Below are 115,343 nucleotides of genomic sequence, written 5' to 3' on the forward strand. Positions count from 1 at the left end.
TAGCGACGAATACGATGTTGCGATTTTGGATTGCCCGCCAGTACTAGGTGTATTAATGGTTAACGCACTCGCTGCATGTAACCGCGTATTAATTCCAGTGCAAACGGAGTTTTTAGCACTAAAAGGCTTAGACCGTATGATGCGTACTATGGAACTAATGCAAAGTTCACAAAATAAATCGTATAACTATACGATTGTGCCCACTATGTACGATAAGCGCACCAAAGCGTCACTTGAAGCATATAAAAAATTACGTGCTACTTATGGCGAAAAAGTATGGCCGGGCGTCGTGCCAGTAGATACTAAATTACGAGATGCAAGTTTAGCCATGCAGGCACCACACAAATATTGTCCTAAATCACGGGGGGTATTTGCTTATACTGCTTTGCTAGAACACATTGAAGAGGCAGTGAATGACTAAGCAACTTTTTGCAAATGAAAAGGTAATGAAGCAGTATTTAGATGCCTTATTGCAAGAAGATATTGCGCGCGACTCAGTCGCCAATCCAGTTGAAAATTTATTAAGTGACGTTGAAGTTAAAGCTGCCGAGCATCAACAGGCTACAACTGAAAAGGTAATAGCAAAACCAGTTGTAAAAGAGCCTGTAATTGTACCGGAAGTAAAGGTAGAGGTGGTTGAAGCGGTTGAAGTTGCTTTACCGCCAGCACGCACTCAAGATGCCACATATGATGATGACGAATTCCAGGCGCTTTACTTTGAAGTAGCAGGCTTAACGCTTGCTGTGCCACTCAAGGTGTTAGGTGGAATTTACCAATTAGGTGAAGTAAATCAAATATTTGGTAAACCTGACTGGTTTAAAGGTGTCATGCTTCATCGTGAACAAAAGCTCAACGTAGTTGATTCAGCGCGTTGGGTAATGCCAGAAAAATATAACAAAAAGTTAGAAGAAGCGCTAAACTATCAGTATCTTATAATGTTAGGTGAATCTAACTGGGGACTGTTAGCTGAGCGTTTAATTGATAATGTCAGTTTATCGCATCAAGATATTAAATGGCGTGATAAAGGTGGTCGTAGACCATGGCTTGCGGGATTAATTAAAGAGAAAATGTGTGCTTTAATTAATGTCTCAGCAATGACTGAATTATTAGATCAAGGTTTAGATAGCCAAGACGATGAGGCATAGCGCTAAGTCGTTTAGTTAGTAGCAGTTAATACATATCCACATTGGATAGGAGCTTAAAAATGAGTGAAGAAAGAGTTCTTTCGTCAAATGCAGCCGACGTAAATGATGAAGTATTGCAATGGGTTACGTTTCACTTAGGTGAAGAAACGTACGGTATTAATGTAATGCAAGTGCAAGAAGTGTTGCGTTACAGTGAAATTGCTCCTGTACCAGGCGCTCCGGGTTATGTGCTAGGTATTATTAACCTACGTGGTAACGTAGTTACAGTAATTGATACACGTACTCGCTTTGGTTTACAAAGTGCAGAGGTTACCGATAACTCGCGTATTGTGATTATTGAAGCTGAAAAGCAAGTGATCGGTATTTTGGTTGATAGCGTTGCAGAAGTAGTTTACTTACGCACATCTGAAATCGATAGCGCACCAAATATCGGCACTGAAGAAAGTGCTAAGTTTATCCAAGGTGTTTCTAATCGCGATGGCGAATTACTTATTTTAGTAGATCTAAATAAACTTCTAAGTGATGAAGAGTGGGACGAGCTAAGTAATTTCTAATGATTTGGCAAATTATCTCTATTCTTGCGCTTTGTGTTGCGGTTTGTGCCTGTGTTGTTGCGTTTCGCGCGCTTTCGCGTTTAAAACAGGTGCAAATTGTTAACTCACAAAGTGAATCGCAGTTAACCAAACAGCAAACAATTAATAAAAACGAAATAGAAGAGATCCGTTCGGGCCTACTTAAAATTGGTAAGCACGTGATGGAACTTCAATCTGAAACGCAAGAGCTAAAACAAAAACAACAAGATATTCAGTTGGCTGATCCTGAATCTAAAATTTACTCACGCGCAGTGAAAATGATTGAGCTTGGGGCTGATATTGAAGAAGTGATGCGAGAGTGCGAATTGCCTCGCGCAGAAGCCGAGTTATTATTTACGCTTCATCAAAAAGAAGGTGAGTAATTACTACTTTCTAACCTAGGGCGGCTGCTCTAGGTTACCTTTCCATTGCACCTTAAACTGCGTTAAATGATCGATTAGCGCTAGGCTGCGATATAGAGCTAAATTCACAACGGTTCAATTAGCTTTAGCGTTTACCTTTTTATATTGATTTACTTATGCATACAAAAGTGCAAATAATACCAATTCTATGAAGTGTGAGATCAGGGATAGCGCTGGATAAATGAAATGATAGCAAGGCGGAATTTTTCTTATGTAGTTGTTCTACATTTATACATTCCAACGCAGTTAGCATGGTATTTAGTCCGCTCGGAAAATCAGCTACTTAAGTGAGTTCATATAAGCTTACACTTTTACATCTAATTTATTGTGTAGTGCTAACCAGCCTGGTGGGAACTTTCCTTGCAATACATATGAAAATGCAATGAGTTCAGCAATAACATAATAAAGCTCTTCTGGGATTTCTTGCCCCACCTCGAGGTTTGCTAAGCTGTTTGCTAGCGCTTCGTCTTGATGAAGTAAAATATCATTGTCTTTCGCATATTGAATTATGTGTTCGGCTAATTCACCAAACCCTTTACTGCTTACTTCTGGCGCGCCTTGGCCATCATATATTAAGCCGATTGCTGATTTTTGCGTCATATCACACCTTAATGTTAACTATGCCGGAGCGTGTTGACAGTGATTGTTGTTCTGATACATGAAATTCGCTTTGTGTTACTTCAATACCGTGTTGCGTTAGTTTTTGTTGTAATAAAGGCGCTTGGGTTTTTGCTTTCTCAATCAATCGCGTGTGTGATGAGTTAAAACTGAGAGATAACTGCTTTTTAATAAGCTCTGCACCAATATTTAAAATTGAACTTTCTACTTCAAACGCTAAATTAATACGCCACACAGATACTAATTCGCCGTTTTTCGTTTTTCGTTTTTCTTCTTCAATTGAAATAGGTGTTGTGGTCAGTTTTTCGTTTTGTTGCATGGGTATCGAAAACTGCATATTGACTTGTGGTTGTTCGGTACTGCCTGTTTGTTGTAATGCGCTGCTGGCGTTTCCTTGTATCCCTTTTTGCAGCGCACTAAGGCTGTCTGTCATATTTTTTTGTAGTAATGCTGGTAGCGCTAACTGGCCTTTTAAGGATTTACTGTCTTTTTTATTTGTTAGCCCTTTCGATAGTCCAAGTAAAATGGGCAGTAAATTCTCAAGTTTGCCTTGCAGTTCATGATTGAGCGCTGCCTGTTGAAAAACGCCGTTGCTTGCAAGAGAAATTTTGGCATGTTCCATCGCGCCGAAAGGCGTTTGTAATGTATCAGTTTGGGTATTTTGCAGTGGTGCTACTACCGATTTCAATTGCAGTACAGTTTGTGGCACCGCTGTGCCTTCGCTGATTATTCGTGTAAACGCTTGATTAACTAATCGGGCTAATGGTTCAGGCAGTTTTGGCTCTGACGCAAGTTTACTAATTTGCTGGGTCAAAATACTGAGTGGATTTTGTTTTGCTGTAGCCTCTAGTTTGGCACTAAGCTCGCTATGGTTCGATTTTATATTAGTTGCACTTTGATTAGGCACAACAACTGGAACTTGCAGACTCGCGCTTGGTTTAAGCGAGGGTGTGGTGACAAGTGGGCGAGCGTAAATCGGTGCTTTTTGAACTTGCGCTTCGCTTTGAATAGGCGATGTAGGAAGTTTTTCAGTGCCGCCTTTTATCTCAAATTTAGGTAATGTAACATCTGTTTTTGTATTGGGGCTTGGTGTAGTCACTTGCAAGTTGATACTGCCTTTTGAGGCATGTTTAATCGTGACTTCTCGTCCTGATAATAGCGAACGAATACTTGCCATAATGGGTTCAAGTAGCGGTTTAGCGACACGTGCTTTTAACGACGTAAGTTGATTAATAACGGGTAGCTGATGGCTTTGTGGTTTAGGTGCAGCAATAAAGTCTTGCGCCTTTAGCTGTTTAGTATCTGATTGGGCTAATTTAATCGTCATTTCAAGCTTTGACACAGCGAGTACCGCCTTATCACCTAAATTTTTTAGACTTGGCTTGAGTACTTGATTTGACACGAGGTGACTCTCTAACGGCAATTGAACGGCATTTTGGTTAATTTTAATCGCCAGGGCTTTAGCGGTATCAAGTTGTAGTGGTGCATTTTGCAGTTTGATCAAATCAATTACTTTTTTCATCGACAAAGGTTGGGTTAGCACCGGTTGGCTGTGTTTGTCGAGTTTTACGCTAAAGCTAAACTTGTCTTGTTTGGTCGCTATTTCAATTATTGCGGGTTGATTGTGCTTCACTAAGCTGACTAAGTTTTTTGGTAAATCACTGGTGATTGTTACCTTTTGCGATTCCACTGCAAGCAGATTGGGTTGATTGACAATGTGTGCCGGTAATTTGAGCGTAGGTTGCGTGCTGCTATCGTTTGTGGCGATTTTAAGAAGCTGAAAAACGATGTTATTTGGTAACTTAATTTCATGCTTTGGCAGGGAGACTAACAAATCAGTTAGCGAGGTGCTTAACGTTACTTGTGCCTTATCTGACTGTAACTGTATTGTTTGATTAGGAATAATCAGTTCAATAAGTTTTGGCGTTAATTGGGGTAAATTAAACGACAGCTTATTTTGGCTAATATCAACATTGCTGACATTTAGCGTTTCGTTTAGCAGTGCCGAGAGCAATTTTTGACTTGTTTTTGTGGGTAAATTCAACTGCTGCATTAACTGTTGCAATTGTTTTACTTGGTCTTGCTGTGTGGGGCTTAATTGCGATAACGCACTTTGCTCTGTATCAACAGTGGCGCTACTAACAACATTTAGCAAAGATTGAATATCGGTCATCTGTTTTAAATCAAGCTATTGCCAATTTCTCTTGTCGAGGAGATTACGTTTTACAATACCATTATGTTAGACTAATGCCCAATTTTAGGTCGAGAGATGATTAAACTTGTTAAAAGTAGATTCAATTTGCTGCATTCGGCAAGATAGATGTTTGTTTGAAGATCTCTCTTTTGAATTACATCAAGGGCAAATTGTCCAGTTAGAAGGGCAAAATGGCGCGGGTAAAACCTCGCTACTACGTATTCTGGCGGGATTTGTGCGTGCTGAGTCAGGCAAGGTATTGTGGCAAGGTCAAGACATTGCCAAAGATAATCTGCAATTTGCAAGTGATACACTTTATATTGGTCATAAAACTGGGGTAAATGGGCAATTAACCGCAGTTGAAAATCTTGCCTTCTGGCTTGAAACCCACGGTTTAGAAACACAGCAAGATTTGCACGATGTATTAGCGCAACTTGGCTTAGTTGGCCTTGAAGATGTGCCAGTACGTTTACTCTCGGCTGGGCAACAACGTCGTGTTGCACTTGCGCGCCTTTGGCTTAATAAAGCAACGCTCTGGATGCTCGACGAGCCGTTTACCGCAGTTGATAAAAAAGGCGTTGTGCTGTTACAGCAGCAGTTTAAAAAACATTTAGCACAAGGTGGCGCGATTATTTTAACTAGCCACCAAGACCTAACAGAACACTTCCCCGAGCTGTCGCGCTTAGTATTGGAGTACCGTTTTTAAATGAAAACTCACGATTCTTACTGGCGCTTATTTTCAAGTATTTATAAAAAAGATCTGACGTTGGCATTTCGTCAGCGCTCAGAAATTATCAATCCTGTTTTATTTTTTATTATTGTGATCACCTTATTTCCGTTAGGGGTTGGTCCTGAGCCTAATCTTCTAGCGCGCATGGCACCAGGAATCATTTGGGTAGCGGCATTGCTCTCTACCATGTTAGGTTTAGATAAAATGTTCCGCGATGATTACGTGGATGGTACGTTGGAGCAAATGATGTTGAGTCCATTTCCAACATCATTGACTGTGTTAGCTAAGGTTACTGCACATTGGACGGTTACTGGGTTACCTTTGGTGCTAATGACACCCATGTTCGCCTTATTACTTAATTTAGAAAGCGAAGCGTTAACGGCGACCTTGTTAACGCTACTTATTGGTACGCCGTTATTAAGCCTAATCGGGGCGATAGGTGCGGCGTTAACTGTGGGATTACAAAAAGGCGGCGTACTGCTTAGCTTGTTGGTATTGCCTTTGTATATTCCGGTACTAATTTTTGCGACATCTGCAATCGATGCAGGCTCTATGTCGCTTGACTACTCGGGTCAACTAGCCATATTAGGGGCGCTGCTTGCTGGTGCAAGTGTATTAGCGCCATTTGCCGTTTCATCATCTTTAAAAGTGAGTGTAAGTTAGTTATGTGGAAGTGGTTACATCCATATGCGAAAGCAGAAAAAGCGTATCAAGTATGCAATACCTTGATGCCGTACTTTGCCGTCGTTGCCGTGATTGGTTTGATTGTGGGTTGGACTTGGGGTCTTGCGTATGCGCCAGCTGACTATCAACAAAAAGACAGTTATCGAATTATCTTTATTCATGTTCCTTCCGCCATATTGTCAATGGGGGCTTACACCTCAATGGCAATTACCGCATTTATTGCGATGGTGTGGCAGATCCGAAATGCTGAATTGGCCGTAATTGCTATTGCACCAGTGGGCGCAGCAGTCGCAGCTATTGCATTAATCACAGGTGCTGCATGGGGTAAACCTATGTGGGGCACTTGGTGGGTATGGGATGCGCGCTTAACCACTATGCTGATTTTATTGTTTTTGTATGTTGGTGTGATTGCGCTTTATCACGCGTTTGAAGATAAAGGTGCGGCAGGCCGTGCATCATGTATCTTAGCCATGGTTGGTGTGGTTAATGTGCCTATTATTCATTACTCAGTAGAGTGGTGGAACACCTTGCACCAAGGCTCAACGATTACCAAGTTTGATGGTTCAGCAATTGATAGCAGCATGCTATATCCATTGCTTATTAATATTTTGGCATTTGCATGCTTAATGGCTGTTATCGTGCTAATGCGTTTAAAGAATGAAATTTTAGAAAGAGAAAAGCACCGCCCCTGGGTGCGTAATTTAGTGAGTGGAGGTAAGAATGCAGTTTAACTCGCTTTCAGAATTTTTCGCGATGGGTGGCTATGGCTTTTATGTCTGGCTCTCATATGGGGCATGTGCAGTGATTTTATTAGGTATTTTTATATCGAGTAAACGCACTCACGGCAAAATTTTAGACGATGTAGAATCGCAAATTGCGCGCGAAGCACGTATTAAAAAGGCGAAGGAGCAGGGGCTGTGAATCCAAGACGTAAAAAACGAATGTTTACCATTATTGCGGTGCTTTTGGGTATTGGCTCGGCAATAGGCCTAACGCTTTATGCGTTGCAAGAAAACATCAATTTATTTTATACCCCGTCAGAGCTAATTGAGGGTAAAGGGCCAAATAAAGAAAAGCCATTTATCGGTCAAAAGCTACGCATTGGCGGTATGGTTGTGCCGGGTTCAGTAGTACGTAACGAAGAATCGTTAGATGTTGAATTTAAACTGATTGATACCGGTCCATTAGTAACGATCCGTTATCACGGTATTCTTCCAGACTTATTCCGTGAGGGGCAGGGGATTGTGGCGCAGGGCGTGCTAATAGAGTCTAATGTAATTGAAGCGTTTGAAGTACTGGCTAAGCACGATGAAGAATATATGCCGGCTGATGTTGCAGAAGCAGTTAAGGGCATTAAACACGAAAAACCAAAATATAACCTAAATAACGGCGGTTACTAATTATGATTGCTGAATTAGGCTATTTATCGTTAACGCTGGCGTTAGCGTTTTCGATATTACTCACTGTGTATCCTATGTATGGTGCTGTAAAAGGCAATTTACGCCTAATGCAAAGCGCACCATCGTTTGCCTTAGCGCAGTTTATATTTACCGCGATTTCCTTCGCTATTTTAATTTACGTTACCTTAATTGATGATTTCACAGTGGCGTATGTGGCGAGTCACAGCAGTACTAAGTTGCCTTGGTATTACAAAGTTACCTCTACCTGGGGTGGTCACGAAGGTGCCGTATTACTTTGGGTATTAATGCAAACTGGTTGGACGGCGATTGTTGCATTTGCGTCTAAATCACTGCCGTGGCAATTGCGTGCGCGCGTACTGTCGATTTTAGGCTTCTTAGGCCTTGGCTTCATTCTTTATACGCTGCTAATGTCGAGCCCATTCGAGCGTTTACTGCCTTACTATCCAATTGAAGGGCACGATTTAAATCCATTGTTACAAGATCCGGGCATGATTATTCACCCGCCATTACTGTATATGGGTTACGTAGGTTTATCGGTGTCGTTCGCATTTGCGATTGCGGCGCTTTTAATGGGTAAGTTAGATAATACCTGGGCAAAGTGGTCACGTCCTTGGACGATGGCCGCGTGGTTGTTCTTAACACTTGGTATTACAATTGGTTCTTGGTGGGCCTATGCCGAGCTTGGCTGGGGCGGCTGGTGGTTCTGGGATCCAGTTGAAAATGCATCACTAATGCCATGGCTTGTAGCAACTGCACTTATCCACTCACTTGCGGTAACTGAAAAACGCGGTGTGTTTAAGTCTTGGACGGTATTACTTGCGATTGCTGCGTTCTCGTTAACGCTGCTTGGCACCTTTATTGTACGCTCGGGTATTATTGTATCGGTACACGCCTTTACCACTGATCCGGGTCGTGGCTCGTTTATTCTGTCGTTCCTTGCCATTGTTGTAGGCGGTAGTTTGCTACTTTATGCATTAAGAGCAGGCACGGTCGAATCGACGTCGCGTTATAAGTTTTTCTCTCGTGAAGTAGCGCTGTGGCTCAACAACTTATTATTGTGTGTTTCAATGTTAATAGTACTGCTTGGTACTTTATTGCCTATGGTGCACAAAGAGCTTGGAATGGGCACAATTTCAATTGGTGTACCTTTCTTCAATCAAATGTTCTTCTACTTGTTAATGCCGTTCTCACTACTATTAGGCTTAGGGCCTATGCTGCGCTGGAAACAAAATAAGTTTTCTCATGTAATAAAAAAGCTGGTTGGCGCACTCGTTGTTACAGCTGTTGTTACTTTTGCATGGCTTTATTCAAGTTATGAAAATGTGTCGACTACCACCTTGGTTGGCGTTTTCTTTGCCCTTTGGGTTTGTTTAACAGTGGCGATTGATTTGTTTGAAAAGTTAAGCAAGGAAGATATGTCATTGACAAAGTTGGGTAACAGTTTTTGGGCGATGCATACTGCCCACTTAGGCTTTGCTTTTGTAGTACTCGGTGTCACGCTGACGTCTGCTTACTCGGTAGAGAAACAAGTAAAGGTTAACCCTGGTGAGCAAGTTCAACTCAATGATTACAGCTATCGCTTTGACGGTGTAAAAGCCATTGTTGGCCCTAATTATAAAGGTCATGCTGGCGTTGTAACTGTCTTTAAAGATAACCAAAAAGTAACAGAGCTTTACGCCGAAAAACGTCAGTACGATGTAGGCATGCAAGTGATGACCGAAGCAGCCATCGATGCCAAGTTAAGTCGTGATTTATACCTTGCGTTAGGTGAGCAGCTAAGTAACGGCGCGTGGGCACTGCGTATTTATGAAAAGCCGTTTGTGCGCTGGATGTGGCTTGGCGGTATTTTAATGTCGCTTGCTGGCGTATTTATGATGCTAGATAAACGCTATCGTCGTAAAACGGCGGCATCTAAGGCAACCATTAAAGGGGCGATTGCATGAAAAACAAAACGTTAATGTTAGTGCCGTTTATTGTTTTTGCTGTGCTGTGTGTTTTTTTACTGAAAGGTTTATTTGGTAATCCAAAGGAAATTGAAACTGGGCGTATAGGGCAAACTATGCCAACGTTTAATCTGCCGGATCTAATGGATGAAAATAAGCGCTGGAGCGATAAAAATTTACTTGGTGAAGTGTACTTATTAAATGTGTGGGGTACTTGGTGCCCAACATGTTTAATTGAGTTACCTTATCTGACTAAATTGCGCGGACAAGGCGTAAAAATTATCGGTTTGTATTACGAACAAAACTATGACCCAGACTTCGGTGATGTGTTTGATTTGCCTGCATTGCAAAGTGAAGTAAAGGGTATGTTGGCGCGCACAGGTGACCCGTATCAATTTAACATTCTCGATCTTAATCGCACACTGGCGTTAGATTTAGGTGTTTCGGGTGCGCCAGAGCACTTCCTAGTAGATAAAAACGGTAAGATAATTTTACATCACACCGGTGATATTAATGAACGAGTATGGCGTGCCAAGTTTGCACCTAAGTTATTAGAGCTCCAGTAATGAAGAATTTTTTAATGGTTTTATTAACGGTATTTGCTGCGCAGCTATTTGCCGCCGAGAACCAATATCAATTTAATAGCGCAGAAGAAGAGCAATTATTTCGCCAATTAACGGCTGAATTACGTTGCCCTAAATGTCAAAACCAAAATATTGCAGACTCTGATGCAGTGGTTGCCAAAGACTTACGTGATAAAGTGCTTCAGCTAGTACAAGAGGGCAATACTAAAGATCAAGTGGTTGACTATATGATCGATCGCTATGGTTATTTTGTTCACTACAAGCCGCCAGTGACACCGTTAACACTGCTTCTTTGGGTGTTACCACTTGGCTTTGTGTTGCTTGGTTTTGTGCTAATTCTTTTTAAGCAAAAGAAACAAGCGCAAAGTCGTTCAACGTGGACAGATGCAGATGAACAAAAACTGTCAAAACTGATTGCCAAGTATAAGGAAGTAGCATGATCACCTCATTTTATATCTATGCTGCGGCGTTAATTGTATTTGGTTTATTGTTTGTTGTTTTTCCATTTATCCGCAAAGAAAAAGCGGTAAAAACGAGTCCTAATGCGAACGCACTTCGTATTTCAGATTATGAGTCGCGCCTTGATGAACTAAAGCAAGAAGTTGATACCAGTAAGCTGAGTGACGATGCCTATAACACTGCGGTAATAGAGCAAAAGCAAGCTTTGTTACAAGAGCTTGCGCCTGAGCAACAATTAAATCAGCGTGGTAACCGCTCGGTTATTGCGCTCACGGCAAGTATGTTTACGCTAACATTCTGCGCGGTGTTTTATTTAATGACAGGCAGCTTTAATTTACTTACTCAGTGGCAGCAAGCGAAAGATAACTTGCCAGAGCTCGGCAAGCGCGCGGTATTGCAGCAGGGCGAACCATTGTCTAATAATGAGATGCAGCAGCTGGCGTTAGGTCTTCGCACTAAATTAGCCGAGCAAGGCGACGACGAGATGGCTTGGTTGTTACTCGGACGTATTATGCTTATGCTAAATGATTTTGAAGCAGCAAACATGTCGTTCGATAAAGCGCTTGCGATGAACCCCAAAAGCGTAAATGCGTTGGTTAGTAAGGCACAAGTGCTGATGCTTGAAGGTTCAGAAAGTTCGATGAATCAAGCAGCGAAGGCGGTGTCTCAAGTATTAAAGTTAGAGCCAAGCAATACTGACGCACTCTCAATGCTAGCATTAATTGCTTATGAGCGTGGTGATTGGCAACAGTCACTGGCCGCATTTGAGCTTATTCTGGGACGCATGTCGACAACTAACCCGAGTTATGCAATGTTGTCAGCGCGCGTTGAAGAGTTAAAAGCAAAGGTTGCTGAGCAATCTAACACTTCTAAACAAAATTCACTTGGACAAGGGCGTTCAGTCGCGGTAAATATTACGTTATCAGATGAACTGAAAGACAAATTACCGCGTAATGGAGTGTTATTTGTCTTTGCAAAAGCCGAAAGCGGTCCACTAATGCCGTTAGCTGTTGTGAAAAAATCACAATGGCAATTACCGCTGCAAGTAACGTTATCAGAAAGTGACGCGATGGTTGCGGGCATGAGTTTTGCTGAGTTTAACCGCGTTAAAGTGATAGCGCGTGTGAGTAATGACGATAAAGTTGATACGCAAGCTGGCGAACTTGAAGGACAGACCAAAGGTTTTGATATCGAGCAAGTCAATCAAGTTGAATTAACGATTGATACATTACTGTAAGTTTTAATAGGGATACTGAGTGCTTAATCAAAAAATCCAGTCTGTGTTTAGCCTGTTAGCGGCAGTTATTGTACTGCTGCTCGCAGGTTGCGCACAGGTGCCACCAGAAAAAGACGATCCACGAGATCCGTTGCAATCGATGAACCGTCCGATTTATGACTTTAATATGGATGTGTTGGATGCGTACGTATTGCGCCCAGCTGCGGTAGGTTACAGCAAGGTAACGCCTCAGCCCGTGCGTAATGGTTTAGTTAATGCAACGAATAATCTCGATGCGCCAATTGATGCAACAAACTCGTTGCTGCAGGGCAAGGTTTCAAATTCGGGCGTTAGCGTTGCACGCTTTTTAGTGAACTCGACTGTCGGTATTTTTGGTATTTTTGATGTTGCCTCAGAGATTGGTTTGGTTGAAGAGCCGGAAGACTTTGGTCAAACACTGGGAGTATGGGGCGCCGATAACGGGCCTTATTTAATGTTCCCTGCTTACGGCCCAAGTACGGCGAGAAATATCTCTGGTGATGTGATGGACGCATTTGTATTGCCAAGTATTTCCCTTGGTACGCCAGCCACAATTGGTAAGTGGGTGATCAAAGTGTTAGAGGCGCGTGCATCGCTTATTCCTCAGGAGGCTTTGCTGAACGAATCACTCGATCCATATTTGTTTATGAAAGATATTTATCTTCAGCGTCAGCTTTACGAACTGCATGATGGTAATCCACCGTTACCAAAAGTCGAAAAGACCGAAGAAGAAACTGCGAATGACGATTTCTTCGAGAATTTGTAAAGTGCTAAAGAATTTCGCTTAAGACATAAAAAAACCGACTTAATTGTCGGTTTTTTATGTGCAAAATAGATCGTCTCTGAGTTTAGTTACTCATTGCTTCCATTTGTAAATTAGCCCACTGCAATGCATCGTGGTATGCAGTGGGAATATCATCTGCATTTAAGTTCAGTTTGGTTTGAATCTCATTGGCTTCTTGCCATTTTGCTTGTTCATACGCTTCAACCAAGCCAAGGTAGTCTGCTAAACGGCCTTCACGCTTTATAATGGCAAGTTTAATCTCTTCAGAAAGCGGTAGCTTTTCTAAAATGGCGTCCATCGACTGATCTAAAATACCGTCAATAAGCGATAACATGCCAGTTAAAAACGCTTTAGATGATTCTTGGAACTGACCTGATTGTTCAGATAGTTGCTCAGCAAACTTAGCACGTGTTAAGCAAAGGCGCATTAGTTCCGGTGGCTTATCTGAAGCAACTTGCGCGGTAAATAGTACTGATAAGAAACGTTTTAACTCTTCTACACCGAGTACAACCAATGCTTGTTTAATAGTGCTAATTTCTGCGCGACGCTTAAATGCCGCTGAATTTGAATAACGTAATAACTTGTACGATAAGTTAACATCACGCTCAAATACTTCGGTTACTTTCTTTAAGTCCATATCTGGGCTTGATGTTTGGTAAAGCAGTTCAGCTAATGTCATTTCGTTTGGCGCTAGCGCACGGCTTTGTACCACTTCAGGTTTAGCAAAGAAGAACCCTTGGAAGTAATCAAATCCAAGTTCCATTGCTTTTTCAAATTGCTCAGGTGTTTCTACTTTTTCTGCGAGAAATTTGATGCTTGGGAAGTCTTTGGTTTGAGCAATGATTTCTTGTATTTGCTCAAGTGAGGTGTCGAGCCAGTCAATTTTGATAATATCGACGAAAGGGTAGAAGTGACGCCATACGGGGGCATGTTTGTAGTCGTCTAACGCAATCGTATAGCCCATTTCTTTGAGTTCTTTTACGGCGGCTAATAGGCGTTTGCCCGGTTGTACGGTTTCAAGTATTTCAACAACCACTTCTTTTGTCTCAAGGGTTTTTGCATACCCTTTAAGTAGCGTCTCAAGAGTGAAATTGATAAACGCAGGCTTATCGCCTGTCATATCCTCTAAACCAAGGCTTAATTGGCTACCCTCAATTAAACGTGATGTTGCTTCGTCTTCGTTTATATTAGGAAATACATTTTCTAAACTGTCTCTGAAAAGTAGTTCGTAGCCAATTAGCTTCTTTTCTCGGTTTAGAATAGGCTGTCTCGCTGCATAAAAATACATAAAAGCAGAGGTCCTGTATGTTGTCTTTAGAATTTTTTATGACTTGAATATAGGATAATTGAGTGTGCATTTCACCTGTTTTTGGTTATTTTTTCCTAGGTGAACAAATTTGACGCACTATCAGTTGCATTAATCGCAAGAAATAAACAAATCAAAGTAATGTTTTGATATAGTGAAATATTATGACAGCTCGCATTTGATGTGAAAATGCGAATAAAGTACTAAGTTTAGTACCTAGGAGAGATAACTTGGAATTTGGCACAATTTTTTCGTTAGCCTTATATTTTATCGTGATGTTAGGCATTGGTTTTTATGCTTATAAAAAGTCAACGAGTGACGTATCAGGCTATATGTTAGGTGGTAGAAATTTAAGCCCAAGTGTTACGGCATTATCGGCGGGCGCATCCGATATGAGTGGCTGGATGCTAATGGGTCTGCCAGGTGCAATGTACTTGTCGGGACTCAGTAGTGCATGGATTGGCATTGGTTTGATTATTGGTGCGTATCTTAACTATCTGATTGTTGCACCGCGTTTGCGTAGTTATACCGAATTGGCAAATGACTCAATTACGCTTCCTGATTTTTTCGAAAACCGATTTAACGATGATAAGCGCGTGCTACGCGTTATTTCATCAATTGTAATTATTGTATTTTTTACACTTTACACCTCATCTGGTGTGGTTGCAGGCGGCAAGCTGTTTGAATCAAGTTTTGGCTTAAGCTACGAGTTAGGTTTGTATGTAACTGCTGGCGTTGTTGTTGTGTACACATTGTTTGGTGGGTTTTTGGCGGTTAGCCTGACTGACTTTGTACAAGGTTGCATTATGTTTTTAGCCTTGGTATTGGTGCCGTTTGTGGTACTAAGTGAAGTTGGCGGATTATCTAATGCGGTGGCAACGGTAGAACAAATTAACCCAAGCTTACTCAGTTTTGCGTCGGGTGTTTCTGTACTGGGTGTTATTTCTGCGATGGCATGGGGTTTAGGTTATTTTGGACAACCACATATTATTGTGCGCTTTATGGCTATTCGCTCAGTTAAAGATTTACCAACGGCGCGTCGTATTGGCATGAGTTGGATGATTGTGTCGCTTATCGGTGCATTAGCGACAGGGTTTGTTGGTGTTGTGTATGTCAATCAAACGGGTACTGAATTAAAAGATGCTGAAACCATCTTTATTTTATTATCGCAAGTATTGTTTCACCCATTAATTGCAGGCTTTTTATTAGCAGCAATTCTAGCTGCGATTATGAGTACGATTTCATCACAGCTGTTGGTAACGTCTAGCTCGCTTACTGAAGATATTTACAAAGCGTTCTTTAATCAGCAAGCGTCACAAAAAACCTTAGTAACGGTTGGCCGTATTTCAGTGCTTGCTGTAGCGCTGCTTGCTATATTCCTTGCTTACGATCGTAATAGTTCAATTTTAAGTTTAGTAAGTAATGCATGGGCTGGTTTCGGTGCGGCATTTGGTCCGGTTGTTATCTTAAGCTTGTATTGGGCGCGTATGACTAAGCAGGGGGCGCTTGCGGGTATTATTTCGGGTGCGGTGACAGTTTTACTGTGGATTTATTTACCAATTAGTGTAAATGGTGATAGCTTAAGTAGCTTAATGTACGAAATCGTACCCGGCTTTATTATTGCTACGTTGGCGATTGTGATTGTCAGTCGTCTCACTGATGAACCAAGTAACGAACAAGTAGCGTTATTTAATAAGGTAAAAAGCCACAGTTAATCGCTAAAATAAACTCAAATGTGAATAGGGAATGTAGCACATGAAAGACACAATCTGGCACAGTTTGCTTTTGAGTTTATTCCTGTTTTTCGGCGTCGCGTTAGCGCAGCCGAAAAACGAAGTAACCGTTAAAGATTTGCTTGAACAAGAAGACGTTGAGCAAACTCATTCACAAGACAAGTCACTTAACACCTTTATCGGCTGGGATATGCTCGGTCGCGAAACACCACGCAGCAGCATGCAAGGGTTTTTAACCGCCGCACGTCAATCAGATTATGAACAGGCTGCAAATTACCTCGATTTTCGCAATCTACCATTTAAGGTAGAAGAGACACATAAAGCTGAAATCGCCCGCCAATTACATGTTAGTTTAGACCGTGCGCTTTGGGTTGATATTGATGGCTTATCGAACGACCCATTAGGCACCTTGCCTGAAAATGTACCTGACTACCGCGATTTAGTTGGCTCCATAGATACGCCTGAAGGCAAAGTTGCCGTGTTGCTGCAACGAGTTCCGTTTAACGATAATCGCATTTGGAAAATTTCTAATGCGACGGTGGCAAAAACCCCGCTGCTCGATAAGTACTACGGCTACAGCGAGTTAGGTGAATGGCTATCGATGAATTTGCCAAGTTATCGCTTTATGGGGGTGATGTTATGGCAATGGCTTTATTTTTCGGTAACCTTGCTGCTTTATGTGGTGCTTGCCTCAGTGGGCTTTTGGCTGTTAATCCGTATTACCCGTTTTGCCAATCTCAAAGTCGCTAATTATTTGCAGTTTCTCTATGGTCCATTAAGCTTTTTGACTGCAACGATTCTAGCGCGCAATTACGCAGATACCTCGAATGTAACTTTTGCGGTAAAAGCCGTTGCTGAAGCGTCGACATTGTCTATTTTTGCGTGGTTGTGGTTTTTATGGCGAATTGCCGATTTGTTCAAGCAAAAGTATTCAGAAAAACTAATTGCCGAGGGAAAAGATCATGCAACTTACTTACTAAGGCCAGCAGGCAATGTCACTAAGTCATTATTGGTGATTGCAGCTGCCTTAATTTGGTTAGAGAATTTAGGATTCAGTGCCACTACCATTATGGCTGGTTTAGGAATTGGCGGTTTGGCTGTTGCACTTGCGGCGCAAAAGTCGGTCGAGAACTTAATTGGGGCGATCACTCTCTATTCATCAACGCCCGTTAAAGTAGGGAACTTATGCCGTATTGGCCAGTTTATTGGCACAGTTGAAGAGATTGGCTTACGCGCCACTCGCGTGCGCACTATTGAACGTACAGTGGTGTACATTGCCAACGCTAAGTTTATTGATATGGAAATTGAAAACTTTTCGGAACGTGAAAAGATGGCGTTTCGTCCTAAGTTATTGCTTGCGATGCCAGAGTCAAACAGCCAGTTGGAGCAGTTTAATGTGGCGCTAAAGGCCTTGTTAGATAATCACGAGTTGATAGATGAAAATCCGTGTCGTGTTTATTTTAAAGGGTTTAGCCCGTTTGCTGTTGAATTGTACGTACTGTCGTATATTGCTACCACAAACTTCGAAACCTACTTGCAAGTTAGTGATGAAATTCACTTTCAAATTATGGCATTGTTGCATCAACATCAACTTACTTTGGCATCACCGGAGTTACTCTCAGCATAAAAATGTAAATTTAATGTAACTGCTGTGCGGCCATTTGTCCTTTCTTTAAATGTACTTTTTTAGAGTATTTTGCAAAAAATGCTGCTAAAAGATGCAAAAAAGTGCATTTAAACTATATTTCATATTCGATCTGTTGAAACTTTTCAAGGATATATGTCCTTTTTAAACGGTGGCGATTTGTATTATTTTTGCCGCAAATGGATACGGGTGTAAACAACATGTTAACCGAAAGGCTGGCTGTTGCGGCGATGTTCAACCCGCAGTATTAAGTACTCGTATTGATGGGTCCGCGTTAAACACGTGTAAAGTTGAACTTCGCCATTCACTTTAAAAGGATACAAGCATGATTATGACTGTCTCAAGGCAACTGAGTTCAGCTAATCAAACGTTTTATTTTGAGTGCACAAGGTTTTAAACCACCATGAAATATCTACAAAAGTCAAAGCTAGCTAAATTAATTCAAGGCTCGTTATTCTCATCATTAGTTTTATCAGGTGCTGCGGTTGCACAGGGTGAAGAAGCAGGCGCTGAATCTGCACAATTAGAAGTGATTCAAGTAACTGCTCGTAAACGTGTTGAGAACGCGCAAGAAGTGCCTGTTGCGGTTTCTGCGCTACAAGGCGATAACCTAGACGCATACAGTTCTGCTGGTATGGATATCCGTTTTATGAACGCGAAAATCCCAAGCTTATCAGTTGAATCTTCTTTTGGTCGTACTTTCCCACGTTTTTACGTGCGCGGTTTAGGTAACACCGATTTCGATCTGAATGCATCACAGCCAGTATCGTTAGTGGTAGACGACGTTGTACAAGAAAGCCCAATTTTAAAAGGCTTTCCGGTATTTGATGTTGAGCGTGTAGAAGTACTTCGTGGCCCTCAAGGTACATTATTCGGCCGTAACACGCCTGCAGGTCTTGTAAAGTTTGACTCAGTTAAGCCGTCGCAAGAATTTGAAGGTTACGGTGCATTATCTTACAGCACATTTAATTCAGTAGATTTTGAAGGTGCTGTAGGCGGTGGTTTAACCGATAACCTTTCAGCTCGTGTTTCAGTACTTAAGCAAACGCGCGATGATTATATTGATAACCGTGCGCCAAATAACTTCATCAATGATGTAACCGGTGGTTACGATGAGCAAGCGGCACGTATTCAATTTTTATATGAAGCAGGTGATTTTACTGCGTTACTAAATTACCACACGCGTGATTTAGATGGTAAGCCAATTGTTTTCCATGCAAATGCAATTGAAAAAGGCACAAACAAGCCTGTTGCAGGTTTTGATCCTGAAGTGATTTACCAAGACTCAGTACAATTTGCTACACAGCAAGTTGAGTCTCAAGGTTCAAGCCTCAAATTAGAGTATGATTTTGAAGATCACACACTAACGTCAATCACTGGTTGGGAAAGCGCTGAGATTTACTCACGTGCAGACGTTGATGGTGGTTATGGTTGTGGTAACGATTTTGTATTTGGTTGTCCAACACCTGAAATGGGCCCTGGCTTCATTTTCCTTGCATCAGAAAGTGCTGATGCAATCCCATCACATGACCAAATCTCACAAGAAATTCGTTTAGCAAGTAACTTTGCGGGTGATTTTAATTACCAAGTGGGTGCTTACTACTACAATGAAGAACAAACAATTGAAACCTTTGGTTTTGATGGTTTAGGTGGCGACTTTAACTGGGGTTATGTATTCCAAGAGCAAGATACAACGGCTTGGGCTGTTTTTGCTTCGGCAGATTATCACGTTTCAGATAAGTTAAAAGTGAGTGGTGGTCTTCGTTATTCAGATGACAAGCGTGATTTTAGAGCGGTACGTCTGGTAACTCCGGGTGATTTCAACAATATCGACTTAGAAAAATCTGCTAACCCAGAAGATTCACACGTATCATGGGACTTAAGTGCAGCTTATAAGCTTACTGATGATGTAAACCTATTCGCACGTGCAGCAAACAGCTTCCGTGCACCAAGTGTTCAAGGTCGAATCTTATTTGGTGACGAAGTAACTGTAGCTGACTCTGAAACTATCAACTCAATTGAGTTTGGTGTTAAGTCAGATGTATTAGATGGCCGTGGCCGTGTAAATGCGACAACATATTACTTCCAGATGGATGACCAGCAAGTAACTGCAGTAGGTGGTTCTGCAAACTTTAACCGTTTACTTAACGCTGATAAAACAGTTGGTTACGGTCTAGAGTTAGATTCAGAGTGGATTTTAACTGATGAGCTATTCGCTACATTCAACATCAGCTACAACAAAACTGAATTACAAGACAACTCACTGTTCTTGCAAGGCTGCTTTAACTGTACAATTACAGACCCATTTGTTGAAGGTAAAGGCTATAGCTTAGACGGCAACAGCTTACCACATTCACCAGAGTGGATTTCTAACTTCACACTACGCTACAGCAAAGAAATTGGCGACGGTGAGTTCTTCGCATACACTGATTGGTCTTACCGCAGTGAAATTGACTTCTTCTTATATGAGTCAGTTGAATTTGAAGGCGAAGCATTACTAGAAGGCGGTATTCGCTCAGGTTACCTGTGGGAAGCTGGCGACAACGAATACGAAGTATCTGCATTTGTTAGAAATATTACTGATGAGCAAGTATTCATTGGTGGTGTAGATTTCTCAAACAATGCCGCTATGGTAAACCAACCTCGTATTATGGGTGTTGAGTTTAAGGTGTCATTTTTCTAAGCACCTATTTATTTAGATTTCATAGCAGAAAGCCCATCAGTTGATGGGCTTTTTTTCGTTTTGAGATTGATAAAAAACACCATGAGAGGTTTTGTTAGGTATTGGACCGTGGAAAATATTTTTTTCTGATGCATTATCCTCTTCGGTTATGTACACCACCCAATAGTGACCATGACTTGTGCTTGGTAAATAAATGTGTGCAGCTCCGATAAGTGTTTGTTTTCGATAAAATGCATTGCGTGCTAAAAGGTGATCTGCATGAGAAGTCGATTCTTTAAAACTTTTCCAAACTACTTCAGGCGATTTTTGTCCGCCTGCTAATGCTTCTACTTGATTGGCATTACCAATACCATAATAAATGGGCAGTTCAACACCTTGATCACGTAACCTACCATTAGCTCGCCCATGAAAAACGAATTCGGTTTCGGCCATTTCAGCTACTTTCTCAATAGCTGCGGTAACTAGTCTCTTGTCACATCTCAATTTGGTACGCTGCTGTTCGTGGTCACTTATAATGAGATCGACTAAGTGCTGAGAGTATTTATCGCTGGCGCATTGAGTATTGTATTCATTCGCATAAATCGAAGTTGTAATTAGAGCTGCATTAAAAATTAATGCTTTAAAAATCGGGCGCATTTAGTATTTTCCAGTCTGAAGTGAGAGGGTGGTTAATGCCCACCGCCAAATAAGCGCTACTGATTTTATTTTGCTTATGAAGTTGCTTAAGCCCTTTATTTAATGCGTCTGCAATATGTTGATAATTAGGAAATTGAGTTGATATTGCGAAATGACGGCTATCCCACAGTACCGCTTTTACATTTGGAACAGGCGTTAACTGTTCAAAGCTTAAATCATTGTCATTTATGCGAAAATGCAGCAAGGTAAAATCGGCAATTTCACTTTTAACAAGGCGCTTCATGTTTGGAAATGATTCGATATGTGCCAGCTTAATTGGGTTTAACTGATTAATTGCCTGCCAGTCAGCACTCCAAAAGCGATTTGAAATTGCGGTTAAGCGCGACACATCATCTTTGTTTTGCGCCTTTAATGCGCGCTCGTTATTTACTGACGTATATAAGCCAACGTCGTATTCACCATTGCGAATAACCGCTTGGCTCGAGAGTAATGTATTGGGATGACTTGTAATATCAGAAAGCCATAGCGTGTCGGCACTTAGTGCGTATTTTCCGCTTTTGAGTAGTTCGATATTGCGGCCATATACTGAATTATCAAAATATACTAAACGACACTGGCACTTGCCTAAGTGCAGTGCTTGATTGAGTAGAATCACATCAACTAAATCACGACCCTGCGGTAAATTTGAAAAATCTGAGATAGCCAGAATATCCGTCTGTTTACTTAAGCGTTGTAAGTGTAATTTGACATCCTCAGCAATTAAAACGGGTACATCAATAAGTTCTTTAGATTCAGCATTAGATTGAACGCTAAACCCGAATATCAGCAATAAAACTACTTTTTGCAACCACATAATTTCTACACTAAATTGCTTGTTTATTTGATATACAAACAGTTTGCGCATATTTATGCAAGTTTTATGCAGTTGGATTTTGCATACTTTATGTTTATTTCGGACACCCAAACTAGGTTAATCTAGCTTTACTACTGAGAGATGGTATTTATTTCATATAACGTTAAATTGAAGTCAGTATAAATAACCGTTAGCAGCACATTAGTTATCCATATCTGAGGTGAAATATGCTACAGTCAGCGCGCGTTAACTAGAGGAAAATATTATGTCTGCATTTTGGAATTATCGCGTTATTGAGTGCCCAAGTGATGAAGGTACACTGTTTCAAGTACATGTTGTTGAATACAATATTAATGGTAAAGCAGTTAATTGGTCTGAAACGGCTGAAGGCTCTTTTGGTACGAGTTTAACGGGCTTAGCAGAAGATATTGAGCGTCAAAAACAGGCTTTAGAAAAGCCAGTGCTCACCGTAAAACGCTTAGCGCGTGGTTATGAATTGGTTGAAGTGGAAAGTGGTGACGTAGCAAATTCGCCAGTACCAGAGTCACTACAAGAGCAAGGTTAAGGTAATGCCATTAAGTGCAATTTATTTTGACTTAGATGGTACCTTGGTTGATTCCGAGCATTTGCATGCCGTTAGTTGGAACAAAGTACTTGCGATGTTTGATTTACACTTTAGTGAGGCTGAGTTTTGCCAGCAGTTTGCTGGTAAACCAACGCTTGAAGCCGCTAAAGTGCTGGTTGAAGAGCACCAGCTGAGTTTATCCGCATCGGCATTAGCAAAGAAGAAACACACTGTATTCGCTGAGATATCTAAATTGCATTTACCCGCATTGTTACCGGGTGCGAAAGCGTTGCTAGCCTGGTGTCGCGAGCAGGGGGTAAAGGTTGCGTTAGTGACCGGGAGTGCGAAAGAAGAAGCGCATTCTATTTTGACAGGACACGATCTTGCAAAGTACTTTGATGTGATTTTCACACGTGATGATGTTGAACAGCCAAAACCGCATCCAGAGCCTTATTTAAGGGCAATCGCACATTTTTCATTAACAGCAAGTTCAGGACTTGCGGTTGAAGATACCGTTACTGGCTCTAGCAGTGCCAAATCAGCCGAACTATACACTGTTGTGGTGCCTAATAAATACAGCCTAAGTGCTGACTTTTCACACGCTGATGATCGCTGTTCATCGCTTTTTGATGTTCAAGCACTTATCGCCAGCAAACTTTAAAATTTAAAGTACACTTTAAAGAGCCGTTGAATTTTCAAGGAGGAAAAAATGGCTCTTAAAATTTCTCTATTCTTAACCTTATCACTTATTACATCTGCTGCTGATTGTGTCGAAGTGCAGCTTGCTAAATCCTATCAACAACAGCCCATTAATGATTACCTAGTGAGCGAGAAGCTTGATGGCGTGCGTGCCATATGGAAAAACAACCAGCTTGTGACCCGAAATGGTAACGTTATTCATGCGCCAACTTGGTTTACTGAACATTGGCCGCGTGAGTGGCTTGATGGTGAATTGTGGAGTCGCCATGGTGATTTTGAGTTTATTGCTAGCACAGTACTCGATACCAAGGCAAATCATCAAGCATGGCGTAAAATAAGGTTTTATGTATTTGATATGCCGAATCACAGCCAAGCATTTCACCAGCGCTACTTGAATTACAAAACATTGATAGAAGCAACGCCTTCTGACTACTTGACGGCAATTGAACAGCGTCAATTTACTACTCATCAGGAGTTGGATGCCTACTATCAAGCCCGAATAAAACAGGGGGCCGAGGGCATTATGCTGCATGCAAAAGCCGCTCAGTTCAGCGATGGCCGTAGTGATAATTTACTCAAGCTTAAGCCGTATCAAGATGCCGAGGCTAAGGTGGTGGGTTACAGTCCGGGTAAAGGAAAATACCATGGGTTAGTTGGCGCATTGATTGTTGAGCTGCCAAACGGTCAACAAATCAAGCTGGGCAGTGGTTTGTCAGATGTTATGAGAAACACACCGCCCGAGATAGGGTCAATGGTGACATATCGTTACAATGGCTTGACGAAATACGGCAAGCCTCGTTTTGCACGGTTTTTACGTGTTAGGCACTCTGAATGATTTAATCGAGTCGATCGGCCAAATAATTATGGTAGTCAGGGATTGTACGATGTATTTGTTGTGACATAAGCTCGCTGGCAATCAGCATATCAGCAGTCGCTTCATTACAGGCAACGGGAATATTCCACACCGCAGCAAGTCGCAATAGTGCTTTTACATCAGGGTCGTGAGGCTGTGAAGCAAGTGGATCCCAAAAGAAAATCAGTAGGTTGACTTCATGCTCGGCGATTTTAGCGCCAAGTTGCTGGTCGCCGCCCATAGGGCCGCTTAAAAGCTTTTCAACCGCCAGCCCAGTGGTTTTTTCTATTAAGTGGCCAGTAGTACCTGTGCCGTATAAATTGTGTTGGCTGAGTACATCTTGGTGTTTTTGGCACCATAGAGTTAGCGCTGATTTTTTACCATCGTGGGCAACAAGCGCAATGCTTTTTTTGGCGGGGATTGCAGTGGTAATTTGTTCCATGTTTTCACACTTTAAAATACTTCGAACACCAAGCGTAACCCCAATACAACAAAAATACTACCGGCAATGCGGTCAATCCATTGCTGCGCGCTCGGGTGATGTTTAAAGTAACCTGCAATCTTGTTTCCGCTTTTTACGTACAACACATCGATAGGGAAAGCCAAAATTGGGTAAAGCAAGCCAAAAATCAACAACTGTAACCATACTGGTGTGCTTAGCGAACTGTCGGCGAATTGCGGAATAAAGGCTAAAAAGAAGAGCGCGACTTTGGGGTTAAAAATCTCGGTCAGCATGGCTTGTACAAAGATGTTTTTTTCTTTTTTATTTGTAAGTTCGCAGTGAATAATTTCTGGTTTTCGTAAGCTATCAATAATGCTGGTGACACCTAAGTACACAAGGTAAAGCGCACCTATTATAAGAACCGTTTGATACGCTAATTGAGATGTTTTTAAAATCACACTAAGGCCAGCTACCGCTAATATTGTGTGTATTACGCCCGCGGTGGCAAAGCCAAATGCTGTTTGCATGCCAGCAGCTTTGCCTTTAGCAAATGTTTGCGCCATTAGAAACGCGTTTGATGGCCCCGGTGACACCGCAAGTAAGAAGCTTAAGGTGATAAATGACAGCAGCGATTCAAAGTTAATCATTAATTGATATCTCTAGTTGTAAGACGGTTTTACCGCGCTTTGATAGCGTTTTAGCGTTAATAAAAAAGGCAACACACTAAGTAAGTGCAGCGCAATAATAAATGGAATCGCAAGCGGTAGGTATTGGGTTAAGCTAACGATTAATCCCGCGCCACTCATTTGCATCATGCCAAGTAAGGCCGATGCTTTGCCTGCTTGCTTTTTAAAAGGCCCTAGTGCGTTACCTGCAGCAGCGCCCATAGCGAACGAATAGCCCATGGAGCCGACAAAAATTGCACACATAAAGCTGCTAACATTTGCAAACGTAAATTGAAATAGTAAAACCAAACATGCAGCGCAGACCATCAGCAACAAACCACATAATAAGGCGAGTGATGTAGAGCGCTTGATTAATTGCGGTGCCGTGAAACTGGCTATAATACTCACTGTGGCATTAATGCTAAACCAGAGCGTAAATTCTTGCTCGGTTAGCCCGTGTTGGTTAATTAAGTAGTTAGGGGCCTGTGCAACAAATGCCAAAATAGCGCCCATAGCTAGCATGCAAATTGTGGCATTAAACAAAAATGTTGGGTGTGAAATTATTTGCCAATAAGACAGTTTTTCCTCAGTTTGTTGCTGAGTTGTAATAGCAGGGCGTTTAGGAATTGCAATCAACAACACGATAAATCCGATTGCGGCAAATCCGGCTAAAAAGTAAAAGTTACTCTGCCAGCCAAATTGCAAGGTTAGCCAAGCGCCTAAAATAGGAGCTAATGCAGGAATAAAGCAGACAATACCATTTAAGTAAGAAATTACTTGGGCACTTTTGTTGGCATTGTAGTTATCTCTCACTAACGCAAATGTGCTAACAAATGTTGCCGCTGCTCCAACACCTTGAATGATACGGGCGATAATTAGCAAGGTGACGCTATCGGAAAACGCCGCAAGTACTGAGCCAACAAAGTAAGCAAAAACGCCAAATATAGCTATTTTTTGGCGGCCAAAACGGTCACTTAAGGGACCAAATAAGAGCTGTCCAAAGCCCACGCATAGCATGTAAACAGTAATGCTTGATTGAATATTGGTAATTGACGTATCGAGTTTGTCAGCCATCTGAGGCATGGCTGGTAGGTAAAGGTCGATTGCCATTGGGCAAAAGATTACAAGCAGAACGAGGGCGAGTTTTAGCATAATCTCACTACAATTATCAGGGGCGGTGAATTGTATACGTTATGCTTAGAAGATCCAAGCCTTAAGCGTTGGCTTAAGGCTTGTGGTTAGCGCTTGGTTACTAACTGGTTTGTTATTCAGTAATAATATGCGCTGATTGGATAATGAGTTGTTGTTTTGGCTTACCAAAGCGTGTCGCGTTTTCGTTAAACAGATCTAACACTGCTTCATCGCTAACTAGCTTGCCAAACACGGTATGTTTGCCATCTAGGTGCGGAGTTGCGCGAAAGGTAATAAAAAACTGGCTACCGTCGGTATTTGGACCGGCATTGGCCATGCTCAATAAGCCTTTTTGATCATGCGATACTAAAGGTTCAAATTCACCGCCGTAACGATATCCTGGGAAACCTTGCCCATTGCCAAGTGGATCACCACCTTGCGCCATAAAATCGCTAATAACACGATGAAACGTCAGTGAATCGTAAAAGCCAAGCTTGGTTAAATAAATCGTACTTGAGGCATGCATAGGCGCTGTTTTATGAAACAGTTCAAACTTCATTTCGCCTAAGCTTGTTTTAAGTACCCAGTAATAGGTTGTGTCTTGTGCAAATTCAAGTTTTGGCGGCAGCGTTAATTTGGTGCGCCATTTCTCATCTTGTTTATCGACTTTTTGTTCACTAATAAATTGTTCAACTTGCTTTACAGCAGGATCTTGAAACCAACATGCAGATAAAATAGCGGCTGATGTAAGCGCGAGTAGGGTATTACGTAATAAAGTCATTTAGGCTGTCTTCTTTTCTTTTTTTGGTGCTTTTTCTTCAGTATTTGTTACTACAGGCGTTGCTGCTTGTGTCATAGAGCCTTGAATTGAAGCGCCTTCTTGAATGCTAATAGTGTCGTGAAAAATATCGCCAACTACATTTGCCGACTGCTCTAATACCACTTTTTTAGCCTTAATCGTGCCTTTAACGGTACCTTTTACAATTACTTCTTGCGCGTTTATATCGCCTTCTACACGGCCGTCATTGCCGATAGTTAGGCTTTGTACATTCACTTCGCCAATGATGCAGCCTTCTAACTGAATTGTGCCTGAGTTGTTAATTGTCCCGGAGATTTCAACGTCTGATGAGATAATAGAAGGAAACGAATTTTTTTTCTTATTGGAGAACATTCTCAAATGCCTTAGTTAATTTTAACGGGTTAATGTGTTTTTCATTGTGTAAAATTTCATAATGTAAATGGGTGCCTGTACTGCGTCCTGAGTTACCCATTAACCCGATAACTTGGTCCTTTTGTACTTCTTGTCCACGTTTTACGTTAATTTTAGCCAAATGCCCGTAGCGTGTTACGAATCCATTCTTATGTTCAATTTCGATAAATTTACCATAGCCGCCATTGCGACCTGCACGTTTTACTGTGCCATGTGCTGGGGCAAAAATTTCAGTTTTGTGCCAGCCAGCTAAATCAACGCCGCGGTGCATTGCTCTGCGCTTGGTAACAGGGTCGGTACGTAGGCCATAGCTACTTGAAACATAAAATGCTTTAGCCGGCAAACTGGTCGGTAGTAATTCAAGGTTACCGCTTAGCTGATTAAGTACTACTATTTTATCTAATAACGCTTGCTGCTCTTTACTCAATACAGATGCATCAACCGCATTAAATGGACCACCTTGAGCTGTTTCATCTAACTCTTTGTTAATTAAGGTTGTGTGGTCAACCCCAGCTTTTTCCAACGCTTTTAATAGGCTCTCAGTACGGCCATCGACAACTTGAGAAAGAGTAGTAAACTGAGTATCAAGCAGTTGGTTTTCACGCGCGATGTCACTTTCAATGGTTTCTTCGCTAGTGCTGTCATCTTGCGTGTCAGATTCACCTTCACTTTCAGCCTTAGGCTCAGGTTTGATATCTTGTTTTTTATCTTGCGCTTTTTTTGTCGCGCCAGCGTCTACAGGCTTTGTTTCGGTGCCAGATGTTTTCGCTTGTTGCTCTGTTTGAACTGTTGGGCTTTCTTTTTGTGTGGCGTCTTGTTGCGCCTGAAATTCTTCTTGCTGCGCTTCAGGTAATGACTCAAGCATATTGGTCATTAGTTGCGATTTTTCATCAATTTGAGAAATGCGACTTGAAAGTTCGCTGTGCTTTTCACGATAGGATAGGTGTAGCGCATCAAGTTCAGATTGTTTTTGCTCAATGACTTGCTGTTGTTCGGTGATCACGCCATTTAGCTCAACGTATTGATAACTACCCGCACCAGCAATAATGCACACAGCAAGACCTACGAAAAATAGCGTTACTTGCAGCCAGCTTGGCAAAGTAAGGTATTTTACGTCACCGTTTTGGCGGATCAGTAACTGTTTATCTGGAAAAAGTGCTTTTAACATTATGAAAACCGACGTAGTTAAATATACTGCCTTTGATTATTATTAATTAGCAGGCAAGTTAACCGGTACAAGATACCAACATACTGCAAAAAATCCAGGAAAATTTTTGAAATACGACTTAAAAAGGAGTATTAGGTGGCAATTTGCTTGCCACCTAAAAAGGGCAGGAGGTTACTTGGCAGGTAAAACTGTGCCTTCAACGCGGCCAAAGCCAATGCGGTTAAAGCCGTTGGCTTCACACCAACCACGCATAATCACTTTATCGCCATCTTCCAAGAACTTGCGCTCTTCGCCATTGTTCAGTTTAATGCTTTCTTTACCACCACGAGATAGTTCAAGCATTGAACCTGCTTCTTCATGTTCAGGGCCTGACTGAGTACCTGAACCTAGCATGTCACCTGGAATAAAGTTACAGCCATTTACCGTGTGGTGTGTCACCATTTGCGCTACTGTCCAGTAACTGTGTTTGAAGCTTGACTCAGAAAGCTTGCTTGGTGCAGCACCGTCAGCACGCATTTTTTCAGATTCAAGTAACACATCCATCTGAATATCGAATGCGCCTGCTTCACGGTTGTGTGAAGACTCAAGGTAGTCAAGCGGCTGTGGATCGTTTTCATCACGATGCCACTGTGTACGGTAAGGCGCTAACGCTTCAGTAGTGACAATCCAAGGCGATACAGTTGATGCGAAGTTTTTCGCAAGGAATGGTCCTAGCGGCTGATATTCCCACGCTTGTAAATCACGCGCAGACCAGTCATTAAATAAACAGAAACCAAATACATGATCTTCTGCATCTTCAATGCTAATTGCATCGCCTAACTCGTTGCCTTTACCAAGGTAGATACCTAGCTCAAGCTCATAGTCCATGCGTTTTGCAGGACCAAATGACGGTACGTCTGCATCAGGCGCTTTAGTTTGCCCTTTTGGACGAGGGAAGCTTTGACCTGACACGCCAATTGATGATGCGCGACCGTGATAACCGATTGGCACCCATTTGTAGTTAGGTAAAAGCGGGTTATCAGGGCGGAATAAGCTACCTACGGCTGTTGCGTGGTAAATCGATGTGTAGAAATCGGTGTAGTCGCCAATATGGCACGGAAGTGCATATTCAACGTCATCTTGTGCTACAAGTGCAGATTCAAGAGCACTTTGCTGCTCAGAACCTTCACGTAGTGCTTTTGAAAGCGCTAAACGTAGAGCAGACCAATGTGCCTTACCCATGCCCATAAATTCGTTGAGTGCAGGTGCGTTGGCAGCAATTACAGCTTCTTGAGCAATGCCTGAGAAAATGCCCGCATCTGCAACTACGGCTAAATCTAATACTTGGTCACCAATTGCGACACCACCGCGAAATTCTTCTGATGATCCTTTACGACGGAAAGAAGCAAATGGCAGGTTTTGAATTGGGAAGTCATTGCCAGCAACGTTTGCGCTGCTTATCCAGCTTTTTAAATTAATATCGTGCGTTTCATTGATAAAAGACATAGTCTTTCCTTTTGCTTTTATTGGCTTAGGCTAAATATGGCGATTGAATTAATAAATTCAAGTTTGAAAACATGTTAGCCTTGAAATAGCAAAAGCAGCCTGGTCAAAAAAGACGAAAGCTGCTTTTTATGTTGTTAGCTTATCTTAACTTAGAGAACACCACGGCGCTCTTGGTCACGCTCGATTGATTCGAACAATGCTTGGAAGTTACCTTCACCAAAGCCACCATCGTCAACACGTTGGATCATTTCGATAAAGATTGGGCCAAATAGGTTTTTAGTGAAGATTTGCAGTAAGTAACAATCTTCGCTTTGGCTGTCTACCAGAATTTGGTGCTCTCTGATTTTATCTTTGTCTTCTTTAACCCAAGGAACACGGTCAAAAATAGTCTCGTAGTAATGATCTACGATATCTAAAGTTGCAATGTTTGTTTGGTCAAGCATATCTAGTGAGCCCACTAAGTCGTTAGTTAAAAACGCTAAGTGTTGAACACCTGGGCCATTGTATTCATCTAGATATTCATCAATTTGGTTGTTGTTATCGTCTTTACCTTCATTGATTGGAATCGAGAATGTGCCACATGGTGACTTAAGTGCGTAAGACAGTAGTGCTGTTTTCTGACCTTTAATGTCGAAGTAACGTACTTCTTCAAAACCAAATACGTCTTTGTAGAAGTTCGCCCATGTTTCCATAGTGCCTTTGTAAACATTATTAGTAAGGTGGTCGATGCGAAGGAAACCTTTGTCTTCAACAATGTTTTGCTCAGCTAAGTCTTCAAAGTCATTTGCATAGATAGAGCCTTTATCACCAAATACGTCGATGAAGTAAATTAGGCTGTCACCAATACCGTAAATTGCTGGGTATGGTAAATCTTTATTAGCCGCATCTGTTGCAGGCTTTGCACCGCGCTCAACAGCAACATCAAATGCTTTTTGTGCATCAGCTACACGCCAGCCCATTGAACAAATTGCCGGGCCGTGTGATTTAGCAAATTCAGCTGAAAAACCATCACGCTCATTGTTTAGTAAAAAATGAATATCATGTTGGTTGTAGTAGGTGATGTCTTTACCTTTAAACTTTTTCAGTTTTGAAAAACCAAAGTCTGCAAAGATCTTGTCCATATAATCTGCATCTGGTGTCGCATATTCAGTAAATTCGATACCTAATAAACCGAGTGGGTTATTTACTTGAGTCATTTTTTGTCCCCTAAAGAGTGAGAGATGGCTTATTACGTTTCGAGTGGCCAACTCTTTAAACACGAATTGGCTAGATAATTATGCAAAAGTTGTAAAAGGAAAAGAGCTAAGGTGATTTTGCTAGGGGTGGCTTTTTGTAAACTTTTAAATACAAAAAAGGCAATATTTAGCTGTTTCTTTTATTGCGATTTATTGGTGCGTAAAAAACAGCCTATTTTGAACGAGTAAAATTTTGATTTCTGCGGTGTGAATGGTGAGTAGATAAAAACAGGCTAAAATGTAGCACTGTTAATGGCGTGTGATTTTTGCTCATTTTTGTGCAGTTTTATTTACAATTTTGAGAAAGCGATGCGTACGCACAAAAAAAAGGGGCGTAGGCCCTTTTTATCAAATCCCTATTTTTTTGCCTTAAAGAACTTTTCACGTTGTTTTAACCAGGGATTAATCGCCATCGTGGCAACACTTTCACTGTGACGTTCCACTTTTTGATTGAGTGCCCGAGTACTTTGATTAAACCGCATCGTTTTACTTGGGCCGCCAAGATTGGCTATTTCATCTGCATCGAAGCTACGTCCAGCAAAAAGCAGTGCGTTTAAATAGCCCGGCTCAGTTTCATAAGTGTCGTCTGTAAGCAGTAACAAGGTATTACTGAGAGCCCAGCGTTCACCGATTTCACCTTCGTCTTTTTCACCGACTAACTCACCGTTAATAAATACTTTTAAAACCCCATTTTCAGGCGCGCTATAAAACACAATCGCCACGCGATACCAAGTGTTTGGTTGTAGGTTACCAAAGAAGCCACTATCACGGGTTGTGATACCCACGCCATTGGTATCGCGGTCAACAAATAGATCCGCATCGTTGTTGTTAAGCGGGTCTGTTTGCAGTAGCCCACGGAATTCATTGCTACTGCTTTGCGGCCACATAATATCCATTACTAAGGTGTAATCGGCTACTTTATTGTTTTGGTAAAAATCGCCGTTAGCGGGCACATTGTGCTTTAATGCCAAGCCTTGCGATGGGCTATGACGACCAAAAGCCAGCACGCCAGAGCCGCCATCGGGTAGATCTGCAATATTGGCATCGCTGGTGCTTACAAATGGACTGCGTTCCGGCCCCCAATCTTTATTGAGTGGATCAAAATAGCTCAGTTCACTCGGGCCAAAGTCGGCATTAAATGGCGCATCTAAATCATTGAAATTCCAAATTGTGACATAGTTATCTTCAAGGCAGCTATTTAACGGTTGGTTGGTATCAATATGCACACATTGGCTGGTTCGCTGGCGGGCATATTGATCTAGCGCCCACCAAGATTCCGATAATTCTGTAGGAGTCGGTAACGTAACCCCCGAGAAGAACAGGCTGCCGTTATAGGCAGGGCCTTTTTGTAGTGCTAAGCGATAGGTTTTGTCATTGCTGATAGATTTATCACTTGCCAGTTTAAATACCCATTCTGGCTGCGCTAAACGCATTTGGTTTAGCTCGCTGCCAGAAACAGAGACTTCATAAAGTGCGTTAAACCCAGGCGTATCAGATGGCTGCCTTTCAACATAGTAGATCTCGTGAAATTTCTCTTGAGTTAGTTTGCCCGGAGTCCAACGGTTTTGTACTTGAATTGGGTCAAACAAGGCGGCATCGACACTGTGGGTAAAGAATGTTGCATTTGCTAAAATTTCGGCGGTTTGCGCTTCATTAGGGTAATTTTCAGAAAAGGCAATAGCGGTATTAGTATCAGGCGCGTAGCGCCCCATAATTTGCTCAATAGTGCCGACCATTTGTTGGTCAACGACATCGATATTACTCGTTAAATATGTTTTGTAGTCATAGTTAGTAATGGTGTTTGAATCGGTATTTATCGTCAGGGTTAAGTCCGTTAGGCCTTGCGCAAAAAAGTTTGGCTGAATAACCAGCGCACCGTTATCGAGTGCCTGAATACTTTCACCACCGTGGGTATGGCCACCTAATACTAAATTAACGCCAGTGATGTTTTCGGCAATACGGGTGTCGCCACCTATACCCATGTGGCTAAGCATAACCATAAAATCAACATCTTCACGATAGGTATTAACAATACTTTGTGCAACGGAAGTCCAGTCCCAGTTCATTTTAAAGTCGGGGATAAAATCTGGAATCGGAGCGGTTTGTAAGGGCTCATCGAGCTCGTTCCATGGTACTGATGTCATACCAAAAAAGCCAACTTTTAAACAACCTACTTGCACCGCGGCAAAATCAACAGCGGCGAAGCCGTTTTCGTCATTGCCGGTATAGCGTGTATTACTGGCAAGCACAATGGCATGATCGTCATTGGCATAATCTAACAGTTGTGCTGGTCCCCAGGCATAATCGTGGTTACCAACAACACGCACATCAAACTCCATTGCTTTTATCGCATCGACCGTGGCAAGCCCTTGTGAAATTTGTTCTGCTACTGTGCCTTTTTCATAGTCGTCGCCACCATTAGTGAATAAGGTATACGGCTGTGCTGATTTGGCATTTTGGTAGTGGCCTTTTATGCGACTGAAGAGTTGTTCTTTATAGCCAAAACGAGAGTGTAAATCGGCAACATGAATAAAGCGTAGCGCTTGCTCATTGGCATTGGCATCACACTCTGGGCCAATCACTTTACTAATTTCTAATTCGCGCTTTGGCTCAAAAAGCACCGCATATTGACCAAGTTGACTAAGATTAGCTTTAACGCTTGCAGCACCGACACTGCTGGTAATGGGATACCAAGTTGTATTTTCTAAACGGGCTAAATACACTTTGCCTTGTTGATATTCAGTTAAATCAACAAACACTTCCATTTCAATTGGGTTGAGTAGTGTTTTGTCTTCAGGAGAGAGCGTATAGGTGTTTGAAATTACCTGTTGCGTTTGCGTTGAAGGCGCGCTTTGTGAAGTGGTAACTTTTAAGGTGAAATCACTGTCTGAAACACCTTTGGGTATACGCAGCGCCATTCTGCCATTATCAAAGCTGGCGTTTAAACTCATCGATGGTGTGATTGAGCCACCTTGTTCTAGATCTGGCACATATACTTTTTCAGTTTCGCCACCACCACATGCACTCAGCACTAAACATATTAGTAATGAACTTAAAAGCTTCGAAGTTTTCACATATCACCCAAAAGAATTAAATTGAGAGTGGAAAATACCATATCTGGCAGCCAAGCTTCAATTACACTTAATGACATAAAAAAAGGCCTATAGAAACTATAGGCCTTTTTTTGCAATAAGTGCGTTATTAACGAGTTGCTGTTACTTCAAGCTCTTCTTCTAACACTTCTTCTTCAGTGTGGTGGTGATCTTCTGCACCGTGCATCCAATCAACAAGTTTATCTGCCATAAAGTACAGTAAAACACCTGAAGCAATCGCAGTAATAAAGATACCGCCAAAGATAGACATTGCATTTGCAAGTTGCTCTTCTTTAGTCGTATCGCCGTGGCCAATAAATGAACCAACGATACCACCAACTTTGTTAGCAATAGCAATAAATAGGAACCAAGCACCCATCATTAATGATGCAATACGTAGCGGAGCTAGTTTAGTTACCATTGATAAACCAATTGGTGATAAACATAATTCACCCATTGTATGGAAGAAGTATGCACCTACTAACCACCACATGCTTGATTTGTTTGATGGGTCACCGTCCATTTCCATAACCGCACCCATCATAAATACAAAACCAATACCTAATAAGATAAGGCCAAGTGCAAATTTAACTGGTGAGTTAGGTTCTTTGTTACCAAGACGGATCCAGATAGACGCAATTACCGGAGCAAATACAACGATGAAAATCGCATTTAAAGATTGGAACCACGTAGTCGGTACTTCGAAGCTACCAATGTTACGGTCTGTGTATTCGTTAGTGAAGATATTCATTAAGCCGCCAGCTTGCTCGAAGCCTGCCCAGAAAACAACAGTGAAAAGGCCTAATACCATGATTACTTTAATGCGGTCGCGCTCAACAGCAGTTAATGGCTCTTTACGTACTTCTGTTTGTTGTTGCTTTTCTAACTTAGCCGCAGGGATTGTACCTATGTTACCAAGTAGTTTTTGCGCAAATAAGAATTGAATAATCAATGAGAAGATCATACCAATACCGGCACAAATGAAGCCCGCTTGGTAGTTACCATCATAATGTGCAACAACTGAACCTACTACGATACCAGAAAGTGCAGCACCTACGTTGATACCCATATAGAAGATAGTAAATGCGCCATCACGACGGTTATCACCTTCTTCATATAAATCACCAACCATGGTTGAAATATTTGGCTTGAATAAACCGTTACCAGCAATTAATAGACCTAAACCTACATAGAACGCTTCCGTTTCCATGCCAGGTACCCATGCGTGCGGCGTACCTAAGATAAATTGACCCGCAGCCATTAAGAAGCCGCCGATATAAATTGCTTTACGTTGCCCTAAGTATTGATCCGCTAACCAACCACCGATTAATGGCGTAAGGTAAACAAGACCGGTAAATGTACCATACATTGAAAGTGCATCGGCTTGGGTCCAACCCATACCGTTACCGCCTTCAGAATATACTTGGTCTACTAAATAAAGTACTAAGATTGCGCGCATCGCGTAGTAGCTAAAGCGCTCCCAAAGTTCTGTAGTGAATAGCAGGAATAGGCCTTTCGGGTGGCCTAACATTTCACCTGCTTTAGGGACTGAATTCATCGTATGCTTCCTAATTCAAATTATTGTTGTGGCCAATATTATTATTGTTGTTACTACCTTTCGGTTTGAACGGGCGGCCAATAGTTATGTTTGGGTAACAGTTACCCAAAAAGCAGATTTGTGTTAATAAACATACTGAACGAGGGGTAAAATAAGGTTATTAATACAAACTGCATCCGGCCAGTATACCTAGAGAGTTTTTTAAACAAAAGCCCTTATCTAACAGATTTGACCTGTTTGTATGCACTTTTGCCGTTTATTTATGCAGGTCTTGGCACAGGCCTCTTAAAAACACGATAAAACCGTGCTCCGTTAACCAGTGTAGATGCGCTTCATCTTTTACCAGAAAATGGCCGCAAAAATTAAGTCCGTTAGCGAATATTGATTCGATATGCGCGGTTTTTCGTGGCACTAACCAGAATAAGTCTTTATGTATAATTAGGTTGTATGCACCGCTCTCAATATCACTTTTATTTAAAGCAAATTGTTGAAGCGCTTGTTGATAATACTTGATACACAGCGCTAAATTTAGAGGGCCAAATCGCACAAAGCTGATGTCGTCTAGTTGTTTTGCAATAGCTGTAATGGTGTCACTATGTGCTAAGCGAATTAACTGCATATGACGATGCCCTTGGCTCGCACCAGCAATAGGGCCTGCATTATAAAAGCCAACATCATAAGGCGAATTTAAATGTTCAAGCCACGCTGAAAAATCAGATTCCGTTAATGGGCTTTGCTGCGACACAAATTCTTTACTGCACAAAAGAGCATGGGGTTTTAATACCGGAAACTTATTTAACAGCAGCTTGTGTGACGGTGGGCAGTCTTTTACAAACATCGCCTCTTCATGAGGTAAAAATGGGTTGGTCTTTTGCGTGCTTTGATGGGGTTTATCGATTTTTTTAGCGACGCGTAAGTGCACCGTGAAGTGAATATTATTATCCAAAAAGGATTGGCTTTGTGTTGTGAGTGGCTGGAGCGTTTTTGTTTTTAGTGCGATTTCTATTTGCTGTTCAACTGCTTGCCAATACATAATACATCCTATATTTGATCTTAATGAGCACGAGTGAGTTATGCGCCGCGGTTTTTCTGTGCCAAACGAAAATGACAGCTTTAATATACGCGTCTTTAAACAAGTTGTACCTTATTTATTAGAATTTCGCACGCGCATTATTATTGCGTTTTGTTGCTTAGTATTTGCTAAGCTTGCCAGTGTTTATTTACCTTTTGTGCTGAAATACACGGTAGACACGTTAGATCAACAAAATAATGTGGTGTTATTAGGCACGGTTGGTTTAATTGCCGCCTATGGTGTACTGCGCCTTGCCAATGTGGTGTTGTCTGAATTACGCGACATGCTGTTTGGCCGTGTTACTGAGCGCGCCATGCGCCGTATTAGTATGAAAGTATTTAGCCATTTACAACACCTCGACCTTAAATTTCATTTAGATCGCAAAACAGGTGGCCTTGCCCGTGATATTGAACGCGGGGTATCGGGCATTAGTTTTGTGATGCGCTTCTTTGTTTTCAATATTGGCCCAACGTTAATTGAGCTGATGTTGGTAATTGGTATTTTAACTACCAAGTATGGCGCTAAATACGGGCTAGTGATTGCGGCTTCAGTGGTGGTTTATATTACTTTCACTGTGTATGTGACTAATTGGCGATTAAAGTTTATTCGCGAAGCCAATATGGCGGATAATCGCTCAAACACCCGCGCCGTTGATAGCCTGTTAAATTTTGAAACCGTAAAATACTTTAATAACGAAGAACACGAAATTAAAGAGTACGACGTTGAGCTTGCGGCTTGGGAAAAAGCGCGCCGTAAAAACCGTTTATCACTGTTTGCGTTAAATGGCGGACAAGCATTGGTTATTGCGACAGCGATGACATCAATGCTGTTATTTGCAGCGCTTGATGTGGAAGCAAATGCGATGACCCTAGGTGATTTTGTATTAGTTAATGCCTTTATGATGCAAATATTTATGCCGCTTAACTTTTTGGGTTTTGTCTATCGCGAAATTAAAGGCTCGCTCACCAATATTGAAAACATGTTCGATTTACTCAAGGTTAACTCATCTGTATCGCGCAATAGCAAAAGTGAGTCACTGACGGTAAACCAAGGGGCCATTACATTTGAAAATGTCAGCTTTGGTTATGCAAAAGAGCGCACAATTTTAAATAATCTGTCTCTTAATATTAAGGCGGGCAGCAAGGTTGCAATTGTTGGCCCGAGTGGTTCTGGAAAAAGTACTTTAACCAAGTTGCTATGCCGGTTTTATGATGTAACCAATGGCAGCATTCAAATTGATGGGCAGAATATCGCTCAGGTTAAATTAGATTCATTGCGCGAAGTTATTGCCGTGGTGCCACAAGATACCGTGTTATTTAATGCCAGTATTTATGACAATATTCATTACGGCAACTTATCGGCAACGAAAGAGCAAGTGATTGCAGCAAGTGAAGCAGCGAATCTTAAAACCTTCGTTGAATCGCTTAACGATGGTTTTGAAACCCATGTTGGCGAGCGTGGTTTAAAGCTCTCAGGAGGTGAAAAACAGCGCGTTGCTATTGCGAGGGCACTATTGAAAGATTCCCCCATTATGGTCTTTGATGAAGCAACTTCAGCACTTGATAGCCATAACGAAGAAGCCATAATGCGAACCATCAAAAAAGTGGCACGCCATCATACGGCGATTATGATTGCTCATCGCCTCTCAACTGTGACCGATGCGGATCACATTTTTTATTTAGAGCAAGGGCAGCTGGTGGAAGAGGGGGCACACCAACAACTGCTTGAAAAAGAAGGGCGTTATGCCGCTCTTTGGCGCAGTCAAAGTCAGTAATTAACAAATAAAAAAGGGAGCTTTGCTCCCTTTTTCAATTATGTGATTAATAGTTAGCGTAAGGCACGATTAGCCTTGGTACTAATGGCAGCTCACCGTAAACTGGGTTAAACAAATACTTCACGTAAATTTGACCATAATTTGGTTCGTAAAAATCAGCGCGGTCGATATTAAAGCTCGCACCAATTAACCATTGAGGTTGCACGCGGTATTCAACTAAGCCCTCAATACCCCATGAAAATCCACTGCTTTTATCTGCAGCAAATGTTGGTTCAATGCCCGTTTCAACTGCTTTGAGCTCTGCAACAGCTTGTAATTCCGGGTTGTTTGGGTAAAGTTCAATGGCATCTGTGGTTGTACGCGAATAGCCACCGTTCACTTTGAGGCGATAAACTAAGTCCTGCTCAAATCGACCATCTACTGTAACAGGCACTGACAGACCAAGGTATTTTTGTGGGCTGTAGTAACCGCCATGGCCGTACGTTTCTTCTGAAAGGTTATGCTTATAGCCCCAATACAACAAGTTAGTGCCGACAGACAGTTCAAAGTCTGGTTGCTGGATAAAGCGATAGTAGGCACCTGTCATCGCTCGTTTTCGGTCGTTATCAAGTACATTTTTGCCTTGATAATACTGATAATCGAGCGTCGCCCAAAAACCCCAATCGAGGCCAAGATCGTGATACAAGCCAAGGGCAATACCATTGCTGGTAACGCCACCCCAAATCTCATTTTGATTGACGTCTTCAAGGCCTGCATATGACAATACGCTGTTAGTGAGTGCTCTACGCTCAATTTCAATGTCGTAGCTAAAGTCTCCCAGACTATTTTGATAGAGCACGCCACCTACGATATTTGAAATTAAGAAGCCTTGTGGTGTGGTACCAATATCCACACGCCAGTTTTCGTTTTGCCAGCCAACACCTAAAGCAACACCTTGATCGCGAGGGGTAATGCTAAATAACGAGCAAGTATCATAGCAAAGTGCGCCAGTGCCGTAACGACTTGCGGCAAATCGTTCTGAAAAGTTAGTTTGTTGGGCTGAGATGCTAACGGCATCCGCTTTAACAAATAACTGACCCTCTAAAAATGGGAAGTAGCCTTCAAATAACGCTGCACCTAAGCCCAATTCATGATCGTTTTGTGTACTGGTTTGGCCGCTAAAGTCCCCAGCAAGCGCAATATGCCCATCGGTACGGTTTTTAATTTTTGCAATGCCCGAACGAGCAGAACGCATGTACCAAGTATCGGTTTCTTGGTCTTGTGCTAAGTCATGCAGCACTTTTTTGTCGGCAACATCAACACGTTGTTTTGTAAGTACTTGACGATAGTATTCAATCGCAAGTTCGCTTTGGCCAAATTTGTCGGCTACTTGGCCTGCAAGATTGAGTAATTCGCCATCGCTTGGTGAAAGTGCGAGTAGATCTTTTTGGTATCTGAGCGCATTGTCTTGATCTTTAAAATCGAGTAACAGGGCCATTAATCGGCGCTGATTATAGTTTTCATCTGCCGGAACGCGATAAACTAAGTGTCTAACTACTTTTTCACCCAGCGCATATTTATTACTAAATAGGGCTTTTTCGGCAACTTGATACTCAGTTTCGAACTCTAATTCGCCGTATTTGTGCGCATTTTCATATAAAAAATCAACTTGCTCAAAATCACCTTTATTTAACGCAAATTCAAGCAAGCGTGCATTTGCAGGAATGCTCGATGGGTTGTTGCTAAGGTATGATGTTAAGATAATCTCTTCGCGATCAGGCTGTTTTTTTACTTGGTAGCGCACCTTTAAGTTTTCAATTTCGCGCTTTTCACTTTGGGTTTGCGCCGGCGCCATATGCAAATTGGCAAACCATGAATCGAGATCATCGGCGTCGTCTGCGCTAAGCAACCATTCACTGTAGAGCTGATACCAGTAGAAGTCGAGTTTAGGTGCGCTATTTAGGGCGCTTTTGAGCTGGCTGGTGGCACGGTTATGCATGCCTAGTTTGTACCATTGCGCTGCAATTTGTGCTGTTTGCAGGTTACTTAAATCATTTTGATTTTCGATGTCTTGCAATAGGGTAAGGGCAGAGGCTTTTTGTTCGGTCTCAATTAACACATCGACTTGTTCAAATTGCTCACCGAGTGCTAACGTCTCTTTTAATTCTTTTATTTGCGGCGTGTAATCTTTCACTCGAACATAAGATAAGCTTTGCAATCCAGCGCGAAAATCGCCTAGCGAACGCATATAAAGTGCGTGGGTATAGCGAATCTCTGGGTTCATTGGAAAACGCCAAAGCGCTTGATTATAAACCTTCTTACTGGTGTCGATATCACCTAACTTACGCCACTCAAAGGCCAAGTCATAATAAAGCCAGCCATTAGTAGGTGAGGTTTTAATTGCTTTTTCAAGCAGTGCAATCGCTTCTTTCGGCTCGCCTCGTGCAGACAGCTCTTCAGCTTGTTCACGGTAAATTGCCGTTTTTGCAGCGTTTATTTCCGCACTGACCGTTTCGCGTTGTTTTTTAGTTAAACTTGATTCAAATCGCTCTAGTGCATTAATACTTTGTTGCTGTTCTACAATATTAAGCAATAAAGATAGAGCATAGCCATTATTAGGGTCACTGCGTAATACGGTTTGCAGGTATTTTGTCGCCTGAGCTGTGTCACCTTTGGCCTGTGCTACCTGTGATGAATAAATCAGTACGGTATTAGTGTCTTCTTTAAGTTTTAACGCACTGGCTAGCAGCTGTTCGGCTTTTGTCAGCTCTAAGGCATCAATTGCAGATCTTGCTTCACTGATCAGCCCCCAAAACTTGGCGGTATTTAATAACCCTAACCAAATTGATTTATCGCTACTGTCTGCGAGTTTGGCGGCCTTGCTAAAATATTGTTGGGCATCGGCATGTTTGCCTTGTGCCATTAAACTACGGCCAAGGTCGCCCACAATATCAGCGTCTTTTGGTCTGCCTGCGGCTGCTTTGCGTAACAGCTTTTCTGCAAGTGCGTAGTTTTCTTTTGCCATATGGCGTTTTGCGCGCTGCCAGGCTTGGTAGTTAGGGTCGGCTTCTAGCTTTAGTTGTGCAACTAATTTTTCACTAAATACTTCGTACTGCAATTTACCTAAATCACTTTGTGGATAGAGGCTAAAAAAGTAACTGTATTGTGAGCGAGTAAAGGTGCTAATTGGCATATCTTCTAACGCATTTAACCATACTCGCTCAACCTCAATGCGCATTTGCGAATGGGTTGCGTATTTACGCAATATAGCCAGCGATTTTTTGTCAGTGGGTTTTCGCTTTAAGATATGGCGCGCATAGGCTACTTCAAACTGTGCCGTATTAGGGTAGCGTTGCGTCAGCTTAGTAAATAACTTTTTTGCTTGTTGCCAACTATTGGGATCGGCGGAAAGTATGTTGGCATATTCAAACTTTAATCTCGCCGTTGGTATTTCGCCGCGAAATAACGCTTTAAATTGCTTTGCTGCTTCTTTTGATTGACCTGCGCGAGCCAATAAGCGCACAGCTTGCAGTTTTTCTTTACCTTCAGGTGAGTGAATATACGCAATGCTATCTAAGCGTTGAATATACGGATAAAACGGTTCATCTTTTTTAAATGCTTTGAGCTCTTCAACGGCTTTTTCTGTTTCACCTTGCTCGAAGTAGTAGCGGATCCAGGCAGCGCGAATATCGAGGCTGCCAGGCTCAACTTGCTCTAATCGGGCGAGACTATCAATCACCAGTTGTGGTTTTTGTTGTGCCTCGCCGAGTTCAACTTGTTCTAAAAGCCAACTAATAGGCTGAGCATCAAGGCCTTCACTGGCATGCAGTTGTTGGCCAAGTAAACAGCTTACTAATAATGCTGCCGCTCTTAGTTGCATTCGGTGCTCCATGCCGGCACTAACGAACCGTCATTTAGTAACTCAAAACGTGCATTGGTTGCGGCGGTGCCAAACAATGTGAGTACACTGCTGTAATAATTATTTCGCAGCTCATAGTCTATGTTGGCGTTGATTTTTTGATTAATCATACTTGCGGTTACGCGATCACCAAATGATTTCATAAAAGGTAGAATCGCTGCTTGAAAGCCAAGAGGGCCAGTTTTTGCAGTACGTCCTGTTTTAGCATAGGTGTTGAGTGGTACTGCGCGACTGCTACTTACTTTTCGCGCCATTGGGTCAAATTTGAACAACAGCTGCTCTTTGTAACTAACATCATCAGCTAACAAACCAACCCATAAATAACTGCGAATAGCATTGAAGTTACCCTCACCATTGTGCTTTTTAGTGAAGTGGAAGCCTTTTTTGGGATTGTATAGCACCCAATCTGGGCTAAAGCCTTTTGGCGCACTTTCTGAAAGCACAACCAATGATGAATTGAGTACTTCTTGCCATGGTTGGCTTGGATAGAGCTCAACAAAGCGCTGGAAAATAAACGGCGGCAAATAACTTGGGTTTAAACGCCATGTTTGTTCGCCTACTTCAAAGCCATAAGGGGCAGGCAATAGGGTTAATCCTAGTCCCGGTAAAAACTCGGTTTCTTCTTTTAAAATGCGCTTTGCCATTACTGCAGCAAGTACCGCATAACGACGTTCATTCCATAAACGGCTTGCTTCTGCTAGCACGTAGGCTATCCATAAATCAGAATCAGACGCAGGGTTAGAATCTAAAATCCCATAGCTGGTTGGCGTTTTACGGCCCCAAAGCCATGCAGGTAAACGTGCGCTTAAATCACCTTCAGCAAGGTGACGCTCGGTCCAATTAAGCAGTTTATCAAAGGTTTCTTTATCGTTCGCCACGAGTGCGAAGAATAAACCGTAAGATTGACCTTCACTGGTGGTAATGTTTTTCTCAGAACCAAGGTCAATTACGCGACCATCTTTTGAGATAAAATTGTTTTTAAACGTTTGCCACTCAGGCCACACCATACAACTTTCTGCTTTTAGCAATGTCGGCATTAGAAGCAATAATACAATGAGTAACTTTTTCATATTTAGTCTTCCTTCTCACCAACACGTTTGCGCGCTAACGTATTGAGAACACGCCATAAGATAACAGATAAAATAAGTAATGTAAGAATGGTCATAAATGCTAATAACAGCGGATGATCTGATAAGTGGAACCAAATAAGTGTGTGCAGCGGTAACGATCCAATATAGTAGCGCTCACCTAAATGCGATTGATGCACTTTATATGGGTTGATAATTGTTGCAGTGCCTTGCACTTCAATTAATTTAGCGCCATCAATTAGGGTGTTGTTGATAAGCCCCAAATCATTGCTGGTTGCGGCCATAATTGAAACGACACTACGCTCGTCGTTAAACGGCGATTGGAACCCTGCAATCGCTGCAAGTGAACCATAACTCTCGAGTGATACTTGCGTTGAGGCATCTTCATTGCTCTTAGCGTACTTGTATGGTTGCGTTTCATAAATTGCTTGTTTTATTTCACGTAGAGAGTGATTAATCAGCACCGACATATGCTCGTTCTGAGCAAAACTTTCAGCACCTGTTTGCGAGCCAATGAGCAAGATATCTTTATCGTCAAAATCAATGTCTGCACCGTTATCGGTGAGGATTGTTGCTTTTAGTGATGGGTAACCCGTTGTTTGCCCTAAGTGACCTGTTGCAGTAAGCAAGGTTTCTACTTCATCACGGTTAGGTGATTGTGGTAAAACAATTAAGGTTTCGCTTAAATCTGCAAACTTAGTAAATGGAAAACCACCTTGTGCGTAAGCATGCAAGTTAGGCATCGCAATATAATGGTGATAATCAGAGACATCAATTGTAGAGTTCTCGTCAATTGCGCCTATGGTGCCCTCAGGTGCGGTAGTTTGACAAAAACCTTCTTTTTCAGTTGAGAATAAGAACTCAAAGGCTACGTCATTTTTAATATCCACTTTAAAACCGGGTACGGTAAAGTAACGTTCTTTATCGGTATCATCGGTCGATAGCAGTGGAATACGAATATCTTCATCGACTAACGTTGAGTACTCATTCGGGTCGAGTTTGTAACCTTGCACATACTCTTGGTTAATCGACATATTAAGGCGTGAAACACCTTTATCTGTTGGTGGTGTATAGCGGTATTTTAATTCGATTGGTAAACCGTCGGTGTACCAAGTGAATAAATCGGGCGCGACACGTACATCTAGTTTTACTGGTGGTGCACTGTAGCCAACAGCTTGAAGTTGATTTTTATACTCGACCAATTCGCCAAAACGAACCGGGCGATCTGAGCGGATCCAACGCGGCGCGTCGTAAGCTTTACGCGGCTCAATGTATTCAACTTTGTTAATCTTTGCAGTGCGGCCAGTCATCATTGGCAAGCCTAATGCTAAGCCTTCCGCTGCAACTTTTAAGTCATCACTATTACGGCCTAAGATTAACAAGAGTTTTTGGTAACGATGCTCTGGGTTTGCGATTACTTCAACAACAGGGCCATCAACACCTGGATAATCCGCCAAGAAATCAGGGCGATTATCATTGGTTGCAAAAAGAACACTGTGTGAACTTGGTAGTGCATTGTAGTTAACTGGGAATTTTGCACCACGCCAGTTTGCCTTTGCGCCAAACCATGAGCTTAAAATACTTGCAGCGTGCAAGGTTGTGTTATCTGGCGTTTCGTTAAATACAAACGGCAGTGTTAACTGAGCATAATCACGTTCATCAAAAAACGGTTCTGGGAACTGAGCGAGTAAGCTCTCAAATGGTAATTGCTGCTCGGTATAGGTAATGCGACTGGTACGACTAATATCAGCCCAAATACTGGAATGAAATGGGTCTTCACATTCACGGGTATAGTGACCAATTAACTCAAATCTGAGGGTGTTAAAGTCTTCAACGAATTTAGGCTCAAGCTTAATGCTATGGCGCTGCATGCCTTCGTTAACTTTATCTGGGCTCGCGTCGGTGACCGGAATTGTCGCCATAACTTCTTCATTTAAATACACCTTTAAATGGGAAAGTTCTTTGATCAATGCAGGTGAGCTGGTAAATGCAAAGTCGAGACTTAAATCGGTAATAATGTGATCAACACGGTTAGTAAAATCAACCGTACGACTTGCTTGCACTCCGCGCAAACGCATATCAGGTCGGTTCAATTGCTCAAATGTATAAGACAAGGTACTTTGAGGACCTGCCTCAGGGTAACCTTGTTTGTATATTTCTTTATTTTCAGCAATTTTGATTGCGTTGCGGGCAAAGTTGCCTGTTGCATTGTTGCCGCTTGTTGTTGCGTAGCCATTGATACTACACAGCGAACTGAGCGCCAATATGCTTCCTGCTACTTTAGTTAGCACTTTCATAATTTAAATTTCCCAGTTTTGGCTTTTGCGGCATAAATGAGCCAACCAAAATTAAAATATTACCAATCTTTGTTATGTATTTCTTTACTTTCGCTGGTGCATGAAGAATTAAGCTTTTAAAACCACGGATACTGGTTTGTTTTACATGCTTAAAACTTTCAGAGGGAAGGTCATGCGTAAAATTCTCTTGCCAACCGAGCCACGCATCAGCGCGACTAAAGGTTGATTCAATATAGTTTTTCTCTTGCTCTAGTGTCAGATTACTTAAAATCAATCCGACTCGATTTTTACGTGCGTTTATCACTTTACACGGAAATGAAAACTGTCGGCGTCCACGTGACATAATAAGGTCAACATCAGTTTCCACATTAATTAAATCATCAGCTGGCAACTGTACGCCTACACCAACATCACTAAAATCGGTTACGCGTACTTTGTATGTTCTGCCATTCGCATCGCGTAGCGCAGCAGGGAAGTTCGCCGTAATACGGTGTGAGCGTCTTACTTGTTTTGCTTCTGCCGCAACCGCAATCGCTGCACCTAAAATCATAAAGTTATATAGTGCCCATGCCATACTGATTAACAATACGCCGATTTGAACGGGGTCGCCAAAAAATATGCGAAAAACACCAACAACTAAGCCAATCAAGTTAATTGTTGCGAGAAAAAGGTATGGTTTTGAGATTTCCCAATCATAGAAGTCTTTATCGGTTAAACCACCTTTTTCGGTTACGTTAAACTTACCTTTGTTAGGCGCAAAAAGTGCCACGGTTGTAGGCTTTAAAATATACCAAGCAAGCACTGCTTCATATACTTCCCCCCAAAATGAATAACGCCATTTACCTTGGATTCGGGAGTTGGTAATTTTAACCTGCATTAGGGTTGGCACCACGTACAGTAAAATTGCTAAAAACGGCGCATAAATAATATAGGCGTCAAAATAAATGAGTGCCAAAGGAGCCGTTAAAAACACGATGCGCGGAATACCAGAGAAAAAGTGCATTGCCGCGTTCAAATAACAAAAACGTTGGCTTAACGAGAGCCCGCGCCCAAGCAAAGGATTATCCACCCTAAATATTTGCGCCATACCCCGCGCCCAACGAATACGCTGGCCCACGTGGGTCGACAAACTGTCAGTAGCAAGCCCGGCAGCTTGTGGAATATTAATGTAAGCGGTGCGATAGCCTTTACGTTGCATTTTGAGTGCTGTGTGAGCATCTTCTGTTACTGTTTCAAATGCGAAGCCGCCAATTTCTTCAATTGCACTGCGACGAATTACAGCACAAGAACCACAGAAGAATGTAGCATCCCATAAGTCGTTTCCGTCTTGAATTAGACCGTAAAACAGCATGTTTTCGTTGGGCGTTTGGGCAAAATTACCGAGGTTCTTTTCAAACGGGTCGGCAGAGAAAAAATGGTGTGGTGTTTGCACCAGACACATTTTAGGGTCTTCGACAAATTGACCAATGGTCATCTGTAAGAACGAACGTACAGGTACGTGGTCACAGTCGAAAATGGCAATTAACTCACCATCAGTGTAACGCATTGCATGGTTTAGGTTACCTGCTTTAGCGTGAAAGTTGTTTGGGCGAACAATATAGCCAACACCAATCTCAGCGGCGAATTCTTTAAACTCGTCTCGCTTGCCATCGTCAAGAATATACACATTTAGCTTGTCTTCCGGCCAGTCTAGCGCCAGAGCTGCGATAGTCGTTGGTTTTACAACACTTAAAGGCTCGTTATAGGTTGGAATGTAAACGTCAACAGTAGGCCAATTACTGGTGTCCTTAGGAAGCTTAACCGGTTTGCGTTTTAACGGGCGCATGGTTTGGAAAAAGCCCAAAATTAGAATAAACCAAGCATACGCTTCTGCAGCAAGTAAGCCAAACCCTAAAAACAACGCAATAGGATCACCCCAATTCAGCGTTTCATTTACGCGCCACCAAATGTAACGGGTAGAGGTCGTGATTGACAAGGTTATCATTACAATTGTCGGTAATGGTCCTTTTATACCTCGCAACGAGTAGGCGATAAATAAGATCAAACTCATAAAGATCGCTTGCGCTTCAAGGGAAAAAGGAACCGTAATAAATATCGCCAATAAAAAAAGTACCGCAGCAAGCAGTATCTTAGTGATATGAGGTTTTTCCCAAAAATCGGCGGAGGTTAATTTTTGAAATCCGGTTTGGGTATTTTCATTGATTTCTTTGTTAAGTGATTGCCGCACGCGCAGGGTAAACCATTTATCGAATCGCATTGCCCAGTCGATAAATAGCGGCAAAATTTTGAAAATGGAATATTTTGATTCTTTCTCAACAGCTTGTTTACCATCACGTTTAAACTTTACTAGCGTAAGAAAGGTTAATTGAATCATAAAGCGAATTGGGTCACCAAGGCGAAAACGGTTCGGTTTTAATTGTGGAAAGTAACGATAAAAAGCATTATCAAAATCGATACGCTCTAATTTAATAAAGGCATGCAAAACAAAGTAAGCCACAGTAAGTAACAGTGACATAAATACACTGTAACTATTTTCTTCAAAAAAGAAGCGATAGCGTGACTTTACTCTACCAATATTGTGCTTTGTGCTAACGAGGCTAGACGTATTCATATGTGTTACGACAGACTCTTGCGTTTGTTGTTTAACCAGCTTGCGAGTGCGTGAAAATCTTCTTTTACTACACTGAGCGGTGAAGTGTTAATAAGTACATTTTTAGCTGCAAGTGCCTCAGGTACTGCGCTGTCAAAATGAATAAAAAAGGGTGCTAATTGCTTTAGGTTTGCACGCCAAATTTGGTATACATCGAGTTCAAGCGGGTTACTGGCATTAAAGCGATTAATTAAGTAATACGCTTGGTTATGTGCGCTGCCTTTTTTAATTTGGCTATAACACGCAGGATCGCAGGTCACTACATTGATAACGATATCGCTGTCATCAAGCGCTAAGTCATCGAGTGACATATGGCTTGGTACGTCAAACAACAGCCAACTGTTGCGGTCGATATCCAAACGTTTTGATTGATTTAACAGCGTATTATACGAAAAACTATTAGCAAGTTCAGAGCCATAGGGCACATACTTGACGTTATCTTCATTAATAAATGCGATATCAGCCCAGCTAGATTCTGCGTCTGCTATTTTATTTGTCCAACCTGATTGGTTTTGCCATTCATGACCAAGGTGCAGACACAGCTCATTTTTAGAATCAAGGTCAATACACAACACGTCGTGATGGCTTTGAGATAACAGTGTTGCTATATTGGCAATAATGGATGTACTTCCTGTACCACCTTTCAAGCCTTTAAAAAATACTCGATTCATACAAATGGACTTTGTTAAAACGTATAATTATTAAATTTCTTCGATTTCACTAAAAAGATCATACTTAGCAATGATTTTCGTTTCTTTTTGCTTTTCTGTAATTTCCACGTAATCGGCGACAGCAATCTTGCTTTTCATTTCTAATTTAGAAATATCGTGCGCATGATATGCATTTTCTATTGTTTCTGCATTTTGTTTATTAGTCACAATGTTAACCTTATAAATTACAACTTTTATATTATTAGTCGGTTAGATTGGGCTAAACTATTACACTCTATTACGTAGCTCGTGAGACAAAATAAGTGTTTTTTCCTTGTAGGCCTTGATTTTTGCGAGCTTGATTCAACTTGTCATAATTGTTATCGGCTCATGCAAATTTAATTTTAGCAGTTTCTAGTCAATCGTGCTGGACTTGGCTAAATGATTGTATATAAAATCATATTTTCACCTAAATAGAAAGTATTACTTTTATAGAGCATTGCGTCATGTATTATCAATGTGTTTATAAAGCAAAAGTGGGTTAAATGTGCATAAATTAAACTTTTTGGGTATTCAGAGCGAGCATGGGCTTATTTTTAAAGCTGCAACTTATACGCTTTTTGCCAACAGCGAAGAAGCAGGTATTGAGCTTGCCTTGAGCTCAATAAATGAACAAAGTAAAAGCTTTCTAATATCGCAAGACCCTGAACGATTTTCTGTTAAATCAGATAAATGGCCGCAACTTAAAAAAGCGCAACTTTTTGCCTTAGACACATCTTTTTTTATCGAAAACAGCACTCAGTTTATTTCACAAACAATTGAAGAGCTAAGTTATTATTCTGGCTTTCGTGGTGCGCATTTAATTATTCACTTTTCCGAAGATTTAGCTAACCATTTTGAAGCTAAATTAATTAAAAAGTTATTGCATAAAACGCAATCTATAACAGAGCGCTACAATATAAGCCTGATTTTTTTGTTTACGGGGAAAACGGCGCAACAAAAAGCGCCCACTTTTTTAGCTCACAGCAAATTAATTGACGGTGTTGCCCATCTTAACAGCCATTTAATGAACCATAACTTGTACTTTGATTTTTGGCGCAGTGACAAAGGGGTGGTAAGCCAGGTAAGTTATCAGTTGTTTTTTGAACAACCAGTATCGGCGGAACTAAACGTTCAAAATGAAGCGAATGCTGAACCTGTTTATCAAAATTTAGAGCAGGTTTTTATCAGCAAAGAGTTGCTGCCTAGCGAAACAAAATTACCGCCACATTATTTAATATGCGACGATAACCAAAGCGTCGCCGAACATGCTCGCGAAAATAAAGCTGCAACAGTGGTTTTGTGTGCGTCCCATGATGTTAAAAAGACGGAACTTGCTGCACTTTGCTATGAATTACGAAATGTTTGCGGGCCTTGGCTAAAGATTGTAATTAAAAACAAAGATGGCGTGTTACGTCACCACGATGAGTGTGTATTTTTAACCTTAGGCGTTAATTTAATTTTGCACACAACCACAGATATTTCACGTTTGATGTCGCAGGTGCAAGCTTTGCAAGGCGTTAAGTTTGTGCGTACGCTGCCAAAAGATTACAAAGCAGTACTGGCTCATGCTAAAGGGGTGGAAGCAAAAGGTTATTTAACACCAAATAGCTTTGTTGATGCCGTGAAACTGCAACGTGAAGCTAGTTTATCGACAGGGATTAGCGGCGTTTTGGTGATATTGGATTTAATTAAAGGCGTTGAGCCAATTGATGCATTACGTCTTTTTTCTGTAAAACGTAACGGTGATATTTTTACTGCGAACCAATCGCAAGTTTTGCTTTATTTGCATGCTTGCCGAGAGAATGATGTGGATAACGCCATTGAGCGATTGTTCAGATTAGCAATCAGTGAGTTCTTTGCCGCTCACAGCATTTTTTCGCAAGACTTATACATAGAACAAGTTTGCCGAGAACTTAAACATGCCGACGACAACAAAGAATTGGAAGATTTCTCGATGCAGTTACTTGAATCTACGGTAGAGCAAGTGCCACTTGCAATGAGTACATCAGGACGCACGGCTGTTGTAAACGATATAAACCGCTTTCCAAGTCGTCAGCCTTGTAAAGCGCATCCTCTTAAGTTTCTGGAAAACAATTAATGTACTTAACTTATATTATTTTGGCGTTTATTTTTGGCATTGTGATAGGTATTGCAATAGCGCAGTTTTCAAAAGAGCTTAAGCATTTTGTTACTAAGCTCTACAAAGCGTGGACGTTTAAACATAAAGCGATTCATCCATATAAGCCGCAGGAAAAAGAATAATCAATGAGCATTGCACACCCAGATAAAGATCCGTTGCGTTATGACGCACTAGGGCTTTGGAATTTATATTTCTTAGTTAAGCTAGGCTTATTTTTCTCAGATGTTATCGATTTGCATGTACTGGAAAATATTGCGTTTATTGCGTTTATTTTATTGCCGTTCAAGCATACTTTGCTGATTAAGGCTAAACATATTATCGGGGCATTTGTCGCATTATTTTTATTGCATTATGACTCTTACTTGCCACCGCTTAGTCGCTTACTTGAAAGCGGTGATCTGCTTAGTGATTTTAGTTTGCCGTACCTTATCGAGTTGTTGTCGCGCTTTTTATCGTGGCAGTTTGTCGCCATGGCGCTGGTCTTGGTCATTGTTTATATTTATTTGGTAAATTGGGTTCGTTTTACCACGGTGAGTATTGTGGGTATTTTGTATATTGGCGCATTACAATTTTTTGCCAGCCAAGAGAGTATGCCACCCGCGCCGACTTATGTACAAAATAGTGCTCAAGCAACGCAACAAAATGTTCAAAATACCTCCTTAAACCCAGAGCAAGCAATGTCGGCGTTCTATCAACAACAAGCACGCTTAAAAACCGAATTTCCAGCATCTAACCAAGGTGGTGACTTTGATATTGTGCTACTCAATGTGTGTTCACTTGGCTGGGATGATTTAGAACGAGTGAACCTTAGTAAGCACCCTTTGTTTAATCAGTTTGATTTACTGTTTGATAATTTCAGCTCGGCCACCTCGTATAGTGGACCTGCCGGTATTCGTTTATTAAAAGCAAGCTGCGGGCAGACATCTCACCAAGGTTTATATTCAGATGCGAATAAGCAGTGTTACTTATTCGAGAATTTAAAGTCGCTGGGTTTTGATAATGACTTTGCGATGAACCACAATGGTAATTTTGATAATTTCCTTGGTATGGTGGAAAGCCAAGGGCGTGTTGATGCAAAACTACAGTCGTTACAAGGTGTTAAAATTGCACAGCGCTCATTTGATGGTACACCTATTTTTGATGATGGTCAGGTATTAAATAAGTGGCTTAAATCAAGACTAACCTCAAATAAGCCACGTGCGGCACTTTACTACAACACCATTAGTTTGCACGATGGTAATGTGATTGAAGGACGCAGTAAGTTTGGCAGCAGTTTAAAAAGCTACGGCACGCGTACAGAAATCTTATTTAAGCAATTTAACCAGTTCTTTACGCGTTTAGAACAAAGCGGCCGTAACTATATGGTGGTTATGGTGCCAGAGCACGGTGCATCATTGGCTGGCGATAAGATGCAAATTGCAGGTATGCGTGATATTCCAAGCCCTGCAATTCTAGATATTCCGGTGGGCGTTAAGTTTATTGGGCCAAATGCCAAACCAAATAGTGCACAAAAAGTGATTTCTGAGCCGTCTAGTTATCTAGCTATTTCAGAGCTAATCGCCCGCGCAACGCGACAAAACATCTTTAGCGGCACCTTAGATCTTGGCATGCTAGCAGCTGATTTACCGAAAACACCTATGGTGGGTGAGAACTCGGGTACACGAATGCAGATGTTTAATAGTAAGCCATATATTCAACTCGATGATGGTGAATGGATGGTTTACCCAGGATACTAAATAACCTGAAATCGGGTTAATCAAAATAGGGAGCGTTTGCTCCCTTTTTTGATTTGAATGAATAGTTATGGGTTATAGCTTTTTTGTTCATTTATGTTTACAAAATTTCTTCCAATCTTTGGTTTTTTCAGTATTATCAAAATATTGTGCTTAAGCTGGTAATGGGGAAATTATGCGCTTAGAGATCCATTGTGCGGACCGAATTGGTATCGCGCAGGAAATACTCAATATTTTAGTAAGTTACCAAGTTGACTTAAAAGGTATTGAAGTTGATTCAGTTAACTGTCGGATGTATGTCTCTTTTCCGCCAATTGAGTTTGAACAGTTTCAGAAAATTATGCCTGAAATTCGTTTAATTCAAGGTGTAGAAGATGTAAGAACAACCGCATTTTTGCCTTCTGAGCGAGAGCATAATGAACTTACCACTTTACTAAGCGCACTACCCGATGGGGTTATTTCTATTGATGTAAAAGGTATTGTGCGCCAATGTAACGATTCGGCTTGCCGCGATTTAAATACATCAAGTACAGAAGTAATTGGCCAGCATATTAATACCCAACTTAAAGGGTTTAACTTTACACGTTGGTTAGAAAGCGCCGAAGTGCTTGCACAAACGACGCGTGTTGAAGTGAACGGTGAAGATTTTATTGCCGATATCTTACCAATTTCAGTGCCTGACGCTGAAAATGAAACGATTTTTGTCGGTGCGGTAGTTAATATTAAATCGCAAAGCCGTTTAGGTGAGCAGGTGAGTGCCTTTAGACGACAAGGCAACGAGAGTTTTGCAACCATTCATACCCATAGTAGCGCCATGCGCAAAGTAGTGCGTGAAGCGCGCAAAATGGCGCAGTTAGAGGCACCAATTTTAATTACAGGTGAAACGGGCACAGGCAAAGAGCTGTTAGCGAAAGCGTGTCACTATGCGTCAAATCGCGCAAACAAGCCGTTTGTTACGCTATCATGTGCATCCTTGCCTGATGATGTGGCTGAACCTGAATTGTTTGGTTGTGCACTACCCAATGCTGAAAGCCGGGGTGTACTAGAACAAGCCGACGGCGGAACTGTATTTCTTGATGAAGTAGGGGAAATGTCGGCGCAACTGCAAACTAAGCTGCTGCGGTTTTTACAAGACGGCACTTTCAGACGTGTTGGCAGTGAAAATGAAGTTAAAGTTAATGTACGGATTTTAGCGGCAACACAAAAAGATATTCCGGGCATGGTACAAGAGGGCCGCTTTAGGGAAGATCTTTATTATCGCATTAACGTACTTAGCCTAGAGCTTGCGCCGTTAAGAGATCGTAAAGCCGATATTGTGCCGCTAACAGAGCACTTTATTAGCCGTTATTCGCATCAATTAGGGCGCAAGTCGCCGGTATTAGATGACACCATTACCGCGTTTTTACAGCAATATCCGTGGCCGGGTAACGTGCGTCAATTAGAGAACTCTCTGTATCGAGCTATTTCACTACTTGATGATGAGAATTTAAGTATCGAGCATTTACAGCTACCTAGTTTTACCAATGATTTGGGTTATCTTGAGTCTGATTTTGAAGGTACGCTAGACCAAGCGGTGAAACGCTTTGAATCGACGCTGTTAAGAAAGTTGTATCCTGCTTATCCAAGCTCGCGTCAACTTGCGAAGCGTTTAGGCTTAAGCCATACCGCAATTGCAAATAAACTACGCGAATATGGCATTAATCGTAAAACCATTAAGGTGTAATGGTTTAAAGTAGGTGGGCTAGTTTACTTTAAGTGACTAGCCCTAACGTCGTCTTCCGTTGTCTTTGGTAATACCACTCGGAATAATGTAATTAATACCGTCTTTATTAAATACGATTTTGACGCTGGGATTGCCATTTTTTAGATAATAGTTGTATTGATCAATCCACAGAATATAGTCGCCACGCACAGGGTACTCTAAACGCTTTTTTTCAAGCTTAATAACATGCGGCCCTAATCGCCATTCAAACTCTGAAATATAACCATCTGCAAACTCCTGTACAAAAACCGCTTGATCGTTACCTGCCAGCGTAAGTGCAATTGAATACGAGTCCGGCATTTGATCCATAGGGTATTGTTCATCACCTATGGTAAATAACTTATTTTGTTTGTCCCATTTAAAGCCAAAACTAAATTTTTGCTTTAAACCAGATGGGTACGTAACTGTGCCGCTGCCAGGCAACTCAAAACTCGCCTTAAGTTGAAAGCTAACGCACATAAGTATAAAAAGTGAGATATACGACTTCATAAAACCCTTAAAGTATTGTTTTTTGTACTTGAGATTATTATTAAACCTGAGAGAATAAACTTTTCTGGTAAGACCACTCAAGACAAATGAATTTATATTTTAGATTACTATTACTCTTTTATCGGATAAAGCGTAATAAACTTTATCAACCTTTGTTAGATGAAGTTGAAATTGATTTTCGAGCACTACCAAGCGACTGCGATATTAACCTTCATCTCACTAATTCGCGTTATCTTGCCTTTATGGATTTGGCGCGTACTTGGATGACTGAGCGTTTGGGGTTATTTTCAGTGGTAATGAAGCGCCGTTGGTTTCCAATTGTTAATGCCACAGCAATTACCTACATTAAAGATATTAAACCTCTGCAAACTTTCACTGTGGCAACACAATTAGTTGGCTGGGATCATAAGTATTTTTATATTAAGCAAACGTTTAAATCGGAGCGTGGCTTACATGCCGTTGCTTATGTCCGAGGTGTATTTAAGAAAAAAGGTGGTATTGTAAGCGTTGAAGAAATGCTAGACGCAGCAGGTTTTGATGGCGAAGCGCCAAAGCTACATGAAGAAATTGTGCACTGGAAAGAAATGCTTGAGTGTAAAAAACAACGTGACCATGTTTAGTATCAAACACAAGTTTGATGATGATTGCATTCTAATTTAATGTAAAATTTAACTAACCCAAACAACAAAAAGCCCCTTGCGGGGCTTTTTTGCTTTAGCGTTTAGAACTTGTAATTTGCTTGTAAGTACATAAAGCGGCCTTGGCCACTGTGCACATTGGTCGCAAAACCCATAAACTCATCATAAGTAAATGGTGGCTCTTCATTAAACAGGTTAGTAATACCTAATGTAAGCGTTGTATTTTCAATACCATGGTAGTTAAAGGTTGCATCAACCGTGATAAATTCATCGACATCAGATAACGTAACCGTTTGATTTTCAATTTTGTTACCTTGCGCATCTCGTGCTGTTTGCACGCGAACTGAATCATCTTGCTTAAATGAATCAACAAAGTTAAGCGCAAGTGACGATGTAAAATCATTTATCGCGTAATCAGCACTTAGCGTGAAGCGTAGTTCAGGTTGCTCGAAGTCACCGGCTTCTGTATCGATACGCTGACCACCATTTCCATCAGGGCGCTTATCTTCATACTCCAACATATAATTCATCACATAAGAGAATTTAAAGTCGCCAATTTCTGTCGGTAAATTGTATTTCACATCGACATCAAGGCCTGACGTGGTTAAGTCACCAATATTTTGGAATGTATCGTAAATAACAACAACTTCACCTGGGTCATTAGCAATGCCGGTTGGTATACGTTCAACAACGTCTGGGTTTCCGCCTTGTGTAGTAAATATGAACTGAGTATCAGAATCGATAATATCTTCAATATCATAGCTATAGTAATCAACTGATACGCTTAAATCATCGGTAATATTGTACACAACACCAAGGTTGTAACTTTCAGATTCTTCAGGGCCTAAATCAGGGTTACCTTCAAAAACTGCGGTATATTCGAATGGATCGCAGCCAAGGCCAACTAAGTCACAGCGATACTTATCAACCAAGGTAGGGGATTCATCAGTACGGCCAAGGCCAAGTTGGTGTAGTGATGGTGCTCTAAATGCCGTACCCCAAGAGCCGCGTAAAAGAAGGTTATCTATTGCGCGCCAAGAAAACGACAGCTTTGGATTAGTGGTATCACCAAAGTCACTGTAGTCTTCGTAACGAACCGCCAGTTGCACTTCTAAGTCGTCAATAACCGGCACGGCAACTTCTGCAAACAACGAGCTATTGTCGCGTGTGCCATTAGCCTGTGTCGCTTCAGTACCAAAAATTTGACCACGTAGATATTGATCGTCTGGGTTATCGCTAATTGACTCTTCACGATATTCAGCACCCACAGCCAGCATCAGTTCTCCTGCTGGTAATTCTGCCAATGGGCCATTTACTTTAAAGTCGAATGTCTTATTGGTTGATTTACCGATACGTGTGGTAGTGGTTTCAATATAATCTAATACCTCTTGGCCATTTGATGACGGTTCAAATGGGTTGTATGCGCCAGAGTCAATCGCTTCTTGTAGTCGCACTTTATTAGGGAAACCGTCTACACCGCGTTCAACCGACTGGCTTTTAATGTAAGAATAGGCAGCTTCATAGCCCCAATCGCCCCATTCACCTTCAAATCCTAAGATTGCACGATAATAATCGGCATCAACACGTTTTTCGCGGTTGCCAATATCAACCATGCGGCGACGCATCGTTAAATCTTGGCCATGAAACTCATGATCAGGCATATTGGCAAATGGATGGTTAATGTTGTCACCATCCATAAATAGTTCATTAAAACTCGGGCTACCCGCACCGCGGATCATGGTTTTTGAGTTTTGACCGTTAAGTTCTGTGAATACACGGAAAGTATCATTCACATCGTAACGACCTGAATAGTTAAAGCTAAAGCGCTCATTTTGCGGGAACATGGTCATATAAGGTGCATAGTCATAGCCGCATAAATTACCAATAATATCCTCAGGCGCACACACATCATTGCCAAAGGTGTCTGGCATGCGATTAGTAGGATCAGACTTTAGCGCTATGGTGCCAGGAATACCTGACGAAGAGCGAAAATCAGTAGCGTAAACATCACCTGTACGAGCTCGTTGATTGGCTGTTGCGCTATAATTACGGTCTGCGTAAAGTACTTCTTCGCGGTTAAAATAATCAAGAATAAAGGTGTGAGAGCTGTTATCTGTGGTGTTACCAAAAACCACTGATACGTTTGTTTCTTCACCACCGCCATCTGCGGTATCGCCATATTTTGCGCTAATTTCTACACCGTCGATGTCATCACGTAAAATAACGTTAATTACACCAGCAATCGCATCAGAACCATAAGTAGCAGATGCGCCATCTTTTAGGATATCAACACGTTTGATTGCGGCGATTGGGATATTGTTAATATCAACAAAGGCAGTATCAATGCCTTTTGCAAATGGACTAACCGACACGCGGCGGCCATTCACTAAAATTAATGTAGAGTCAGCACCTAACCCCCGTAATGACACACTCGAGCCGCCATTTGCGGTATCGTCACTGCTGTTGGCTTGCGTTGAAAATGTACCTTGGCCAGAAATTGGCAGTTTTGCGAATAAGCCAATTAAGTCGGTAACGCCTGTTTTGGCAATATCATCAGCTGATAAACTTGTTACAGGTGAAGGGCCTTCCAGATCGGTGCGTTTAATATGAGAGCCGGTGATCTCTATGCGTTCAACTTGCTTTTCTTGTTCAGCGTTAACCGTGTAAGCTGAAAACAGTAGTGATGCAGAAATAACGGAGGTTAAGGAGTTAAGCTTAAACTTTGTAGCGCGTTTCATGGACCATTCCTTGTTAGATTATTATAAATTTAATGATTAACCCATAGCGTGAATTAACCTTTTAAATTAATAACATGTTAATTGTTAATTAACAATAAGGTAACCTTTGTCCCTAAAACTAAAGTGTAACTTTGTTTGTAAAAAGATTTAGTTCGACGAGGGGTTTTATCTAGAGGTGTTTAGGGTGTGAGGCACTATACGTTGGTTTAGATTGGCATAAAAAAACCACGCAGAGGCGTGGTTTTTAATAATTTATTGGGCGTTTAACGTGCTGAATGTTTCATCATACGTTCTTTTTCTCGAGCCCAGTCTTTATCTTTACTGTCGGCACGTTTATCGTGCAGCTTCTTACCTTTAGCAAGGCAGAATTCAAGTTTAACCCAGCATTTTTTCCAATACATTGCTGTGGCGATTAAAGAAAAACCGTCGCGTTCTACTGCACCTACTAAACGATCGATTTCACGTTTATTGAGTAGCAGTTTTCGCGGCCGCATTGGATCGCACACAACGTGTGTAGACGCTTGAATTAAAGGCGTAATCTGGCTTGCATGTAAGTAAGCTTCGCCGTTTTTAACTTGAATAAAGGTTTCGGTAATATTTACTTTGCCGGCGCGAATACTTTTCACTTCCCAGCCTTGTAATTCCATACCAGCTTCAAATTTATCTTGCAGCAAATACTCGTGGCGCGCTTTTTTGTTTAGCGCGATGGTATTGCTTTGTGCTTTTGGTTTTTTGTGTTTTGCCATAATGCCGCCATTATACTTATCCGCTATGGTTTTACACTATTTTTTGCCATTACACGGGTTATTTTTTGTTTCTGCGTCAAACCTTGGTAGAATTCGCCATGTTAAATCTGGAGAGAATATGCCGCAAATTAGTCGATCTGCGCTCGTGATGTTTAGTGCGCAGCAAATGTATGATTTAGTTAATGATGTTTCTAAATATCCTGAATTTTTGCCAAATTGCTCTGGTGCAAAAGTACATAACCAAAATGAGTTATGTATGTCTGCATCAGTAGAAATCTCGAAAGCTGGCATGCGTAAATGGTTTTCAACGGAAAATACATTACAAGCAGGTCAAGCGATTGATATGCGCCTGATTGATGGTCCGTTTAAAACCTTGGCGGGTGGTTGGAAGTTCACAGCACTTGATGATCACGCTTGTAAAGTGAGCTTAGAACTCAATTTCGAATTTACCAACAAGCTGGTCGAACTTGCATTTGGCAAAGTATTTAATGAAGTGGCAAACAATATGGTAAAAGCCTTCACTCAGCGCGCGAAACAGGTTTACAAATAAATGAAGTCGATTGAAATAGTTTACGCACTGCCTGATAGCGCAACAACGGTGACGTTTAATACTGAGGACGACTTAAGCGTTGAACAAGTTATTGTACAATGCGGTATTTTAGATAAATGCCCTGAGATTGATTTAACAAAGCTTGCCGTAGGTATTTGGAATCGTACCTGTAAGTTGCATCAAATCGTAAAAGACGGTGACCGAATCGAAATTTATCGTCCATTAATTGCCGATCCGAAAGAAGCGCGCAGACGCCGCGCAGAAAAAGCGAAAGATGAGGGTAGGGCAAATAAGATTACTGGCGGGCGTTCAGGTCGCCGCCAATCATAAAATAAAAAAGTCATGCAGTTGCATGACTTTTTTACGTTAATCTGGACTCAGATTAAGTGTTAACTTATTGTTCTAGCGGTGTATTGAACGTTTCTGGCGTTTCATAATCACCGCGTAGCGCTTTTAGTTTGTCGCCTTCAAATTCAACCACAAGCTCTTTTCGCACTTCGCTGTCTCTGCCTGGGTTAAATTGATACAAGTAATACCAATTACTCTCGTCAAATGCATCTTTTGCGATTGGCTGACCCAATACGTAGAGTACTTGTTCACGTGTCATTTCAACACGTAGCTTATCAATATCGCTTTGCTCTAAAAAGTTTCCTTGAGGAATTGGCATTCTATATAGCCAAGATGAGCAACCTGAGGTAAAAACGATCACTGCGCACAGCGAAATATACTTAAACCATTTCATTGAATACTTTAATCCTTACTACTAATCGCACCATGATACCTCTTGCTATCAGGTTATAAAAGTGTAAATTTGACCTAAATTTTACAATGAAGTTCCCAAGTGTTTGTTTTATGTCGCAGTTAGAAAGTCCCACCAAACAAAGTCATGTGCAGTCAACTTGGTTTATTTACATCGTTGAAACGCGCTATGGCCATTGGTATACCGGTATTACAACGGATGTTGCACGACGTTTTTGTCAACATAGTTCGGGTAAAGGGGCGAAAGCGTTAATTGGTAAGGGGCCGTTAAAATTACTACTTGAGCGGCAAGTGGGCAGCAAAAGTGAGGCCAGTAAGTTAGAATATCAAGTTAAAAAATTATCAAAAAAGCAAAAAATTAGCTGGGTTAATACCTGCTTAGCAACTGATAGTTTGCATCCAATTGAGAAATAACCTTAGCAATATTGTGTAAGCTGCCATCAAAAAAGGCATGATCAAGGTTTTCATAGGTGTCGTGTTGGCTATGATAATTGCTGTGCTGACCTACGCCAAAATACAAAATAGCAATGCGCTTGCGGTGAAATTCGCGGTGATCGCCCGCATCAAGTATGCGTCGGCGTTGATTTTTAATTGTTCGATTATAAAAGCCATTACCTCTTGTGAACTTTACCTCGCTGTCTTTATGCCAAATGTTTGTGCGAAGTGACTCAATAAATGCCTTAGATGGCGCATTATAAAGGCCAAGTAGTTTGTTACGCTTGCTTACTCCAAGCATATCTAAATTAATATTGATTAGTACATTTGACAGCGGGATGGGTGAAGCCTTGATAAATTCTCGGGCGCCAAATAAGCCAGACTCTTCTGCATCGGTTGCAAGAAAAAGGTAATTAAGTTTCCGATTGGGTTGTTTTGCGATGAGTGATGCTAACGTAATTAATGCAGCAACTCCGCTGGCATTGTCATCGGCACCATTATAAATGTGCCTTCCTTTAGTACCTAAATGATCAAAGTGTGCGGAGATTACTACTGTCGGTCTATTGGCAATTTGCTCGCTCGCTGCAAGCACATTGTGTGCTTCTTTTTCACCAAAAAAGCCACTACTGTAGTGAAACGGTACCGTGTAGTTGGCAAATACGGGGTTGAGTCCCGCATTTTGAAATTGTTTCGCAATATAATCGGCTGCAATGCTGGCGTGCAGTGTGCCTGTTTTTCGCCCCGCAAGTTGATCATGGCTGAGCACTTGTAAATGACTGTGGGCTTTGAGGGTATCTTGCGTTGTTACACTCAGTGATAAAGCAAAGAAAAGTGCGTGTATCATCTTAATAACTGCGCACTTAACGACATTATTTTTCCTCGATAGCGGCGTTTTTCGCTGTCAAAATACGCATGTTTTTCAGCTTGTTGTAACTCGCTGAGCGCTTTGTCGATATCGCCAATCATAAAGTATGCTTTAGCTAAGCCGAAGTGGCTTTCGTGGATTTCTCGGTCGAGTTTAATTGCTCTTTTAAAAAAGCTGATGGCAGTTCGGTAGTCATTTTGGTAGAGCGCTTCGTTGCCTTTAGCAATCGCATAGTAGGGGTTTTTACTGCGTTTTCGCTCAAGTGCAATCCGAATATTTTGCGCCTCAAGGCTACGTCCTGTTAGTTCATATAAGCGAGCTAAATTACCCTTGGCAGTATTGTTATCATTATCGAGTGAAAGCGCGTGATTGTAGGCCAGTTCTGCCTTATCAAATTGATTATTAATGCGATAAAGCACGCCTAAATTACCGTAGGTAGAGCCGTAGGTCGGAGCACTTTCGATTGCTGCACTAAAATAGGAATAAGCAAGGTGATGTTCGCCGTTAATCATCGCAGCAGCACCTTTATTGTTGTAAAACATCGCTAAGATTACGTCTTCGCTGATAATTTTAGAACGAAATTTGTGACGTAAACTGCTCGGGTTGAAATCAATGATGAGATCACCTGTGGTATCGTAAATGGTTGAAGTAAGCGCAACATCACTGGCGCTTGGACGCAAAATACGTAAATTGACGTGCCCAGTGAGTAAACTGTAGCCATTTTCGCTTGCCCAGTACTCAGGAATATATACTTGCTGAAAACGCGACGCTAAGCCAAGGTGTTTAGACATGCTGTAGGCCATAATCGACAGTGAGAGGCAATTGGCATTATTGTTGTTGAATGTATCTTCTGCGCTAAGGGTTGCACCTGATAGGTAGTCAAGACTTTGGTTTTGTGGACTGAAAATGTATTCAACTAATGAGCGGGTCATAACACGTTTATCAATATCCCGTGACACGGCTTGTTCGATAAGGGCTTTGGTATTGTCAGATAAACTAAAGACGTCTTTTTTGGTTTCAACAGGAATACGCGTAAATTGCGTGTCGTTGATAAGTTGATTTGGCGGTGAAATGGCTTTTGGTGTGCTGTTACACGCCGCCAAAACTAATACTGAAATTAAGCAAATCAAGATGCGCATATTGAACCTCTTTGAACACCATACTTACTGTTAAAGATAGATAATATATGCGCAATTTGCTTGTTTAAATTGTTACAGCTTATGTCGTCACAATCTGTGTTAATTGTGTTTGTGACGGCGCAAACCAATATGCACTGTTAACTGCTTTTGAGTAATCGATCAGTTTGTCATAAATACCATCTTGGGTTAGGCCAAACATGCGTTCGAGTTGAATTTGAAAGCGTTGTTGGTCACAGGCAAAACCCAAAAAGTAGAGGCCTTTTTCGTGTGCATTTCCAAATGGCACACTGCGGCGATAGAGTTTCATGGCCACATTATCTACTTTCACATCGGTACGCGATACATGCGAATTTTTTGGCATATCATCACCTTCAAGCTCGATGGAATCTGGTTTTGTGCGACCCACTATTTTCTCTTGTACGGTGACGGGCAGTTTTTCAAATTCACTCAGGTCATGCACCCATTTTTGCGTTAAAACAAAGCTGCCTTGCTGATGGGAATGTGACGTTGGCAGCAGTGCTGCGTCTGCTTTTGCTGCTACATCTTTTGGGTTTGCACTGCCATCGACAAAACCGGTGAGATCACGATTATCTTTGTATCGAAATCCCGGGCACTCAAGCGCCAAAATAGCGATGCCGTTTAACTGTGATTGGCATAACTGCATAGCGTCAAACACACCATCTAAATCATCACCGTGCAACCAAATTAATAAATCGTGTTGGGTGGCGGGAGCAGTGTGACCAAATGGCCCTGAAAGCGTTGCAAAATCAGTAAAGTTAAGCGCTTCGGCTTGGTTGTCTAAATGTTGCCAAAGGCGTCTGCCAAATGCGATAACTGAACTACAGTTGAGGTTGTCGCTAATATTTTTTAATGCATTTTTTAGTGCGTTAATGGTGTCTGCATCTCGGTTGGTAATGACATATTCTAAAAAGTAGCTATGCCTATTATTGTCATCGAAGATACCAGATTGTGCCTGTTCCATTTGATTGGCCCCTTTATTTGTTTGCGCTACATTAACTCAGAAATAAGGCAAAAAAAAGCCCGCTTAAGCGGGCAGTTTACTCAGGGTTTACCTTAAATAATTGGTTTCATTGCTGACATATAACCACGCAGTGTTTCGCCAATCATCTCTACTGGGTGTGTGCGAAGCGCTTTGTTTACTTCAATCAGACGTGCGTTCTCTACGCGGTTATCGGTTGGAGATAGCCCTTTACCGATTACGTCTGTGTTAACTGTGGTCATAAAGTCTTTCAATAGCGGCAAGCAGGCATGGTTATATAAGTAACAACCGTATTCTGCTGTGTCTGAAATAGTTGCATTCATTTCATAGAGCTTCTTACGTGCAATTGTATTGGCAATTAACGGCGTTTCATGCAGTGACTCATAGTATGCTGATTCGTCTTTAATGCCTGCAGCTGTCATGGTTTCAAATGCAAGTTCAACACCTGCTTTCACCATAGCAACCATTAGAATGCCTTTATCAAAGAACTCTTGCTCGGTGATTTCATCACTGGTATTTGCTTGCTTTTCAAAGGCTGTTTCGCCAGTTTCTTTGCGCCAGCCTAGTAATTTAGCGTCGTCTTCAGCCCAGTCAGCCATCATGCCTGATGAAAATTCACCACTCATAATGTCGTCCATATGCTTGTTATAAAGCGGACGCATAATTACTTTTAGCTCTTCAGATAAGTCAAACGCTTTGATTTTTGCAGGGTTTGATAGGCGATCTAACATGTTAGTTACACCACCGTACTTGAGTGCTTCAGTGATCACTTCCCAGCCATATTGTAGTAACTTTGAAGCGTAAGCCGCATCAATACCTTGCTCAACCATTTTATCGAAACACAGTAGTGAACCTGTTTGCAGCATGCCACATAAAATAGTTTGCTCGCCCATAAGGTCTGATTTTACTTCTGCGACAAATGACGAAAGTAATACACCTGCACGATGACCACCGGTACCCGCAGCATAAGCTTTAGCTTGCGCTAAACCTTTACCTTCTGGATCATTTTCAGGGTGCACTGCGATAAGCGTTGGTACACCAAAACCACGCTTATATTCTTCGCGTACTTCAGTACCTGGACACTTAGGTGCAACCATAATTACGGTAATGTCATCACGTACTTGCATGCCTTCTTCTACAATATTAAAGCCATGAGAGTAGGCAAGTGTTGCGCCATGCTTCATTAGTGGCATTACCGCTTCTACTACGCTGGTATGTTGTTTGTCAGGCGTTAAATTAAGTACTAAGTCAGCATCTGGGATAAGTTCTTCGTATGTGCCTACCACAAAACCGTTATCGGTAGCGTTAAGGTAAGATTGGCGTTTTTCAGCAATCGCTGATTCGCGCAATGCGTAAGATACATCAAGACCGGACTCACGTAAGTTTAAGCCTTGGTTAAGTCCTTGTGCGCCACAGCCAACAACGACCAATTTTTTACCGACTAACGCATCAACACCATCGGCAAATTCAGATGGGTTCATAAACTCACATTGAGCAAGCTGCGCAAGCTGCTCGCGTAACGGTAAACTGTTAAAATAATTCGTTGCCATGTCTCATTCCTAAATAAAAAAATCGCTGCCTTTTGCAGCATTGAATTAACCATAAAAGAAATTTTTAATTGCGTAAAATGATATATTTGAATTATTGTATTGCAAAAAGTGAAATATTGGGTTTGCAATGGATATCAAACGTCTGCAATTATTTTTGGTGCTGGCAGAGCAATTGCACTTTGCAAAAGCGAGTGAACTAGCGAATGTGAGCGCGCCAACGCTGAGCCGCAATATCAAGCAGCTAGAAGACGAAGTTGGGGCTATTCTTTTTAATCGCAATAAGCGCAGTGTGTCGTTAACTAAGCAAGGTGAAGCATTTGTCCGTTATGCCAGAGCCACTATTGGTGAATGGCAGATGTTTCGCGCATCGCTCAATGAAGCAGGGGAGGCGCTATCGGGGGAAGTGAAGTTATTTAGCTCTGTTACCGCAACGTATAGCTTTTTGTATGATTTGCTTAAAAAAGTGAGATTGGCGCATCCACATATCGAGGTAAAATTGAATACCGGTGATCCGGCACTGGCAATTGAACGAGTCATGAAAGGCTTTGAGGATATGGCTATTGCGGCAAGACCTGATAAGCTGCACGATAGCCTTGCGTTTTTCTCACTCGGCTCCTCTCCCTTGGTGTTTATTGCACCGAATGATGATGGACCTTTAGGCACCATAATCAATGATGCGCTAAGCGACCGGGTTGATATACCTTGGCAAAAATTACCGTTTATCGTGCCAGATCAAGGGTTAAGTCGTAAGCGCTTAGCCGACTGGTGGCAAAAAAATGGCATTAACCCCTTAATTTACTCCAAAGTAGCAGGTAATGAAGCGGCCGTTTCTATGGTGAGTTTAGGTTTTGGTGTGGCACTTATTCCGAAAGTTGTTGTCGATAATAGTCCAATAAAAGATAAAGTTCAGATTTTGTCGATGCCCGATCCGGTACCTGCATTTGATGTTGGCTTGGTGACTAAAAAGGCGCACTTGCAGCAACCTATTATGAATGCAATTTGGCAGCTGCTTAAGTAACACTAAATAAAGACTAGTGATTTATTTTTAAACAAAACGCTTTTATCTCTAATGAAAATGGGTGAATATTTGTGTGTTTTTAGCCGAAGCATGTAAGTAATTGTAATTTTTGTTGCAGGATTTGTTCGGATTGGTAAAGTGCGCGTAATTTCTCGGAGAATTTTAAATATTGAAGCATATAGTTTGCATAATTATATTGTTTTTTAGTTGGGGAAGTTGTGCTCAGCAAAGCGAAAATGTAATCGAACTAAGTCAATTACGACTTGGCGTGGCATTAGGTTTTGGCACAATTACAAATCCACTCAATGACGGTGATAACTTTCCGTTAATCGTGATCCCCGATATTGCATACTATGGTGAACGTGTTTACTTTGATAACGGTCAACTCGGTTTTACCTTATCTGAACACAACCGACATGTATTTAATGTTATCTCCGAGTTCAATCCAGAAAATCGCTTTTTTGTGACATGGCATCCTGCCAATGTATTTATTGCTCGAAACGCATTCACGGAGCCTGCAAATTCTGAACGGATCTCTATTTCAGAAATAAATAGCCCTAAGTGGGCATTAGATGGTGGTGTGAATTATCAGTATATTGCCGATACTTGGCGCTTTTCAGCAAGTGCATTTAACGATATTTCTAATGTACACAAAGGTCAGCGCGTTGCATTAAGCTTAAGTAAAGGCTGGCAAACACAATCTGGATTATTGAGTGTGCGTTTGGGGCTTGATTATTTATCTCACAAACTCGCAGATTATTATTACGGTATTCAAGCCGACGATCAGGTTGGCATTACGTTTTTGCAAAATGCTGCCTGGTTGCCTCACGTAGAACTAAGTTGGCATAGGCAAATTAATCAACATTTTGGTTTGTTAGCAAAAGTAAAATACCACTATTATGGTTCGCTTAGTGATAGTCCTTTATTTTCGAGTAATCAAAGCGTGACAGTATTTACTGGGGTGACCCATGTTTTTTAGATACTGTCTGTTTTTAATGTTGTGCGCATTTAACAGTGCGGGCGTTGCTGCACAGCAAAAAGCGCATTTTCAGCTAGCTCCTGCTGTGTGCATGGTGCAAAACAGTGATGATGTGTGTCAGGTTGATGTTAACTTCGAATGGCAAATAGCAAAGGCTGAGGATGTTTGTATTTTACGTGATCAAACACCCTTAAAATGTTGGCAAAATGCCACTGAAGGGCGTTTTAGTTATAAAGCTGACGTTCAGTTTGGCACAGTATACTCCTTGGTCAATCGGAAAACTGGCAAACAAATTGCCAGTGCGAAAATCAAAGTACAAAGCAGCAATACCAAGTCACAGCGTAGGCGATTACGCACCCCTTGGAGCTTTTTCTAGGAGATAAAGATGGCGCATATTTTATTAGTGGAAGACGATCTTGCCTTACAACAACTGACCAAAGATTATTTAGAACACAACGGTATGACGGTTGATGTGTTAAGTGATGGTTCTGAAGTGATGGCGGCACTTGAAGCTAATATGCCTGATTTAATGATTTTGGATGTAATGCTGCCAGGTAAAGACGGTTTTAGCGTGTGTCGTGAAGTACGCGATCGCTACCAGTTACCCATTTTAATGTTGACCGCAAAAGGCGAAGATTTTGACCAGGTGATTGGTCTTGAGCTGGGTGCCGATGACTATGTTATTAAACCTGCTGAACCAAGAGTATTATTAGCACGTATCTCTGCGCTTTTACGTCGTGGAGCAGTAGAAAAAAGCAGTGAAGAACTGCGTTTTGGTACGCTTACCATTGATAAAAACAGCCGTATTGTTAAGTTGCTTGGTGAAGAAGTGAGCTTAACCTCGCACGAATTTGAATTACTGTGGTTACTGTCAAACAGCGCAGGCGAAGTACTTAGCCGTGACTTTGTGCACGAGAAAATGATTGGCCGTGAGTACGATGGCTTAGACAGAACTGTAGATGTGCGTGTATCTCGATTGCGTAAAAAACTTGGCGATAATAGTGACAAACCTTATCGCATTAAAACCGTTTGGGGACAAGGCTACTTGTTCGTATCAGATGCTTGGGGATAACCACAAGCTGCAAGGAATTTAAATGGGCAAGTTATTTGTTAGCTTATACGCCTATATTATCATCTCTATTTTTATTCTTAGCGGTGCGCTTGAGAAACTATGGCCAGAACCGAATGGCATAGATGCGCTACCGCTTGCGCCGCAAGTCACAGAATCTCTCTCCCAGCTAGCAAAAACTGCTAATGGCATTACGAAACTAAAAGACATTTATCAAAACGAAGTGATTTCGTCTGATCTTGTTGCATTTTTGCCAGAACAAACAGCTGATTTAAAGCAAGGACTAGCAGTACCAGTGTTTGACGGTCCGCAGCAAGTAATCTGGTATTTGCGGGTAAATGATAAAGAATTACTGAAAATTGGTCCGTATCGTTTTGATGTTAATAGTTACGACTCGGTATGGCCATTTTTCATTATGTTGTTGGTTATTGGTTTACCCGTTGCGGCCTGGAGTTATTGGCTATGGCGTGATTTTAATCAGTTAGAAAAAGCATGTCACAATATCAGCGCGCCGGAAGATTTACAAATTAGCGGTGACGACAAGTCTGCTTTATTGCCAATAAAACAAACATTAATGGCGATGAAAGCGCGTATAAAACACTTATTAGACAGTCAGCGCGAACTGACCTCGTCTGTATCTCACGAATTTAGAACGCCATTAGCACGTCTTAAATTTGCGATTGCGATGCTGGAACAAACACAAAGCGACGATAAAAGTAAGCCGTACTTTGACGGTATGCAGTCCGACATTCAAGAACTAGAGTCGCTAGTGAGTGAAATGCTGGAGTTTGCAAAATTAGAAAGAGAAAAACCGCAACTTAATATTGAGTTGTACGATGTGGTCGCGCAAACACAACACTTTGTGCAAAAGCTTGGTTTTAACCACGCAACTGCAATCAAAATTGAAGCAAACACAGCCATTGAGTTAAACGCCGACCCACATTTCATTGGCCGCGCAATTCAGAACTTTATTGGTAATGCACTGAAATACGCAGAGCAGCAAGTAATCGTTACGTTGACGCAAACCTCAAACACTATTTTTATTAAAGTGGCTGACGATGGCCCTGGCATTGAACAATCCGAGTGGGAAAACGTATTTAAACCATTTACCCGTTTAGATAAAAGCCGCAATAAAAAAATCAAAGGGTTCGGCTTAGGGTTAGCAATCGTGCAAAAAATCATAAACTGGCACGAAGGTGAATGTTACCTTGAAAGTGGCCCGTTAAAAGGCGCATGTTTTGTAATTGCGTTACCTAAAAAACCTTAATTTGATCTCTGCTAAATTGAAGCAACATAAAACTGCTATGATGATTTTCTGTAAACAAAACATTAAAATAAACTAAATGAGATTGATTCTCATTGGTTTTGAAGTTTATAATAGCGTTAGTTTATAAATCTTCATTAATAAAAATTATACTTTATAGGTCACATAATGATTAATTTTCGTAAATCTGCGTTAGCATCAGCAGTAATTGCTGTGTCTCTTGGCTTAACTGGCTGTGGTGGTAGCGATAGCAAAAAAGATCCTGTAACTCCTGTAAACCAAGCTCCAACTGATATCCAAATCTCTGCATCTTCAATTACCGAAGATACACTTGGTGTTGCGATTGGTGCGCTAACTGCATCAGATGATGCAACATCAGGTCATACGTTCACAGTATCAGACGTGCGTTTTGAAATTGTTGATGGCGAACTTAAAGTAAAAGATAGCTTAGCGTTTAATTTTGAAGAAGCAGCAGAAGTTGCTGTTGACGTAACAGTAACAGACGCGGGTGGCCTTACGTTTACTAAAACGATTACGTTAACAGTAAGTGATATCGAAGCACAAAATGGTGTTAACGTTTATGAGTTTAACACTAAACTAAACGGCTTTTCTGGTTCGTCAGTATCGTACTCTGGTCAAACAGCGCGTCACGCACTTTCAGCAGAACTTAAGCATTACATGGGCTTAATGACAGTTGAGTACATTGAAACCAATAACATTATGGCTGCAGATGTACGCGCTAATCTAAACGCTCTTTGGAGTGACTATGCAGCGATTGCAGATTCACCAATCTCGCACTTAGGCGATGACCTGTCTGCGTATAAACAAAAGTTTTTCTCAGATATTTCATCTTCTGATAAAAACCTAGGTGGTGAAAACGGTAAAATCGCAGGTCGTGACACATCAAAAATGTATAAAGAGTGGCATGTTGCGGGTAACTTCAAAGGTTGGAACAACTTTGGTGAACAAGCGAGCACACCTGAAGGCTTAGTATTCCACTATTTCGATTTATTTATCGCACAAATTGAAAAAGTGAACGCGGGTGAAGCGCTAGTAGATGCAAACGGTGTTGCTATTTCAAAAGCATATATCACACCAGAAGGCTTGGATTTAGTTCAACTGGTTCAAAAGCATACCTTAGGTGCGCTAATGTTCTCACAAGGTGCTGATGACTACCTTGGTGAAGGTCTTGAGACAGACAATAAAGTAGCGCAGAAAGAGTCAGCAAAATACACAGCTCTTGAGCACCAATTTGATGAAGGCTTTGGTTACTTTGGTGCTGCGCGCAACTACCTAGAATACTCTGACAGCGAAATTGCTAAAAAAGGCGGTCGCGAAGACTTCCAAGGTAAAAATGATGTTAATGGTGATGGTGTAATCGACCTAGCGTCAGAGTTTGTGTGGGGCAACTCTTCAAATGCAGCAAAACGTGACCTTGGCGCAACAGTTACAACTGACTTAACAACGCAGGCAATGCTTCACTTTATTGCTGGTCGTAAAATGATTACCGATAACCATGGTTCGGACCTAAGCGAGTTCTCAGCTGACGATCAAGCAAAATTCCGCGAGCATGTTTTCCAAGCCGTAAATGCGTGGGAAAAAGCAATTGCTGCGACAGTTGTTCATTACATTAACGACGTGATTGCTGATATTGAAAACATTGAAGACGGCGAATACACATCAGCTGAATTCGCGGATTACGCTAAGCATTGGGGTGAAATGAAGGGTTTCGCACTGAACTTCCAATTCAACCCATATTCACCGTTTGCAAATCATGAACTAAACCCGAAAAAAGATACGGTAGGCGAAGCAAAATTTGTGCAAATGCATGACTTATTCGGCGACATGCCAGTACTTGCTGACGCAGATGCATTTGCACAGTACAAAGCACAATTAATTGCAGCGCGCGATATTTTAGATGATGCGTTTGATTTTGAAGACGCGAACTCAGAGAACTGGTAATTTAAAAAACGCTTTAAATTGATATAAAAGGTTAGTAATTTCGGTTACTAACCTTTTGCTGTATTTATAATTCGAGATTTTAGGATAATTTTATGTTGATATCCGCAAAACTTAAACCGATAGCACTGGCAACATCATTAGTACTGACGTTAGCTGCGTGCTCGGAAGATACCACTAGTACACAGGGGCCAAATTTTGGTGGCGGTACAAGCGAGCCAGGGAATGGTGGCGGCACAACGTTTGATGAAAAAGCGTTAGTGGCAAACTTAGTCGATAATGTAATCACGCCAACATTTACCTCGTTTAATCAACAAGCGAGTGCAAATAAACAAAGTATTGAAAGCTATTGTGCAGTTGAAAAAGCAGCCATGGCAGGTGATGTAACTGAACAGCAACGTTTAGCTGCATTAGCATCGGCGCAAACTAGTTGGCGCGATACAACGGCACTTTGGCAACATGCAGAGCTGATGCAAATGGGGCCGCTTTTAGAAAATGAAGGCGAACTGCGTAACCTAATTTACTCTTGGCCTGCTAAAAGCTTGTGTGGCGTAGACCAAGATACCGTGTATTTTGAAGACGGTGTAATTAATCAAAATGCATCGCGTCCGTACGATATTAAACAGCGTACCGCAACGCGTCGTGGTCTAGTTAGCCTTGAACACTTACTGTTTACCGAGCAGCTAAATCACAGCTGTTCAGTCGCTAATGATGCACTTGCAACTTGGAATAACCGCAGTGATAGCGAACGTCGTATCGCGCGTTGTGAGTTCGCTGTTGAAGTTGCCAGCGATTTAGTTGATAACAGCCAAGTGTTACTTGATAAATGGAATGGTGACAATGGCTACGCAATGACGTTAAAAAATGCCGGTGAAGTTGGCAGTAGTTTTGATAGCGTGCATGGAGCGGTTAATGTGATTTCCGATGCACTTTTCTATCTTACTGAAGAACTAAAAGATCAAAAATTAGCGTTACCGCTGGGTTACGAAAGTAACTCGTGTGGTTTAGAAGCATGTCCTCAAGATGTTGAGTCACCGATAGCGGCGCAATCGCTTGCGAATATAAAAGCAAACCTTGCTGCGTTTGAAAAGCTCTTTACTGGCAATGGTGTAATGCAAGATAACACCACGGGTTTTGATGATTTTCTTGTAGAAGAAGAGGGCACAGACGTTAAAGACGCAATGTTAACTGGCCTTGAGCAATCAAATGCCGCGTTAGATGCGATAAATGGTTCGCTGCAACAAGCACTCATTGACGAAAAAGACAAAGTAGAAACGTCACACGCAAAAGTAAAAGATGTGACCGATCAGTTAAAACATGATTTTATTAACAAACTTGCGCTTGAATTACCTAAATCTTCAGCCGGCGATAATGATTAGATCTTTATTATGAAAAAAACACTTTTAGCATTAGCAATTGCAAGCTGTGCAACGTCAGTTGTTGCAAAAGATAACAAAGCAAACGATATCGAGCACATCACCATTATTAGTCACGGTGACAAACTGCGCACAGAGTCAGGTTCAGCAACCCTTGTATCAGAAGTAGAACTCGAAAAATATGAATACGATGATATTCACCGTATTTTAGCCAAAGTACCGGGCGTAAATATTCGTGAAGAAGACGGTTATGGCCTGCGTCCAAATATTGGCTTTCGTGGTGTTACACCTGAGCGTAGTAAAAAAGTCACTATTTTAGAAGACGGTGTGTTAATTGGCCCAGCGCCATACTCAGCGCCGGCGGCATACTATTTTCCAGTCACTACGCGAATGACCGCAGTAGAGGTGTTTAAAGGCCCTGCGGCAATTAAGCACGGCCCGCAAACGGTTGCAGGTACGCTTAATATGGTAACGCGCCAAGTGCCATTTGAAATGACCGGTGGTTTGGATTTAGCTACGGGCACCGATGGCTATCAAAAAGCGCACGGATATTTTGGTACTGAAGTAGCCAAAAATCTGGGTGTACTAGTTGAAGGTGTTCGTTTACAAGCGGATGGTTTTAAAGAAATCGATAACGGTGGTGATTCAGGCTTTAAAAAGAATGACTTACTCATTAAAACCAAATATTTGTTAGACGGACAGGCGTTTGACCAAAGTTTTGAACTTAAGCTTTCCTATGCAGATGAAAACTCAGATGAAACTTACCTAGGGTTAACGGATGCTGATTTTAATGCAAATCCGTATCGTCGCTACGCGGCTTCCCAACCTGCGAATATGGACACTGAGCATACACAAATTATGTTTACCCATAATCTCTCTAACGATATTTTCTCTGCAACAACGCGTGTTTATCGCAACGACTACGAGCGTGCTTGGCGAAAATTAGGCGGCTTAACAAGTTCAAATGCAAGTTTGTCTGCAATTATGACAAACCCAGAATTACATGAACGAGAATATGCCGTTATAACCGGTGAGCAAAACTCAGTGCTAGATGGCGAAACATCAATGTTCTTAGTTATGGGTACCAATGACCGCGAATACTATTCGCAGGGTATTCAAATTGATGCCGACTACGAATTTTCACTTGGTGGTTTAGATCATAAGTTAGCATTCGGTGTGCGTTATCATGAAGATGAAATTGAACGTAAACACTTTAGTGAAAACTATCAGATGCTTGATGGTTATGCTGAGAAAACGGCTGCTGATAAAGTATTCACCACAACCAATATCGAAAATACTGAAGCGCTTTCAGTTTATATTGAAGACACGGTAAAACTTGGCAACTTAACGGTGTCGGCGGGTGTTCGCGGCGAAGACATGGATATGTACTACACCGATCTAGCGGACAGAGACGATTGGCAACGTAAATCGACTCAAATTTGGCTACCTGGCGTGAGCGGTTTTTATCAAGTGACAGAAAACGCAGGTGTATTATTTGGTGTGCATCAAGGTTTTGTGCCAAGCAGTCCGCAACAGGCATCTGATGTTAAAGTTGAAAAAAGCATTAACTATGAGTTTGGTGGCCGTTTTAACGATGGCGCAACTAACATTGAACTAGTTAGCTTTTTTAATGACTACAGCAACTTAAAAGAAAGCTGCTCGCAATCAAGCTGTGGTACACAAGGCGACCTTGACCGCGAGTTTAACGGTGGCGAAGTGAATGTGTATGGCTTGGAAGCGCAATTACGCCAAAGCTATCCAATCAGTACACAATTTGATATGCCATATAGCTTCACTTACACCTATACCAAATCTGAATTTCTAGAAAGCTTTGAATCAGACTTTGAACAGTGGGGTGATATTTCGGATGGCGACTCAGTACAGTATTTACCTGAACATCAATTGAACTTTGAAATCGGTTTAGCGGCGAATAATTGGGAAACCAATTTAATCGTTAAATACGTAAGCGAAATGGATGAAGCCGCAGGTGATTCGGGCTTTAAAACCGAGTCGAGCGTTATCGTAGATGTATCCGCTTCGTATGATCTTGGTCAATATGGCCGCATTTACGGTAAGGTTGATAACCTAACTGATGAAGCGTACATTATTAGTCGCCGCCCGTATGGCGCAAGACCAAATAAGCCAAGACAGTTTGTAATTGGTTACAAATACCAGTTTTAAGCTTTGGCATTGCGAATAAGGGGCTATCGGCCCCTTTTTTGTAGGAACTGCTGTGTTAGAGATATTTTCAACAAGTTTAAGCGAACTACCGCGTTATTTTAGCGATGCGAATAAACGTATTTTTTACCTTTATTTGTTAAGTGCCGTGGCGTTAGCACTGCCCGTGTATTTTGCTGCAACAAAACAGCGCACAACGTTAGGCTTTTTTAAATTCTTATTCCCCAAATCAGTTTGGTTAGCAAAAAGTGCCAAGCAAGATTATGCCTTGTGGGTAGTTAATAAACTGATCAAAGCCTTAATGTTCGGCCCTATTGTATTAACAATGGCACCGATAGCAATTGCACTAAGTGATGCCTTAGAATGGCTGTTCGGTCGCACAGAGCCACTGGCATTAGCCAAGTGGCAAGTAATCACTATTTTCACTTTTCTACTCTTTATTATTGATGACTTAACGCGTTTCTTACTGCATTACGCTCTGCATAAAATACCGTTTTTATGGGAATTTCATAAAGTACATCACAGCGCAAAAGTACTCACACCATTTACCATTTATCGTTCTCACCCTGTGGAGAGTTATTTATACGCGTGCCGTATGGCAATCGTACAAGGAATCGCTGTGGGCATAGGCTACTATTTATTTGCCGATGCAATTAGCATGTTTGATGTGTTAGGTGCCAATGTGTTTGTGTTTTTGTTTAACGTTTTTGGCGCAAATTTACGCCACTCACATATTTGGTTGTCGTGGGGAGATAAGTTGGAAGGGGTTTTTATTAGCCCTGCACAACATCAAATCCACCACAGTGATAACCCCAATCACTTTGATACTAATTTGGGGTCGGCACTGGCTATTTGGGACCGTATGACAGGTACCCTAATTAAAGCATCAGAAGTTGGCAAGATTTCCATCGGTGTAGGGCAGTATGATTGCGGCCATGATTCGTTATTTGCGATTTATAGTAAACCGTTTTTGGAGTCCGCAAAATCGCTAAAAATAAGCGCGAAAAAAGGCATAAATAAAATAGCGCCGAATAAAAGCAAGGTCATCAATGACAAAAAACCGAGCATCTAAAGCTCGGTTTTTTATAACGTGAAGACGAAATTTAGTCTTTATTCGGAATATTACCGAGTACTTCAACAAGTAAGTTGAAAAACGGCTCAACGGTATCGATTTTCACTTTTTCATCTGGCGAATGCGGAAAACGAATCGTCGGCCCAAACGACACCATATCCCAATGTGGGTAAGCATCCTTAAACAAGCCACATTCAAGCCCAGCATGGATCACCATAATTTTAGGTAATGTGCCAAACATACCTTGATAGGTTTCACGTAAAATATCTTTAATCTCAGAATCGTCTTTTGGCTCCCAGCCAGGGTACGCACCTGTGAAAGTAACGCTCGCACCTGCAAGGGCAAATGTTGATGCAATCATATTTTGCGTATTAGTGCGCGCTGTATCGATTAACGAGCGAACCAAACATTTTACGCTAACAGCGTTTTCGTTTGTTAAAACAACACCTAAATTGGTCGATGTTTCAACGATGCCGTCTATGGTGTCACTCATGCGAATAACGCCGTTCACACAACCATTTATGCTATTGATTAGCGCTGATTGCGATACGTTAGCAAGTTGCTTTTCGGGTAATGGCGCATCAGTAAGCGACAGCAAAATATTTGGCTCAACTTTACCTAGTTCCGCTAAAAACAGTGAATTGATATCTTTAAGGGCATTAACTAGCGTGTCTTTATCTTGGCCATCAATTACTAGCGTTACTTCTGCTTCGCGTGGAATTGCGTTTCTCAGTGATCCGCCTTGTAAGTTGGCGATGGCAAAGTCGATATCTAATAAACTTAATGCACGGACCAACAGTTTATTTGCGTTAGCGCGACCTAAGTGAATATCAACACCAGAATGGCCACCTTTTAAACCGTTGAGCGATACGTTAACAGCTGATTTAGTTGTATCTGTCGCTTCCCATTCAATTGGCAGCTCAATGTTTACATCAATACCGCCTGCGCAGCCCATGTAAACCTCGCCTTCATCTTCTGAGTCAGTATTTAGTAAAATATCGCCTTCTAACCAACCTGCTTCAAGGCCGAAAGCACCTGTCATGCCAGCTTCTTCGTCTATGGTAACGAGTACTTCAAGTGGACCATGTTGCATATCTTTACTGGCTAATACTGCAAGGCTTGCCGAAAGGCCAATGCCGTTATCTGCACCTAATGTTGTGCCGTTTGCTGTTACCCATTCACCATCTACATAAGCTTCAATCGGATCGTTGATAAAGTCGTGCTCTTTATCATTATTTTTTTGCGGCACCATGTCCATATGCGCTTGTAAAATCACACCTTTACGATTTTCCATGCCGATTGTTGCAGGCTTTTTAATTATTAGGTTGCCGACCTTGTCTTCTTTAACATCAAGACCAAGCTCGGTAGCGAATTGTTGGATCCACGCAGAGATTTTCTGCTCGTGTTTGCTCGGATGTGGAATGCTGCATATTTTTTCGAAAATTTGCCACAGTGGCTGTGGCGATAACTGAGAAAGTTGAGTCACAGTGTGTTCCTTGAATATTAATTAAGTAATGGCATTAACACTTTTTCGAGGCCATTACGTTTCACTTCATAAATTAACGCAAGTTGCTGTCCAAGTTTTCCCTCAGGGAAGCCTTTTTGTTTAAACCACACAAGGTAAGGCTCAGGTAATTTTAAGAGTGGACAGCCAGCATATTTACCAAACGGCATAGGCTGATTGATTGCTTCCAATAAAGCGTGTTTATCTGCGAGCATAAATAAAGTGAGATTGTGAAAGTCTCAGCTAGTATACCTTAATGGCAATTAATTTTGACTGGTTTTGAGGGAGTGAACCCTTTTTCTCGCAATAAATTATCGAGTTGATTTACAGGTAAATGATGTTGCGGGTTATGGCGCAGGGCATGGGTTTTTGGCACCGCGTATTTATCAAGCAGTAAAAAGTAAAATGTGCGCTTGGCTAAGTCTGAATCAAGGTGTTTAAGTTCATTGCTGATAAAATCACGCATTTCGGGTGATAATGCGGTTTTTTTAGGATCTTGCTGCATAGTCACGTCATTCAGAGTAATGGATAGGTAAATATTACTCTGAATAACGATAAAAGTGTTACAAAAATGTAAATGAACGTAATCGTACTGAGTGGTTTATGCTAGCTCGCTTTAGAAAACACCTTTTCTTTTACGTGTTCAGCAAAACCGCTACCAGCTTCTAAGTAAAAGTTAAAGGTTGAATGAACACCCATATCTTCTAGCTCTTTTTGTTGGTCGCGATAGTTGGCTATTGCGGTTACTTGACCAGAGAAGCCCGATGCTTTTAGCTGCTCAAGGGCGTACAAGTTTTGCGCGTGTTTTGGCATGGCTAACATTACCATCTCTACGTCTGAGTGGTTAATACGGTTCCAAAAATCGGGATCGGTGGCATCGGCTAAAATGGCAAATCGATCGCGCTTGATATGCTTATCTACTGTATCAGGGTTAATATCTACACCGGCGACCGATTCAGGGTAGCTTTGCGCAATTGTTTCATAGGCACCGGTACCAACACGGCCCATACCAAAGATCAAGATTTTCGCTTTGTTTAAGTTAACCGGCATTTCTTCGGCTAAGCGTTTGCTCGATTCAAAGCGCAGTAAGAAATTCTCATATTTTACGTAAAGCTCGTTTGATTTGTTATTAAGCGGCGAAGCAATAATAAAGGTTATGGATACTGCAATTGCAAGTACCGCAAGCCATTCGCCCGTTAACCAGCCACTCGATACGGCAAGCGCACAGACAATCAAGCCAAATTCACTGTAGTTTGATAACGAAAAGGCACCGAGTAGGGAAGTGCGCGCACGCAAGTGAAAAGCGTTAGTAAATAGGTAGTAAAGTAGCACTTTAAGGGGTAACACAATAATTAAAACTGCGGCAACTAAGAGTGCATTGAGCGTGAGCTCGGCATTAAGGCCAATCGTTAAAAAGAATCCGACTAAGAAGAGATCTTTAAAGCTTAATAGTGCCTTAGAGAGTTCGCTTGCCTTTTTATGTGGCGCTAAGATCATACCAATAATCAGTGCGCCTAAATCACCTTTTAAGCCCGCAAATTCAAATGCGTGATAGCCAACCACTAACGCAAAGAAGAAACCAAATAGCGGGAGCACTTCACCGTGCTTTGAACGCGCAAGCATCCAGTAAAATGCGGGTCTAATAAGTGGCAAGGCAAGTACCAATGCGATTGCCCAATAGTTTGGCAGCTTACCTGTACTAATCGCTAAGAAAACAACCGCAAAGATATCTTGCATTACCAAAATACCAATGGCGACTTTACCGTGTAAACTGGCCATTTCACCGCGTTCTTCAAGCACTTTTACGGCGAAAACGGTGGATGAAAAGCTTAGGGCAAATGCCAAAATGGCAGCGGATTGACTCGATAATTCAGAAAATAGAGGTAGTTTTAACCAACTGAGGCCAAGTAAAGCGCCCCAAAACAACACGCTACACAAGACAATATGCAAGGTTGCAGGCCCCCAAACTTGGGCTTTAATTAGATTGCCAATTTTTAATTTTAGGCCAATGCTAAATAGTAGTAAGGTGACACCTAGGTTAGCCATTGTTTCAAGCAACTCGGTACTTTGATACCCCGCAAGATTAAGCACAAATCCGGCACATAAGAAGCCGATCAGCGGTGGTAATTTAAACTGTAAAATAATGAAGCCACAAATAAAGGCTGTTGCGTAAAACAATAATTCCATAGAGTATTTTTCTAATTCTCAGTTAAATAGTTAGGCTTTTCTTAGTCTATCTAAAAACACCGTGCTGTGCTACGAAATACGCTCAGCACAGCCCAATCGAAGATGCAATTTGAACTAAAATGTAATCAACTTTTAACAAGTATAACTTTTAACTGACAAATTATTATTTTTATGGTTAATATGCAGTATAAGTATAAAGAACAAGGTGAGTTATATGTTCAAAAAAGTTCTCGCATCTATCGGTATTGGTGCGGCAAAAGTGGATACCGTGCTACATACTGAGCATTTACTGCCAGGGCAAAAATTTTCAGCAGAAGTTATCATAACAGCAGGCGATGTAGAGCAAGATATTTCAGGATTAGAGTTAGCCTTAATGACTAAGGTTAAAGTAGAGTCAGACGAAGGCGAGTATTTTGCAGATCATGTGTTAGATAAATGGTCGATTGTTGATCAAAGAACATTGCAGCCAGGTGAAGAGTTACGTATTCCATTTGAAGCGCGCTTGCACTCAGAAACGCCAATTACTGAAATATCACAGGGCATTAATCAAAGCGTAGTTTGGATTGCAACTGGTCTAAATATTGATTTTGCGCTCGACGCGACCGACCGAGATCCGGTTTATGTATACCCAAATGAAGCGGTAAAAACCTTTATGCTAGCAATGGAGAAATTGGGCTATAAATTGGTTAAAAGCGATGTTGAAAAAGGCTATTTACGTACGTCTAATTTCAATTCCACATCAGGGTGTTATCAAGAGCTTGAATACAAGCCTGCAGGTCTAAAAGTGTTTGGTCCGAAGGAAGTTGAGTTGTCATTTGTGCCTGAGGCATTGAAAACTCATGTGTTAATTGAAGTAGACCGAATGTTTGGCTCAGATGGTTACGCTGATTTGACCATTGAGCATGATCAGGTCAACCTGAGCCAAATTTGCGATCAGCTAGAACATATTTTCAGCTAAGCGAAGATAATTATCTAAGGGGCTGAGGCCCCTTTTTTATTGGGTGCATAATGACAAAATTTTATAGTAAAACATTTAATGAACTCACAACGGCAGAACTCTACGCCATTTTAAAGTTGCGCGTTGATGTCTTTGTGGTTGAACAAAACTGCCCGTATGAAGAGCTTGATGGGTTAGATTGCGAGCCGCAAACCCAGCATATTATTGGTTATGACGATAATGACGTTGTTGCCTATGCGCGTTGTTTAGCGCCAAAAATTAACTATGAGAACAGCGCGGCGATTGGTCGAGTGCTCGTTAAAAAAGAGGCGCGGGGTAAAGGGCTTGCACACGCTATCGTGTCGCTTGCCAAAGATATTTGTATTTCGCATTGGCCTGAGCAAGGGATTGAAATATCAGCGCAGTGTTATTTAACTGAGTTTTACACTGAGCTTGGCTTTCAAGTAGACGGGCAAGAATACCTCGAAGATGGGATTCCGCACATTCATATGAAAGCGGTTTTATAAAAAAATTTGCTAAGCCTAAAAGTAAAAAGCCGATGAATACACATCGGCTTTTTATTTATCTGTTTATGTCTTTAGCTGGTTAGGTAAATGAATGAATAAATACCGCAGCAATGGCGAGAGGACACACAAATTTTGTGTACCATGGCCAGATTTTCCAGAACACGCCGGACTCAACGTCTTCATTACCTTGTTTAATTTCTTCAACAAGTGAATTTCGTTGCCAAATCCAGCCTGCGAATACACAGCAGAACATTGCGATAATTGGCTGACCATATTCTGTCGCCAATGTTGCCACAAAGTCGAGCATCGTACCGATGTTAAAAATAATCACAAAGCTGATTGCTAAAATACCAATACCAGTCCACGTAGTCGCGGTTTTACGCTCAATATTATGGCGCTCAACAAGATAAGATACAGGGCCTTCTAACATCGATATTGACGACGTAAGTGCAGCAATCGACATCAGGATAAAGAATGCCAAGCCAACAAACACACCCAGTTGACCCATAGAGTCAAATAAACTAGGTAATACTTGGAATACCAGAGTTGGGCCTGCGAGCAGTGAACCGTCCTCAGCAAAAATTTGTACGCCTTGTTCCAATGCAACGTACATTGCTGGAATGACTAAAAGGCCTGCTAAAAATGCAATCGATACGTCAATAAATGTTACTTGTGCGCCGATGGTAACCATATTTTCTTTTTTCGAAATGTATGAACCATAGATCACCATTACGCTGGTGCCCAACGACAGTGAAAAGAATGCTTGGCCAAGTGCGCTAATCAGTAAGTCAGGATCAAGTACTCGCGAAATATCAGGATTAAGATAAGCTTCTAATCCTTTGTCTGCACCATCTAGGGTTAATACATAGATGATCAGTAAAATAAGTAGAGCAATCATTGCAGGCATTAAACGTTTAGACCACTTTTCTATACCATCTTCTACGCCATTACGAATAATAATCACGGTTAAAAACATAAAAATTGCACAGAAGAAGATATTGCGTGCTACGCTATCGCTAACGGCCCACTCTGCAACGCTGGTGGCTCCGACGATGGTTGCACCTGCCTCTACGGCGTAAGATGTCATCCAACCGGCTAAAATACCGTAAAAGCTTAAAATAAGCGCTGCACAGACAATGCCGCCAAAGCCGACAATAAATGCGAAGCGTTTTTGTGTTTGCGTACGAGAAAGTTTTTCAAGAGACGTTACGGCATTCGCTTGGCCGTATCGCCCAATTAGAATTTCAGCCATAAATGCAGGATATGCTAGGCAAAACGCTAAAATTAAATACATTAGTACAAACGCTGCGCCACCATTGGTTGCCGTTTGTGTTGGGAAGCCCCAAATATTGCCAAGACCTACAGCACTGCCTGCTGCCGCCATGATAAATCCTAGTCGAGAGGAAAACTCTCCACGTGAAGCACTCATATATTTTTCTCGTTATTAGTTTGCCGCCCAATCTACTGTAAATTGAAATAAATTAATAGAGTGAGTTCGCTTGATTTAGATCAATAAGATTAAAAAAATGTAAACAATCAAATTCGCTAAATTGTTAAATGTAATAGTTGCGTAATTTGTTAAAGGGCGAGCGGGCTACCATGAACTGGTCTTGTTCTTTAAATGGCAGCGATGTGGCAAGCGTAAAGTAAATTTTGCACCGCCGAGTTCTTTGGAGCGAGATACTTTAATATCGCCGAAATGCCATGCGATGACTTTTGCGACGATAGCAAGCCCAAGACCATAGTTTTTTGCCGCACGGTTACGGTGATTTTCTTGCTGGAAGAAAGGTTTTAATACGTTATCTAGGTTCGCTTCATCAATGCCCGGACCATCGTCTTCAATTTCAATAAACGTGTCAGCGTGGGTTTGCGTCGTGCTAATCGTAATGGTGGTTTTTGCAAAGTCAGCGGCGTTACTTAGTAAATTAACAATGGCGCGGGCTAACCAGTGCGGATCCACGTAAAGCTGCTGGGTATCTGATTTTATTTCCAGTTTGATAGATTGCGCATTGAGTTTAGGTTCAACTTGATAAAAACAGTTATCAAATAGCTCAGTGCTGGTGATGGCAGTAGGTGATATTTGATACGATTTTTGCTCAAGGGTCGCGTACTCTAAATAGCTATTTAGCATCGACTCCATTTGATCTAAGTCGTTTTCCATGCGTTCAAGGTAATGCTGAATTTTAGTTGGATCTTTGGTATCGATCGCGGCATCTAAGCCAAACCGTAAACACGCAAGGGGAGTACGTATATCGTGCGACATACTGGATGCGAGTAGTTGGTTTTCTTCGATCAACTGCTGTATTTGGTCGGCCATGCGGTTGTAGCTGGTTTCTAGCTCACGAATATAGCTTAGCCCGGTTAAGTTAATACGCGCATCGAGGTTGCCGTTGGCAAATTGTGCGGTGGCCTTATTTAGCAAACTTAATCGTTTGGTGAGTGGTGCGAGCCACCACCACATAAAAATGCAAATGCCTAGATAAAAACCAACGGTTAAAAAGAGATCGGTACGATTAGTTGGCATTGGTGGCTTTTCAACACGCAACTGAATATGGCTATCGGCTAATTCAGCACTTGTTTGAATCAAATAAAAACCTAATTCGTCTTCTAGGGTAATACCGCCAGGCACCAGTAATTCACCGTGTAGTTCACGAGGCAATGCAAGCTCACTATTGCTGTGGTAGCTCAAACTGAAATGGCTCGCTTGGGTGAAGCGTTTTAAAAAGGCTTCATGCTCGCTTTTAGGGTGATGGCTTATTTCAGCAACCACACCTGCAAGTATTTGCTTTTCAACTTTAAAATTATCGTGATTACTCGGAGGCGCACTTAATGAATCAATCAACCAACCAAGAATAAATGATGAAATCAGTGCGCCTGTGATCAGGCTAATATAAAGCTTTTTCATTAACTACCAAGCTTGGCTTACGAACAAATAACCTTTGCCCCAAATGGTTTTTATTTTATTTGGGCTTTGAGGGTCGTCGCCAATTTTCTTACGAAGCGCAGAAATAAGCACATCAACGCTGCGGTCTAAGCCGTCGTATTCTCTGCCTTTGGTCGCTAAAAACACGCTATCGCGGTCGAGAATTTGATCTGCATTTGATGCCAAGTAAAACAACAAGGAATATTCGGCATTTGAAAGGGCGAGTTTAGTACCATCTAAAAATACGTCGCGTGACAAGGTATCGATTTGTAAGCTTCCAATGCTGATCTCATCAGAATTGGCATCCGAGCCCCCTTGTTTTTCACGCATTACTGCATTGATACGCGCAAGTAATACACGTGGACGCACAGGTTTTATGACATAATCACTTGCGCCTACTTCTAAGCCAAGTACTTCATCAATTTCATCGCCTTTTGCTGTCATCATAATAATTGGCTGATGATAGAAAATACGTAAATCGCGACACACACTCATGCCATCTTTACCTGGCAGCATTAAGTCTAGTAATACTAAATCGGGGTTATGTTTTTTTACTGCCTGCACAGCTTCGTCACCACGATGACACAAAACAACGTCAAAGCCTTGTTCAACTAAGTACTCACTTACCCATTGTGCAAGCGATGTGTCATCTTCAACTAATAGTATTTTTTTTGCTATATCCATTAAAACAGTCTCCACCGACGTTTCTTTCGCTTATTGGTGTATACCCAATTTACTTTCATTTCTACGGGCTCGCTTATTTGCCCTGAGCTAATTTCAACTAATTCGTATTGCACTGCTTCTGGCGAGTTAAATTCACTGTCTAATTCACCAAAGGTACTGCTATACCAGCAGCGAATCAGTTTTTTATCATTTACTGTGCGAATACAATAATCGCCTCTAACCGGCGCATGCCACTGGAACTTTAATTTGGTGTAACAGTGTTTTCCTTGACGCAATGCCACACATTTCTCAGGGAAAATGGCCAGTTCAGGGTGCGATAATGGCAAATTGACGTTCTTTTCAGCGTCGGCAAAACACATGCTCGCGAAGAAAAATAACGCAATAAGTTTGAGCTTAATAAGGACAAATTTAAGGTTAAAATACATAGCGTATGCCAACCTTAGCTTTGTGTCGTAAGCTGTTAGAGATTAATGGGCTGTTGCTAATTTCCTTGGAATACCAAGAGGATAACCAGCCACCAAGAAACACCCAATCTTCGTTAATTGGGTATTCAGCGTGAATTTCAAAGGTTAGGCTGTAAGCTGCACTTGGGTTGTACTGTGGTCTAAATCCGGCGATTGTTTCGTTGGCATCGACGCCAAAGTAATAACCAGTAAAATCCGATGAATAAATATTTAGGCCAGAGCCAACACGAAATTCCCAATTGCGATAATCTTGAATAGTACTAATAAAACCACTTGCCCAAAGGCTTTTGTGTGCACCTGAAATGTCGTGGAGAATTTCTAACGATAACTGGTGGGTTTTTTCTTTACGGGTAAGGCGAAGACCTGCGTTGAAATCATCTTCACGTTCTGTCACTCCGCGTAGTTCAGATACTAAATCGTCGTCGTAAAAGGTGCCAGTTTCGTCAAAGCCTTCATGGGCGTTAATCGCGAATAAATCGAGACTCCAGTCATACTTATCAACGAGGTTGTAACCAATCGTCAAGCCACCTGTAAGCTGTGAGTTATCAACATCAAAATAAAATTTGTCGTAGTTGATGGCAACATTGATGTTTAATTCAAAACCATCTTGATAGTCCACACCTTGTAAATAGTGTTTATCGACATAGTAGCCAGCACCAAAACTCCAATCCCACGTGAACCCGTCACTTGCCTCGAGAGTGTTGTCTGCATAAAGCCGATTACTAGCAAGGCAGGGCGTCGCAAGCAAGGTGCTCAAAATAAGAAGTGAAATTGTAATTTTGTTCATTGTAATAATTATAGTTGTACTGATCTGTGGCTAAATGCTGTTTAATAAAATACGTATTATATGTATAAATGTGTAGTTCACATGTAAAAAAATGTAGTTGTTCAGCTTGGACAAACAAAATATTTAAAAGTTTTGCCTGCATCCTTGTTATTGGCTTGTTAAACTATGTGCGTATTTATTCCGAGAATAGCGATATATATGCGGTTTTTGTTTTTCTCAACATTTTTGAGTTTTAGTTGTTTTTCAGTTGCGGATAGTCTTGATAACGCAAACGAACAGGTTGATTTTGACCTTTTTGTTAAAGGTTACAAGAACACCATGGTATCTAAATTAAGAAAAAAAGGTATCCCAGGTGCGGCACTGTCAGTTGTAAAAGTAGATGCGGGGGAGTTTGCCTATGGCTATGGTAAAACCAAACGCATTAGTGGTAAACCTATTACCACCAGTACACGCTTTCGTTTAGCGTCGGTATCAAAAACATTTGCGGGGTCTTTGGCTGCAAAGCTCGCCAGTGAAGGGCAGTTAAAGCTTGACGATACGGTGACTAAATATCTGCCGGATTTTCATTTCCACAGTCGTGATAAAAAACTGCGGGTGTCGCATTTATTAAGTCATAGCAGTGGCCTTGTACCCAATGCGTACGACAATCTTATTGAATCACGCATGCCTTATGACAAAATTAAAAACAAGCTTGCAGAAGTAGAACCGATTTGTTCACCGGGGCGTTGTTATGGTTATCAAAATGTGATGTTTAGCCTGATTGGTGATGTGATCGAAAAATCCACGCAGATGGATTACAGCACCTGGGTAAATGAATTCTTGTTTAAACCGTTAAACATGAAAAATGCGAGCCTTGGTATACAAGCCATGATGCAAGATGACAATTATGCTCATCCACACGTGCGGGCTCGCAAGCGTTGGTACACCACAAAAATTAAACCAAATTACTATAAGGTTGGTCCTGCAGCGGGCGTTAATGCCAGTGCAGATGATATGGTGCAGTGGCTCAAAGCACAGCTTGGCCAATACCCAAGTGTGTTATCAAAAGAATCACTGGCGCTGCAAAGTACACCACAAATTAAAACCAAAAAAGAGTTAAGGCGTCGAGTTTGGCGTAAAAACCTAAATCAAGCTCATTACGGATTGGGCTGGCGCATTTACGACTACAAAGGCGAGAAAATTTATTATCACAGTGGTTGGGTGCAAGGGTACCGTGCTGATGTGTTGGTTATTCCAAGATTAGAGTTAGGCTTTAGTTTGATGATAAATGCCGAAGCCGGTATTTTGAACGAGCTGACTACGGATTTTCTTGATTTAACGTTAAAGCAGTACAATAAAAAACGCGCTTAAAGCGCGTTTTTTTTACAGGTTAAAATATGTTTTACATTAACCTTTTGGCAGTTGGATTTTCTTATCTTCGCTTTGTTTATAAAGCACAATAATATGACCAATTGTTTGTAGCTTGATAGCACCCGTTTCGCGCACAATGGCTTCAAAAATAAGCGCTTTAGTTTCACGGTCACTAGTTGGTACTTTCACTTTAATCAGTTCGTGAATGCCAAGTGCGTTTTCAATTTCGAGTAACACACCTTCAGTTAAACCATTTGCACCTAAAAGAACAACAGGATTTAACGCGTGTGCTTCGCCTTTTAAAAACTGCTTTTGTTTGTTTGATAACTTCATATTTAGTAAATTTCGCAGAAATAATCTTGAATTAAGGGTATTCTACCGCCATATATCCAATATTACTAATTCTAGAGTAGAATTTAATGGCTAATAAAAAGCATTCGGCAAGTTCAAAACGCTGGTTAAAGGAGCATTTTGATGATGTATATGCCAATGAAGCCCGTAAACTCGGGTATCGCTCGCGGGCTTACTTCAAAATTGAAGAGCTCGACAAAAAAGATAAATTAATTCGCCCAGGACTTACCGTGGTGGACTTAGGTGCAGCACCAGGTGGTTGGTCGCAGTATGCGGCGGATAAGGTTGGTGATAACGGCACAGTAATATCTTGTGACATTTTACCAATGGATCCCCTGCCTGGCGTTGAATTTTTACAAGGTGACTTTCGTGAAGAAGCGGTACTGGATGCACTGTTATCACGAATTGATGGTAAGAACGTTGATCTTGTCATGTCGGATATGGCGCCTAATATGAGCGGAAATAACGTGACAGATCAGGCTGGTAGCATGTACTTAGTCGAACTTGCATTTGATATGTGCCATCAAGTACTTAAACCAAACGGCAATTTTGCTGTCAAAGTGTTCCAAGGAGAGGGATTTGATCAATTTGTTAAAGACTTACGTAATAGTTTTAAGACCGTTAAAATTCGCAAACCAGATTCGTCGCGTGCGCGCTCTCGCGAAGTTTATATAGTAGCGACAGGTTACAAACTGTAGTACAGTATTCATAGTTAAATATTTTTTTCAATGTTAGATAAGACAAGAGGTTAATGCCTTGAGTGATATGGCTAAAAATTTAATTCTCTGGTTGGTAATCGCCGTAGTTTTAATGTCGGTATTCCAGAGTTTCAATCCAGGCGAAGGCGCTAACCGCCAGCTCGCATATTCGCAGTTTGTAAAGGATGCCCGTGCACAGCAAGTGCGCGAAGCGAAGTTTGATCGCACAGCTGGCATCGTATATGGCACAAAATTAAATGGTGAGCAGTTTAAAACTGTTATCCCAATGCACGATCAGTACATTGTTGACGAGCTGATTAAAAGCGGTGCAATTGTTGAAGGTGTAGAACCGGAAGAACAGTCATTACTGGCAACTATCTTCATTTCTTGGTTCCCAATGTTACTGCTTATTGGTGTTTGGATATTCTTCATGCGTCAAATGCAAGGCGGTGGCGGCAAAGGTGCCATGTCATTCGGTAAGAGCAAGGCGCGCCTAATGAGCGAAGACCAAGTTAAAACGACGTTTGCCGATGTAGCTGGTTGTGATGAAGCAAAAGAAGACGTTACTGAGCTAGTAGATTTCTTACGTGACCCATCAAAATTCCAAAAGTTGGGTGGTAGCATTCCGAAGGGCGTACTGATGGTAGGTCCTCCAGGTACAGGTAAAACATTACTTGCAAAAGCGGTTGCAGGTGAAGCAAAAGTACCATTCTTTACAATTTCAGGTTCTGACTTCGTTGAAATGTTCGTTGGTGTTGGTGCATCGCGTGTGCGTGACATGTTTGAACAAGCTAAGAAAGCTGCGCCTTGTATCATCTTCATCGATGAAATCGATGCGGTAGGTCGCCAGCGTGGTGCAGGTCTTGGCGGTGGTCACGATGAGCGCGAGCAAACACTTAACCAAATGCTTGTTGAAATGGATGGCTTTGAAGGTAATGAAGGTATTATCGTAATTGCTGCAACTAACCGTCCAGATGTATTAGACCCAGCGCTATTGCGTCCAGGTCGTTTTGACCGCCAAGTAGTTGTTGGTTTACCTGATATCCGCGGTCGTGAACAAATTCTTAAAGTACACATGCGCAAAGTGCCTCTGGCAGACAACGTTGAGCCAGCACTAATTGCACGTGGTACACCTGGTTTCTCAGGTGCTGATCTTGCTAACCTTGTTAATGAAGCTGCTCTTTTTGCTGCGCGTGGTAATAAGCGTGTAGTTAGCATGGCCGAGTTTGATGCTGCAAAAGATAAAATCATGATGGGCGCAGAGCGCAAGTCAATGGTTATGAGCGAGCAAGAAAAAGAAATGACGGCATACCACGAAGCTGGTCACGCTATTGTTGGGCGTTTAGTGCCTGAACATGATCCTGTTTACAAGGTATCAATTATCCCGCGTGGTCGTGCACTTGGTGTAACTATGTATTTACCAGAGCAAGACCGTGTAAGTCATTCTAAGCAACATTTAGAGTCGATGATTTCAAGCCTTTACGGTGGTCGTATTGCTGAAGAACTCATCTATGGTGCAGACAAAGTGACTACCGGCGCAAGCAACGATATTGAACGTGCAACTGATATTGCACACAAAATGGTTACGCAATGGGGTTTAAGTGAAAAACTAGGTCCGCTTCTTTATTCAGAAGATCAAGGCGAAGTTTTCATGGGTCGTAGTCAAACGCAGAACAAGAGCATGTCTGGTGAAACGGCTAAGCTGATTGATGCAGAAGTACGTGACTTCTCAGATCGCAACTATCAGCGCGCTGAAGATATTCTAAAAGAAAATATGGATATCCTTCACGCAATGAAAGACGCGTTAATGAAGTATGAAACGATTGATGCTGCGCAAATTGATGACCTAATGGCGCGTCGCGAAGTGCGCCCGCCACGTGATGCACATGATCGTAAAGACGATGACAAGCCAAGTGCAGGCGCAACAGCCACTGGCGACAAAGAACCTCAAGCAGAAAAACAGGTTGATACAGAGAAAAAACCTGAAAATAAACTTGATGACACCGACCAACCATCGGTAAACTAACAACCCTAAAAACCCCGAGCAATTCGGGGTTTTTTTAAATCTACATTTCTATGTCTACTATCAATTTACCAAACGGCAAGGTACTTGACCTAAGCCAAACCCATATAATGGGAATACTTAACCTTACTCCAGACTCTTTTTCTGATGGAGGCAGTTATCAACAGGTCGACAGCGCTGTCATTTCCGCTGTGGCAATGCTTGAAAATGGCGCGACCATTATTGATATTGGTGGTGAATCAACGCGTCCCGGGGCACCTGATGTTGCATTAGAAGAAGAGCTTGCGCGCGTTATTCCAGTTATAGAGGCGATCCGCAAAAAGTCAGATTGCCTTATTTCCATCGATACCAGCAAAGCAGAGGTAATGCGTCAGGCGGTGAATGCGGGCGCTGATATTATTAATGATGTTCGTGCACTGCAAGAACCCAATGCTTTGGCGACAGCGGCAGAGTTGGGGGTACCGGTGTGCTTAATGCATATGCAAGGGCAACCGCGCACCATGCAATCAAATCCTCATTACGATGATGTGATAACTGATATTAAACAGTTTTTTGTTGAGCGTATAGGCGCTTGCGAAACCGCAGGCATATCGTGCGATAAAATCATTCTCGATCCTGGTTTTGGTTTTGGTAAAACCCTTGCACATAACTACCATATTTTAAAATACATAGACGAGTTTAAAATGATGGGGTGTGAAGTACTTGCGGGCTTATCGCGCAAGTCGATGATTGGTAATTTATTAGGGCGCGATGTAGATCAGCGTTTAGCTGGCTCAGTTGCGGGCGCGCTTATCGCCGCGCAAAAGGGCGCTAAGATTATTCGAGTACACGATGTTACAGAAACCGCCGATGCACTTAATGTATGGCAGGCCTGTGAACAAGGAATTACAAATGAGCAATAGAAAATATTTCGGCACCGATGGTGTACGTGGTGAGGTAGGGCAGTTCCCAATTACCCCAGAATTTGCATTAAAGCTAGGTTGGGCAGCAGGTAAAGTGCTGTCTAAAGCGGGCACTAAAAAAGTGATTATTGGTAAAGATACACGTATTTCGGGCTACCTTCTTGAAACATCGCTGGAAGCGGGTTTAGTAGCAGCTGGCATTGATGTTATTTTATTAGGGCCAATGCCAACGCCCGCAATTGCGTATTTAACGCAAACGTTCCGCGGTGAAGCAGGCATTGTAATTAGTGCTTCTCACAACCCTTATCAAGATAACGGTATTAAATTTTTCTCATCGCAAGGTACTAAGTTAGATGATGCGTTAGAGCTTGAAATCGAAGCCATGATGGATGAAGAAATGACGTGCGTTTCTTCAGAATCGCTCGGTAAAGCAAAGCGCCTTGATACTGCCGCTGGACGTTATATCGAATACTGTAAAAGCCAATTCCCAAGTACCTTATCGCTTGAAGGTTTACGTATTGTGGTTGATTGTGCCAATGGTGCAACGTATCACATTGCACCAGATGTAATGCGTGAACTTGGTGCTGAAGTAATTAAAGTGGCGTGTGAGCCAAATGGTTTAAATATCAACGCAAAATGCGGTGCAACCCATGTTGATACCATGATCCAAAAAGTGCTTGAAGTAAAAGCTGACGTAGGTATTGCCTACGATGGTGATGGTGATCGTGTGATGATGGTTGACCATAAAGGCCGTGTATTTGATGGTGATGACATTGTTTATATCATTGCTAAATACGCGTTCGAGAAGGGTGAACTTGGCGGCGGTGTTGTTGGTACTGTAATGTCTAACATGGGCCTTGAAAATGTGCTTAAGTCACTCGGCGTTGAATTTGAACGCTCGAAAGTGGGCGACCGCTATGTGCTAGAGCTATTAAAGCAAAAAGGCTGGAAAATTGGTGGTGAAAGCTCGGGCCACATTTTAAATCTAGACCGCATCTCAACGGGCGACGGCATTATATCTAGCTTACAAGTGCTTGCAGCCATGGTCGAGAGTAATCAAACACTTGAAGATTTAGGGCAAGGCTTCACAAAGTATCCAATGAATATGATTAATGTGCGCTATGCAAAAGGTACTGAACCGCTTGCAAGCAGCGATGTTAAATCTGTGATTGCTGAAGTTGAACAGCAACTGGGTGACAAAGGCCGTGTACTTATTCGTAAATCAGGCACAGAGCCTGTGATCCGCGTTATGGTTGAAGCAGAAAAAGAAAAGCAAGTCTTCGATTTCTCGAAGAAAATTGCTGATGTTGTTGAATCTATAAGCAAACAACTCGAAAACGCACAATAACTTCTTGTAACTTTTTGCGAGTCAGGATAACATCCTGCTCGCTTTCTAAATTGGAGTAAGCAATGGCACAACGCAAACCTATGGTTGCAGGCAACTGGAAAATGAATGGCTCACTTGAGCTTGTATCTGAACTTGCCGAAGTAATCACGAAAATTGATACCTCTGACGTTGATATTTTAGTTTTCCCGCCATTCCCTTTAATTAAATCAGCACTTGATGCAGGTTTGAAAGCAGGCGCTCAAACAGTGTCAGAAAATAATGCCGGTGCATTTACTGGCGAAGTTGATGCCAAACTGATTCACGCACTAGGTGCAAATTACACTTTAGTTGGTCACTCAGAAAGACGTGCTATTTACGGTGAAAGTAACGAAACAGTTGCTGCTAAATTTGCCAAAGCACAAGAAAATAATCTAACACCAATCCTATGTGTTGGTGAAAGTGAACAAGAGCGTGAACAAGAATTAACCGAACAAGTTGTTTGGCAGCAAATTGATGCGATTATTAGCAAATTAGGTGTAGATGCACTTGCTAATAGTGTGATAGCATACGAGCCCGTTTGGGCAATAGGCACAGGTAAAACTGCATCGCCTGAACAAGCACAAGCTGTGCACAAATTTATCCGTAGCAAGCTGGCTGAACTTAACAGCGAGTTAGCTGCAAAAATACAACTGCTTTACGGCGGTAGTGTTAACGAGAACAATAGCGAACAATTATTTGCGCAACCAGATATTGATGGTGGGCTAATAGGCGGAGCAAGCCTTAAAGCTAATAGCTTTGCAACCATCTGTAATAGCGCAAAAGGAAATGGCTAACAATGTACGAAATTTTATTAGTAGTTTATCTTATCGTCGCACTTGCTTTAATTGGGTTTGTATTAATCCAGCAAGGTAAAGGTGCTGATATGGGGTCATCATTTGGTGCTGGTGCGTCTGGAACCGTTTTTGGTTCAAGTGGTGCTGGTAACTTTATGACAAAAACAACAACCACTTTAGCAACAGTGTTTTTTATTTTAAGCATCGTGCTAGGTAACTTAACAGCAGGTCAAATTAAACAAACTGACGAATGGTCAGATTTATCATCAGAAGCTCCTGCTGCATCTACAGTTGTTGCTGAACCAAAAGATAAAGACGTTCCTGCTTCACAAGACAAAAGCAACGACGTTCCAAACTAATAAATAACATCTTTGCGGATGTGCTGGAATTGGTAGACAGGCAGCGTTGAGGTCGCTGTGTGAGCAATCACGTGAGGGTTCAAGTCCCTCCATCCGCACCATGATTTAAGCCCGTAACTCAATGAGTTACGGGTTTTTTCGTTTCAACTGGATCGCTATTGGATCCACACATAAACAACTTTGAAGCTTTAGAAGCCATTTCCGGCATCTCTTCATCCATCCATTTTGCGTAATGTTTCTCAAACGTGAGAATTGATGTATGCCCCATCTGTTTCATTATCCAATCTTCCTGAATATTTTTTAGGATAATCACCGTCTAGGATTCTAATTAAAGACCCTTCTAATGATATCCTTTTAAACGGATACGGTGCAGCAAGTGAAAGGCTAGTGAGCATGTGGTATTTATGCTCTCTCGTTGATGATTCAGTCTTAACAATATTATTTATTGTATCCATGACTTTATTTTTTTCTAGAGTAGAATCTTTTGCAATTTCACTGACAGCCCTAGAAACAATATTTTCGTGATTAAAACCATCACAATGGCTTGGAAAGTTAACCATATTTACAAGAGCAGTCATAGCATATTGATAATCAAATGCTGAGTACGAAACCTTTTTATCTTCACTTACGGTTTTAATACTATTTATCTTATCTAAAATAACATCAGGATTTAGATTTTTGTTTTTCTTCCACTTTACACGCATAACTACCTTGTAAGAAAGAGAATTATTCAAACACGATTTCAATTTAACATATTGAAAAATATATTAAATCAAAGGTAAGAAAAAATACAATTTATGTTTGCGAATAACCGCTATTCGCTCTTTTGAGGCATTGGCCTAAACACGTTTTGGGTCAAAAACGTGTTTGATCGTACTTCCGCATTCGGGCATATGGTGTCGGTCTCCCGACTCGTATTTGGACAGAAATGTGTCAGTGAACTTACTAAATTAGTATTCAAAGGATTAAGTCAGGTATTGCAAAGCCTCTTATTAAGTAGCTAAGGTCTTTGACATCTATGGCTAGTTAAAAAGCAATAACCACCACTTTTGTGGTGGTTATGTGAATAAGACAGTCTAGTGCCTACTTAGGCCCTGTTCGTCAAATTCAAAGCGACTAATTTAGGTGCTAACTTAACTTTGTGTTAGTTCTATGTACTATTCGGTTGTCTACCGTGACTAATAGAACTGACGTTAATGACAACAACATGACGATGGCTAGTGTAGACATACTACTGAGTCCTAAAAGTCCCGATATGGCGACAAGCAATGCACCTCCAATCATTCTGAAAAAACCGTCAATTGACGTCGCTAATCCAGCACAATATTTAAAAGGCTCTAGAACCAAAGACGTTGCAGAACCAGATAGAAGGCTGAAGCCAGCGGCTCCCAACGCCGATAAAGTAAAGAACTGATAAGTAGCGTCCGAACCAATTAGCAATAGCCCGATGCCTCCGATGACAATAACAATGACACCAAATCGTACAGTATTCCTACGACCAAACGACTTCATCAATCTAGGCGCAATAAGGCTAGCAAGTATTTGAACTCCTCCGATCATGCCGAACATAAGTGAGAACTGTACTTGAGAAAATCCACCCTCACTGATCGCAACAATTGGAGCCACCGAAATGTAAGTCAACAGCGCACCGAAGCTGAGCATGTTAGTCAATGAATAAACGAAAAAAGTACGATTGCTTAAAATATCGCGAACGTTACATTTAAGCGCCTGCGTGTCCTTTACATCAACCGTGGTCTTAACACTCTTCTTAGAGTGAAGTGCTACAGCAGACATAACAAACAGCAAGAGAGCTAAACCAGCCATGAGGTAGAAGCCACCTGTCCACCCCCACAAGAGAGCTACCCCGCTGCCAATGAGCGGCGCAATGGTTGGTACTGTACTAGTTACACCACCCATGTAGCTTAACCACTTACCCGCAACGTCACCTTCGTAGTTGTCTCGAACCCAAGCCATGGCGGTGATCATAGTGAATGATGCGCCTACGCCTTGTACAGCTCGTCCTGCGTATAGCATCTCTAGAGAGGAAGACGCTACAACCAACAAGCTACCTGCTGCATACATGAACAGCCCAAGCATGGCAGAGAACTTACGCCCCTTGCGATCAGATACTGGGCCCGCAACTAGTTGACTCACACCCAGAGCCAGAACGTAAATCGAAATAGTCTGTCTTATTTCGCTATCAGAGACAGCGAAAGCCTCGATCATCTGTGGAAAAGAAGGCAAGTAGACATCAATAGCCAGTGGCCCCAAAGGTATGAGTGAAAAAATAACCAGCAGTTGAAAAAATTTGTTACCTGCCATCTTGAACTCCTTTACTGACTTATTGGTGGATATAACGACATACCAGAACGTGATACGATTAAACTAACAAAGCTCATCATGCGCCCACTCATTTCCAGTTCAGCGACCATTGTGTAGTTTCGCAATTCAGAGAAGGCAGCAATGTCGTCAATGTTTAATTTGCGCTCACCAGAGACGAGAGCATCTATATCGAGCAAGGAGTCCAGCTCGTTTAAAAGTAGTTTCAGCTCAGGAAGATACTCTTCGGTTCTCTGCAACGCTTGCTCTATGGGCTGGCCCAAGACCTCTTTGCGTGACTCAACAAACATACTTAGAGCATTTGACGTAGACAGCTCTGGCAGGTCAAGTTGTGGCATTCGTGTGTACAAAAGCTGAGACGAAACCGGATACAACCTCTTAAGCAGATTGTTTAATGCTTCCGATACTTCGTAACTGGTGAACATCGGCTCATCTTGTTGATCCAAATAACGAATTATGTCGAGGCTCTCGACCATCACTGTAGACTTATCATCGTGCTGTTGCTGCTCAAGCGCAGGGACCGTTAACCTCTCAAGTTTACCTTCAAGCGATTCTGGCCATTGCCCCAAAGTCATGGGGCAAATTTCGCATTTGAGGTTTTTAAGCCCGATAAAGGCTCTAACGCGGGCGCAAAAAGGGCAGCTATCGAATACATGTAGTTTCATTATGTTGCTCCTATTAACCAACATACTCATTAGTTGCCGTGCCAAATTGAGTAAGACATTCTTTCGATGTGTGCAGGTAGGTTTTCCTCATAGCCTCGCCAATGACTGAACTCCGGTAATTTGACAGTGTTCTTTAGTTCTTCCGTTGTTTTACCTTTTTGCATGCCTTCCCAGACTGCATCAAAAAGCGCTTTGTTGAAGCGGTAGTCCTCTTTGAATGCCTCTGGTGAAGATGCTGGCATATGCCCACTGAGCACGGTGTCAAATTCGAGCTCGTTCAAAACACGTTCAAAGGTATTTAGAATCGCCACGTAGTTGTGCGCGGTAAGGCGGTAAGGTTCATTGACATAACCGGGAAGATGCCAATCTACCCCCATAAGAACGTTATCTGTTGGCATATGAATGATACTCATGCAGTCACCGTCATTTGGGCCGTAATAATGTAAATCGACTTGTTTGTCACCTAACTTGATTGAGTAGCTGTCCTGGTAAGTGGTATCCGGTTGGACGACTCTGTTTTCCAAGTCTCGACTCATCAATTCAGTACACTTTTCCTGAGTAATGAATTCCGCACCTTCATCTTTAAATATCTGACCGCCTCGGGAGTGGTCAAAGTGGTCGTGGGAATAGATCACTTTTTTGACCAGCGCATCTGTGAGCTTGTTGATCTCTTTACGCATCATTTTTGAACGAGCTTCACCAGAAGGGTCAGTAATAATCACGCCTTCGTCTGTAACAACAACCAAACTGTTATAGAAGAACTGGGAGTACTGATATACGCCATCTTTAAGTTCGGTCATCACAGGCTTTGTAGGATCAAAACCATCGGCTGCAGAAACGCCAGAAATCATACCTAGCGTCAGGGTTAAAGTGGTCAGTTTTGAAGTAACAGACATTGTTCTTTCCTTTCGTAATTGAAGATGAAACAAAAGATAATTAACATTATTAAATAGCACAATTGAGTAAAAAGTAATTTCACTTAATACTAAAGGTATCAAATGGACAAGTATCGGAATATGCAGTTATTTTGTACGGTTGTCGATAGAGGCAGCTTTTCTAAAGCGGCTAAAGCGTTAGGTATTACCCCTGCGATTGTCGGCAGGCACATTGCTGCGATGGAAGAAACTTTAGGGTTTGTCCTTTTAAATCGCACCACACGCAGCATGCACCTTACCCCAGGCGGAAAAGCTTACTATAAAGGTGCGCAAACTGTATTGAGCCAGATAGAGCAATTGGAAGACTCGCTAACAACCGCCCATCAGAATAACCCTGAAGGTCTTATTCGCCTGTCCGCACCTGATGCAATGGGCCCATTTCTAATGAAAGCTATTAAAGAGTTTCGAACAGAATATTCGGGGATTCGCTTTGACCTCGCGTTATCTAACAGTAAATCGAATTTGATTGAAGAAGAGATCGATCTCAGTATCCGATTCGCATTCGAGTTACAAGATTCATCTTACATCGCAACCAAGCTTGGAGAGTCTGAGTTTGGTTTGTATGCAGCCCCATCATATATAGACGAATATCAAGCCCCCTCTGATTATACAGAGCTAAAAAATCATGACTGCCTACATATGGGAAGCTCAAGAGATGGAGACTATTGGATGTTGACGGTCGATGGTAAAAGCCTTTCGTATCGACAACCGTGGGTAGCTGTAATTTCAGATACAAACACGCTTATTCAAGCGACTATGGATGGGATGGGCATTGCCATGATACCGAGCGTATTTGTTAACACACATATCAACAATGGCGACCTAGTCAAGATAGAAAATGTTGCTGATTTCCCAGTGGTCAATATTTACGGGATGTATCCGACACGTAAGCATGTTCCTCATAGGCTATCGCTATTCTTGGAGTACCTGAAAGCGAACTTTATCCATATCATTGCTTCTTAAGCAAATCTTAAAATCGGATTAGATATGGTAGGGAAAATACGCACACCTAAACTTTGTAAAGTACTTGATCTAACTAATTTTGGGGCAGATACGAGTTACGCTGATAGTATGCTTTAGGCAGAATTGCGACTGTCAGGTTTGATTTAATTTTCTTAACCAAGTCTGACAGATCGAGTTAAGACTTATTCATTGTATGTGATATGAACCTACGACATGTAATTTGTGCTGCAGTCTTTAGAACATTTGATAAAGAGCATAAAGCTCGGTCAAACTGATCACTTCATCTCTTCCATCGCCGAGGAGGATGTAGTTGGTGTTTTGTGTTTCGAATATGCAGCCAGCACTAAGAGACTCTAAAAATGTGCTACGTACCCAACCTCCCGATGGTACGCGACCTGTACTGTCTGATACAACCATATCTGAATACACAATGTAAATTCCAGATTTACAAATACTTGGCTGCAATTGACGCAGTATTTGCTCTTTACGTTCGTCAGTATCGATTCTAAAGCGCTTCCAGTTCTTCAATACTCGAATAGGTTTATGATTAAGTGAATTGGCTAACTCGATCTGTGCTTCTAGCGCATTAGCTTCGCAGCCAAGCTCAGAAGGCTTGCCACCGGAATTCGTGTTTATGAGTCTTCCTATAGTAGCAAGAGTTGTATTGTCGTTCATGATTGCTCCTTTATTCTCAAACAAGCATCTATTTTCCAGTATCTGGAACTTTGTCAAAAATGAAAGGATTTATATAGCAGCCTATCGAACTGGACAACTTAATACTGAACAGTTCGATAATTTTATGAGTTAAACATTACTTAGCCGAATTCGTAAGCGTAGTTGCAGTGTTTAATCTTGAGTTACCATTGTGTGGAGAACCAGCGAGTACCTTTAAGCTTCAGTTTACCCCTAGCTCGTGCTCTCATAAGAGCCTCATGTACACGCTGTATGTCGTTAATCGCCAATAAATTAGCGACGTCTTCGGTTGTTGGTGGGTAGCCGTCGACTATTAAGTGGGCATGAACAGTTTCGTAAAGAACTTTATCTGTTAATCTCATTTTGCAATAAGCCTTTTGATTCGATTAATTTAGATATCCATTATTGGACTTAAAAATACTTGTCAAAAAACCTGAAACGTTTAGGTATACTCATATTTAAGGGGGTACGAGTATGAGTTTTATATTGCTTCGGAGTTTGGATCCTATTTGGATCCATAAGATTCTATTAGTAGTCGCTTCATGTCGCTGTGAATTCGAATAACTCTTAAGTTTAAACGCCTCCTAGCGACAAAGAACGACAACGAGATATGCTTTACGGGTTCAACTCCCTCCATCCGCACCATGTATTTAAAACCCAAGCTAACGCTTGGGTTTTTTTATGCCAAAATTTTGTATGGCGCTTGAAAGAGCACGATATTCTTGTTCGTAAAAATAAACTGTTTTCAGTTGCTTATGCCGTGCTTTTTGGAAAATATTAAATTAGTAATAATAAGAAAGATAAACGATGTGGATTAAAAAACAGGTTATTGAAGGTCAACACGTGGTTCTAGAGCCCCTATGCCTAACCCATGTTGAGGCGCTTATTGAAGCGGTTAACGACGGTGAACAGTGGAAGTTATGGTTTGCTAATGTACCAACGCCAGAAAGCATGGAACAATATGTCGCTGCGGCGATCAGTCAGATGGAAAAGGGCAATATTGCGTACGCTGTGCGACACAAAGAGAGCAATCAAATTGTTGGTACGACACGTTACTATGCTGTTGATAGTAAAAATAAACGCACGTTAATTGGCTACACGTGGTATGCAAATTCTGTGAGGCGAACAGCAGTCAATACAGAATGTAAATATTTGCTATTAAAACAGCTATTTGAACAAACTAAGGCAATAGCAGTGGAATTTCACACGCATGTTAAAAATGATGCTTCCAGAGCCGCAATAGAGCGTCTAGGTGCAAAACAAGATGGTATTTTACGTAATCACCAAATATTAAAAGACGGCACTATTAGAGATACCGTGGTGTATTCTATTATTGATTCTGAATGGTCAACTGTGAGAGAAAAGCTTTTAACGAAGCTCTGTAAATAGATGTGTAAAAAAAGCCACCGTATTCGGTGGCTTTTTTATGCTTGTAATAGAATCAGCTATTAGTTGTAACTTGGCTTTCAATTCCAGCAATTTGTGGTTGCACATCTAAGCCATAGCCAAAGAAAGTGGCGGCGATTAGTACCACAGATGCTGCAATCATTAGTTTCACCAATAACGGTAAGCAGAACTTAAACCACTGACCATAAGGTACACCGGCCATACCGATGATCCCCATTAATACCGCATTGGTTGGAATAATCATATTTGAGAAGCCGTCGCCAAATTGATACGCAAGTACCGCAACTTGGCGTGGTACACCTACTAAATCACCAAGAGGCGCCATTAGCGGCATAGTAACGTACGCTTGACCTGACCCCGATGGAATAAAGGTATTTAACAGAGTTTGAATAACAAGCATACCAACTGCTGATATTTCTGCGCTCACGTAAGAAAGCGGTAAACTCATACCGTAAACTAGGCTGTGCAGAATTTTACCGTCGTCTAAAATGAGTGCGATACCGCGAGCAACACCGATTAAAATTGCAGTGGTTACTAAATCAGAGGTACCTTCAATAAATTTGTTAGCAGCGGTATTCGCATCAAGTTTACCCAATACCGTAATAACAAGGCCCCAAGCAACAAATAAGCCGCCAAGTTCATATAAGTACCAGCCTTTGGTTGCAATGCCCCATACAGCGATTACTAAGGTGGCAATAAAGCTTAATAACACCAGTTGGTGACGACGATTAAGCTTAGGATAATCATGTGTTTCTTTACCTTCTAATGGGCAAGGAATACCAGCCATTAACGAGCGAGATGGGTCCGCTTGTACTTGTTTGGTGTATGACCAAACATGATGAAAACCAATTAATACGAACGGCACGAAAATAGCTAAACGTAGCCATAAACCTGAATACACAGGTACTTCGGCAATTTGTTGGGCGATTAATACAGTAAACGGATTAAACGCAGATACGCCATAACCGATGCCATAGCCGGCAACAATCATACCGACCGCCGTCATCGCATCAAGGCGCATGGCTTTACATAATGCCACTAAAATAAGTACGAATGGAATGTATTCGCCCGCTGTGCCAATCGCACTTGAAGCAAGGGCAAAACAAAAGACGACGGCAAAAATGAGTTTTTGCGGCTTATCGCCATGTTTCTCTAATAAACGGCCAATTAACGCATCTACTGTACCTGTAGCACGTGCAATTGCGAGTACACCACCGACAATCAATACAAAAAAGATAACATCCTGTGCAGCGGCAAATGCACGTGGAATTGCCGTTAGAAAGTCCCACGGCGTAAGGTAATGACTTTCAGTGGCAACTTGGTAAGTGCCAGGTACAACGGCTTGGCGGCCATTCGCTGTTTCTACGGTATCAAAAAAACCTTGGGGTACAATCCAAGTAGCAAGATAAGCGACAAACATCATTGCTAGTAGCAAAACCAGCGTATGAGGTACTTTCAATGTCTTAGGCATAAATAAATCCAGTTGTGGGAAAGGCCAATAGTTTATTCGTATTTTCGGTGCTTAAAAAGAGGGGATTGTAAACAAATTAGAATGGCTTATCGCGAAAGGTTGTAACTTATATGTGGTGTGCAAATGTGGCTTTAGTTTTTAAGGTGCATAACAGCAATGAAAATGAGTTTTGCGAACTGAGAGTGAAAAACAAAAAAGCACCATTCAGTGCTTTTTATGTGCGTTAACTAACAGGTTTTAGTTAATTTGCTTCATATGGTAGTGGATCGTTTGCCTGGTTTAGCTCAAATGCTTCTAAACGCTCTTGGCAAGCGCCGCATTTACCGCAGGCTTTTTCTCGACCGTTGTAGCAAGTCCATGTCTTACTGTAATCGAGGCCCATATTTAAACCGTCGGTTAAAATCTCAATTTTAGTATTATTTAAGTATGGGCTAACTATTTCAATTTCTTCGTAGTTAGCGATGCGGCATACATCATCCATTTTTTGTACAAACTCAGGACGGCAGTCTGGATAAATTGCATGGTCGCCTGAATGAGCACCGTAAAATACCTTGTTAGCTTTAAGTGAAACTGCATAGCCAACAGCAAGCGATAATAAAATCATGTTGCGGTTTGGTACCACAGTTGATTTCATGCTTTCTTCTTCGTAGTGACCTTCCGGTACGTCAATATCGTCAGTCAGTGATGAGCCACCAATTAACTGGTTGATTGCTGAGATATCAACAACCTTATGAGAAATGTTTAATTCCGCACATACGTCTGCTGCGACTTTTAATTCTTTAACATGACGCTGGCCGTAATCAAAGGAAAGTGCATACACTTCATAACCTTGGCGAATGGCTTTATTTAAAACGGTATATGAATCCATTCCACCAGAGTAAATTACAACAACTTTTTGCGACATATTTCTCTCACTTTAGCTATAATAGCGGTTTTTGCGGGCGCGATAGTCTACACCTTCGTGACCTTGAAGACAAATCTAGCAGTAATTAGAGGCGTACGTTGTACAAAATTAACGAAGTATTCGAAACCATTCAAGGTGAGGCAAGTTACACAGGTTGCCCATCTATATTTATTCGCTTGCAAGGGTGTCCTGTTGGATGTGCTTGGTGCGACACTAAGCAAACATGGCATACGGACGATACTTATTTAGTTGATCTTTCTGACACAGTTGAAAAGAAAGCTGACTCGGATTATTTTGCTAATTGTACCGCAGAACAAATTCTTGCGCTAATTCGCGAAAAGCAATATCAAGCAAAGCACATTGTGATCACCGGCGGTGAGCCATGCATGTACGATTTAAACCCACTTTGTGAATTACTTCATGAAAACGGGTTTTCTACGCAAATTGAAACCAGCGGCACATTTGAGATTTTAGCGCCAGCATCAACGTGGGTCACAGTATCACCAAAAATTAATATGCGTGGTGGCTATAAAGTACTTAAAAGCGCCATGCAACGTGCTGACGAGGTTAAACATCCAGTCGCGATGATGCGCCATGTTGAAGAGTTAGAAGAGCTGTTTTCTGAAGCAGGGCACACACCAGAACTCGTTTATTTACAGCCTATTAGCCAAAAGGCAAAGGCAACGCGATTAGCGATTGAAGTATGTAAGGCTAAAAACTGGCGCTTATCGGTGCAAGTGCATAAATACATTGGTATTGCTTAACTTCAATTAGTTAACGTACGGCACAAAAAAGGCGCTCAATAGCGCCTTTTTTAATATGCTTGCTTGGTGTTAACCTGTTTTTACATCCACTTTTAGTTTTAGCTTTTGTCCAGGTTGAATGTATTCATTCTTGGCAATGCCATTCCATTTCATAATGTCCGATACTGACACTTTATATAAACCCGCAATGCGCGCTAACGAATCACCTTTGCGCACTTTGTAGGTAATGGTGCGTTCGGTCACATTACCCGCTAAGGTTGAACTGGTTTTTTGATAAACCGTTAACTGCTGGCCAAGACGCAAGGTCGCGTTTTTGCGTAAGTTGTTCCACTTCATTAAGTCTTTGGTTGATACTTTATATTTGCGACCAATTTTCCAAAGGCTATCACCACTAACGACTGTGTGTGTCGTTTTGCGATTAGCTTTGTTGTTAGCCGCAATACGCATTGGACCGCTTAATAAGTTATTGTCTATTTGGCCATTACTCAATGGTACAAACAGTTGTTGACCAACGCGAATAGTGTTGTTGCTCAACTTGTTTAGCGTTTTGATGCTAGTCGTGCTGGTATCAAATTGCTTGGCAATCTTTGATAGGCTATCACCTGATTTTACTGTGTATTGCTGCCAACGAATGCGATCTTTAGCATCCATTTTGGCAAGTTGAGCTTTAAAACCATAAGCTTTGTCTGCTGGCACAAGTAGCTTATGCGGACCGGTTGGATCGGTTGCCCAACGGTTAAATGCGGGGTTTAACTTATACATTTCAGTCACTGGAATATCGGCCATTTCAGCGGCTTTTGCTAAGTCAATTTGACCGCCAGTGTTAACCAATTCAACAGCAGGCTTATTATCTATTTTTTTCCACGTTACTTTAAACTCATCTGAGCGCGCAAGTAAGTCTGATAGCGCTAGTAGTTTAGGCACATATTGGGTTGTTTCTCGCGGTAAATCAAGCGACCAAAAATCAGTTGGTAACTGTTTTTTACGGTTCTTTTTAATCGCGCGTAATACTCGACCTTCACCTGAATTATAGGCAGCGATTGCATTTAGCCAATCACCATCAAGTGTTTTGTGTAAATACGTTAAATATTCAAGTGCAGCGCGAGTAGACTCGGTAATATCGCGACGACCGTCGTACCACCAATTCTGCTTTAGACCGAAACGCTCTCCTGTGGCTGGCATAAACTGCCAAATACCAGAAGCACTTCGGTGCGAATAGCCAAATGGGTCAAATGCGCTTTCAACAATAGGTAATAGCGCAATTTCAATAGGGATCTGACGCTTTTCGACCTCTTCCACAATATAGTGAAGGTAGGGAGTACCACGTGTGGCGATACGATCTAAGTATTTTTGGTGTTTTGCATAGTAGTTACGCTCGGCAACTACGGCACGGTTTTGCGGCACAGGAATCGAAAGCTGGTAGCGAATGCGTTCCCATACATCGTCAAATTCTGGGATTTGTTCAATGACTTCTTGCTCTTCTTCCGCAAGTGCAAGCACTGTTAATGCATCATATACGTCTTGTGAGCTGGCCACTTTGTAGTTAGGTTCAGCCGTATCTGATTGAGATTGATTTGTCGTTTGACAGCCCACAAGCCACACACTGGCGCTTAGGGCAATTATTTGCTTATAAGTCATTAATACAAAATACCGAGTTAAAACGGAACGCCGAATAATACCGATCTTGGCTAAAAATTGCCAATTTCATTTATTTTTATCATTAATTGATAAATAGATTTAATAATTGTCCTTTAGTTCCCTTAAGGCTGCAAAAACACTGACATCATTTATCTCGGTAACTGAATTTTTAGCTAACACACTGGTTCTCACATTATGTTCATGTGTACGTAAAAATGGGTTTATCGCCTTTTGCTCTTCTATTGTGGTAGGCAATGAAATATCACTATGGGTGGCAAGTTCATCGCGATAGGCAACAAGCGCATGATTGTCTGGCTCGATATATGTGGCGAAATCTAGGTTGGCACGCGTATATTCATGGGTGCAATAAACCTGTGTTGAATCGGGCAGGGCTGCGATACGCAAAAGCGAGGTCAGCATTTGTTTTGGCGTGCCTTCAAATAATCGACCACATCCACCATTAAAAAGTGTATCGCCACAAAAAATCATGTCTTCATTATAATACGCAATATGATCAAGGGTATGTCCTGGCACATGCATAATTGCTAATGTTAATTGTAATTCATCAAGTGTTATTACAGCGTCATCTTCAAGTTTATGTGTAATGCCGTCAAAGGGACTGTTACTCGGACCGTAAACGGGTAAACCACTAAACTTCGTAACCAGCTTTTCAACCCCATTAGTGTGATCCCAATGATGATGGGTAATTAAGATACCTGTAAGCGACAATGTGTGCTCGCGGCAAAACGCTAAAACGGGCTCCGCATCACCTGGGTCAACCACATAAAGCTGTTTGTTGTCTTGATTAACCAATGCCCAAATGTAATTGTCGTTAAACGCGGGAATGGGAATTACTTGTACCATATTCACTTGCTCTGTTATGTTTACTCTGTAGGCTATCTCTCATTATAACGAGGCAAAGACTTGAAACCAGCGCTAAGTTTACAAAATACCATTCAACCCCACTCTTGGTATGATTTTCCTCATGGCGAATACTTGAAACAAGAAATCGAGCAAATCTTCACGCCGTGGTTAAACCGAATTTTTGGCTATCACTTGCTTAAAATTGGTGAGCTGAGCGCCGAGTTAGATACCTCTGAGTGTGTTATTAAACACCAAGTAAATGTCGCAAACTCGAGTAAAGCCGGAGTGAGAGCGCACATTGATGAATTACCTTTTTCTGAACAAACAGTCGATGGCTGTATATTAAGTCATGGCTTGGAGTATTTAACCGACCCACACCACTGCTTACGAGAAGTGCATCGAGTATTAATGCCTGGCGGCTACTTAGTGCTTAGCGGGTTTAATCCATTTAGTTTTTGTGGCTTGGCGCGCATACTGCCTTTTGCCAAGCAAAAGTTACCGTGGAGTGGGCGCTTTTTTACCCCAGCACGAGTAAAAGACTGGTTACATTTATTAGGGTTCGAAGTGGTATTTGAAGAACGAGCAATTTACTCATCGCTTGCTCGCGGTAAGCGGCTATCGCGTTTTGCAGCGTGGCAATCGTTTTGTCAGCATTATTTAAAACCGACGGGCAGTGTATACGTGATTGTGGCAAGAAAACGTGTTGCGCCATTAACGCCGATTAAACCGAAATGGCATGCTCGTCCGCAATTTAATCCAGCGGTAAGAGGTGTAGGGCTTAGAAGCACTCCTCGAAATGCTTCTATTAGCTCAAAACGTGAATCTAATTAGGGCCTGTTGATCTTTGCTGTTCTATTTTTGTTCTGTTTGAGCGTGCTTTTATCGCGACGCTCGATGTGTGGCCTAGCAATCTAAGCGAATATCGAGCAAAACTTCCGCGTCCTGCTCTTACATCCATGTAGGCAACAATGAGAAAAGTGTGCTCAAAAGAACCGTTCGGCAGCGCTTGATTGGGTTTTCTACTGTGTTATCGGCTGACTCATATAGAATAACTATGCCACGCAGCCTCTGCCTTGTATAAAACCCAATCAAACTGCTGCAAAAACGAACTTGAAAGGTCAACAGACCCTAAACTTAAGCGGTATTTTTAAGTAAGTGGTGCCATTGGCTTCGCTTTCGGGAAAGTGCCCCGCATTGATATTTACTTGAATTGAAGGGTGAATCAATTTCGGTACTGCTAAATCGGCATCTCGCGATTCGCGGGTTTTGACATAATCGTGTTGGGTAATGCCGTGCTTTAAGTGCACATTATATTGTTTTTGTGCCTCAACACTGGTAACAACACTCACTTCACGACCATTTGGTTGATAATCATGGCACATATATAAGTGGGTATCGTTACCAAGTTCAAAAATGCGCTGAATTGAGTGGTACAGTTGGCTGGCATCACCGCCTGGGAAATCGCAACGCGCCGTGCCGCTATCTGGCATAAACAGTGTATCACCAACAAATGCACTGCCATCGACAATATAGGTAACGCTATCTGGCGTGTGTCCTGGTGTAAACATCACGGTCACTGCTTCTTCACCTAAATAAAATACTTCGCCATCGTCGAATAAATGGCAAAATTGACTACCATCCGTTGGAATATCGAAATTAAATACCTTATTAAAATGCTGCTGCACTTGCGTAATGTGCTTGCCTGTTGCCACTTTAGCACCGAGTTTTTGCTTGAGGTACTGCGCGGCAGATAAATGATCTGCGTGGGCGTGTGTTTCTAAAATCCAATCAACATCTAAGTGGTGGCTATCAATATAAAGAATAATCGAATCAGCAAACTGGTAGCTGACGTTGCCCGACGCAATATCAAAATCAACAGCGGCATCGATAACCATGGCTTTTAAGCTACGGTTATCAAATACCACATAACTGATGGTTGAAGACTGTTTGTGAAAGAAACTTTCAATGGTTACATTCATACTAGCAAAAACTGGATATATCAAATATGGAATAAGATATATCATAGAGTAATAAAGAGATCTAGCTTTGTGCTACGAATCCAGTATCTTCAAGCAAGTCGCTACTTTCTGCGGCCTCTCTGGCTAAGTCGTCAACGCGTTCATTTTCCGCGTGACCCGCATGGCCTTTCACCCAGCGCCACTCAACGTGGTGCTTTGAATTGGCAGCATCAAGGCGTTGCCATAGATCTTTATTTTTTACATCTTGCTTGCTGGCGGTTTTCCAGCCGCGCTTTTTCCAGTTGGCAAGCCAAGATTCAATACCTTGCTTCACATATTGACTATCGGTAGTGAGAATAACCTGACAGGGCTCTTTTAATGACTCTAAGCCAATAATCGCTGCGAGCAATTCCATGCGATTATTTGTAGTTAAGGTATAACCTTGACTCAACTCTTTTTCATGACCTTTGTAGCGAAGTAGGGTGCCATAGCCTCCTGGACCTGGGTTGCCCAGACATGATCCATCAGTAAAAATCTCTACGTTTTTTTGCACAGTTTGCCTTTAAATTATGTAGAATGAAGTTATTAACATAACAAAATTTGTGATTTGGCGATATGGCTCACAGGCAAATAGTACTGGATACTGAAACAACGGGTATCGACCCTAAGCAAGGGCACCGCATTATTGAAATCGGCTGTGTTGAATTAGTAAACCGTAGGCTCACCGGAAATAACTTTCACGTTTACATTGATCCAGAGCGAGATATTGAAGACGAGGCGATTTTTGTACATGGTATTACACGCGACTTTCTTGCGGGCAAACCTAAGTTTCGCGATGTTGCGGCAGAGTTTTTAGATTACATTAAAGGTGGTGAGCTGGTCATTCATAATGCAGCGTTCGACGTTGGCTTTATGGATCATGAATTTGCGCTGCTTAGACAAAATTACCCCAAAACCCACGACGTTTGCCAAGTACTCGATACCCTTGCGATGGCGCGTGATTTACACCCGGGGCAAAAAAATAACCTCGACGCCTTATGTCGCCGCTACGATATAGATAACTCAAAACGTACACTGCACGGCGCTTTACTCGATTCAGAGATATTGGCTGATGTGTATTTAGGCATGACAGGTGGTCAAGTAAGCCTTAACCTTGCCAATAAAGAAGGGCAAAGTGGTGATAACAGTAAAGGTATTCGCCGACTTTCGCCAGATAGACCTCGACTAAACGTCGTATTTGCCGATAACGAAGAACAAGCGGCACACTTAGAACGCTTAAATTTAGTTAATGATAAAGGTGGCCACTGCCTTTGGCTTACTGAGGACGCATAATGAAAAAATGGTTGTTAGGGTTTTTTAGTTTATTTTTGATTTCGAATAGCTTTGCGCAGCAGACTGAATTAGACGTAATTCAACGCAATAGCGAACAAAATGAACTTAAGATTTTCGACAACCGTTTTCGCATCGACTATCAAGTTGATGAAATCACGTTACTCTTCTTTCGTCAAAAAGGTACACCAGCAGTTATTCTTGTCAGACCCGATGGTAGTAAAATTTATGCGACTACCTCGCTGGGTGATATGAATATTGAATGGTTTGATGACGAAACCTACGACATTATAAAAATTAAAAAGCCAATGCCAGGTCCATGGCAAGCCATAGGAAAAATCCTACCCGACAGTAAATTAATGATCTTAAGTGATATTGAATTACATGTAGATCCGCTGCCACCACTATTATTTAAAGGCGAAACCATTAAGGTAACGGGTCGCTTAACGAATGGCGGCAAACCTATTGAAGAAGGGCTGTTTCGTGATTTAGTGACGTTAAATGTCGATTTTGTTAGCACGAATAATAAGGATTACCTTAATTTTGGCGCAAAGCTGGTGCCTATTGCAGAACTATTGGATGATGGCAAAGGCTATGATGAAAGACCGGGCGATGGTGTATTTACCGGTGAGTTTGCGCTTAATTTTGCCTCTGGTGAATGGCAGCCTGAATACGAAGTACGAACGCCAATATTAAGACGCAGTTTGGTAAAAGATCCCATTATTATCGAAAACGCTCCTATTACCTTTGAATTTAGCGAAGCGGGTGAGGGCGAAGAGCACCATCAGCTTACGCTTAATGTGAATACCGAGAAAGTACAGCCCGAATCACTCATTTATCAAGGTACAATTTTTTACCCTAATGGCGAGACGCAAGCTTTTAATCTTGAAGCCCAAGATAAAGCGGTGCGTGAATTAACCTTAATAAATTACGATTGGGGTGTGTATGAGGTTGAGTTAACGCTATTTGGCAGTAACGTTAATGGTCGTGAGTTTGTTGCTAAAATCGATAAGCAAGAGTTTGAAATTGATAAACCGATTGAAGCTGTACCAGAACAACCTGCACCTATTCTACTTGAAATAAACCAAGAGCCTGAACTGCCACCAGAGCCAGAACTCGATGTTGAGCAAATTATCATCTGGGCAGTGGTGGGTAATGTGCTTATTATCTTTATTGGCTTTATTGTGATCCGTGTATTTATTCAGAAAAAACCGTTATTAGGTGGCTTGATGAGTAAATTGAAGAAAAACAAAAAAGGCCAAGAAGAACAAAAAGTAGCGGGTTCTGAGCAGAAATCAGACAGTTCAGATGAAATTTTGAACCTTTCGTTGCCAGATGAGTAAAAAAGCGAGAAAAAAGCAAAAAAACTATTGACTCTTAAAGGGGTGATTCGTATTATTCACGCCGCTGTCAAGGAGCACTGAGAGTCAAATCGAAAGTGAATCTTAACAGGTTTGAAATGATGCGGAGTGGTAGTTCAGTTGGTTAGAATACCGGCCTGTCACGCCGGGGGTCGCGGGTTCGAGTCCCGTCCACTCCGCCAATTATTTCAAATGTTACTCTTTAGGAGTGGTAGTTCAGTTGGTTAGAATACCGGCCTGTCACGCCGGGGGTCGCGGGTTCGAGTCCCGTCCACTCCGCCATTAATTTAAAGAGTAGCCGTTATTCCTTCGCGGAGTGGTAGTTCAGTTGGTTAGAATACCGGCCTGTCACGCCGGGGGTCGCGGGTTCGAGTCCCGTCCACTCCGCCATTAGGAATAAAACAATTTAAAATGATATACGCTGCGGAGTGGTAGTTCAGTTGGTTAGAATACCGGCCTGTCACGCCGGGGGTCGCGGGTTCGAGTCCCGTCCACTCCGCCATCTTATATCATTTAAAAATTTGCTCAGCGGAGTGGTAGTTCAGTTGGTTAGAATACCGGCCTGTCACGCCGGGGGTCGCGGGTTCGAGTCCCGTCCACTCCGCCATTAGCAAATTTCTCCCCGATGCGGAGTGGTAGTTCAGTTGGTTAGAATACCGGCCTGTCACGCCGGGGGTCGCGGGTTCGAGTCCCGTCCACTCCGCCATTTTATATTCCCCTTTTTCTTTATGACGATAAGCTCTACGCTTTTATCTTTTATCCATCAAATTCAGTAATTTAAACTTTCATTTTACTATAAAATACATTTCATAGTTCAATTCGGTTAGTACTACTCTTTTTTATATCGCGCTTAAATTTCTGACTTATTCTTGAGATAAATTCAGTATCTCACAACTACTTACCGCAATACTTTGTGATTAATTAATCCAATATTCAGCATTCTACTTTTACGCTATGGCAAAATTTTTTGGAAAGAAAGTAATGAAAAAGGTTGTTATATCAGGGGTAATTGTTGTCGGGTTGATGGCAGCAATGTGGCCTTGGTGATTTGCTGTCGGCTACCAAGTGAAAGAACGTGAGCTATGCCAAAAGGTAAAAGGCAATGTTAAGTATACCGCTGGTGGTATTATGCGTGGTGAAAATGCAGAGGGCACGCTGCGCACGAGTTTTTATGTCGATGGTTTGAAAAAAGGTATGCTGTTTAGTTTAAAACAGTGCTTCGGCAACGAAAAAAACTGATTTTCTTACTGTAAGCCAACAAATTGTTGGCTTCTAACACCCAGTTGTGACAACCCCTGTGTTTGGCGTTGTACCATCTTCTTGGTTGTAATAAAAAGCATAGCATTCGTCACTAAGGCGTAATCCTTCTGGCCAAATTAAAATAAGCCCTTGTGCACCGTTTGTAGCAAGAGGAAAGCCAGGTGCAGTTTGTTGCCTACCCACGCCGCATAAACTATTTGCCGTGCATACAGCGCTTGCTGATGTAAATGGAATTTCTTTGCCAATGTTTAAAATGTAACGCCAAGCGCCATTCCAGTAACCTTCAACATAGCCGTTGTACACCAGTACACTAATGCCAAGTTCATCGAGCTGAACATTCCCATTTTTAACATCTTGCACTAACGCTTTCGCGCGAACTTGCTCTGCAGTGGTTTTCATTGAAGCGGCTGTTGCTTCTAACACACTAATGCGTGACGCTTGCTGCAAGTTTAAGAATTTAGGTGCTGCAACGACTGCAAGCAGGCCTAAAATAACAATCACAATGATCAGTTCAATAAGTGTAAAGCCATGTTTTTTCATTGGTGTATTGCCTCTGATTACTGTGATATTTTCTGGTAGTTTATAGTATAGCCAATCATAAGTCTTTGACTATAAGTGCATAAATAAGCAAAATGTGCACACCAAAACGCATTCAAGATGAAAGGGAAGGTCGTTTGTTTCAAATACGCAGTTTAACCAAACTTTATTTTGATAAAGTTGTGTTTTCAGATTATACCTGCCAATTTACTTCTCAGCGTGTCTTAATTACCGGACCAAATGGCCTTGGTAAATCAACCCTATTAGCCATGCTTGCAGGGTTGGAATCATTTCAACAAGGCGAGATTTTACTGCAACAGCAAAGCGCCAATGCTCGGTTTTTACAAACGAATGTCGCTTTAGCGAGTGATAAAATTATCTTTCCAGAGTTTTTAACGGCTAAACAAGTATTAGATTTAACGCTTATGCATCAAGAGTGTGACAATCTTGAAAGCTTGGTTAAGCGCTTTGGCTTTAATGACTTTTTACACACTAAAGTGATTAACCTTTCAAGTGGTAACCTTAAAAAGCTTCAACTGATAAATGCGCTTATGCGCAAAGCCTCAGTGTTGCTATTGGATGAGCCCACAGCGGCACTTGAGCACAAAAGTGTGCCTGTGCTGCTGGCGTGTATTGACGAGTTTCAAGGCCAAGTTATTTTAACAAGTCATGAGCCTGAGCCATTTTTACAATCAGGATTTGAAGTACAGGCGTTGATAAGTGCGTAATTTTTCATTTTTCGAATATCGCATAACGGCTTTTCATCATTTCATTGCTGAACAATTGGGTCAATTAAAGCAATTAGGCGTTATTTTAGCGCTGTTTATGTATACCGCTTTTCCTGCACTTATTCTGCTCATTTACCTTGCGCTTGGCAAAGTTATGACGCAAGACCCAGACTTAAGTATTTTATTATCGGTTGCATTAATCGTTATGCAAAGTGAACTCAGTGTCGCATTGAGTAAAGGTGCGCTTGATGTAAAACACCGCCTTTATCAACGCTCATTTGCCAGCAAAGGAATGCGTGTGCTATGTGATTACACGTTAGCTTTAGCCGGTAATTTGGTATTTTTACTGAGTGTGCCTTTGTTGTTATCGTTAGACTTGAGCAAATGGCAACAAGGCCTTCATTTTGTATTGTTTTGCATTTGTGTGCTCGGCAGTGGATTTGTTGCCACCCTCAAACCTACACGAATAAAGTTATATGTAATTACGGTCATTCTGTTGCCAGTGTTATTTGATTTAAGCTTATTTTCGTTGTTAACCAGTTATATTGCACTGTTGGTTGGCGTTGCGTTTTGGCCAAATAGCTTAGCTTTCAAACGGCTGACGAAGTTTAACCTCGGTTTTTGGGTTAGCTATCATAGCCATGCTTTTGCCGAAATTTGGTGGCGTGTATTAATGTTACTTGCCTTATGGGTATTTGCAAATGTACTTAATTTACAACGGCCAGATTTAGGCTTTTTTGTTCATTGTTTTATATCGCCGTTTATCGTTTATATTGCTTCAAGTCAGCAACTTAATCAAAACGAATGCGTATTGCAGTACAAATTGTGGTTAAACAGCTTACGCAATGCAAATACGTTAATTTATGGCCAATATGTTGTGCCTATGAGCTTGGCAGTTCTAGGTTTAATGAGTTTGCAATTGATTGTAGTGAGTTTGCAAAGCTTAATTGTTTTTGCCGTCGCTGCGGCG

The 115,343-nt window shown here is 41.7% G+C and carries 108 protein-coding genes and 7 tRNA genes (2 of these 115 cut by a window edge); 63 read left to right on the plus strand and 52 right to left on the minus strand.

Going from position 1 to position 115,343, the window contains the following annotated elements; all coding sequences use genetic code 11:
• The 4 genes in view from AN214_RS02775 to AN214_RS02790 are tightly spaced (at most 59 nt apart) and all read left to right on the plus strand, a layout consistent with a single transcriptional unit that may run on beyond the window.
• Positions 1 to 421, plus strand: partial view of a ParA family protein gene (locus AN214_RS02775; protein WP_054978323.1) — the 3' portion only. Its footprint begins 356 nt before the window's first position; only the last 421 of its 777 coding nucleotides appear in the window; its start codon lies off the left edge, out of view; its stop codon occupies positions 419 to 421.
• On the plus strand, positions 414 to 1,145 hold the full coding sequence (locus AN214_RS02780; protein ID WP_054978324.1) for a chemotaxis protein CheW: 732 nt from the start codon (positions 414 to 416) through the stop codon (positions 1,143 to 1,145). The genes AN214_RS02775 and AN214_RS02780 overlap by 8 nt, the downstream gene beginning before the upstream one ends.
• A 59-nt stretch (positions 1,146 to 1,204) precedes the next feature.
• Complete coding sequence (locus tag AN214_RS02785) at positions 1,205 to 1,699, plus strand: chemotaxis protein CheW (protein ID WP_054978325.1); 495 nt, start codon at positions 1,205 to 1,207, stop codon at positions 1,697 to 1,699.
• Positions 1,699 to 2,100, plus strand: a complete 402-nt coding sequence (locus tag AN214_RS02790) for a DUF2802 domain-containing protein (RefSeq protein ID WP_010560559.1) — start codon at positions 1,699 to 1,701, stop codon at positions 2,098 to 2,100. Before AN214_RS02785 ends, AN214_RS02790 begins: the two co-directional genes overlap by 1 nt.
• Before the next feature lie 342 nt (positions 2,101 to 2,442).
• On the opposite strand, the gene AN214_RS02795 is transcribed toward AN214_RS02790, so the two are convergent.
• Entirely contained in the window at positions 2,443 to 2,739 is a 297-nt protein-coding gene (locus tag AN214_RS02795) for an EscU/YscU/HrcU family type III secretion system export apparatus switch protein (RefSeq protein WP_054978326.1), read from the minus strand.
• A gap of 1 nt (position 2,740) precedes the next feature.
• Positions 2,741 to 4,930: a hypothetical protein gene (locus AN214_RS02800; protein WP_054978327.1), complete on the minus strand. Its 2,190-nt coding sequence runs from the start codon at positions 4,928 to 4,930 to the stop codon at positions 2,741 to 2,743.
• 106 nt (positions 4,931 to 5,036) lie between these two features.
• Here AN214_RS02800 and ccmA point away from each other — a divergent pair, with 106 nt between their 5' ends.
• Genes ccmA through AN214_RS02850 form a run of 10 tightly spaced genes read left to right on the plus strand, consistent with a single transcriptional unit; the run spans position 5,037 to position 12,793 of the window.
• On the plus strand, positions 5,037 to 5,657 hold the full coding sequence (gene ccmA, locus AN214_RS02805; RefSeq protein WP_010560556.1) for a cytochrome c biogenesis heme-transporting ATPase CcmA: 621 nt from the start codon (positions 5,037 to 5,039) through the stop codon (positions 5,655 to 5,657).
• Positions 5,658 to 6,344, plus strand: a complete 687-nt coding sequence (gene ccmB, locus AN214_RS02810; RefSeq protein WP_010560555.1) for a heme exporter protein CcmB — start codon at positions 5,658 to 5,660, stop codon at positions 6,342 to 6,344.
• Between the two features lie 2 nt (positions 6,345 to 6,346).
• A complete protein-coding gene (locus AN214_RS02815) occupies positions 6,347 to 7,096 on the plus strand; it encodes a heme ABC transporter permease (RefSeq protein WP_010560554.1) in 750 nt (249 codons plus the stop codon).
• Positions 7,086 to 7,286, plus strand: a complete 201-nt coding sequence (ccmD, locus tag AN214_RS02820; RefSeq protein ID WP_054978329.1) for a heme exporter protein CcmD — start codon at positions 7,086 to 7,088, stop codon at positions 7,284 to 7,286. The genes AN214_RS02815 and ccmD overlap by 11 nt, the downstream gene beginning before the upstream one ends.
• Positions 7,283 to 7,765: a cytochrome c maturation protein CcmE gene (gene ccmE, locus AN214_RS02825; RefSeq protein ID WP_054978330.1), complete on the plus strand. Its 483-nt coding sequence runs from the start codon at positions 7,283 to 7,285 to the stop codon at positions 7,763 to 7,765. Before ccmD ends, ccmE begins: the two co-directional genes overlap by 4 nt.
• A 2-nt stretch (positions 7,766 to 7,767) precedes the next feature.
• Complete coding sequence (locus tag AN214_RS02830) at positions 7,768 to 9,729, plus strand: heme lyase CcmF/NrfE family subunit (RefSeq protein ID WP_054978331.1); 1,962 nt, start codon at positions 7,768 to 7,770, stop codon at positions 9,727 to 9,729.
• A complete protein-coding gene (locus AN214_RS02835) occupies positions 9,726 to 10,295 on the plus strand; it encodes a redoxin family protein (protein WP_054978332.1) in 570 nt (189 codons plus the stop codon). Before AN214_RS02830 ends, AN214_RS02835 begins: the two co-directional genes overlap by 4 nt.
• The gene (locus AN214_RS02840) at positions 10,295 to 10,753 is read left to right on the plus strand and encodes a cytochrome c-type biogenesis protein (RefSeq protein ID WP_054978333.1); all 459 of its coding nucleotides are present in this window, start codon (positions 10,295 to 10,297) and stop codon (positions 10,751 to 10,753) included. The genes AN214_RS02835 and AN214_RS02840 overlap by 1 nt, the downstream gene beginning before the upstream one ends.
• Complete coding sequence (gene ccmI, locus AN214_RS02845; RefSeq protein WP_054978334.1) at positions 10,750 to 12,009, plus strand: c-type cytochrome biogenesis protein CcmI; 1,260 nt, start codon at positions 10,750 to 10,752, stop codon at positions 12,007 to 12,009. Before AN214_RS02840 ends, ccmI begins: the two co-directional genes overlap by 4 nt.
• Positions 12,010 to 12,028: 19 nt before the next feature.
• Complete coding sequence (locus tag AN214_RS02850; protein ID WP_082428469.1) at positions 12,029 to 12,793, plus strand: VacJ family lipoprotein; 765 nt, start codon at positions 12,029 to 12,031, stop codon at positions 12,791 to 12,793.
• Between the two features lie 82 nt (positions 12,794 to 12,875).
• Here the strand turns inward: AN214_RS02850 and AN214_RS02855 are convergent, their stop codons facing one another.
• Complete coding sequence (locus AN214_RS02855; RefSeq protein WP_054978335.1) at positions 12,876 to 14,099, minus strand: EAL and HDOD domain-containing protein; 1,224 nt, start codon at positions 14,097 to 14,099, stop codon at positions 12,876 to 12,878.
• A 248-nt stretch (positions 14,100 to 14,347) separates the two neighbouring features.
• On the opposite strand from AN214_RS02855, the gene putP reads away from it, so the two are divergent.
• From putP to AN214_RS02870, 3 genes are all read left to right on the plus strand, one after another.
• The gene (putP, locus tag AN214_RS02860) at positions 14,348 to 15,832 is read left to right on the plus strand and encodes a sodium/proline symporter PutP (protein WP_054978336.1); all 1,485 of its coding nucleotides are present in this window, start codon (positions 14,348 to 14,350) and stop codon (positions 15,830 to 15,832) included.
• A gap of 40 nt (positions 15,833 to 15,872) precedes the next feature.
• Positions 15,873 to 17,477, plus strand: a complete 1,605-nt coding sequence (locus AN214_RS02865; protein WP_054978337.1) for a mechanosensitive ion channel family protein — start codon at positions 15,873 to 15,875, stop codon at positions 17,475 to 17,477.
• Positions 17,478 to 17,898: 421 nt separating this feature from the next.
• Positions 17,899 to 20,178 (plus strand): TonB-dependent receptor, encoded by a 2,280-nt coding sequence (locus AN214_RS02870; protein WP_054978338.1) that lies wholly within the window; start codon positions 17,899 to 17,901, stop codon positions 20,176 to 20,178.
• A 36-nt stretch (positions 20,179 to 20,214) separates the two neighbouring features.
• Here the strand turns inward: AN214_RS02870 and AN214_RS02875 are convergent, their stop codons facing one another.
• Together AN214_RS02875 and AN214_RS02880 are read right to left on the minus strand one after the other, a co-directional pair.
• The gene (locus tag AN214_RS02875) at positions 20,215 to 20,814 is read right to left on the minus strand and encodes a hypothetical protein (RefSeq protein WP_054978339.1); all 600 of its coding nucleotides are present in this window, start codon (positions 20,812 to 20,814) and stop codon (positions 20,215 to 20,217) included.
• Positions 20,798 to 21,718 carry a hypothetical protein gene (locus AN214_RS02880; protein WP_054978340.1) on the minus strand — a complete coding sequence of 307 codons (921 nt, stop codon included), beginning with the start codon at positions 21,716 to 21,718 and terminating at the stop codon, positions 20,798 to 20,800. The genes AN214_RS02875 and AN214_RS02880 overlap by 17 nt, the downstream gene beginning before the upstream one ends.
• A gap of 214 nt (positions 21,719 to 21,932) precedes the next feature.
• Between AN214_RS02880 and AN214_RS02885 the strand changes: the two genes are divergently transcribed.
• Genes AN214_RS02885 through AN214_RS02895 form a run of 3 tightly spaced genes read left to right on the plus strand, consistent with a single transcriptional unit; the run spans position 21,933 to position 23,766 of the window.
• A complete protein-coding gene (locus tag AN214_RS02885) occupies positions 21,933 to 22,232 on the plus strand; it encodes a hypothetical protein (RefSeq protein WP_054978341.1) in 300 nt (99 codons plus the stop codon).
• 4 nt (positions 22,233 to 22,236) lie between these two features.
• The gene (locus AN214_RS02890; RefSeq protein ID WP_054978342.1) at positions 22,237 to 22,893 is read left to right on the plus strand and encodes an HAD family phosphatase; all 657 of its coding nucleotides are present in this window, start codon (positions 22,237 to 22,239) and stop codon (positions 22,891 to 22,893) included.
• Positions 22,894 to 22,941: 48 nt separating this feature from the next.
• The gene (locus tag AN214_RS02895; protein ID WP_054978343.1) at positions 22,942 to 23,766 is read left to right on the plus strand and encodes a DNA ligase; all 825 of its coding nucleotides are present in this window, start codon (positions 22,942 to 22,944) and stop codon (positions 23,764 to 23,766) included.
• Position 23,767: 1 nt separating this feature from the next.
• Here the strand turns inward: AN214_RS02895 and AN214_RS02900 are convergent, their stop codons facing one another.
• From AN214_RS02900 to AN214_RS02950, 11 genes are all read right to left on the minus strand, one after another.
• On the minus strand, positions 23,768 to 24,226 hold the full coding sequence (locus AN214_RS02900; RefSeq protein WP_054978344.1) for a methylglyoxal synthase: 459 nt from the start codon (positions 24,224 to 24,226) through the stop codon (positions 23,768 to 23,770).
• Positions 24,227 to 24,237: 11 nt separating this feature from the next.
• On the minus strand, positions 24,238 to 24,873 hold the full coding sequence (locus AN214_RS02905) for a LysE family translocator (RefSeq protein ID WP_054978345.1): 636 nt from the start codon (positions 24,871 to 24,873) through the stop codon (positions 24,238 to 24,240).
• A gap of 12 nt (positions 24,874 to 24,885) precedes the next feature.
• Positions 24,886 to 26,043 carry a multidrug effflux MFS transporter gene (locus tag AN214_RS02910; RefSeq protein ID WP_054978346.1) on the minus strand — a complete coding sequence of 386 codons (1,158 nt, stop codon included), beginning with the start codon at positions 26,041 to 26,043 and terminating at the stop codon, positions 24,886 to 24,888.
• A gap of 112 nt (positions 26,044 to 26,155) precedes the next feature.
• On the minus strand, positions 26,156 to 26,803 hold the full coding sequence (locus AN214_RS02915; protein ID WP_054978347.1) for a peptidylprolyl isomerase: 648 nt from the start codon (positions 26,801 to 26,803) through the stop codon (positions 26,156 to 26,158).
• Positions 26,804 to 27,193 (minus strand): polymer-forming cytoskeletal protein, encoded by a 390-nt coding sequence (locus tag AN214_RS02920; RefSeq protein WP_054978348.1) that lies wholly within the window; start codon positions 27,191 to 27,193, stop codon positions 26,804 to 26,806.
• Complete coding sequence (locus AN214_RS02925; protein WP_054978349.1) at positions 27,180 to 28,400, minus strand: M23 family metallopeptidase; 1,221 nt, start codon at positions 28,398 to 28,400, stop codon at positions 27,180 to 27,182. Before AN214_RS02925 ends, AN214_RS02920 begins: the two co-directional genes overlap by 14 nt.
• A gap of 171 nt (positions 28,401 to 28,571) precedes the next feature.
• Positions 28,572 to 29,885, minus strand: a complete 1,314-nt coding sequence (fahA, locus tag AN214_RS02930) for a fumarylacetoacetase (RefSeq protein WP_054978350.1) — start codon at positions 29,883 to 29,885, stop codon at positions 28,572 to 28,574.
• 149 nt (positions 29,886 to 30,034) lie between these two features.
• A complete protein-coding gene (gene hppD, locus AN214_RS02935; RefSeq protein ID WP_054978351.1) occupies positions 30,035 to 31,081 on the minus strand; it encodes a 4-hydroxyphenylpyruvate dioxygenase in 1,047 nt (348 codons plus the stop codon).
• A 395-nt stretch (positions 31,082 to 31,476) separates the two neighbouring features.
• Positions 31,477 to 34,194, minus strand: coding sequence for a metallophosphoesterase (locus AN214_RS02940; RefSeq protein ID WP_054978352.1), 2,718 nt, complete (start codon positions 34,192 to 34,194; stop codon positions 31,477 to 31,479).
• A 127-nt stretch (positions 34,195 to 34,321) separates the two neighbouring features.
• A complete protein-coding gene (locus AN214_RS02945; protein WP_054978353.1) occupies positions 34,322 to 35,770 on the minus strand; it encodes a peptide MFS transporter in 1,449 nt (482 codons plus the stop codon).
• 256 nt (positions 35,771 to 36,026) lie between these two features.
• Positions 36,027 to 36,803 carry a hypothetical protein gene (locus AN214_RS02950; RefSeq protein WP_054978354.1) on the minus strand — a complete coding sequence of 259 codons (777 nt, stop codon included), beginning with the start codon at positions 36,801 to 36,803 and terminating at the stop codon, positions 36,027 to 36,029.
• Between the two features lie 40 nt (positions 36,804 to 36,843).
• Between AN214_RS02950 and AN214_RS02955 the strand changes: the two genes are divergently transcribed.
• A complete protein-coding gene (locus AN214_RS02955) occupies positions 36,844 to 38,616 on the plus strand; it encodes an ABC transporter ATP-binding protein/permease (RefSeq protein ID WP_054978355.1) in 1,773 nt (590 codons plus the stop codon).
• 46 nt (positions 38,617 to 38,662) lie between these two features.
• On the opposite strand, the gene AN214_RS02960 is transcribed toward AN214_RS02955, so the two are convergent.
• From AN214_RS02960 to AN214_RS22645, 6 genes are read right to left on the minus strand one after another with little or no spacing between them, the layout of a single operon-like run.
• On the minus strand, positions 38,663 to 42,475 hold the full coding sequence (locus tag AN214_RS02960) for a cellulose synthase subunit BcsC-related outer membrane protein (RefSeq protein WP_054978356.1): 3,813 nt from the start codon (positions 42,473 to 42,475) through the stop codon (positions 38,663 to 38,665).
• Positions 42,466 to 43,584 (minus strand): cellulose synthase complex periplasmic endoglucanase BcsZ, encoded by a 1,119-nt coding sequence (gene bcsZ / locus AN214_RS02965; protein WP_054978357.1) that lies wholly within the window; start codon positions 43,582 to 43,584, stop codon positions 42,466 to 42,468. The genes AN214_RS02960 and bcsZ overlap by 10 nt, the downstream gene beginning before the upstream one ends.
• Positions 43,585 to 43,586: 2 nt before the next feature.
• Complete coding sequence (gene bcsB, locus AN214_RS02970; protein ID WP_054978358.1) at positions 43,587 to 45,899, minus strand: cellulose biosynthesis cyclic di-GMP-binding regulatory protein BcsB; 2,313 nt, start codon at positions 45,897 to 45,899, stop codon at positions 43,587 to 43,589.
• The gene (gene bcsA, locus AN214_RS02975; RefSeq protein WP_054978359.1) at positions 45,883 to 48,510 is read right to left on the minus strand and encodes a UDP-forming cellulose synthase catalytic subunit; all 2,628 of its coding nucleotides are present in this window, start codon (positions 48,508 to 48,510) and stop codon (positions 45,883 to 45,885) included. The genes bcsB and bcsA overlap by 17 nt, the downstream gene beginning before the upstream one ends.
• 5 nt (positions 48,511 to 48,515) lie before the next feature.
• On the minus strand, positions 48,516 to 49,220 hold the full coding sequence (gene bcsQ, locus AN214_RS02980; protein WP_054978360.1) for a cellulose biosynthesis protein BcsQ: 705 nt from the start codon (positions 49,218 to 49,220) through the stop codon (positions 48,516 to 48,518).
• Between the two features lie 30 nt (positions 49,221 to 49,250).
• A complete protein-coding gene (locus AN214_RS22645) occupies positions 49,251 to 49,427 on the minus strand; it encodes a hypothetical protein (protein ID WP_158523434.1) in 177 nt (58 codons plus the stop codon).
• A 319-nt stretch (positions 49,428 to 49,746) separates the two neighbouring features.
• Here AN214_RS22645 and bcsE point away from each other — a divergent pair, with 319 nt between their 5' ends.
• From bcsE to tyrR, 4 genes are all read left to right on the plus strand, one after another.
• On the plus strand, positions 49,747 to 51,339 hold the full coding sequence (gene bcsE / locus AN214_RS02985; protein ID WP_054978361.1) for a cellulose biosynthesis protein BcsE: 1,593 nt from the start codon (positions 49,747 to 49,749) through the stop codon (positions 51,337 to 51,339).
• A complete protein-coding gene (locus tag AN214_RS22650; RefSeq protein WP_158523435.1) occupies positions 51,339 to 51,503 on the plus strand; it encodes a hypothetical protein in 165 nt (54 codons plus the stop codon). Before bcsE ends, AN214_RS22650 begins: the two co-directional genes overlap by 1 nt.
• A gap of 3 nt (positions 51,504 to 51,506) precedes the next feature.
• A complete protein-coding gene (bcsG, locus tag AN214_RS02990) occupies positions 51,507 to 53,117 on the plus strand; it encodes a cellulose biosynthesis protein BcsG (protein ID WP_054978362.1) in 1,611 nt (536 codons plus the stop codon).
• 172 nt (positions 53,118 to 53,289) lie between these two features.
• Positions 53,290 to 54,837: a transcriptional regulator TyrR gene (tyrR, locus tag AN214_RS02995; protein ID WP_054978363.1), complete on the plus strand. Its 1,548-nt coding sequence runs from the start codon at positions 53,290 to 53,292 to the stop codon at positions 54,835 to 54,837.
• A 42-nt stretch (positions 54,838 to 54,879) separates the two neighbouring features.
• Here the strand turns inward: tyrR and AN214_RS03000 are convergent, their stop codons facing one another.
• Entirely contained in the window at positions 54,880 to 55,365 is a 486-nt protein-coding gene (locus AN214_RS03000) for a hypothetical protein (RefSeq protein WP_054978364.1), read from the minus strand.
• A gap of 86 nt (positions 55,366 to 55,451) precedes the next feature.
• Between AN214_RS03000 and AN214_RS03005 the strand changes: the two genes are divergently transcribed.
• The gene (locus tag AN214_RS03005) at positions 55,452 to 55,985 is read left to right on the plus strand and encodes a thioesterase family protein (protein ID WP_054978365.1); all 534 of its coding nucleotides are present in this window, start codon (positions 55,452 to 55,454) and stop codon (positions 55,983 to 55,985) included.
• Between the two features lie 101 nt (positions 55,986 to 56,086).
• On the opposite strand, the gene AN214_RS03010 is transcribed toward AN214_RS03005, so the two are convergent.
• Together AN214_RS03010 and smpB are read right to left on the minus strand one after the other, a co-directional pair.
• Positions 56,087 to 58,741 carry a TonB-dependent receptor gene (locus tag AN214_RS03010; RefSeq protein WP_054978366.1) on the minus strand — a complete coding sequence of 885 codons (2,655 nt, stop codon included), beginning with the start codon at positions 58,739 to 58,741 and terminating at the stop codon, positions 56,087 to 56,089.
• 263 nt (positions 58,742 to 59,004) lie between these two features.
• On the minus strand, positions 59,005 to 59,487 hold the full coding sequence (smpB, locus tag AN214_RS03015) for an SsrA-binding protein SmpB (protein ID WP_010560515.1): 483 nt from the start codon (positions 59,485 to 59,487) through the stop codon (positions 59,005 to 59,007).
• 118 nt (positions 59,488 to 59,605) lie between these two features.
• Between smpB and AN214_RS03020 the strand changes: the two genes are divergently transcribed.
• Both AN214_RS03020 and AN214_RS03025 read left to right on the plus strand, forming a co-directional pair.
• A complete protein-coding gene (locus tag AN214_RS03020; protein ID WP_054978466.1) occupies positions 59,606 to 60,037 on the plus strand; it encodes an SRPBCC family protein in 432 nt (143 codons plus the stop codon).
• Positions 60,038 to 60,367 (plus strand): RnfH family protein, encoded by a 330-nt coding sequence (locus AN214_RS03025; RefSeq protein WP_054978367.1) that lies wholly within the window; start codon positions 60,038 to 60,040, stop codon positions 60,365 to 60,367. It abuts the gene before it with no gap.
• Between the two features lie 64 nt (positions 60,368 to 60,431).
• Here AN214_RS03025 and AN214_RS03030 read toward each other — a convergent pair whose 3' ends face one another.
• Entirely contained in the window at positions 60,432 to 60,779 is a 348-nt protein-coding gene (locus AN214_RS03030; RefSeq protein ID WP_010560512.1) for an outer membrane protein assembly factor BamE, read from the minus strand.
• 110 nt (positions 60,780 to 60,889) lie between these two features.
• Here AN214_RS03030 and AN214_RS03035 point away from each other — a divergent pair, with 110 nt between their 5' ends.
• Positions 60,890 to 61,210, plus strand: a complete 321-nt coding sequence (locus AN214_RS03035) for a GIY-YIG nuclease family protein (RefSeq protein WP_054978368.1) — start codon at positions 60,890 to 60,892, stop codon at positions 61,208 to 61,210.
• On the opposite strand, the gene AN214_RS03040 is transcribed toward AN214_RS03035, so the two are convergent.
• The 4 genes from AN214_RS03040 to ilvC all read right to left on the minus strand — a co-directional run bounded on the left by AN214_RS03040 (position 61,164) and on the right by ilvC (position 65,785).
• Entirely contained in the window at positions 61,164 to 62,075 is a 912-nt protein-coding gene (locus AN214_RS03040) for a M28 family peptidase (protein ID WP_054978369.1), read from the minus strand. The two genes, AN214_RS03035 and AN214_RS03040, sit on opposite strands and share 47 nt — an antisense overlap.
• Positions 62,072 to 63,235 carry a tetratricopeptide repeat protein gene (locus AN214_RS03045; RefSeq protein ID WP_054978370.1) on the minus strand — a complete coding sequence of 388 codons (1,164 nt, stop codon included), beginning with the start codon at positions 63,233 to 63,235 and terminating at the stop codon, positions 62,072 to 62,074. Before AN214_RS03045 ends, AN214_RS03040 begins: the two co-directional genes overlap by 4 nt.
• Before the next feature lie 79 nt (positions 63,236 to 63,314).
• Entirely contained in the window at positions 63,315 to 64,217 is a 903-nt protein-coding gene (locus tag AN214_RS03050) for a Dyp-type peroxidase (protein WP_054978371.1), read from the minus strand.
• 92 nt (positions 64,218 to 64,309) lie between these two features.
• Positions 64,310 to 65,785 (minus strand): ketol-acid reductoisomerase, encoded by a 1,476-nt coding sequence (gene ilvC / locus AN214_RS03055; protein WP_054978372.1) that lies wholly within the window; start codon positions 65,783 to 65,785, stop codon positions 64,310 to 64,312.
• Between the two features lie 127 nt (positions 65,786 to 65,912).
• On the opposite strand from ilvC, the gene ilvY reads away from it, so the two are divergent.
• The 9 genes from ilvY to AN214_RS03100 all read left to right on the plus strand — a co-directional run bounded on the left by ilvY (position 65,913) and on the right by AN214_RS03100 (position 76,700).
• Positions 65,913 to 66,803, plus strand: coding sequence for an HTH-type transcriptional activator IlvY (ilvY, locus tag AN214_RS03060; protein ID WP_054978373.1), 891 nt, complete (start codon positions 65,913 to 65,915; stop codon positions 66,801 to 66,803).
• 196 nt (positions 66,804 to 66,999) lie between these two features.
• Positions 67,000 to 67,782 (plus strand): MipA/OmpV family protein, encoded by a 783-nt coding sequence (locus AN214_RS03065; protein WP_054978374.1) that lies wholly within the window; start codon positions 67,000 to 67,002, stop codon positions 67,780 to 67,782.
• A complete protein-coding gene (locus AN214_RS03070) occupies positions 67,772 to 68,158 on the plus strand; it encodes a DUF3019 domain-containing protein (RefSeq protein ID WP_054978375.1) in 387 nt (128 codons plus the stop codon). The genes AN214_RS03065 and AN214_RS03070 overlap by 11 nt, the downstream gene beginning before the upstream one ends.
• A 9-nt stretch (positions 68,159 to 68,167) precedes the next feature.
• The gene (locus tag AN214_RS03075; protein ID WP_054978376.1) at positions 68,168 to 68,854 is read left to right on the plus strand and encodes a response regulator; all 687 of its coding nucleotides are present in this window, start codon (positions 68,168 to 68,170) and stop codon (positions 68,852 to 68,854) included.
• 22 nt (positions 68,855 to 68,876) lie between these two features.
• Positions 68,877 to 70,118 (plus strand): ATP-binding protein, encoded by a 1,242-nt coding sequence (locus AN214_RS03080; protein ID WP_054978377.1) that lies wholly within the window; start codon positions 68,877 to 68,879, stop codon positions 70,116 to 70,118.
• Between the two features lie 165 nt (positions 70,119 to 70,283).
• Positions 70,284 to 72,077 carry a DUF4856 domain-containing protein gene (locus AN214_RS03085; protein ID WP_054978378.1) on the plus strand — a complete coding sequence of 598 codons (1,794 nt, stop codon included), beginning with the start codon at positions 70,284 to 70,286 and terminating at the stop codon, positions 72,075 to 72,077.
• 92 nt (positions 72,078 to 72,169) lie between these two features.
• Positions 72,170 to 73,453 carry an imelysin family protein gene (locus AN214_RS03090; RefSeq protein WP_054978379.1) on the plus strand — a complete coding sequence of 428 codons (1,284 nt, stop codon included), beginning with the start codon at positions 72,170 to 72,172 and terminating at the stop codon, positions 73,451 to 73,453.
• Between the two features lie 9 nt (positions 73,454 to 73,462).
• Positions 73,463 to 75,631 carry a TonB-dependent receptor domain-containing protein gene (locus AN214_RS03095; protein WP_054978380.1) on the plus strand — a complete coding sequence of 723 codons (2,169 nt, stop codon included), beginning with the start codon at positions 73,463 to 73,465 and terminating at the stop codon, positions 75,629 to 75,631.
• A 52-nt stretch (positions 75,632 to 75,683) separates the two neighbouring features.
• Positions 75,684 to 76,700 (plus strand): sterol desaturase family protein, encoded by a 1,017-nt coding sequence (locus tag AN214_RS03100; protein ID WP_054978381.1) that lies wholly within the window; start codon positions 75,684 to 75,686, stop codon positions 76,698 to 76,700.
• A 31-nt stretch (positions 76,701 to 76,731) separates the two neighbouring features.
• Here AN214_RS03100 and AN214_RS03105 read toward each other — a convergent pair whose 3' ends face one another.
• The 4 genes from AN214_RS03105 to AN214_RS03120 all read right to left on the minus strand — a co-directional run bounded on the left by AN214_RS03105 (position 76,732) and on the right by AN214_RS03120 (position 80,391).
• Positions 76,732 to 78,186 carry an aminoacyl-histidine dipeptidase gene (locus tag AN214_RS03105; protein ID WP_054978382.1) on the minus strand — a complete coding sequence of 485 codons (1,455 nt, stop codon included), beginning with the start codon at positions 78,184 to 78,186 and terminating at the stop codon, positions 76,732 to 76,734.
• A gap of 17 nt (positions 78,187 to 78,203) precedes the next feature.
• A complete protein-coding gene (locus AN214_RS03110; RefSeq protein WP_010560496.1) occupies positions 78,204 to 78,419 on the minus strand; it encodes a DUF3820 family protein in 216 nt (71 codons plus the stop codon).
• Positions 78,420 to 78,457: 38 nt separating this feature from the next.
• Positions 78,458 to 78,709, minus strand: coding sequence for a hypothetical protein (locus tag AN214_RS03115; protein WP_054978383.1), 252 nt, complete (start codon positions 78,707 to 78,709; stop codon positions 78,458 to 78,460).
• A 101-nt stretch (positions 78,710 to 78,810) separates the two neighbouring features.
• On the minus strand, positions 78,811 to 80,391 hold the full coding sequence (locus tag AN214_RS03120) for a cation:proton antiporter family protein (RefSeq protein ID WP_054978384.1): 1,581 nt from the start codon (positions 80,389 to 80,391) through the stop codon (positions 78,811 to 78,813).
• Positions 80,392 to 80,605: 214 nt separating this feature from the next.
• On the opposite strand from AN214_RS03120, the gene AN214_RS03125 reads away from it, so the two are divergent.
• Positions 80,606 to 81,349: a sporulation protein gene (locus tag AN214_RS03125; RefSeq protein WP_010560493.1), complete on the plus strand. Its 744-nt coding sequence runs from the start codon at positions 80,606 to 80,608 to the stop codon at positions 81,347 to 81,349.
• Between the two features lie 50 nt (positions 81,350 to 81,399).
• The gene (locus AN214_RS03130) at positions 81,400 to 81,855 is read left to right on the plus strand and encodes a GNAT family N-acetyltransferase (protein WP_054978385.1); all 456 of its coding nucleotides are present in this window, start codon (positions 81,400 to 81,402) and stop codon (positions 81,853 to 81,855) included.
• 79 nt (positions 81,856 to 81,934) lie between these two features.
• Here AN214_RS03130 and AN214_RS03135 read toward each other — a convergent pair whose 3' ends face one another.
• The 5 genes from AN214_RS03135 to AN214_RS03155 all read right to left on the minus strand — a co-directional run bounded on the left by AN214_RS03135 (position 81,935) and on the right by AN214_RS03155 (position 86,713).
• Positions 81,935 to 83,284, minus strand: a complete 1,350-nt coding sequence (locus AN214_RS03135) for a sodium-dependent transporter (RefSeq protein ID WP_054978386.1) — start codon at positions 83,282 to 83,284, stop codon at positions 81,935 to 81,937.
• Positions 83,285 to 83,449: 165 nt separating this feature from the next.
• Positions 83,450 to 84,760: an ATP-binding protein gene (locus AN214_RS03140; RefSeq protein WP_054978387.1), complete on the minus strand. Its 1,311-nt coding sequence runs from the start codon at positions 84,758 to 84,760 to the stop codon at positions 83,450 to 83,452.
• 3 nt (positions 84,761 to 84,763) lie between these two features.
• Positions 84,764 to 85,462 (minus strand): response regulator, encoded by a 699-nt coding sequence (locus AN214_RS03145; RefSeq protein ID WP_054978388.1) that lies wholly within the window; start codon positions 85,460 to 85,462, stop codon positions 84,764 to 84,766.
• Entirely contained in the window at positions 85,462 to 85,887 is a 426-nt protein-coding gene (locus tag AN214_RS03150; RefSeq protein WP_054978389.1) for a DUF3019 domain-containing protein, read from the minus strand. The genes AN214_RS03145 and AN214_RS03150 overlap by 1 nt, the downstream gene beginning before the upstream one ends.
• Positions 85,877 to 86,713 carry a MipA/OmpV family protein gene (locus tag AN214_RS03155; protein WP_054978390.1) on the minus strand — a complete coding sequence of 279 codons (837 nt, stop codon included), beginning with the start codon at positions 86,711 to 86,713 and terminating at the stop codon, positions 85,877 to 85,879. The genes AN214_RS03150 and AN214_RS03155 overlap by 11 nt, the downstream gene beginning before the upstream one ends.
• A gap of 198 nt (positions 86,714 to 86,911) precedes the next feature.
• Here AN214_RS03155 and AN214_RS03160 point away from each other — a divergent pair, with 198 nt between their 5' ends.
• Positions 86,912 to 88,063: a serine hydrolase gene (locus AN214_RS03160; RefSeq protein WP_054978391.1), complete on the plus strand. Its 1,152-nt coding sequence runs from the start codon at positions 86,912 to 86,914 to the stop codon at positions 88,061 to 88,063.
• Between the two features lie 36 nt (positions 88,064 to 88,099).
• Here AN214_RS03160 and yhbY read toward each other — a convergent pair whose 3' ends face one another.
• A complete protein-coding gene (gene yhbY / locus AN214_RS03165; protein WP_010560485.1) occupies positions 88,100 to 88,396 on the minus strand; it encodes a ribosome assembly RNA-binding protein YhbY in 297 nt (98 codons plus the stop codon).
• Between the two features lie 86 nt (positions 88,397 to 88,482).
• On the opposite strand from yhbY, the gene rlmE reads away from it, so the two are divergent.
• The 7 genes from rlmE (at position 88,483) to AN214_RS03200 (ending at position 94,657) form a co-directional block, all read left to right on the plus strand.
• Positions 88,483 to 89,112 carry a 23S rRNA (uridine(2552)-2'-O)-methyltransferase RlmE gene (gene rlmE, locus AN214_RS03170; RefSeq protein ID WP_010560484.1) on the plus strand — a complete coding sequence of 210 codons (630 nt, stop codon included), beginning with the start codon at positions 88,483 to 88,485 and terminating at the stop codon, positions 89,110 to 89,112.
• Between the two features lie 67 nt (positions 89,113 to 89,179).
• Positions 89,180 to 91,138: an ATP-dependent zinc metalloprotease FtsH gene (gene ftsH / locus AN214_RS03175; RefSeq protein WP_010560483.1), complete on the plus strand. Its 1,959-nt coding sequence runs from the start codon at positions 89,180 to 89,182 to the stop codon at positions 91,136 to 91,138.
• 50 nt (positions 91,139 to 91,188) lie between these two features.
• The gene (gene folP / locus AN214_RS03180) at positions 91,189 to 92,037 is read left to right on the plus strand and encodes a dihydropteroate synthase (protein WP_054978392.1); all 849 of its coding nucleotides are present in this window, start codon (positions 91,189 to 91,191) and stop codon (positions 92,035 to 92,037) included.
• The gene (gene glmM, locus AN214_RS03185; protein ID WP_054978393.1) at positions 92,027 to 93,385 is read left to right on the plus strand and encodes a phosphoglucosamine mutase; all 1,359 of its coding nucleotides are present in this window, start codon (positions 92,027 to 92,029) and stop codon (positions 93,383 to 93,385) included. Before folP ends, glmM begins: the two co-directional genes overlap by 11 nt.
• Before the next feature lie 62 nt (positions 93,386 to 93,447).
• The gene (tpiA, locus tag AN214_RS03190; protein WP_054978394.1) at positions 93,448 to 94,197 is read left to right on the plus strand and encodes a triose-phosphate isomerase; all 750 of its coding nucleotides are present in this window, start codon (positions 93,448 to 93,450) and stop codon (positions 94,195 to 94,197) included.
• A 2-nt stretch (positions 94,198 to 94,199) separates the two neighbouring features.
• Positions 94,200 to 94,556, plus strand: coding sequence for a preprotein translocase subunit SecG (gene secG, locus AN214_RS03195; RefSeq protein ID WP_054978395.1), 357 nt, complete (start codon positions 94,200 to 94,202; stop codon positions 94,554 to 94,556).
• A gap of 14 nt (positions 94,557 to 94,570) precedes the next feature.
• Positions 94,571 to 94,657: transfer RNA gene (locus AN214_RS03200), tRNA-Leu, on the plus strand.
• 138 nt (positions 94,658 to 94,795) lie between these two features.
• On the opposite strand, the gene AN214_RS03205 is transcribed toward AN214_RS03200, so the two are convergent.
• The 4 genes from AN214_RS03205 to AN214_RS03220 all read right to left on the minus strand — a co-directional run bounded on the left by AN214_RS03205 (position 94,796) and on the right by AN214_RS03220 (position 98,457).
• Entirely contained in the window at positions 94,796 to 95,290 is a 495-nt protein-coding gene (locus tag AN214_RS03205) for a hypothetical protein (RefSeq protein ID WP_152960697.1), read from the minus strand.
• A 394-nt stretch (positions 95,291 to 95,684) separates the two neighbouring features.
• Positions 95,685 to 96,878, minus strand: a complete 1,194-nt coding sequence (locus AN214_RS03210) for a multidrug effflux MFS transporter (protein WP_054978397.1) — start codon at positions 96,876 to 96,878, stop codon at positions 95,685 to 95,687.
• Between the two features lie 11 nt (positions 96,879 to 96,889).
• Positions 96,890 to 97,561, minus strand: a complete 672-nt coding sequence (grxB, locus tag AN214_RS03215; RefSeq protein ID WP_054978398.1) for a glutaredoxin 2 — start codon at positions 97,559 to 97,561, stop codon at positions 96,890 to 96,892.
• Between the two features lie 29 nt (positions 97,562 to 97,590).
• Entirely contained in the window at positions 97,591 to 98,457 is an 867-nt protein-coding gene (locus AN214_RS03220) for an MBL fold metallo-hydrolase (RefSeq protein ID WP_054978399.1), read from the minus strand.
• Between the two features lie 102 nt (positions 98,458 to 98,559).
• Between AN214_RS03220 and AN214_RS03225 the strand changes: the two genes are divergently transcribed.
• Entirely contained in the window at positions 98,560 to 99,459 is a 900-nt protein-coding gene (locus AN214_RS03225) for a LysR family transcriptional regulator (protein ID WP_200911110.1), read from the plus strand.
• A gap of 234 nt (positions 99,460 to 99,693) precedes the next feature.
• Here AN214_RS03225 and AN214_RS03230 read toward each other — a convergent pair whose 3' ends face one another.
• On the minus strand, positions 99,694 to 100,134 hold the full coding sequence (locus AN214_RS03230; protein ID WP_054978400.1) for a DUF6957 family protein: 441 nt from the start codon (positions 100,132 to 100,134) through the stop codon (positions 99,694 to 99,696).
• 825 nt (positions 100,135 to 100,959) lie between these two features.
• On the opposite strand from AN214_RS03230, the gene AN214_RS03240 reads away from it, so the two are divergent.
• Positions 100,960 to 101,541, plus strand: coding sequence for a GNAT family N-acetyltransferase (locus AN214_RS03240; RefSeq protein ID WP_054978402.1), 582 nt, complete (start codon positions 100,960 to 100,962; stop codon positions 101,539 to 101,541).
• 52 nt (positions 101,542 to 101,593) lie between these two features.
• Here the strand turns inward: AN214_RS03240 and AN214_RS03245 are convergent, their stop codons facing one another.
• Positions 101,594 to 103,030 (minus strand): YfcC family protein, encoded by a 1,437-nt coding sequence (locus AN214_RS03245; RefSeq protein ID WP_054978403.1) that lies wholly within the window; start codon positions 103,028 to 103,030, stop codon positions 101,594 to 101,596.
• A 241-nt stretch (positions 103,031 to 103,271) separates the two neighbouring features.
• Entirely contained in the window at positions 103,272 to 103,934 is a 663-nt protein-coding gene (queC, locus tag AN214_RS03250; protein WP_054978404.1) for a 7-cyano-7-deazaguanine synthase QueC, read from the minus strand.
• Between the two features lie 98 nt (positions 103,935 to 104,032).
• Between queC and queE the strand changes: the two genes are divergently transcribed.
• The gene (queE, locus tag AN214_RS03255) at positions 104,033 to 104,698 is read left to right on the plus strand and encodes a 7-carboxy-7-deazaguanine synthase QueE (RefSeq protein WP_054978405.1); all 666 of its coding nucleotides are present in this window, start codon (positions 104,033 to 104,035) and stop codon (positions 104,696 to 104,698) included.
• Between the two features lie 69 nt (positions 104,699 to 104,767).
• On the opposite strand, the gene AN214_RS03260 is transcribed toward queE, so the two are convergent.
• The gene (locus tag AN214_RS03260; protein WP_054978406.1) at positions 104,768 to 106,336 is read right to left on the minus strand and encodes a LysM peptidoglycan-binding domain-containing protein; all 1,569 of its coding nucleotides are present in this window, start codon (positions 106,334 to 106,336) and stop codon (positions 104,768 to 104,770) included.
• A 99-nt stretch (positions 106,337 to 106,435) separates the two neighbouring features.
• A complete protein-coding gene (gene gloB / locus AN214_RS03265; protein ID WP_054978407.1) occupies positions 106,436 to 107,200 on the minus strand; it encodes a hydroxyacylglutathione hydrolase in 765 nt (254 codons plus the stop codon).
• A gap of 60 nt (positions 107,201 to 107,260) precedes the next feature.
• Here gloB and AN214_RS03270 point away from each other — a divergent pair, with 60 nt between their 5' ends.
• Positions 107,261 to 108,031, plus strand: a complete 771-nt coding sequence (locus AN214_RS03270) for a class I SAM-dependent methyltransferase (protein WP_054978408.1) — start codon at positions 107,261 to 107,263, stop codon at positions 108,029 to 108,031.
• Between the two features lie 287 nt (positions 108,032 to 108,318).
• Here the strand turns inward: AN214_RS03270 and AN214_RS03275 are convergent, their stop codons facing one another.
• Together AN214_RS03275 and rnhA are read right to left on the minus strand one after the other, a co-directional pair.
• Positions 108,319 to 109,179 (minus strand): MBL fold metallo-hydrolase, encoded by an 861-nt coding sequence (locus AN214_RS03275; protein WP_054978409.1) that lies wholly within the window; start codon positions 109,177 to 109,179, stop codon positions 108,319 to 108,321.
• A 61-nt stretch (positions 109,180 to 109,240) separates the two neighbouring features.
• The gene (gene rnhA, locus AN214_RS03280) at positions 109,241 to 109,711 is read right to left on the minus strand and encodes a ribonuclease HI (protein WP_010560468.1); all 471 of its coding nucleotides are present in this window, start codon (positions 109,709 to 109,711) and stop codon (positions 109,241 to 109,243) included.
• Positions 109,712 to 109,773: 62 nt separating this feature from the next.
• On the opposite strand from rnhA, the gene dnaQ reads away from it, so the two are divergent.
• The 9 genes from dnaQ to AN214_RS22655 all read left to right on the plus strand — a co-directional run bounded on the left by dnaQ (position 109,774) and on the right by AN214_RS22655 (position 113,087).
• The gene (dnaQ, locus tag AN214_RS03285; RefSeq protein ID WP_010560467.1) at positions 109,774 to 110,490 is read left to right on the plus strand and encodes a DNA polymerase III subunit epsilon; all 717 of its coding nucleotides are present in this window, start codon (positions 109,774 to 109,776) and stop codon (positions 110,488 to 110,490) included.
• A complete protein-coding gene (locus AN214_RS03290; RefSeq protein WP_054978410.1) occupies positions 110,490 to 111,830 on the plus strand; it encodes a TIGR03503 family protein in 1,341 nt (446 codons plus the stop codon). The genes dnaQ and AN214_RS03290 overlap by 1 nt, the downstream gene beginning before the upstream one ends.
• 123 nt (positions 111,831 to 111,953) lie before the next feature.
• Positions 111,954 to 112,030: transfer RNA gene (locus tag AN214_RS03295), tRNA-Asp, on the plus strand.
• Positions 112,031 to 112,053: 23 nt separating this feature from the next.
• Positions 112,054 to 112,130 (plus strand) — tRNA-Asp (locus AN214_RS03300).
• 31 nt (positions 112,131 to 112,161) lie between these two features.
• Positions 112,162 to 112,238: transfer RNA gene (locus tag AN214_RS03305), tRNA-Asp, on the plus strand.
• A gap of 35 nt (positions 112,239 to 112,273) precedes the next feature.
• Positions 112,274 to 112,350, plus strand: a tRNA-Asp gene (locus AN214_RS03310).
• A gap of 28 nt (positions 112,351 to 112,378) precedes the next feature.
• A tRNA-Asp gene (locus AN214_RS03315) sits at positions 112,379 to 112,455 on the plus strand.
• A gap of 22 nt (positions 112,456 to 112,477) precedes the next feature.
• Positions 112,478 to 112,554 (plus strand) — tRNA-Asp (locus tag AN214_RS03320).
• Positions 112,555 to 112,913: 359 nt separating this feature from the next.
• Positions 112,914 to 113,087 carry a hypothetical protein gene (locus tag AN214_RS22655; protein ID WP_161805656.1) on the plus strand — a complete coding sequence of 58 codons (174 nt, stop codon included), beginning with the start codon at positions 112,914 to 112,916 and terminating at the stop codon, positions 113,085 to 113,087.
• Positions 113,088 to 113,120: 33 nt separating this feature from the next.
• Here AN214_RS22655 and AN214_RS23250 read toward each other — a convergent pair whose 3' ends face one another.
• Entirely contained in the window at positions 113,121 to 113,648 is a 528-nt protein-coding gene (locus tag AN214_RS23250; protein ID WP_054978411.1) for a prepilin-type N-terminal cleavage/methylation domain-containing protein, read from the minus strand.
• 92 nt (positions 113,649 to 113,740) lie between these two features.
• On the opposite strand from AN214_RS23250, the gene AN214_RS03330 reads away from it, so the two are divergent.
• Entirely contained in the window at positions 113,741 to 114,373 is a 633-nt protein-coding gene (locus tag AN214_RS03330; RefSeq protein ID WP_054978412.1) for an ATP-binding cassette domain-containing protein, read from the plus strand.
• On the plus strand, positions 114,366 to 115,343 hold the 5' portion of the coding sequence (locus AN214_RS03335; RefSeq protein WP_054978413.1) for a DUF6136 family protein. It continues 99 nt past the right edge of the window; only the first 978 of its 1,077 coding nucleotides appear in the window; the start codon lies at positions 114,366 to 114,368; its stop codon lies beyond the right edge, outside the window. The genes AN214_RS03330 and AN214_RS03335 overlap by 8 nt, the downstream gene beginning before the upstream one ends.

This window comes from Pseudoalteromonas sp. P1-9 (assembly GCF_001399975.1).
In the GTDB taxonomy this organism is placed as follows: Bacteria; Pseudomonadota; Gammaproteobacteria; order Enterobacterales; family Alteromonadaceae; genus Pseudoalteromonas.

Coding starts and splice junctions, on each gene's coding strand:
- AN214_RS02950 (WP_054978354.1), bottom strand. CDS start 36,803: ATGTATTGGCAAGCAGTTGAACAGCAAATAGAAATCGCACTAAAAACA.
- AN214_RS03080 (WP_054978377.1), top strand. CDS start 68,877: ATGGGCAAGTTATTTGTTAGCTTATACGCCTATATTATCATCTCTATT.
- AN214_RS02865 (WP_054978337.1), top strand. CDS start 15,873: ATGAAAGACACAATCTGGCACAGTTTGCTTTTGAGTTTATTCCTGTTT.
- AN214_RS02840 (WP_054978333.1), top strand. CDS start 10,295: ATGAAGAATTTTTTAATGGTTTTATTAACGGTATTTGCTGCGCAGCTA.
- AN214_RS02925 (WP_054978349.1), bottom strand. CDS start 28,400: ATGTTAAAAGCACTTTTTCCAGATAAACAGTTACTGATCCGCCAAAAC.
- AN214_RS03035 (WP_054978368.1), top strand. CDS start 60,890: ATGTCGCAGTTAGAAAGTCCCACCAAACAAAGTCATGTGCAGTCAACT.
- AN214_RS03220 (WP_054978399.1), bottom strand. CDS start 98,457: ATGTCTGTTACTTCAAAACTGACCACTTTAACCCTGACGCTAGGTATG.
- AN214_RS03050 (WP_054978371.1), bottom strand. CDS start 64,217: ATGGAACAGGCACAATCTGGTATCTTCGATGACAATAATAGGCATAGC.
- ftsH (WP_010560483.1), top strand. CDS start 89,180: ATGGCTAAAAATTTAATTCTCTGGTTGGTAATCGCCGTAGTTTTAATG.
- AN214_RS03000 (WP_054978364.1), bottom strand. CDS start 55,365: ATGAAGTCGTATATCTCACTTTTTATACTTATGTGCGTTAGCTTTCAA.
- AN214_RS03125 (WP_010560493.1), top strand. CDS start 80,606: ATGTTCAAAAAAGTTCTCGCATCTATCGGTATTGGTGCGGCAAAAGTG.
- folP (WP_054978392.1), top strand. CDS start 91,189: ATGTCTACTATCAATTTACCAAACGGCAAGGTACTTGACCTAAGCCAA.
- AN214_RS03150 (WP_054978389.1), bottom strand. CDS start 85,887: ATGTATTTTAACCTTAAATTTGTCCTTATTAAGCTCAAACTTATTGCG.
- AN214_RS03330 (WP_054978412.1), top strand. CDS start 113,741: ATGTGCACACCAAAACGCATTCAAGATGAAAGGGAAGGTCGTTTGTTT.
- tyrR (WP_054978363.1), top strand. CDS start 53,290: ATGCGCTTAGAGATCCATTGTGCGGACCGAATTGGTATCGCGCAGGAA.
- AN214_RS03095 (WP_054978380.1), top strand. CDS start 73,463: ATGAAAAAAACACTTTTAGCATTAGCAATTGCAAGCTGTGCAACGTCA.
- AN214_RS02880 (WP_054978340.1), bottom strand. CDS start 21,718: ATGCGCAAACTGTTTGTATATCAAATAAACAAGCAATTTAGTGTAGAA.
- AN214_RS03210 (WP_054978397.1), bottom strand. CDS start 96,878: ATGGCAGGTAACAAATTTTTTCAACTGCTGGTTATTTTTTCACTCATA.
- AN214_RS02955 (WP_054978355.1), top strand. CDS start 36,844: ATGCGCCGCGGTTTTTCTGTGCCAAACGAAAATGACAGCTTTAATATA.
- AN214_RS03005 (WP_054978365.1), top strand. CDS start 55,452: ATGAATTTATATTTTAGATTACTATTACTCTTTTATCGGATAAAGCGT.
- AN214_RS03075 (WP_054978376.1), top strand. CDS start 68,168: ATGGCGCATATTTTATTAGTGGAAGACGATCTTGCCTTACAACAACTG.
- AN214_RS02885 (WP_054978341.1), top strand. CDS start 21,933: ATGTCTGCATTTTGGAATTATCGCGTTATTGAGTGCCCAAGTGATGAA.
- dnaQ (WP_010560467.1), top strand. CDS start 109,774: ATGGCTCACAGGCAAATAGTACTGGATACTGAAACAACGGGTATCGAC.
- AN214_RS02905 (WP_054978345.1), bottom strand. CDS start 24,873: ATGATTAACTTTGAATCGCTGCTGTCATTTATCACCTTAAGCTTCTTA.
- AN214_RS02960 (WP_054978356.1), bottom strand. CDS start 42,475: ATGCAACTAAGAGCGGCAGCATTATTAGTAAGCTGTTTACTTGGCCAA.
- AN214_RS03230 (WP_054978400.1), bottom strand. CDS start 100,134: ATGAACGACAATACAACTCTTGCTACTATAGGAAGACTCATAAACACG.
- smpB (WP_010560515.1), bottom strand. CDS start 59,487: ATGGCAAAACACAAAAAACCAAAAGCACAAAGCAATACCATCGCGCTA.
- bcsG (WP_054978362.1), top strand. CDS start 51,507: ATGAGCATTGCACACCCAGATAAAGATCCGTTGCGTTATGACGCACTA.
- AN214_RS03010 (WP_054978366.1), bottom strand. CDS start 58,741: ATGAAACGCGCTACAAAGTTTAAGCTTAACTCCTTAACCTCCGTTATT.
- AN214_RS03120 (WP_054978384.1), bottom strand. CDS start 80,391: ATGGAATTATTGTTTTACGCAACAGCCTTTATTTGTGGCTTCATTATT.
- ilvC (WP_054978372.1), bottom strand. CDS start 65,785: ATGGCAACGAATTATTTTAACAGTTTACCGTTACGCGAGCAGCTTGCG.
- AN214_RS02790 (WP_010560559.1), top strand. CDS start 1,699: ATGATTTGGCAAATTATCTCTATTCTTGCGCTTTGTGTTGCGGTTTGT.
- gloB (WP_054978407.1), bottom strand. CDS start 107,200: ATGGTACAAGTAATTCCCATTCCCGCGTTTAACGACAATTACATTTGG.
- glmM (WP_054978393.1), top strand. CDS start 92,027: ATGAGCAATAGAAAATATTTCGGCACCGATGGTGTACGTGGTGAGGTA.
- AN214_RS02835 (WP_054978332.1), top strand. CDS start 9,726: ATGAAAAACAAAACGTTAATGTTAGTGCCGTTTATTGTTTTTGCTGTG.
- AN214_RS02900 (WP_054978344.1), bottom strand. CDS start 24,226: ATGGAACAAATTACCACTGCAATCCCCGCCAAAAAAAGCATTGCGCTT.
- AN214_RS03290 (WP_054978410.1), top strand. CDS start 110,490: ATGAAAAAATGGTTGTTAGGGTTTTTTAGTTTATTTTTGATTTCGAAT.
- hppD (WP_054978351.1), bottom strand. CDS start 31,081: ATGACTCAAGTAAATAACCCACTCGGTTTATTAGGTATCGAATTTACT.
- AN214_RS03030 (WP_010560512.1), bottom strand. CDS start 60,779: ATGAAATGGTTTAAGTATATTTCGCTGTGCGCAGTGATCGTTTTTACC.
- AN214_RS03045 (WP_054978370.1), bottom strand. CDS start 63,235: ATGCGCATCTTGATTTGCTTAATTTCAGTATTAGTTTTGGCGGCGTGT.
- ccmD (WP_054978329.1), top strand. CDS start 7,086: ATGCAGTTTAACTCGCTTTCAGAATTTTTCGCGATGGGTGGCTATGGC.
- AN214_RS02870 (WP_054978338.1), top strand. CDS start 17,899: ATGAAATATCTACAAAAGTCAAAGCTAGCTAAATTAATTCAAGGCTCG.
- AN214_RS03040 (WP_054978369.1), bottom strand. CDS start 62,075: ATGATACACGCACTTTTCTTTGCTTTATCACTGAGTGTAACAACGCAA.
- ccmI (WP_054978334.1), top strand. CDS start 10,750: ATGATCACCTCATTTTATATCTATGCTGCGGCGTTAATTGTATTTGGT.
- queC (WP_054978404.1), bottom strand. CDS start 103,934: ATGTCGCAAAAAGTTGTTGTAATTTACTCTGGTGGAATGGATTCATAT.
- AN214_RS02795 (WP_054978326.1), bottom strand. CDS start 2,739: ATGACGCAAAAATCAGCAATCGGCTTAATATATGATGGCCAAGGCGCG.
- AN214_RS03110 (WP_010560496.1), bottom strand. CDS start 78,419: ATGCTCGCAGATAAACACGCTTTATTGGAAGCAATCAATCAGCCTATG.
- AN214_RS03115 (WP_054978383.1), bottom strand. CDS start 78,709: ATGCAGCAAGATCCTAAAAAAACCGCATTATCACCCGAAATGCGTGAT.
- AN214_RS03025 (WP_054978367.1), top strand. CDS start 60,038: ATGAAGTCGATTGAAATAGTTTACGCACTGCCTGATAGCGCAACAACG.
- tpiA (WP_054978394.1), top strand. CDS start 93,448: ATGGCACAACGCAAACCTATGGTTGCAGGCAACTGGAAAATGAATGGC.
- AN214_RS03225 (WP_200911110.1), top strand. CDS start 98,560: ATGGACAAGTATCGGAATATGCAGTTATTTTGTACGGTTGTCGATAGA.
- AN214_RS23250 (WP_054978411.1), bottom strand. CDS start 113,648: ATGAAAAAACATGGCTTTACACTTATTGAACTGATCATTGTGATTGTT.
- fahA (WP_054978350.1), bottom strand. CDS start 29,885: ATGTCTTTTATCAATGAAACGCACGATATTAATTTAAAAAGCTGGATA.
- AN214_RS03155 (WP_054978390.1), bottom strand. CDS start 86,713: ATGAACAAAATTACAATTTCACTTCTTATTTTGAGCACCTTGCTTGCG.
- ilvY (WP_054978373.1), top strand. CDS start 65,913: ATGGATATCAAACGTCTGCAATTATTTTTGGTGCTGGCAGAGCAATTG.
- AN214_RS02780 (WP_054978324.1), top strand. CDS start 414: ATGACTAAGCAACTTTTTGCAAATGAAAAGGTAATGAAGCAGTATTTA.
- AN214_RS02875 (WP_054978339.1), bottom strand. CDS start 20,814: ATGCGCCCGATTTTTAAAGCATTAATTTTTAATGCAGCTCTAATTACA.
- AN214_RS03245 (WP_054978403.1), bottom strand. CDS start 103,030: ATGCCTAAGACATTGAAAGTACCTCATACGCTGGTTTTGCTACTAGCA.
- bcsA (WP_054978359.1), bottom strand. CDS start 48,510: ATGAATACGTCTAGCCTCGTTAGCACAAAGCACAATATTGGTAGAGTA.
- AN214_RS02890 (WP_054978342.1), top strand. CDS start 22,237: ATGCCATTAAGTGCAATTTATTTTGACTTAGATGGTACCTTGGTTGAT.
- AN214_RS02915 (WP_054978347.1), bottom strand. CDS start 26,803: ATGACTTTATTACGTAATACCCTACTCGCGCTTACATCAGCCGCTATT.
- AN214_RS02830 (WP_054978331.1), top strand. CDS start 7,768: ATGATTGCTGAATTAGGCTATTTATCGTTAACGCTGGCGTTAGCGTTT.
- bcsQ (WP_054978360.1), bottom strand. CDS start 49,220: ATGAATCGAGTATTTTTTAAAGGCTTGAAAGGTGGTACAGGAAGTACA.
- AN214_RS22650 (WP_158523435.1), top strand. CDS start 51,339: ATGTACTTAACTTATATTATTTTGGCGTTTATTTTTGGCATTGTGATA.
- AN214_RS02920 (WP_054978348.1), bottom strand. CDS start 27,193: ATGTTCTCCAATAAGAAAAAAAATTCGTTTCCTTCTATTATCTCATCA.
- AN214_RS03135 (WP_054978386.1), bottom strand. CDS start 83,284: ATGAGTGCTTCACGTGGAGAGTTTTCCTCTCGACTAGGATTTATCATG.
- AN214_RS02855 (WP_054978335.1), bottom strand. CDS start 14,099: ATGTATTTTTATGCAGCGAGACAGCCTATTCTAAACCGAGAAAAGAAG.
- AN214_RS02800 (WP_054978327.1), bottom strand. CDS start 4,930: ATGACCGATATTCAATCTTTGCTAAATGTTGTTAGTAGCGCCACTGTT.
- rlmE (WP_010560484.1), top strand. CDS start 88,483: ATGGCTAATAAAAAGCATTCGGCAAGTTCAAAACGCTGGTTAAAGGAG.
- ccmB (WP_010560555.1), top strand. CDS start 5,658: ATGAAAACTCACGATTCTTACTGGCGCTTATTTTCAAGTATTTATAAA.
- AN214_RS02945 (WP_054978353.1), bottom strand. CDS start 35,770: ATGAATTCAGTCCCTAAAGCAGGTGAAATGTTAGGCCACCCGAAAGGC.
- AN214_RS03070 (WP_054978375.1), top strand. CDS start 67,772: ATGTTTTTTAGATACTGTCTGTTTTTAATGTTGTGCGCATTTAACAGT.
- secG (WP_054978395.1), top strand. CDS start 94,200: ATGTACGAAATTTTATTAGTAGTTTATCTTATCGTCGCACTTGCTTTA.
- AN214_RS03085 (WP_054978378.1), top strand. CDS start 70,284: ATGATTAATTTTCGTAAATCTGCGTTAGCATCAGCAGTAATTGCTGTG.
- AN214_RS03020 (WP_054978466.1), top strand. CDS start 59,606: ATGCCGCAAATTAGTCGATCTGCGCTCGTGATGTTTAGTGCGCAGCAA.
- yhbY (WP_010560485.1), bottom strand. CDS start 88,396: ATGAAGTTATCAAACAAACAAAAGCAGTTTTTAAAAGGCGAAGCACAC.
- AN214_RS03240 (WP_054978402.1), top strand. CDS start 100,960: ATGTGGATTAAAAAACAGGTTATTGAAGGTCAACACGTGGTTCTAGAG.
- AN214_RS03140 (WP_054978387.1), bottom strand. CDS start 84,760: ATGAAAAAGCTTTATATTAGCCTGATCACAGGCGCACTGATTTCATCA.
- AN214_RS03145 (WP_054978388.1), bottom strand. CDS start 85,462: ATGGATATAGCAAAAAAAATACTATTAGTTGAAGATGACACATCGCTT.
- AN214_RS03160 (WP_054978391.1), top strand. CDS start 86,912: ATGCGGTTTTTGTTTTTCTCAACATTTTTGAGTTTTAGTTGTTTTTCA.
- AN214_RS02785 (WP_054978325.1), top strand. CDS start 1,205: ATGAGTGAAGAAAGAGTTCTTTCGTCAAATGCAGCCGACGTAAATGAT.
- bcsZ (WP_054978357.1), bottom strand. CDS start 43,584: ATGAAAAAGTTACTCATTGTATTATTGCTTCTAATGCCGACATTGCTA.
- grxB (WP_054978398.1), bottom strand. CDS start 97,561: ATGAAACTACATGTATTCGATAGCTGCCCTTTTTGCGCCCGCGTTAGA.
- AN214_RS03260 (WP_054978406.1), bottom strand. CDS start 106,336: ATGACTTATAAGCAAATAATTGCCCTAAGCGCCAGTGTGTGGCTTGTG.
- AN214_RS02895 (WP_054978343.1), top strand. CDS start 22,942: ATGGCTCTTAAAATTTCTCTATTCTTAACCTTATCACTTATTACATCT.
- bcsB (WP_054978358.1), bottom strand. CDS start 45,899: ATGAAAGTGCTAACTAAAGTAGCAGGAAGCATATTGGCGCTCAGTTCG.
- AN214_RS03275 (WP_054978409.1), bottom strand. CDS start 109,179: ATGAATGTAACCATTGAAAGTTTCTTTCACAAACAGTCTTCAACCATC.
- AN214_RS03130 (WP_054978385.1), top strand. CDS start 81,400: ATGACAAAATTTTATAGTAAAACATTTAATGAACTCACAACGGCAGAA.
- AN214_RS03090 (WP_054978379.1), top strand. CDS start 72,170: ATGTTGATATCCGCAAAACTTAAACCGATAGCACTGGCAACATCATTA.
- AN214_RS02815 (WP_010560554.1), top strand. CDS start 6,347: ATGTGGAAGTGGTTACATCCATATGCGAAAGCAGAAAAAGCGTATCAA.
- AN214_RS02910 (WP_054978346.1), bottom strand. CDS start 26,043: ATGCTAAAACTCGCCCTCGTTCTGCTTGTAATCTTTTGCCCAATGGCA.